This window comes from Paenibacillus sp. FSL H8-0457 (assembly GCF_038051935.1).
Classification (GTDB): domain Bacteria; phylum Bacillota; class Bacilli; order Paenibacillales; family Paenibacillaceae; genus Paenibacillus_AQ; species Paenibacillus_AQ lautus_A.
Map to the genome: position 1 here is coordinate 5,559,136 of NZ_CP150293.1, position 115,076 is coordinate 5,674,211.

General features: G+C 52.1%; 115 protein-coding genes and 1 tRNA gene (2 of these 116 only partly in view). 39 read left to right on the forward strand and 77 right to left on the reverse strand.

Annotated features, from left to right (window positions below):
* Nucleotides 1-541, forward strand: the 3' portion of a protein-coding gene (locus MHI43_RS24745; RefSeq protein ID WP_036659762.1) for an alpha/beta fold hydrolase. Its footprint begins 392 nt before the window's first position; only the last 541 of its 933 coding nucleotides appear in the window; the start codon falls outside the window, past its left edge; it ends in the stop codon at nucleotides 539-541.
* A gap of 229 nt (nucleotides 542-770) precedes the next feature.
* Here the strand turns inward: MHI43_RS24745 and MHI43_RS24750 are convergent, their stop codons facing one another.
* Nucleotides 771-1,247: a MarR family transcriptional regulator gene (locus MHI43_RS24750; RefSeq protein ID WP_015736961.1), complete on the reverse strand. Its 477-nt coding sequence runs from the start codon at nucleotides 1,245-1,247 to the stop codon at nucleotides 771-773.
* Nucleotides 1,248-1,536: 289 nt separating this feature from the next.
* Here MHI43_RS24750 and MHI43_RS24755 point away from each other — a divergent pair, with 289 nt between their 5' ends.
* Nucleotides 1,537-1,938 (forward strand): RidA family protein, encoded by a 402-nt coding sequence (locus tag MHI43_RS24755; RefSeq protein ID WP_036659764.1) that lies wholly within the window; start codon nucleotides 1,537-1,539, stop codon nucleotides 1,936-1,938.
* Nucleotides 1,939-1,962: 24 nt separating this feature from the next.
* A complete protein-coding gene (locus MHI43_RS24760; protein ID WP_036659766.1) occupies nucleotides 1,963-3,459 on the forward strand; it encodes a monooxygenase in 1,497 nt (498 codons plus the stop codon).
* A gap of 186 nt (nucleotides 3,460-3,645) precedes the next feature.
* Here MHI43_RS24760 and MHI43_RS24765 read toward each other — a convergent pair whose 3' ends face one another.
* The 4 genes from MHI43_RS24765 to MHI43_RS24780 form a co-directional block, all read right to left on the reverse strand.
* Complete coding sequence (locus MHI43_RS24765) at nucleotides 3,646-4,821, reverse strand: MFS transporter (protein ID WP_015736964.1); 1,176 nt, start codon at nucleotides 4,819-4,821, stop codon at nucleotides 3,646-3,648.
* 129 nt (nucleotides 4,822-4,950) lie between these two features.
* Nucleotides 4,951-6,018, reverse strand: a complete 1,068-nt coding sequence (locus MHI43_RS24770) for an LLM class flavin-dependent oxidoreductase (RefSeq protein ID WP_036659769.1) — start codon at nucleotides 6,016-6,018, stop codon at nucleotides 4,951-4,953.
* A 151-nt stretch (nucleotides 6,019-6,169) separates the two neighbouring features.
* The gene (locus MHI43_RS24775) at nucleotides 6,170-6,451 is read right to left on the reverse strand and encodes a metalloregulator ArsR/SmtB family transcription factor (RefSeq protein WP_015736966.1); all 282 of its coding nucleotides are present in this window, start codon (nucleotides 6,449-6,451) and stop codon (nucleotides 6,170-6,172) included.
* A 116-nt stretch (nucleotides 6,452-6,567) separates the two neighbouring features.
* On the reverse strand, nucleotides 6,568-7,173 hold the full coding sequence (locus MHI43_RS24780) for a TetR/AcrR family transcriptional regulator (protein ID WP_036659771.1): 606 nt from the start codon (nucleotides 7,171-7,173) through the stop codon (nucleotides 6,568-6,570).
* A 196-nt stretch (nucleotides 7,174-7,369) separates the two neighbouring features.
* On the opposite strand from MHI43_RS24780, the gene MHI43_RS24785 reads away from it, so the two are divergent.
* Complete coding sequence (locus MHI43_RS24785; RefSeq protein WP_015736968.1) at nucleotides 7,370-8,149, forward strand: nuclear transport factor 2 family protein; 780 nt, start codon at nucleotides 7,370-7,372, stop codon at nucleotides 8,147-8,149.
* 252 nt (nucleotides 8,150-8,401) lie between these two features.
* On the forward strand, nucleotides 8,402-9,592 hold the full coding sequence (locus MHI43_RS24790) for an ABC transporter permease (protein WP_036659773.1): 1,191 nt from the start codon (nucleotides 8,402-8,404) through the stop codon (nucleotides 9,590-9,592).
* A gap of 126 nt (nucleotides 9,593-9,718) precedes the next feature.
* Here MHI43_RS24790 and MHI43_RS24795 read toward each other — a convergent pair.
* Nucleotides 9,719-9,791: transfer RNA gene (locus tag MHI43_RS24795), tRNA-Ala, on the reverse strand.
* 179 nt (nucleotides 9,792-9,970) lie between these two features.
* The gene (gene nrdR, locus MHI43_RS24800; RefSeq protein WP_006212015.1) at nucleotides 9,971-10,444 is read right to left on the reverse strand and encodes a transcriptional regulator NrdR; all 474 of its coding nucleotides are present in this window, start codon (nucleotides 10,442-10,444) and stop codon (nucleotides 9,971-9,973) included.
* A 147-nt stretch (nucleotides 10,445-10,591) separates the two neighbouring features.
* Between nrdR and MHI43_RS24805 the strand changes: the two genes are divergently transcribed.
* Nucleotides 10,592-10,819, forward strand: coding sequence for an alpha/beta-type small acid-soluble spore protein (locus MHI43_RS24805; protein ID WP_006212016.1), 228 nt, complete (start codon nucleotides 10,592-10,594; stop codon nucleotides 10,817-10,819).
* A gap of 68 nt (nucleotides 10,820-10,887) precedes the next feature.
* Here MHI43_RS24805 and MHI43_RS24810 read toward each other — a convergent pair whose 3' ends face one another.
* From MHI43_RS24810 to MHI43_RS24880, 15 genes are all read right to left on the reverse strand, one after another.
* Nucleotides 10,888-11,454 (reverse strand): lytic transglycosylase domain-containing protein, encoded by a 567-nt coding sequence (locus MHI43_RS24810; RefSeq protein WP_015736970.1) that lies wholly within the window; start codon nucleotides 11,452-11,454, stop codon nucleotides 10,888-10,890.
* Nucleotides 11,451-12,050, reverse strand: coding sequence for a dephospho-CoA kinase (gene coaE, locus MHI43_RS24815; protein WP_341283173.1), 600 nt, complete (start codon nucleotides 12,048-12,050; stop codon nucleotides 11,451-11,453). Before coaE ends, MHI43_RS24810 begins: the two co-directional genes overlap by 4 nt.
* A gap of 9 nt (nucleotides 12,051-12,059) precedes the next feature.
* Complete coding sequence (locus MHI43_RS24820; protein ID WP_036659778.1) at nucleotides 12,060-12,800, reverse strand: MntP/YtaF family protein; 741 nt, start codon at nucleotides 12,798-12,800, stop codon at nucleotides 12,060-12,062.
* Nucleotides 12,801-12,921: 121 nt separating this feature from the next.
* Nucleotides 12,922-13,755: a DNA-formamidopyrimidine glycosylase gene (gene mutM / locus MHI43_RS24825; RefSeq protein ID WP_015736973.1), complete on the reverse strand. Its 834-nt coding sequence runs from the start codon at nucleotides 13,753-13,755 to the stop codon at nucleotides 12,922-12,924.
* A 146-nt stretch (nucleotides 13,756-13,901) separates the two neighbouring features.
* Nucleotides 13,902-16,562 (reverse strand): DNA polymerase I, encoded by a 2,661-nt coding sequence (gene polA / locus MHI43_RS24830; RefSeq protein ID WP_015736974.1) that lies wholly within the window; start codon nucleotides 16,560-16,562, stop codon nucleotides 13,902-13,904.
* 269 nt (nucleotides 16,563-16,831) lie between these two features.
* Complete coding sequence (gene phoU / locus MHI43_RS24835; protein ID WP_015736975.1) at nucleotides 16,832-17,491, reverse strand: phosphate signaling complex protein PhoU; 660 nt, start codon at nucleotides 17,489-17,491, stop codon at nucleotides 16,832-16,834.
* Between the two features lie 54 nt (nucleotides 17,492-17,545).
* Nucleotides 17,546-18,301: a phosphate ABC transporter ATP-binding protein PstB gene (gene pstB / locus MHI43_RS24840; RefSeq protein WP_009594645.1), complete on the reverse strand. Its 756-nt coding sequence runs from the start codon at nucleotides 18,299-18,301 to the stop codon at nucleotides 17,546-17,548.
* Between the two features lie 47 nt (nucleotides 18,302-18,348).
* Entirely contained in the window at nucleotides 18,349-19,224 is an 876-nt protein-coding gene (gene pstA / locus MHI43_RS24845; RefSeq protein ID WP_009594637.1) for a phosphate ABC transporter permease PstA, read from the reverse strand.
* A complete protein-coding gene (pstC, locus tag MHI43_RS24850; protein ID WP_015736976.1) occupies nucleotides 19,225-20,157 on the reverse strand; it encodes a phosphate ABC transporter permease subunit PstC in 933 nt (310 codons plus the stop codon).
* Between the two features lie 58 nt (nucleotides 20,158-20,215).
* Nucleotides 20,216-21,220, reverse strand: a complete 1,005-nt coding sequence (locus tag MHI43_RS24855) for a PstS family phosphate ABC transporter substrate-binding protein (RefSeq protein ID WP_009594622.1) — start codon at nucleotides 21,218-21,220, stop codon at nucleotides 20,216-20,218.
* A gap of 129 nt (nucleotides 21,221-21,349) precedes the next feature.
* The gene (locus MHI43_RS24860; RefSeq protein WP_036659782.1) at nucleotides 21,350-22,528 is read right to left on the reverse strand and encodes a methyl-accepting chemotaxis protein; all 1,179 of its coding nucleotides are present in this window, start codon (nucleotides 22,526-22,528) and stop codon (nucleotides 21,350-21,352) included.
* Nucleotides 22,529-22,705: 177 nt separating this feature from the next.
* Nucleotides 22,706-23,437, reverse strand: coding sequence for a response regulator transcription factor (locus tag MHI43_RS24865; protein ID WP_015736978.1), 732 nt, complete (start codon nucleotides 23,435-23,437; stop codon nucleotides 22,706-22,708).
* A gap of 70 nt (nucleotides 23,438-23,507) precedes the next feature.
* The gene (locus MHI43_RS24870) at nucleotides 23,508-25,325 is read right to left on the reverse strand and encodes an ATP-binding protein (protein WP_036659784.1); all 1,818 of its coding nucleotides are present in this window, start codon (nucleotides 25,323-25,325) and stop codon (nucleotides 23,508-23,510) included.
* Nucleotides 25,326-25,350: 25 nt separating this feature from the next.
* Nucleotides 25,351-26,322, reverse strand: a complete 972-nt coding sequence (locus tag MHI43_RS24875) for a bile acid:sodium symporter (protein ID WP_015736980.1) — start codon at nucleotides 26,320-26,322, stop codon at nucleotides 25,351-25,353.
* A 162-nt stretch (nucleotides 26,323-26,484) separates the two neighbouring features.
* Nucleotides 26,485-28,038 carry a fumarate hydratase gene (locus MHI43_RS24880; RefSeq protein WP_009594644.1) on the reverse strand — a complete coding sequence of 518 codons (1,554 nt, stop codon included), beginning with the start codon at nucleotides 28,036-28,038 and terminating at the stop codon, nucleotides 26,485-26,487.
* 220 nt (nucleotides 28,039-28,258) lie between these two features.
* Between MHI43_RS24880 and MHI43_RS24885 the strand changes: the two genes are divergently transcribed.
* Nucleotides 28,259-28,630, forward strand: a complete 372-nt coding sequence (locus MHI43_RS24885) for a hypothetical protein (protein WP_341283174.1) — start codon at nucleotides 28,259-28,261, stop codon at nucleotides 28,628-28,630.
* A gap of 116 nt (nucleotides 28,631-28,746) precedes the next feature.
* Here MHI43_RS24885 and MHI43_RS24890 read toward each other — a convergent pair whose 3' ends face one another.
* The 5 genes from MHI43_RS24890 to citZ form a co-directional block, all read right to left on the reverse strand.
* Nucleotides 28,747-29,613, reverse strand: coding sequence for an SDR family oxidoreductase (locus tag MHI43_RS24890; protein WP_015736983.1), 867 nt, complete (start codon nucleotides 29,611-29,613; stop codon nucleotides 28,747-28,749).
* A gap of 286 nt (nucleotides 29,614-29,899) precedes the next feature.
* A complete protein-coding gene (locus tag MHI43_RS24895; protein ID WP_009595065.1) occupies nucleotides 29,900-30,325 on the reverse strand; it encodes a hypothetical protein in 426 nt (141 codons plus the stop codon).
* Between the two features lie 153 nt (nucleotides 30,326-30,478).
* Nucleotides 30,479-31,420 carry a malate dehydrogenase gene (mdh, locus tag MHI43_RS24900; protein ID WP_015736984.1) on the reverse strand — a complete coding sequence of 314 codons (942 nt, stop codon included), beginning with the start codon at nucleotides 31,418-31,420 and terminating at the stop codon, nucleotides 30,479-30,481.
* Nucleotides 31,421-31,434: 14 nt separating this feature from the next.
* Nucleotides 31,435-32,727, reverse strand: coding sequence for an NADP-dependent isocitrate dehydrogenase (gene icd / locus MHI43_RS24905; protein ID WP_009595069.1), 1,293 nt, complete (start codon nucleotides 32,725-32,727; stop codon nucleotides 31,435-31,437).
* Between the two features lie 146 nt (nucleotides 32,728-32,873).
* The gene (gene citZ, locus MHI43_RS24910) at nucleotides 32,874-33,986 is read right to left on the reverse strand and encodes a citrate synthase (protein ID WP_009595070.1); all 1,113 of its coding nucleotides are present in this window, start codon (nucleotides 33,984-33,986) and stop codon (nucleotides 32,874-32,876) included.
* A 379-nt stretch (nucleotides 33,987-34,365) separates the two neighbouring features.
* Between citZ and ytvI (MHI43_RS24915) the strand changes: the two genes are divergently transcribed.
* On the forward strand, nucleotides 34,366-35,484 hold the full coding sequence (ytvI, locus tag MHI43_RS24915; protein WP_036659788.1) for a sporulation integral membrane protein YtvI: 1,119 nt from the start codon (nucleotides 34,366-34,368) through the stop codon (nucleotides 35,482-35,484).
* A gap of 142 nt (nucleotides 35,485-35,626) precedes the next feature.
* Here the strand turns inward: ytvI (MHI43_RS24915) and MHI43_RS24920 are convergent, their stop codons facing one another.
* The 8 genes from MHI43_RS24920 to MHI43_RS24955 all read right to left on the reverse strand — a co-directional run bounded on the left by MHI43_RS24920 (nucleotide 35,627) and on the right by MHI43_RS24955 (nucleotide 44,867).
* Entirely contained in the window at nucleotides 35,627-36,019 is a 393-nt protein-coding gene (locus MHI43_RS24920; RefSeq protein WP_009595058.1) for an FxsA family protein, read from the reverse strand.
* A 4-nt stretch (nucleotides 36,020-36,023) separates the two neighbouring features.
* The gene (locus MHI43_RS24925; RefSeq protein WP_036659790.1) at nucleotides 36,024-36,533 is read right to left on the reverse strand and encodes a thioesterase family protein; all 510 of its coding nucleotides are present in this window, start codon (nucleotides 36,531-36,533) and stop codon (nucleotides 36,024-36,026) included.
* A 106-nt stretch (nucleotides 36,534-36,639) separates the two neighbouring features.
* Nucleotides 36,640-38,067 carry a pyruvate kinase gene (pyk, locus tag MHI43_RS24930; protein WP_009595064.1) on the reverse strand — a complete coding sequence of 476 codons (1,428 nt, stop codon included), beginning with the start codon at nucleotides 38,065-38,067 and terminating at the stop codon, nucleotides 36,640-36,642.
* A gap of 119 nt (nucleotides 38,068-38,186) precedes the next feature.
* Nucleotides 38,187-39,170 carry an acetyl-CoA carboxylase carboxyltransferase subunit alpha gene (locus tag MHI43_RS24935; RefSeq protein ID WP_015736987.1) on the reverse strand — a complete coding sequence of 328 codons (984 nt, stop codon included), beginning with the start codon at nucleotides 39,168-39,170 and terminating at the stop codon, nucleotides 38,187-38,189.
* Nucleotides 39,170-40,063 (reverse strand): acetyl-CoA carboxylase, carboxyltransferase subunit beta, encoded by an 894-nt coding sequence (accD, locus tag MHI43_RS24940; RefSeq protein ID WP_009595062.1) that lies wholly within the window; start codon nucleotides 40,061-40,063, stop codon nucleotides 39,170-39,172. The genes MHI43_RS24935 and accD overlap by 1 nt, the downstream gene beginning before the upstream one ends.
* Nucleotides 40,064-40,155: 92 nt before the next feature.
* Nucleotides 40,156-40,344 (reverse strand): hypothetical protein, encoded by a 189-nt coding sequence (locus tag MHI43_RS24945; protein ID WP_006212044.1) that lies wholly within the window; start codon nucleotides 40,342-40,344, stop codon nucleotides 40,156-40,158.
* 156 nt (nucleotides 40,345-40,500) lie between these two features.
* Nucleotides 40,501-40,995: a phosphatidylglycerophosphatase A gene (locus tag MHI43_RS24950; RefSeq protein ID WP_036659792.1), complete on the reverse strand. Its 495-nt coding sequence runs from the start codon at nucleotides 40,993-40,995 to the stop codon at nucleotides 40,501-40,503.
* 146 nt (nucleotides 40,996-41,141) lie between these two features.
* Nucleotides 41,142-44,867 carry a DNA polymerase III subunit alpha gene (locus tag MHI43_RS24955; protein WP_036659794.1) on the reverse strand — a complete coding sequence of 1,242 codons (3,726 nt, stop codon included), beginning with the start codon at nucleotides 44,865-44,867 and terminating at the stop codon, nucleotides 41,142-41,144.
* 178 nt (nucleotides 44,868-45,045) lie between these two features.
* Here MHI43_RS24955 and MHI43_RS24960 point away from each other — a divergent pair, with 178 nt between their 5' ends.
* The 3 genes from MHI43_RS24960 (at nucleotide 45,046) to MHI43_RS24970 (ending at nucleotide 46,261) form a co-directional block, all read left to right on the forward strand.
* Nucleotides 45,046-45,372 (forward strand): YtrH family sporulation protein, encoded by a 327-nt coding sequence (locus tag MHI43_RS24960; protein ID WP_009595060.1) that lies wholly within the window; start codon nucleotides 45,046-45,048, stop codon nucleotides 45,370-45,372.
* A 3-nt stretch (nucleotides 45,373-45,375) separates the two neighbouring features.
* Nucleotides 45,376-45,879, forward strand: a complete 504-nt coding sequence (locus MHI43_RS24965) for a hypothetical protein (protein ID WP_009595061.1) — start codon at nucleotides 45,376-45,378, stop codon at nucleotides 45,877-45,879.
* Between the two features lie 70 nt (nucleotides 45,880-45,949).
* Nucleotides 45,950-46,261 (forward strand): YtpI family protein, encoded by a 312-nt coding sequence (locus MHI43_RS24970; protein ID WP_036659797.1) that lies wholly within the window; start codon nucleotides 45,950-45,952, stop codon nucleotides 46,259-46,261.
* Between the two features lie 84 nt (nucleotides 46,262-46,345).
* On the opposite strand, the gene MHI43_RS24975 is transcribed toward MHI43_RS24970, so the two are convergent.
* The 4 genes from MHI43_RS24975 to MHI43_RS24990 all read right to left on the reverse strand — a co-directional run bounded on the left by MHI43_RS24975 (nucleotide 46,346) and on the right by MHI43_RS24990 (nucleotide 49,878).
* On the reverse strand, nucleotides 46,346-47,680 hold the full coding sequence (locus tag MHI43_RS24975) for a DRTGG domain-containing protein (RefSeq protein ID WP_036659800.1): 1,335 nt from the start codon (nucleotides 47,678-47,680) through the stop codon (nucleotides 46,346-46,348).
* 179 nt (nucleotides 47,681-47,859) lie between these two features.
* Nucleotides 47,860-48,147 (reverse strand): hypothetical protein, encoded by a 288-nt coding sequence (locus MHI43_RS24980; protein WP_015736991.1) that lies wholly within the window; start codon nucleotides 48,145-48,147, stop codon nucleotides 47,860-47,862.
* Between the two features lie 141 nt (nucleotides 48,148-48,288).
* Nucleotides 48,289-48,636 (reverse strand): YlbF family regulator, encoded by a 348-nt coding sequence (locus MHI43_RS24985; RefSeq protein WP_009595776.1) that lies wholly within the window; start codon nucleotides 48,634-48,636, stop codon nucleotides 48,289-48,291.
* 75 nt (nucleotides 48,637-48,711) lie between these two features.
* Entirely contained in the window at nucleotides 48,712-49,878 is a 1,167-nt protein-coding gene (locus tag MHI43_RS24990; RefSeq protein WP_015736993.1) for a DUF445 family protein, read from the reverse strand.
* A 136-nt stretch (nucleotides 49,879-50,014) separates the two neighbouring features.
* On the opposite strand from MHI43_RS24990, the gene MHI43_RS24995 reads away from it, so the two are divergent.
* Genes MHI43_RS24995 through MHI43_RS25020 form a run of 6 tightly spaced genes read left to right on the forward strand, consistent with a single transcriptional unit; the run spans nucleotide 50,015 to nucleotide 56,709 of the window.
* Nucleotides 50,015-51,409, forward strand: coding sequence for a YheC/YheD family protein (locus tag MHI43_RS24995; protein ID WP_015736994.1), 1,395 nt, complete (start codon nucleotides 50,015-50,017; stop codon nucleotides 51,407-51,409).
* Between the two features lie 14 nt (nucleotides 51,410-51,423).
* On the forward strand, nucleotides 51,424-52,560 hold the full coding sequence (locus MHI43_RS25000; RefSeq protein WP_036659803.1) for a YheC/YheD family protein: 1,137 nt from the start codon (nucleotides 51,424-51,426) through the stop codon (nucleotides 52,558-52,560).
* Entirely contained in the window at nucleotides 52,557-53,924 is a 1,368-nt protein-coding gene (locus MHI43_RS25005; RefSeq protein ID WP_015736996.1) for a YheC/YheD family protein, read from the forward strand. The genes MHI43_RS25000 and MHI43_RS25005 overlap by 4 nt, the downstream gene beginning before the upstream one ends.
* A gap of 3 nt (nucleotides 53,925-53,927) precedes the next feature.
* Nucleotides 53,928-55,034 (forward strand): YheC/YheD family protein, encoded by a 1,107-nt coding sequence (locus tag MHI43_RS25010; RefSeq protein WP_015736997.1) that lies wholly within the window; start codon nucleotides 53,928-53,930, stop codon nucleotides 55,032-55,034.
* 53 nt (nucleotides 55,035-55,087) lie between these two features.
* On the forward strand, nucleotides 55,088-55,612 hold the full coding sequence (locus MHI43_RS25015; protein ID WP_036659806.1) for a GNAT family N-acetyltransferase: 525 nt from the start codon (nucleotides 55,088-55,090) through the stop codon (nucleotides 55,610-55,612).
* Nucleotides 55,594-56,709, forward strand: a complete 1,116-nt coding sequence (locus MHI43_RS25020; protein WP_036659808.1) for a YheC/YheD family protein — start codon at nucleotides 55,594-55,596, stop codon at nucleotides 56,707-56,709. The genes MHI43_RS25015 and MHI43_RS25020 overlap by 19 nt, the downstream gene beginning before the upstream one ends.
* 109 nt (nucleotides 56,710-56,818) lie before the next feature.
* Here MHI43_RS25020 and MHI43_RS25025 read toward each other — a convergent pair whose 3' ends face one another.
* Nucleotides 56,819-57,505, reverse strand: coding sequence for an HAD hydrolase-like protein (locus MHI43_RS25025; RefSeq protein ID WP_036659811.1), 687 nt, complete (start codon nucleotides 57,503-57,505; stop codon nucleotides 56,819-56,821).
* 183 nt (nucleotides 57,506-57,688) lie between these two features.
* Here MHI43_RS25025 and MHI43_RS25030 point away from each other — a divergent pair, with 183 nt between their 5' ends.
* Nucleotides 57,689-57,973 carry a hypothetical protein gene (locus MHI43_RS25030; protein ID WP_235201614.1) on the forward strand — a complete coding sequence of 95 codons (285 nt, stop codon included), beginning with the start codon at nucleotides 57,689-57,691 and terminating at the stop codon, nucleotides 57,971-57,973.
* A 15-nt stretch (nucleotides 57,974-57,988) separates the two neighbouring features.
* On the opposite strand, the gene MHI43_RS25035 is transcribed toward MHI43_RS25030, so the two are convergent.
* Nucleotides 57,989-58,198 (reverse strand): DUF5957 family protein, encoded by a 210-nt coding sequence (locus MHI43_RS25035; RefSeq protein WP_036659813.1) that lies wholly within the window; start codon nucleotides 58,196-58,198, stop codon nucleotides 57,989-57,991.
* Nucleotides 58,199-58,205: 7 nt separating this feature from the next.
* The gene (locus MHI43_RS25040) at nucleotides 58,206-58,598 is read right to left on the reverse strand and encodes a DUF6220 domain-containing protein (protein ID WP_036659815.1); all 393 of its coding nucleotides are present in this window, start codon (nucleotides 58,596-58,598) and stop codon (nucleotides 58,206-58,208) included.
* A 180-nt stretch (nucleotides 58,599-58,778) separates the two neighbouring features.
* Between MHI43_RS25040 and MHI43_RS25045 the strand changes: the two genes are divergently transcribed.
* Nucleotides 58,779-59,465 carry a response regulator transcription factor gene (locus MHI43_RS25045; protein WP_036659817.1) on the forward strand — a complete coding sequence of 229 codons (687 nt, stop codon included), beginning with the start codon at nucleotides 58,779-58,781 and terminating at the stop codon, nucleotides 59,463-59,465.
* Nucleotides 59,462-60,832 carry an ATP-binding protein gene (locus MHI43_RS25050; RefSeq protein ID WP_036659825.1) on the forward strand — a complete coding sequence of 457 codons (1,371 nt, stop codon included), beginning with the start codon at nucleotides 59,462-59,464 and terminating at the stop codon, nucleotides 60,830-60,832. Before MHI43_RS25045 ends, MHI43_RS25050 begins: the two co-directional genes overlap by 4 nt.
* Before the next feature lie 101 nt (nucleotides 60,833-60,933).
* On the opposite strand, the gene MHI43_RS25055 is transcribed toward MHI43_RS25050, so the two are convergent.
* The 10 genes from MHI43_RS25055 to MHI43_RS25100 form a co-directional block, all read right to left on the reverse strand.
* The gene (locus tag MHI43_RS25055; protein ID WP_036659827.1) at nucleotides 60,934-61,503 is read right to left on the reverse strand and encodes a manganese catalase family protein; all 570 of its coding nucleotides are present in this window, start codon (nucleotides 61,501-61,503) and stop codon (nucleotides 60,934-60,936) included.
* Nucleotides 61,504-61,593: 90 nt separating this feature from the next.
* A complete protein-coding gene (locus tag MHI43_RS25060; RefSeq protein ID WP_036659829.1) occupies nucleotides 61,594-61,869 on the reverse strand; it encodes a spore coat protein CotJB in 276 nt (91 codons plus the stop codon).
* A gap of 6 nt (nucleotides 61,870-61,875) precedes the next feature.
* Nucleotides 61,876-62,097 (reverse strand): spore coat associated protein CotJA, encoded by a 222-nt coding sequence (locus MHI43_RS25065; protein ID WP_015737007.1) that lies wholly within the window; start codon nucleotides 62,095-62,097, stop codon nucleotides 61,876-61,878.
* A gap of 149 nt (nucleotides 62,098-62,246) precedes the next feature.
* Nucleotides 62,247-63,278, reverse strand: a complete 1,032-nt coding sequence (gene ytvI / locus MHI43_RS25070) for a sporulation integral membrane protein YtvI (protein ID WP_009595724.1) — start codon at nucleotides 63,276-63,278, stop codon at nucleotides 62,247-62,249.
* A 28-nt stretch (nucleotides 63,279-63,306) separates the two neighbouring features.
* Nucleotides 63,307-64,638: a hemolysin family protein gene (locus tag MHI43_RS25075; protein ID WP_015737008.1), complete on the reverse strand. Its 1,332-nt coding sequence runs from the start codon at nucleotides 64,636-64,638 to the stop codon at nucleotides 63,307-63,309.
* 25 nt (nucleotides 64,639-64,663) lie between these two features.
* A complete protein-coding gene (gene yfkAB, locus MHI43_RS25080) occupies nucleotides 64,664-65,803 on the reverse strand; it encodes a radical SAM/CxCxxxxC motif protein YfkAB (protein WP_009595820.1) in 1,140 nt (379 codons plus the stop codon).
* Nucleotides 65,804-65,940: 137 nt separating this feature from the next.
* A complete protein-coding gene (locus MHI43_RS25085; protein ID WP_036659831.1) occupies nucleotides 65,941-68,202 on the reverse strand; it encodes an MMPL family transporter in 2,262 nt (753 codons plus the stop codon).
* A 12-nt stretch (nucleotides 68,203-68,214) separates the two neighbouring features.
* Nucleotides 68,215-69,318 (reverse strand): HD-GYP domain-containing protein, encoded by a 1,104-nt coding sequence (locus tag MHI43_RS25090; RefSeq protein ID WP_015737010.1) that lies wholly within the window; start codon nucleotides 69,316-69,318, stop codon nucleotides 68,215-68,217.
* Between the two features lie 108 nt (nucleotides 69,319-69,426).
* Nucleotides 69,427-70,251, reverse strand: a complete 825-nt coding sequence (locus MHI43_RS25095) for an undecaprenyl-diphosphate phosphatase (protein ID WP_036659832.1) — start codon at nucleotides 70,249-70,251, stop codon at nucleotides 69,427-69,429.
* A gap of 70 nt (nucleotides 70,252-70,321) precedes the next feature.
* On the reverse strand, nucleotides 70,322-71,755 hold the full coding sequence (locus MHI43_RS25100) for a bifunctional UDP-sugar hydrolase/5'-nucleotidase (RefSeq protein WP_015737012.1): 1,434 nt from the start codon (nucleotides 71,753-71,755) through the stop codon (nucleotides 70,322-70,324).
* Between the two features lie 111 nt (nucleotides 71,756-71,866).
* On the opposite strand from MHI43_RS25100, the gene moaD reads away from it, so the two are divergent.
* Nucleotides 71,867-72,604: a molybdopterin converting factor subunit 1 gene (moaD, locus tag MHI43_RS25105; RefSeq protein WP_036659833.1), complete on the forward strand. Its 738-nt coding sequence runs from the start codon at nucleotides 71,867-71,869 to the stop codon at nucleotides 72,602-72,604.
* 88 nt (nucleotides 72,605-72,692) lie between these two features.
* Complete coding sequence (locus MHI43_RS25110; RefSeq protein WP_009595790.1) at nucleotides 72,693-73,739, forward strand: HD-GYP domain-containing protein; 1,047 nt, start codon at nucleotides 72,693-72,695, stop codon at nucleotides 73,737-73,739.
* Nucleotides 73,740-74,023: 284 nt separating this feature from the next.
* On the opposite strand, the gene sufB is transcribed toward MHI43_RS25110, so the two are convergent.
* The 6 genes from sufB to MHI43_RS25140 form a co-directional block, all read right to left on the reverse strand.
* Nucleotides 74,024-75,421: a Fe-S cluster assembly protein SufB gene (gene sufB, locus MHI43_RS25115; RefSeq protein WP_015737014.1), complete on the reverse strand. Its 1,398-nt coding sequence runs from the start codon at nucleotides 75,419-75,421 to the stop codon at nucleotides 74,024-74,026.
* Between the two features lie 33 nt (nucleotides 75,422-75,454).
* Complete coding sequence (gene sufU, locus MHI43_RS25120; protein WP_015737015.1) at nucleotides 75,455-75,874, reverse strand: Fe-S cluster assembly sulfur transfer protein SufU; 420 nt, start codon at nucleotides 75,872-75,874, stop codon at nucleotides 75,455-75,457.
* Nucleotides 75,864-77,084, reverse strand: coding sequence for a cysteine desulfurase (locus tag MHI43_RS25125; protein WP_015737016.1), 1,221 nt, complete (start codon nucleotides 77,082-77,084; stop codon nucleotides 75,864-75,866). The genes sufU and MHI43_RS25125 overlap by 11 nt, the downstream gene beginning before the upstream one ends.
* Nucleotides 77,081-78,385: a Fe-S cluster assembly protein SufD gene (gene sufD / locus MHI43_RS25130; RefSeq protein WP_036659837.1), complete on the reverse strand. Its 1,305-nt coding sequence runs from the start codon at nucleotides 78,383-78,385 to the stop codon at nucleotides 77,081-77,083. Before sufD ends, MHI43_RS25125 begins: the two co-directional genes overlap by 4 nt.
* 22 nt (nucleotides 78,386-78,407) lie before the next feature.
* Nucleotides 78,408-79,190 carry a Fe-S cluster assembly ATPase SufC gene (gene sufC, locus MHI43_RS25135; RefSeq protein ID WP_015737018.1) on the reverse strand — a complete coding sequence of 261 codons (783 nt, stop codon included), beginning with the start codon at nucleotides 79,188-79,190 and terminating at the stop codon, nucleotides 78,408-78,410.
* Nucleotides 79,191-79,627: 437 nt separating this feature from the next.
* Nucleotides 79,628-80,104 (reverse strand): Dps family protein, encoded by a 477-nt coding sequence (locus MHI43_RS25140; protein WP_009595811.1) that lies wholly within the window; start codon nucleotides 80,102-80,104, stop codon nucleotides 79,628-79,630.
* 309 nt (nucleotides 80,105-80,413) lie between these two features.
* On the opposite strand from MHI43_RS25140, the gene mtnK reads away from it, so the two are divergent.
* A complete protein-coding gene (gene mtnK, locus MHI43_RS25145) occupies nucleotides 80,414-81,637 on the forward strand; it encodes an S-methyl-5-thioribose kinase (protein ID WP_036659839.1) in 1,224 nt (407 codons plus the stop codon).
* Nucleotides 81,634-82,713, forward strand: a complete 1,080-nt coding sequence (mtnA, locus tag MHI43_RS25150; RefSeq protein ID WP_036659840.1) for an S-methyl-5-thioribose-1-phosphate isomerase — start codon at nucleotides 81,634-81,636, stop codon at nucleotides 82,711-82,713. Before mtnK ends, mtnA begins: the two co-directional genes overlap by 4 nt.
* Nucleotides 82,714-82,902: 189 nt before the next feature.
* Here the strand turns inward: mtnA and MHI43_RS25155 are convergent, their stop codons facing one another.
* Nucleotides 82,903-83,205 (reverse strand): DUF1805 domain-containing protein, encoded by a 303-nt coding sequence (locus tag MHI43_RS25155; RefSeq protein WP_009595810.1) that lies wholly within the window; start codon nucleotides 83,203-83,205, stop codon nucleotides 82,903-82,905.
* A 233-nt stretch (nucleotides 83,206-83,438) separates the two neighbouring features.
* On the opposite strand from MHI43_RS25155, the gene MHI43_RS25160 reads away from it, so the two are divergent.
* On the forward strand, nucleotides 83,439-83,978 hold the full coding sequence (locus MHI43_RS25160; protein WP_235201615.1) for a hypothetical protein: 540 nt from the start codon (nucleotides 83,439-83,441) through the stop codon (nucleotides 83,976-83,978).
* Between the two features lie 82 nt (nucleotides 83,979-84,060).
* Here MHI43_RS25160 and MHI43_RS25165 read toward each other — a convergent pair whose 3' ends face one another.
* Nucleotides 84,061-84,438: a DUF423 domain-containing protein gene (locus MHI43_RS25165; RefSeq protein ID WP_009595784.1), complete on the reverse strand. Its 378-nt coding sequence runs from the start codon at nucleotides 84,436-84,438 to the stop codon at nucleotides 84,061-84,063.
* A 212-nt stretch (nucleotides 84,439-84,650) separates the two neighbouring features.
* Here MHI43_RS25165 and MHI43_RS25170 point away from each other — a divergent pair, with 212 nt between their 5' ends.
* The 5 genes from MHI43_RS25170 (at nucleotide 84,651) to MHI43_RS25190 (ending at nucleotide 90,067) form a co-directional block, all read left to right on the forward strand.
* Nucleotides 84,651-85,073: a hypothetical protein gene (locus MHI43_RS25170; protein ID WP_235201616.1), complete on the forward strand. Its 423-nt coding sequence runs from the start codon at nucleotides 84,651-84,653 to the stop codon at nucleotides 85,071-85,073.
* A 165-nt stretch (nucleotides 85,074-85,238) separates the two neighbouring features.
* Complete coding sequence (gene yhbH, locus MHI43_RS25175) at nucleotides 85,239-86,399, forward strand: sporulation protein YhbH (protein ID WP_009595852.1); 1,161 nt, start codon at nucleotides 85,239-85,241, stop codon at nucleotides 86,397-86,399.
* A gap of 344 nt (nucleotides 86,400-86,743) precedes the next feature.
* Nucleotides 86,744-86,872, forward strand: a complete 129-nt coding sequence (locus MHI43_RS25180; protein WP_302847874.1) for a hypothetical protein — start codon at nucleotides 86,744-86,746, stop codon at nucleotides 86,870-86,872.
* Nucleotides 86,856-89,063, forward strand: a complete 2,208-nt coding sequence (locus tag MHI43_RS25185; RefSeq protein WP_036659845.1) for an acyltransferase family protein — start codon at nucleotides 86,856-86,858, stop codon at nucleotides 89,061-89,063. Before MHI43_RS25180 ends, MHI43_RS25185 begins: the two co-directional genes overlap by 17 nt.
* 167 nt (nucleotides 89,064-89,230) lie before the next feature.
* Nucleotides 89,231-90,067, forward strand: coding sequence for a rhodanese-like domain-containing protein (locus MHI43_RS25190; RefSeq protein ID WP_015737025.1), 837 nt, complete (start codon nucleotides 89,231-89,233; stop codon nucleotides 90,065-90,067).
* Nucleotides 90,068-90,352: 285 nt separating this feature from the next.
* On the opposite strand, the gene MHI43_RS25195 is transcribed toward MHI43_RS25190, so the two are convergent.
* From MHI43_RS25195 to MHI43_RS25205, 3 genes are all read right to left on the reverse strand, one after another.
* On the reverse strand, nucleotides 90,353-90,583 hold the full coding sequence (locus tag MHI43_RS25195) for a helix-turn-helix transcriptional regulator (RefSeq protein WP_009595835.1): 231 nt from the start codon (nucleotides 90,581-90,583) through the stop codon (nucleotides 90,353-90,355).
* A gap of 18 nt (nucleotides 90,584-90,601) precedes the next feature.
* Nucleotides 90,602-91,219: a DUF2975 domain-containing protein gene (locus MHI43_RS25200; protein ID WP_036659847.1), complete on the reverse strand. Its 618-nt coding sequence runs from the start codon at nucleotides 91,217-91,219 to the stop codon at nucleotides 90,602-90,604.
* An 826-nt stretch (nucleotides 91,220-92,045) separates the two neighbouring features.
* Complete coding sequence (locus MHI43_RS25205) at nucleotides 92,046-93,071, reverse strand: hypothetical protein (protein WP_036659850.1); 1,026 nt, start codon at nucleotides 93,069-93,071, stop codon at nucleotides 92,046-92,048.
* Between the two features lie 247 nt (nucleotides 93,072-93,318).
* Between MHI43_RS25205 and MHI43_RS25210 the strand changes: the two genes are divergently transcribed.
* On the forward strand, nucleotides 93,319-93,816 hold the full coding sequence (locus tag MHI43_RS25210) for a DinB family protein (protein WP_036659852.1): 498 nt from the start codon (nucleotides 93,319-93,321) through the stop codon (nucleotides 93,814-93,816).
* A 79-nt stretch (nucleotides 93,817-93,895) separates the two neighbouring features.
* Here MHI43_RS25210 and MHI43_RS25215 read toward each other — a convergent pair whose 3' ends face one another.
* The 3 genes from MHI43_RS25215 to MHI43_RS25225 all read right to left on the reverse strand — a co-directional run bounded on the left by MHI43_RS25215 (nucleotide 93,896) and on the right by MHI43_RS25225 (nucleotide 96,969).
* Nucleotides 93,896-95,101 (reverse strand): multidrug effflux MFS transporter, encoded by a 1,206-nt coding sequence (locus MHI43_RS25215; RefSeq protein ID WP_036659854.1) that lies wholly within the window; start codon nucleotides 95,099-95,101, stop codon nucleotides 93,896-93,898.
* Nucleotides 95,102-95,534: 433 nt separating this feature from the next.
* The gene (locus MHI43_RS25220; protein ID WP_036659856.1) at nucleotides 95,535-96,071 is read right to left on the reverse strand and encodes an SMI1/KNR4 family protein; all 537 of its coding nucleotides are present in this window, start codon (nucleotides 96,069-96,071) and stop codon (nucleotides 95,535-95,537) included.
* 133 nt (nucleotides 96,072-96,204) lie between these two features.
* On the reverse strand, nucleotides 96,205-96,969 hold the full coding sequence (locus MHI43_RS25225) for an SDR family oxidoreductase (RefSeq protein WP_036659858.1): 765 nt from the start codon (nucleotides 96,967-96,969) through the stop codon (nucleotides 96,205-96,207).
* 324 nt (nucleotides 96,970-97,293) lie between these two features.
* Here MHI43_RS25225 and MHI43_RS25230 point away from each other — a divergent pair, with 324 nt between their 5' ends.
* Nucleotides 97,294-98,130, forward strand: a complete 837-nt coding sequence (locus MHI43_RS25230; protein WP_009595825.1) for a YitT family protein — start codon at nucleotides 97,294-97,296, stop codon at nucleotides 98,128-98,130.
* 92 nt (nucleotides 98,131-98,222) lie between these two features.
* Here the strand turns inward: MHI43_RS25230 and MHI43_RS25235 are convergent, their stop codons facing one another.
* Nucleotides 98,223-99,110, reverse strand: coding sequence for a hypothetical protein (locus tag MHI43_RS25235; protein WP_036659859.1), 888 nt, complete (start codon nucleotides 99,108-99,110; stop codon nucleotides 98,223-98,225).
* A 388-nt stretch (nucleotides 99,111-99,498) separates the two neighbouring features.
* Here MHI43_RS25235 and gdhA point away from each other — a divergent pair, with 388 nt between their 5' ends.
* The gene (gene gdhA, locus MHI43_RS25240) at nucleotides 99,499-100,878 is read left to right on the forward strand and encodes an NADP-specific glutamate dehydrogenase (protein WP_036659860.1); all 1,380 of its coding nucleotides are present in this window, start codon (nucleotides 99,499-99,501) and stop codon (nucleotides 100,876-100,878) included.
* Between the two features lie 49 nt (nucleotides 100,879-100,927).
* Here gdhA and MHI43_RS25245 read toward each other — a convergent pair whose 3' ends face one another.
* On the reverse strand, nucleotides 100,928-101,911 hold the full coding sequence (locus MHI43_RS25245; protein ID WP_015737036.1) for a diaminopimelate dehydrogenase: 984 nt from the start codon (nucleotides 101,909-101,911) through the stop codon (nucleotides 100,928-100,930).
* Between the two features lie 147 nt (nucleotides 101,912-102,058).
* Complete coding sequence (locus MHI43_RS25250) at nucleotides 102,059-103,120, reverse strand: suppressor of fused domain protein (RefSeq protein ID WP_036659861.1); 1,062 nt, start codon at nucleotides 103,118-103,120, stop codon at nucleotides 102,059-102,061.
* A 236-nt stretch (nucleotides 103,121-103,356) separates the two neighbouring features.
* Here MHI43_RS25250 and MHI43_RS25255 point away from each other — a divergent pair, with 236 nt between their 5' ends.
* Nucleotides 103,357-104,088, forward strand: coding sequence for a hypothetical protein (locus MHI43_RS25255; RefSeq protein ID WP_235201617.1), 732 nt, complete (start codon nucleotides 103,357-103,359; stop codon nucleotides 104,086-104,088).
* Here MHI43_RS25255 and MHI43_RS25260 read toward each other — a convergent pair.
* Together MHI43_RS25260 and MHI43_RS25265 are read right to left on the reverse strand one after the other, a co-directional pair.
* Complete coding sequence (locus MHI43_RS25260; protein WP_155989819.1) at nucleotides 104,022-104,414, reverse strand: YdeI/OmpD-associated family protein; 393 nt, start codon at nucleotides 104,412-104,414, stop codon at nucleotides 104,022-104,024. The two genes, MHI43_RS25255 and MHI43_RS25260, sit on opposite strands and share 67 nt — an antisense overlap.
* A 20-nt stretch (nucleotides 104,415-104,434) precedes the next feature.
* Nucleotides 104,435-105,196, reverse strand: a complete 762-nt coding sequence (locus tag MHI43_RS25265) for an SDR family oxidoreductase (RefSeq protein ID WP_036659864.1) — start codon at nucleotides 105,194-105,196, stop codon at nucleotides 104,435-104,437.
* 206 nt (nucleotides 105,197-105,402) lie between these two features.
* Between MHI43_RS25265 and MHI43_RS25270 the strand changes: the two genes are divergently transcribed.
* Nucleotides 105,403-106,515, forward strand: coding sequence for a DUF3626 domain-containing protein (locus tag MHI43_RS25270; RefSeq protein WP_036659866.1), 1,113 nt, complete (start codon nucleotides 105,403-105,405; stop codon nucleotides 106,513-106,515).
* Nucleotides 106,516-106,651: 136 nt separating this feature from the next.
* Complete coding sequence (locus MHI43_RS25275; protein ID WP_036659868.1) at nucleotides 106,652-107,509, forward strand: AraC family transcriptional regulator; 858 nt, start codon at nucleotides 106,652-106,654, stop codon at nucleotides 107,507-107,509.
* A 379-nt stretch (nucleotides 107,510-107,888) separates the two neighbouring features.
* Here MHI43_RS25275 and MHI43_RS25280 read toward each other — a convergent pair whose 3' ends face one another.
* Nucleotides 107,889-108,383 (reverse strand): GyrI-like domain-containing protein, encoded by a 495-nt coding sequence (locus MHI43_RS25280; protein ID WP_036659870.1) that lies wholly within the window; start codon nucleotides 108,381-108,383, stop codon nucleotides 107,889-107,891.
* Nucleotides 108,384-108,478: 95 nt separating this feature from the next.
* Between MHI43_RS25280 and MHI43_RS25285 the strand changes: the two genes are divergently transcribed.
* Entirely contained in the window at nucleotides 108,479-109,171 is a 693-nt protein-coding gene (locus tag MHI43_RS25285) for a GyrI-like domain-containing protein (protein WP_015737044.1), read from the forward strand.
* 114 nt (nucleotides 109,172-109,285) lie between these two features.
* Here MHI43_RS25285 and fabV read toward each other — a convergent pair whose 3' ends face one another.
* Nucleotides 109,286-110,476, reverse strand: a complete 1,191-nt coding sequence (gene fabV / locus MHI43_RS25290; RefSeq protein ID WP_015737045.1) for an enoyl-ACP reductase FabV — start codon at nucleotides 110,474-110,476, stop codon at nucleotides 109,286-109,288.
* A 222-nt stretch (nucleotides 110,477-110,698) separates the two neighbouring features.
* Nucleotides 110,699-111,448, reverse strand: coding sequence for an SDR family oxidoreductase (locus MHI43_RS25295; protein WP_015737046.1), 750 nt, complete (start codon nucleotides 111,446-111,448; stop codon nucleotides 110,699-110,701).
* Between the two features lie 144 nt (nucleotides 111,449-111,592).
* Between MHI43_RS25295 and MHI43_RS25300 the strand changes: the two genes are divergently transcribed.
* Complete coding sequence (locus MHI43_RS25300) at nucleotides 111,593-112,492, forward strand: LysR family transcriptional regulator (protein WP_015737047.1); 900 nt, start codon at nucleotides 111,593-111,595, stop codon at nucleotides 112,490-112,492.
* A 114-nt stretch (nucleotides 112,493-112,606) separates the two neighbouring features.
* On the opposite strand, the gene MHI43_RS25305 is transcribed toward MHI43_RS25300, so the two are convergent.
* Nucleotides 112,607-113,359: an exodeoxyribonuclease III gene (locus MHI43_RS25305; RefSeq protein ID WP_015737048.1), complete on the reverse strand. Its 753-nt coding sequence runs from the start codon at nucleotides 113,357-113,359 to the stop codon at nucleotides 112,607-112,609.
* Nucleotides 113,360-113,609: 250 nt separating this feature from the next.
* On the opposite strand from MHI43_RS25305, the gene MHI43_RS25310 reads away from it, so the two are divergent.
* Nucleotides 113,610-113,753, forward strand: coding sequence for a hypothetical protein (locus MHI43_RS25310; protein ID WP_009595787.1), 144 nt, complete (start codon nucleotides 113,610-113,612; stop codon nucleotides 113,751-113,753).
* A 151-nt stretch (nucleotides 113,754-113,904) separates the two neighbouring features.
* On the opposite strand, the gene MHI43_RS25315 is transcribed toward MHI43_RS25310, so the two are convergent.
* Both MHI43_RS25315 and MHI43_RS25320 read right to left on the reverse strand, forming a co-directional pair.
* A complete protein-coding gene (locus MHI43_RS25315) occupies nucleotides 113,905-114,279 on the reverse strand; it encodes a VOC family protein (RefSeq protein WP_036659873.1) in 375 nt (124 codons plus the stop codon).
* Between the two features lie 87 nt (nucleotides 114,280-114,366).
* Nucleotides 114,367-115,076, reverse strand: partial view of an RNA polymerase sigma factor gene (locus MHI43_RS25320; RefSeq protein WP_341283175.1) — the 3' portion only. 46 nt of this gene lie beyond the right edge of the window; only the last 710 of its 756 coding nucleotides appear in the window; its start codon lies beyond the right edge, outside the window — the gene reads right to left on this strand; it ends in the stop codon at nucleotides 114,367-114,369.

Here is a 115,076-nt window from a genome sequence, read left to right on the forward strand (position 1 = left end):
CGGACACTCCTTCGGCGGCCAGACGGCGGGCAACCTGTTAGGATTGCGAGTCCTCAACCCCGAGACTAAGAAGGAAGAGGACCTGTCCGACTCGCGCATCAAAGCAGGCGTGCTATTCGCCACCGCTGGGCAAGGTGGGGACAGCCTGACACCGTTCGCTGCCGAGAAGATGCCGCATCTGAACGTGAGCTTCGAGCACATGACCAAGCCCACCCTCGTGGTCGTCGGGGATCAGGACGACACTCCTAACAAATATCAGCTGACCGTTCGCGGGCCGGATTGGATGACCGACCCTTACTTCCTCAGCCCGGGAGCCGAGAGCCTGCTCACCCTTTTTGGTGCAGAACACTCACTTGGAGGGATCGCTGGTTACGAGGTTAAAGAAACAACAGACGAAAACCCAGAACGAGTTGCCCTGATCCAGAAGGTTACATGGGCGTACCTTCGACATGTACTCGATATTGAGCAAACCAACTGGTCGGCAGTGAAACAGACTTTGTCCGAGACGATCCATTCAATTGGTCGAATTGAATCCAAATAAAGCTCTAGAGAAAGACAGCGAGCTCCCCCGCCGGCCCAATGCCTGTGAGGGAGCTCACTCTCTTTTTCTGATCAGCACGCAAAAAATTAAAAGATTGTCGGTACCATTCCCCCATCTATTCGGATCGGGGATCCTTTGAAGGCGGAGGCCCCCTCTCTCGCCTCGTTTGGCCGGATCGCTTCTTGCCTTCTAAAAGGCGGCGTATTCATGTACGGTTTGTTGAGGTACGTTAGCGATAGAAGTCAACCATATCTCCAAACAGCCGTTTAATAAATTCGAGCTCGCTTTCATTATATCTTTCCAAAAATTCGTACATTCTTTGCTTTTCCTTCGCATGAAGCTCATCATGAGCGGCAAATAGCTTTTTGCCGACAGGCGTTAGCCGAAAATACACTTCCTTTTTGTTGTCGTTGAACTGGGCTTTTCGCACCCAACCTGCCTTTAGTAATTTATTTGCGATCTTGGAGGTATTTCCTTTGCTTAAATTTATTCTCTCCGCGATGGAAGTGAGATTGATCGGCTCCTGCTCTCCGATGCACGCAATGGTGTGCAGTTCCGTCATATTCAAGCTGAATTCCGATTCAATATGCTTCCGGATATCCTCCAGGTATGTGGCAGTTATTTGCGTTTCATATTGCTCTTTTTGCTCAAGAAACTGAACGAAAAATTCATGAATTGCGGTTTTGTTCTTACTGGCAGTATCCATGATTATGCTGGCTCCTCGACTTATTTGTTTTATTATATCATAGATTGTTCTCTGAGAAACAAACGTGCATACTCATATTGCGCTTGGGATTGACAGGGCAATGAGTGACAAAGTACAATATTATTGTTTCATATGAAACAATAATATTGTATGTGATTTCATCACACTTGTTTTAACAAGCAATAAAAAAGGTTCTAACGAAACAATAATTGATGAAGGAGGTCGCCGGAAACACTTATCCACTTTTCAAGAGAAGATTTATAAATATGGAAATGGAGCATACCTGCCTATGGAAATCGTGAATCCGAAGACATTGACGGATAAGGTTACATCTGTAATTTCTCATGTCGTGGTGACTACTGCCTCCAAACTGGCCTTCATCTCAGGTCAGGTTTCTGTAGATGAAACAGGAGCATTGGTCGGTTCAGGGGACTATTACGCGCAAGCGATTCAAGTGTTCACCAATCTTAAGTATGCATTGGAAGCCGTGCGAGCGGATCCATTGTACATTGTAAAAATGAATATTTTTGTGGTAAACCACAACCCGGAATTGATTTCGATTATTTTTGACGCAGGATTCTATGTGTTTGGCCCTAACTGGCCGAAGACAGCAAGTACCTATATAGGCCTTCAAGCACTAGCCGATCCTGAATGGCTTATCGAAATAGACGCTATCGTGATCTTCCCATAATGTTTAAGAAAAGAGGTTATTTATATGAAATATGAAGTCATCCTTATCGGTGGCGGACCTGTCGGCATGATGTTGGCTGGGGAATTGGCATTAGCCGGCGTAAAGGTCTGCGTCATTGAGCGATTAAAAGAGACAACTCCATATTCACGTGCGCTTACCGTACATCCGCGAACCCTTGAAATATTAGATATGCGTGGAGTGAAATCACAATTAATCAAGCAAGGCCGCTTACTTTCGAGAGGTCATTTCGCCGGATTAGAAACCCCTTTGGATTTCTCCGCGTTGGATTCTTCCTCCAACCACACGCTCTTTCTACCGCAGAGTGAGACGGAGAAGGTGCTGGAGGAATGGGCGCTTAGCCTTGGCGCAAAGGTCTGGAGAGAGGTTGAGGCTCTATCTGTGCACCAGGATGAGGATGGAGTTGACGTTAAGATCGCGGGACCTCGTGGCGAAACAACGTTAAGAGCAGCTTATGTGGTAGGCACGGATGGAGCTAGAAGTTTGGTCCGCAAACATGCAAATATATCCTTTGAAGGTACAGATGCGACCTTCACGGCTATTCTGGGGGATGCCGTTCTATCTGATTTGGCTCCTATGAGTGTCATATCCCGGATTACAGAAAAAGGATTGGTCAGCATCATGCCAATCAATGATCATATCTATCGAGTCTTGATGATCGATATGGAGAGACGTAACATCTCTAAGGATGAGACCGTTACATTGGAAGAGTTTCGTTCATCGCTCATCCGTACGACCGGAAGCGACTTGGGATTGAACGATGTGAAATGGATGTCCCGTTTCGGAAATGCTACGCGGCAAGCGGGACGCTATCGGAATGGTCGATTGTTCTTGGCGGGAGATTCGGCGCACATTCATTTTCCCGCTGGTGGACAGGGAATGAACGTCGGCTTACAAGAAGCGATGAACTTAGGCTGGAAGCTTGCAGGAGCAATCAAAGGCTGGGCTCCGGACTGGCTATTGGACAGTTATCATGCCGAACGTTTTCCATGGAATACGGCCTTGCTCCGGAATACCGAGGTCCAAACCCTGCTTCTGGACGTGACTCCTCCCATCACGGAACTGCGAAGCATGCTGTCTGATCTGATTCAAATACCGGAGGCTAATTATCAAATCGCTGCACAAATTTCCGCAATGGATGTACATTATGCTCCTGACGCCGAAGCGCCTTCCCATCCTTTAAACGGGAAACGTTTCAAGGATCTAAGCTTAAAGCTGAAAGACGGGCAATTGATTAACTCCTATCCGTTACTACACAAAGGTACTTTTCTTCTGTTGCATTTCCATTCTAATGAACAGCATAGCGGTCAATGGGAGACGTATAGCAACCTTCAAGTTGTACATGCATCTTTGGTTGAGGCAGACGCGGATTGGAACGACGTCCACACAGCACTTATTCGGCCGGATGGACATATTGCCTGGGCGATTTCTCTATCCGATCCAAATCCAATTCAAACCATAAAAGAAGGAATTATTCGCTGGTGCGGAGACATTACCGTGTAGTAATTCGTTTGAGGGGTGTAACTGCCTTCCCACTGGGTGAACTTGTATTTGGGGCTGCTGAATGAACTAAAATCACGGTACGCTGCACTCAAAAAAACGCAATGTTCTCCATGAGTATGAAAATACCGCTCAAGCGTTATTCAACAACGCTTAGGCGGTATTTTCATTTCTGAGAAAGAAGGTACTTTACGCTCTGTTTCGTTCCGCCGTTGCAGATCGGCGACGAATGGATAAAGAAATAATAGCCGGGATGAGTGCCATTGCGACGCCAACTCCGCCAAACCAACCAACTGCTGCAAGAGAGATGCTTTCTACAACGATACCCCCAATTACAGCCCCTACGGCCATTCCCAACTGCACGATAGAATTGTTCAAACTCAGGACGATCCCCGAAGCCTGAGGAGCCATGCCGATTAAATAAACCTGTTGAACCGGCCCCATCGACCAAGCAAAAAAGGACCATAACATAAGCAAAGGCAACACGAACATGGACGAGTGGGAGAACGCAGTCAGTAACAATAATATTCCGGAGTGAAAGAGCAGGCCCCCAATCATCGTACGGGGGATACCCCATTTATCTGCACCGTAGCCGCCAACTTGGGAGCCTATGAGACTGGCCAGCCCAAACGCAAACAACCCGACGTTTATCATCCCTTCGCTCATCCCCGTAATGTCCAGAAGAAACGGCGTTATATAGGTGTACAGCATCGTATAGCCCAATATCCAGAAAAAACTGATGGAAAGCGCGACAGCGATTCGGGGGCTTTTTAATAAGGCGAGCTGTTCCCGAATAGGAACGGGAGCCTCTCCTTCCGATTTCGGAATCGTAAGCAAAAGGACCACCATCGCGACCAAGCTTAGGGCCCCGACTCCCGTAAAGATGATTTTCCAATCATGTGAGCCCGCAATGATCCTCCCAAGCGGGACCCCTAGAATAAGTGCGAGGTTAAAGCCCACTAGAACCGTGGCGATAGCGCTGCCCTGTTTTCCAGGATGAGACATTTTGGCGGCAACCGTCATGGCGACGACCATAAATACCCCCGTGCTGATCGCCAAAATAATTCTTGCTCCGAGCAGCATGCCGTAGCCTGTAGTTGTGACAGTGATCAAGTTCCCTACAAAAAATAATCCCAAAGCCGATAGCATAAGCTTTCTTCGATCCATTTTTGCCGTGAGTGCAATAAGAATCGGGGTACCAATGGCATAAGCAAGCGAGTAGACCGTAATCAACTGCCCGGCCGCTACTACCGACACTCCAATATCGCTTGCAAGCATATCCAAAATGCCAGTAATCACAAACTCCGAAGTTCCGACTAAAAAGCTGACAATAGCCAGAATATAAATTTTCCATGAATTTCTCATCTGTTTTCCCCTTTTCATTTCATCAGTTCTAAATCTATAGAAGTCACAGTTAAAAAATAATGCTCAATTCGCCGACTTACATTTCTCGGCTCAATCAAGCCTCCTCGTTCCAAGCGTTCGTACTCTGTTTTAAGCTTTATGGCCTTGCGTCTGACGAGCGAGCTCCTTACGGACAATCGGCGCTACTTTGGTGCCGAGAAGCTCAATCGTTCGCAGCAAGTCGCGATGCGGCAACGAACTGAAATCGTTGTACATCATGAAGCGAGTCAAGCCAAGGTTCTTATGCAGCAGCACGATTTTTTCTGCGACGTATTCGGGATCTCCGACGTAAAGAGCGCCGTGAAGGCTGCGGGCTGAATCGTACGAGTCACGTGTATAGGTAGACCAGCCTCGTTCCCGTCCAATGTGGTTCATTTGGCCGGCCATGACAGGGTAATACCGCTTAGCTGCCTCTTGTGCCGTATTCGAAATAAAGCCATGCGAATGTGTAGCAATTTGCAGCTTATTCGGATCGTGACCTGCTTTCACGGCGGCTTCTTTATAAAGCTCGACTAAGGGTGCGAATCTCTGCGGCGCTCCACCCAGGATAGAGAAGGCAATCGGAAGTCCCAGCAAGCCGGCCCGAACAGCCGATTCCGGGCTGCCCCCTGTTCCGATCCAGACAGGCAAAGGCTGCTGCTGTGCACGAGGATAGACGCCCATGTTGTCAATCGCCGGGCGATGACCGCCACGCCAGGTCACCTTTTCGGAAGCGCGAATCTTCAACAGCAGTTCCAGTTTCTCTTCATACAATTCCTCGTAATCTTTCAGATCATAGCCGAATAGCGGGAAAGATTCGATGAACGAACCCCGTCCGGCCATGATCTCAGCTCGCCCGTTCGACAGACCGTCCAACGTTGCAAAGTCCTGATATATCCGCACCGGATCGTCCGAAGATAGCACCGTCACTGCGCTCGAGAGCCGGATCCGCTTCGTTGTAGCTGCAGCTGCTGCCAGAATGACGGCTGGCGACGAGCTTGTGTATTCGATGCGATGATGCTCGCCGATGGCATAAACATCAAGGCCGACCTGATCTGCCAATTGGATTTCTTCGATCGCTTGGCGCAGCCTCTCGGCATGCGAGACACCGCCATTTCCGGGATTAGCATGGAGGAAGGTGCTCATTCCAATCTCCATCGTATTCGTTTGACCGCTCATAGTTATTCTCTCCTTCTTAATATGGAATAGGGATGATTAGCAAAGATCATTGAAGGATCATTCCAAGTCGACTCGTACGCCAAAACCTCATTCAAGTATGAGCCCCACCATTTCTACTGTTCTAAATATATAGAAATGATTTCGAAAAAAATTACGCCAACAAAAAGGGCGCAAATTTTTCCGCTACTTCTCGATTGACGTTATAGTGAATAAACGATCCATTCTTGCGAGAATCAATCAAGCCAGAGTCCGTCAATTGCTTTAAATGATGCGATAGCGTCGAGCCTGCAACCGATTCAAGCCTTTCACCGACCGCGGTGAAGCATAAATTGCTCTCTTTCGCGAGCAGTAAAGCGATCTTCAGCCGGGTGGGTTCCCCCAAAGCTTTATACACTTTAACCGCTTGCCCGATAGCTTCTTGATTTTCTCCCACTGTACCCACCTCCCGCATATCTTCTGCAGTTCTATAACTATCGAAATCAATATTAGCACCATGTCATTCAAATGTAAAGGGCAGATCTGAACCCTGCTCCTTCTACTTCGCTAATTTTATTCCTCGACGGCGATGCCGGCAGCCCTTAAATGCCCGTAGGCAACGATTCTGCTAAACTGAGATGAAACTTCATCTGCAGGAAGGGGTTTATCGTTTTTAATCCACCAAATGACAATCCCCATGAAAGACGCTCCGAGGTATTCGATCAGCAATTCCTTGGATATCGCTAATGGGGAGTTTCCCTGAGCAGGTTTCCACCCCTCAATTAATTTATCTTTAATGATATTTTCCATTTTCGCTTGAAACTGATAGATTCTATTCTCATCTATTAACATGGAATGATAAAAGGTCAAATTTAGAGAAATATGCTCCAGTACAGTTTGCATGACTGTCTCGAGTAGAGAAATACTGAAAGGATTCATGCTGATGGGACAAAGAACGACCGCATCCTTTAATGCGCTTAACAATTCATTCATACATGTATCTAATAACTCAGGCTTGTTTTGGTAGTGGAGATAAAAAGTGTTTCGATTGATCATAGCCCGATCGGCAATATCCTGGATCGTTATCGATTCATATCCCTTTTCCTGAATAAGCTCATAAAACGCCTTTCGAATCGATTGTTTCGTGCGCAGTATTCTTAGGTCGGTTTTCTTGTTCATTGTTTTCGTTCCCCCTAAAATTTATTTAGGTCGTTAAGCGACAAAGTTTTATGAGTTGTCTGTTATCCATCATAACTAAAAATATTGAATATTGAGCGTTATATTAGCCTCTATTATAATGAGCAACAGATAAATAAACAACGTAATGTTCATTATTTATCTAATGACCAAAAAAAATTCCAAGGAGGATATTCCAATGACATCCAACCATCAACATGAGCTTGTTCGTAAGGCAGTCGCCGTACTGGAAAGTTTTGAGAGCGGCAACCCTGAAGCGATTACGGCTTACGTTCATCCAGATCAATATATTCAGCATAACCAGGCCTTACTCGATGGTCGTGAATCCATGCTTGGCGCACTTGATCATTTAAAGGAAATGGGTACCAAGGTAAGCATTAAGCGTACTTTAGTTGACGGAAATTATGTGGCTCTTCATTCTGTATATCATTTTCACGGCCCTAAAATCGTATTTGATCTCTTCCGTTTTGAGAATGGACTCATCGTCGAGCATTGGGACAATTTGCAAGAGATGGTGGAGAAGACACCAAGCAATCATACGATGATTGACGGACCGGTTACGATTAAGGATATCGACAAGACGGATGCCAACAAAGCATTTGTCAAAAGCTATGTTGAGAACATCTTGCTCGGGAAGAACCCTGACCTGCTGGCCTCTTACTTTGATGGAGATCACTACATTCAACATAGTCCGCATATTGCAGACGGCCTTTCAGGTCTTCATACTGCTTTGCAGGCTCTGAAGGAGAGAAATATTGAGTTTCAATATACTCATGTCCACCAAGTAATCGGACAAGGCGATTTTGTCCTTACAATGAGTGAAGGTCTATTTGATGGTCAACATACTGCTTTCTACGATCTGTTCCGCGTAGAGGATGGAAAGATCGCTGAGCATTGGGACGTAATCGAGGCCATACTGCCGGCAGAAAAACGAAAAAATTCGAACAGTAGATTTTGAAATTTGTGTGGCTAAATCGCAAGGCATTGCCGAAATGTAAGTGCGGTGATGTCTTGCGCTTCACGAATGTACTTGAGCAATCAATTTTGTAATCAAAAAGATACAGAAGCGTTGCTGCAGCAACGCTATTTTTGTTCATTGCCATGAAGTGACCGTGTGATGCAGCCATATTATATGGTAGCCCTTCACAAATGAACATTGCCGTTGATAGTCAACCATATGTTCATTATAAAGAACAAGGAGTAGTGGATCATGAAAATGCTGACACAAAAAATGATGTGGCTGGGAATGGTGCTCGTCCTGATCGTGTTGACCGTATTCGGGGTAGTGATGATGGGATCGGTGCTTGGATCGAAGCCAAAGGAGGTCCCGGTGGCCCTCGTTATCCTTGACCAGCCGGCAGAGCTGCCGACTGGAGAAACGTTTGCGGTAGGGGAAATGATCCGGGAAAAGTTGCTTTCGAGCCCGGCAATGCCGTTTGTCTGGTCTGTCGTGGATTCCGAGGAAAAGGCTCGGGAAGGACTGGATAAACGCGAATATTACGGAGCGATGGTGATTCCGGCGGATCTGAGCAGCGGTTTACTCTCGTTAGCGACTCACTCGCCGATTCACCCTAATGTGAGAATCATCTCCAACGAGGGTATGAACACCCAAGCCTCGATGGTCGTAAGACAGGCAATGGGGCAAGCGATGAACATGATCAATGGGGAACTGTTGCAGCAGCTGCTTGGGCAGATCGGACAGCAAACGGAGCAAATTCCCATTGAAACGGCTAAAGCTTTAATGATACCGGTGAACGTTCAGGAGGAAGTCGTGCATCCACCGGGAGTGAATCATGCGGCGGGGAATGCGCCGGGTTTGTTTACCCAGATTATATGGATCGGCAGCATGGTGACCGGAGTCGTCTTGCTCCTGGCTAGCCAGAAGGCGGTCGCTGCGGGTTCAAGGAGATGGACAGTCAGCGCGCTGCAAGCTATCGGGGGGCTTGCGATCGTCGGCATAGCCTCGTGCTTCACCATATGGATGGCTTCGTCGTGGTACGGCATGGAACTGGCGAACGCGGGGGAGACGTGGTTGTTCTTATGGTTGGCTGGATCGGCGTTCTTCTTGTTGCAATCTTCCTTGCTGAATTGGATCGGATTCCGTGCAATACCGCTGCTCGTACTGCTGATGTTCTTCTCCGTGCCGCTCCTGAACATGGCTCCGGAGTTCTTGTCGCAGACGACGCGAGATTGGATCTATTCGTGGACGCCACTGCGGTTCGCGGCAGGAGGGCTACGGGAAGTAATGTACTTCGGCGGACTGGACGCAGCTCACTCAAACGCCTTGATTTTGTGGGGCGTCGCCGGTGGATTTTTGGTCTTGCTGCTCTCTTCCGGATTTAAGGCAAATCGAGCGACAGATGCCGCCCCTACTTCTGTTACAGGCGATACAATAAAGTAAGAACAATCAACGATGCGTTGTACTTCCTTTATTTACGCTCATGTTATAATTAAATTTTCTGGGAAGTATTAAAAAGTTATTAAAAAAACAAAAAAACCCTTGATTTCTCAAGGGTTTTTCTTCGTATGGAGCCTAGGGGGATCGAACCCCTGACCTCATCGCTGCCAGCGATGCGCTCTCCCAGCTGAGCTAAGGCCCCGTAAGCGACTTCTATATCATATAAAAAATCAGCAGGCATGTCAACACTTTTTCAGAACTTTTTTGATAATGCGCAGTGCCTTTTTTCCTTCTCTATATAATGTCACTTATCGATGATGAGAATTTGGCGCCATGAGAGCGCCGGAAGAGCACCAGGGTCATTTAAGAACCGTGGCGCTCTTACAGCTCCTGGACGTCCGTATCCTTGGACAGCAGGCTTTTCAGTTCCTTCATGAACATATTGATATCCTTGAACTGCCGGTACACGGACGCAAACCGAACGTAAGCCACCTCGTCGACCGGATATAACCGCTCCATCAGAAGCTCCCCGATCTGGCGGCTCTCCACTTCCGCCGCCGCGGTATTGCGCAGCGCCTTCTCGACATCCGATACGATCATATCCAGCTGGTCCACGGATACCGGACGCTTCTCGCATGCCCTTATCAAACCGCGGAGCACCTTCTCCCGGCTGAACTCTTCGCGGCTTCCGTCCTTTTTCACGACGATCAGCGGCGTTTCCTCCACCATTTCAAAGGTTGTGAATCTCTTGCTGCACTGCTCGCATTCCCTGCGGCGGCGGATGGATTTATTCTCGTTGGCAGGCCTGGAATCCAGCACTTTCGTTCCGGCATAACTGCAATATGGACACTTCATAAGTTGTCTTCACTTCCTTTGTATTCAGCGTGATTCGCCCTTAATGGGCGTCAGAAAAATTTACCAGCAAAACTTTTGTCTTTTATGTTATGAAAATGCGAGACCCGAGACATAATACTTTTACCAACCCAAGGAGGTGAACTTAACATGGCACAAAGCAACAACAACTCCAACAACCTGGTTGTTCCTCGCGCAAACGCTGCTCTTGAGCAACTGAAGTACGAGGTAGCTCAAGAACTTGGTATCTCCATTCCACAAGACGGATACCAAGGTAACATGACTTCCTATGAGAACGGTTCGATCGGGGGATACATCACAAAGCGTCTTGTAACCCTGGCCGAGCAACAATTGGCTGGTCAATACTCCGGTCAATAATTGATTCTTCCTTAAAAAAGGAGTGTTGGCGGCTCGATGTAAGAGCCTGTCCAGCGCTCTTTTTTTCTTTAGAAGCCGCCCTTATACACATCCGTATATTGATTATAATAATAAATCACGCGCTGTACATAATGCCGGGTTTCCCCGATGGGTATACTCTTCACGTTCTCATAGGTTCCGTCCCACATGCCCTTGTTGATCCAATTCTTGACGTTCCCCGGGCCCGCGTTATAAGCGGCGATGGCGGCAATCGGATTGCCGTCCATTTCCTTGTGCAGATTCTGAATGTACCAGGTGCCCAGCTGGATGTTCGCATCCACTTCATTCTTTACGCTCAGCAGGTTCACCGACGGGAGCTTGGCCATTTCCATCGCCCAGTTCGCCGTATCCGGCATCAGCTGCATAATGCCCAGCGCGCCCTTCTTGGATTCCTTGCCCGGCTTGAAATTCGTTTCCACCCGGATGATCGAGGCCACCAGAAACGGATCGACCTCATAATAAGCGGCATGTTTGCGGATCTCATCCTTATAATGGATCGGATACAGCAGGGTCATCCAATTGGAGCTTAAGAACAGCAGCGCTACAAAAGAAACGAACAGCAGGAGCAGCACCCTTTTTTTACGAAGCCACTTCATAACTGAACCAACCTATTCCACAGGTTGTCCACCTGCTGCTGCGTTTCGGCCAACGTGCCGCTGTTATCGATCAGGATATCCGCTCGAAGCTTCTTCTCCTCAATGTCCATCTGGCTGCTAAGACGCGCCTCTGCCGCTTCCCGGGTAAGAGCGTCCCGCTCCATCAAACGCGCAAGCTGCAGCTCGCGCGGGACATAGACAACAGCGATCTGCTTCAGATAAGGATAGGCTTCCCTTGCCTCCAGCAGCAATGGAATATCCGCTACCACGAGCCGGTCGGGATGCTGCCGTTCATACGCCTCCGTCCGTTCCCGGATTTCCTGCCGGATTGCCGGATGCGTAATCTCATTCAATGCCGCTCTCTGCTCCGGATGATGGAAAATCATCTCCCCGAGCTTCTTTCGATTCAACGTACCGTCTTCAAACAGGATCGCTTGTCCAAAATGTTCGGTCACTTTACCCAGCACCGGATGACCCGGGAGCATCACTTCCCGGGCGATGATATCCGCATCGACGAGAAGCGCTCCCTTCATGGCCAACATGGAGGACACGGTGCTTTTGCCTGTTGCAATTCCTCCGGTTAAACCGAAATTCATGACTTCACCTCATAACAGCTTCATTATACCCATGACAACTAATAAAAAAGCAGGCAAATACGAGATAAAACGCATGCCGCCCTTGGCCGCAAAACGGAGGCCGACCCGCATGCCCAGCACCAGAAATATCCCGCTGAACAAGGAAACCACGGCTGCGGTGCCTAGCGGCGAGAAACCCAGCATCGCTGCGCCGAGCCCGGCTCCGAACGCATCGAGCGACAGGGCGATCCCCAGCCACATCGCCTCCCATGGTGAGATGCTGCCGGAGTCGTCCAGATCCGCTTTCGTCGGGCTGCGGAGAATTTGAATGACGACGCCGATCTTCGGTATTTCAAGGGAGAATACCGCTCGCTGAAGCTGCTCTTGGCCTGCCGTGGTAACTTCACGACGCGGTGTCCCTTGATGAATGGCTCCCAGCGTTTCCGTAAGCGATGCGGAAGAATCCACGGCGGATGCCGGCTGCACTTCAGGCTCGCTGCTTCTCCGAACCTGCTGATATAAAGACCATAAGCCCAGCAGTATCAAAATGGCAGCTCCGATCACGGATGCCGCAGACGGGGATAAGAACCGCTGCAGCAGCGCGCCTGCCTGCATGGAGACGCCAAGCACCAAACCGGAACACAGCGAGATGATCAATACAGACAGCAGCGGTATCCTTGTTTTGCGCAGACCGTATGTAACCCCTGCCCCAAATCCGTCCAGGCTTAACGCCATCGCCAGCAGGGCAGACGAGAAAATATGACTGAGCACCCTTTTCCCTCCTCCAAAGCTCCACATCAAGCTGCTCATTCATGAAGAAGAGCTGCCGATGCGCTCCACATATGTTCCACATTATATGTGGGGGAGCAGGAATGGGTGCACGCCTATTCAATTACTTCTTGACCGGCTGACACTTCGGGCAGTAATGGGTCCCCCGTCCGCCGACCACGATCTTATGAATCGGGCCGCCGCACGCATGGCATGGCTTGTCCTTCCGACCGTAAATCTGATGGCTGTTCTGGAACATCCCCATCTCGCCCTGCCCGTTGACATAGGACTTGATGGAAGATCCGCCCGCGTCGACGGCTTCGGACAACGTATCCACGATCGCATGATACAATCGCTTAAGCTCGGCGTCCTTCAGGCTGTTCGCGTTCCGCTCCGGATGAATCTTGGCCCGGAACAAGGCCTCATCAACATATATATTGCCGATGCCGACCACATATGCCTGATTCAGCAGCACCGCCTTGATCTTCGTTTTCTTGGTGCCGATGACTTCCTTGAAGGTTCCGAACGTAAACGTGTCATCCAGCGGCTCATAACCAAGCTTGGCAAGGGGAGCATGCTGGAACTCTTCCCCCGGCGCAAATAGATGCATCGTTCCGAATTGGCGCACGTCCTTGTACCGCAGCTCCGTCCCGTCCGAGAAATGGAAGATGACATGGGTATGCTTCTCCACCGGCTCCTCGGCTCGGTACACCCCGTAACGCCCCTCCATCCGAAGATGCGAAACGAGCACCAGCCCGTCCAGCAAGATCCGCAAAAACTTCCCGCGGCGCTCCACGCCTTCCACGGTATGGCCCTTTAACATAAAAGCAAATGCCTCGATATCGTCAGGACGCTGGATAATCCGCGGCAGGTTCACGGATACGTGATCTATATGCTTACCTTTAATCAATTGGTTCAGTGTTCGTTTCACGGTTTCTACTTCCGGCAATTCCGGCATAATGACTTCACCTCATCCCCCATTATACCGGAAGTTGGGACAGAGCGGGACCATGGTTTTGTGGAAAGGTATGGTGCATAACCGCCCCCCTCTTCACTCCATGATCCCCCTAAACAAACCCTATCCGCCAGCACGCCGTGCAGCTTTTACTTCGCCTCGTACCAGTTCTCGCCATAGCTGACTTCCGATTTCAGCGGCACGGACAGCTTCAGCGCCTGACTCATCACGTCCGGCACCAATTCCTTCATGACCTCCAGCTCATCCTCCGGTACCTCGAACACCAATTCATCGTGCACCTGGAGCAGCATGCGGCTCTTCAATTGGCGCTCATGGAGCGCCTTGTCCATATGGACCATGGCCAGCTTGATGATGTCCGCGGCCGTTCCCTGAATCGGCGTATTCATCGCCGTCCGCTCCGCAAAAGAGCGCAGGTTGAAATTACTGGCGTTAATCTCCGGCAGATACCGTCTGCGTTCGAGCAAGGTCTTCACATACCCGTCTTGCTTCGCCTGCTTGACGATCACGTCCATATAGCGCCGCACGCCCTGGAACACCTCGAAATACTGGTCGATAAATGCTGCCGCTTCCTTCCGCGTAATGTTCAGGTTCTGGGACAGGCCATAGTCGCTGATTCCATACACGATGCCGAAGTTAACCGCCTTGGCGGACCGGCGCATATTGGAGTCCACCTCATCCATGCCGACTCCAAACACGTCCATCGCCGTCTTGGTGTGGATGTCCATGTCGTGGACGAAGGCTTCCTTCAGCCGTTCGTCGTCCGAGATATGCGCAAGCACGCGAAGCTCGATTTGGGAGTAGTCCGCCGCCAGAATGCTCCAGCCCGGTTCCGACGGAACGAAAACCTTGCGCAGCTTGCGCCCTTCCTCCAGACGGATCGGAATGTTCTGCAAATTCGGGTATTGGCTGCTCAGACGGCCGGTAGCGGCAATGGTCTGACGATAGTAGGTATGCACTTTGCCGGTTACGGATGAAATCTCCTTCAGCAGTCCTTCCACGTAAGTGGATTGCAGCTTGGCCAAAGTACGGTACTGTAAAATCAGGCGGACGATATCGTGATAAGGCGCCAGCTTTTCGAGCACCTCGGCATCGGTGGAATAACCGGTTTTGGTCTTCTTGATGACCGGCAGCTCCAGCTTCACAAACAGGATTTCACCGAGCTGTTTAGGCGAATTGAGATTGAATTCCGTTCCGGCGATCTCGTAGATCTCCTGAACAAGCTTCGCGATCTGCCCTTCGAACTCGCGTCCCAGCTCCTTCAAATCCTCCGCATTCACGGCAATTCCCTGCTTCTCCATATCGGCCAGAATGCGCGAAAGCGGCATCTCCAGATCATGGAACAGCGGGAGCATTTCATTGGCAGCCAGTTCCTTCTCCTGAATGGGAACCAGTTCGGATACGGCCAGGCATTTTCTGGCCATGTGCTCGCTGAGCTTCTCCACATCGGGAACCTTGTACTTGGCCCCTTTACCGAACACGTCCTCATCGGCTTGAAGATAGGCCAGACCGTACTTGGAGGCCAGACCGCTAAGGGTTTGATTCGATTCCGTAGGATCAAGCAGGTAGGCTGCCAGGTGAACGTCGAATGCCGCGCCGGCAAAAGCGATGCCCTGCCAATGCAGCGCCAGGTCAATACGGTGCAGGTCATACCCGCGTTTTGGGATCTCGCTATCGGCAAGCCAAGCACGGACAGGCTCCGCCTCTTCCGACTTCAGCACGTCAAACGGGAGGAAGTACTGCCGCTCCTCCGTCGCGAGTGCCAGCCCGATCACGTCCGCATGATGGGGGTTGTCCCCATGCGTTTCCACATGGAGCACGGTCACTTGTGCCAGATGATCCGCAACCTCGGCAATTCCCGTCGCGTCCACAAGGGTCACGTCGATCTTCGCTTCGGGCTTCGACTCCGCCGCATCACCAGGGGCACCGCTTGTGCTCAGGTTCAACCTTTCAATAAGCGATTTAAACTCGAGCTTCGCCAGTGCGGGACCAGCCGTCTCTTCATTCAGGCCCGTAAATGCCATTTCATCAAGCGACTGTTCCAGCGGCACTTCGCGGAAGATCGTAGCCAGCTTTTTGCTGAGTATGGCGGAATCCGCATGCTCCTCAATCTTCTCTTTCATCTTGCCCTTCAGCTCATCGGTCCGGGACACCACCGCTTCAACGGATCCGAATTCATGAAGCAGCTTCAGCGCGGTCTTCTCCCCTACTCCCGGAACGCCGGGAATGTTATCGGAAGCATCGCCCATCAATCCCTTAAGGTCGATAATCTGATCAGGCGTCAGGTTATACCGCTCCTTAATCTGTTCCGGTCCGTAATACTCGATTTCGGTGACGCCTTTGCGGACCATCGCGATCGTGGTATGCTCCGAAGCCAGCTGCAGCATATCCTTATCCCCGGAGACGACCATCACCTTGCGGCCGGCTTCGTCAGCCTGGCGGGTAATCGTACCGATAATGTCGTCGGCCTCATAACCGCCGATTTCGAATTGGGAGACACCCAGGCCTTTCAGCAGCTCTTTCAGCAGCGGGAATTGTCCTGAAAGCTCCGGCGGGGTCTTTTGTCGGCCGCCCTTGTACTCCTGAAAATCCGCATGGCGGAATGTTTCCTTGCCGGCATCGAATGCCACCATCATATGCGTCGGTTTATGCTCCTCGATCAAGCGAAGCAGCATCGTCGTAAAGCCGTAAACCGCATTCGTCTGTTGTCCGCTGGCATTGGTCAGCGGCGGCATCGCAAAGAATGCCCGGTAAATGATATTATTTCCATCAATCAGAATCAGCTTGTCCATAGAACACCTCGCACCAATATTACTTCCTTTCCACATGATAACATAGGTTAACGCCAAATCCGAACAATCCGTTCGATTAACGGTGAATTCGTGTTTTCACGCAAAATAACCCCACAAAGTGAAGCATGTTCTTCGATGCTTATTCCAAATACTTTGCGGGGGCCCCAAAACATATAAATGCGATGAAAGAATTGCTTCCGCTTCGCTGGAATGTTCTAAATTCTCGCAAAAAAAACGCCGGCTTTCGCCAGCGTTTGACTAACATTTTGCTATTGATTGAGGTCGGGACGATGACCCGTTACGAGGTACACCGTGCTCTCGCCGATGTTGGTTGCATGGTCGGCGATCCGTTCGATGTAGCGTCCCACCATGATCAGCAGCATCGCTTGATTGGCCGAATCCGGATCGGATGTCAGATGCGAATACAGGTCCTGCAGAATGACGCTGTACAAGTGATCGACCTGATCATCATCCTGTGCCATTTTATAAGCCAGATCCGTATTTTCCGTCAGATAGGATTCGATGGATTCCGAAACCATCGCACGCACCATATCCGACATCCGCGGAAGATCCACCAAAGGCTTGATCAGTTTCTGGCCTTGCAGACGGATTGTAACTTTAGCGACATCCCGCGCCAAGTCTCCCATACGCTCCAAATCGCTTGCAATCCGGAAAGCAACCAGTATTCGGCGCAAATCCTTTGCCACAGGCTGCTGGGTCACGATCAGGCGGGAACCGATGTCCATGATTTGCTCTTCCATGTTGTTTAACTGCACATCGTTCTTGATAACCGCCTGCGCTTTCTCCGCATCCAAGGTCTGGAGGGACTCCACGCTGTTTGCCAGCGCCTCCTCCATATGCTTGCCCATATCCTGCAGCAAACTTCTCAGCTCATCAAGCTGCTGATCAAACTCAATTCTCCGGATCATGTATGATGCTCCTCCTATCTACTTTTAAGAAAGATCATTGTCGTAATAACGGCCTTAACCGAAACGGCCCGAGATATAATCCTCGGTACGTGCATCCGACGGCGTCGAGAATAGCGTATCGGTGTTTGCGGATTCAACCACTTCGCCATTCAGGAAAAATACCGTCTGTCCGGATACGCGCGCAGCCTGATGCATGTTGTGCGTAACCATGACGATGGTGTATTTGCTCTTCAGCTCCTGCACCAGCTCTTCGATCTTCAGCGTCGAGATCGGGTCCAGCGCGGACGTAGCTTCGTCCATGAGCAGGATATCCGGCTGTACGGCAAGGGCCCGGGCAATGCACAGGCGCTGCTGTTGGCCGCCGGACAGGCTCAGCGCAGAACGCTTAAGATAATCTTTGACTTCGTCCCACAGCACAGCCTGCTTCAAGCTTTGCTCCACGATTTGGTCAAGCTCCGCTTTATTGCGGATGCCGTGCAGGCGCGGCCCGTAAGCGATGTTGTCATAGATCGATTTAGGGAACGGATTCGGCTGCTGGAACACCATCCCTACCTGCTTGCGCAAGGCCTCGACGTGGACCTCCTCGCTATAGATTTCCGTCCCGCCGATTTGCACGCTGCCTTCGATTCGGGTGGAAGGGATCATGTCGTTCATCCGATTCAGCGTACGCAGCAGCGTTGACTTACCGCAGCCCGACGGTCCGATGAATGCCGTCACCGTTTTCTCCGGAATGTCCAGATCGACGTTTTTAAGCGCATGGTACGTATCGTAGTATAAATTCAATTTTTTTATCTGTATGATGGATTCCATATCTTATTCATGTCTCCTTTTTCACGATTAGATCTGCTATGCCTCTCTTAGATGTTCTTCGAATACTTGTTCCGAATCCACACGGCTGCGATGTTCATGATGAACAGCATGATGAGCAGCAGGATGATACCCGAAGCTGCCAGCTCGTGGAATGCCTCACTTGGTCTGGATACCCAGTTAAAGATCTGGATCGGCATGACAGTAAACGAATCGAGCAGATTTTCCGGCAAGAAGGCCACGTACGTTAAAGCACCAATCATGATAAGCGGTGCGGTTTCGCCGATCGCACGAGACAAGGCCAGGATAACCCCGGTCATAATTCCAGGAATCGCTGACGGCAGCACGGCGCTGGATACCGTTTGCCACTTCGTTGCTCCCAACGCGTATGAAGCGTCACGCCGGTTCTTAGGCACGGCGCGAAGCGCCTCCTGCGCCGCAACGATGATAATCGGCAGCACGAGAAGCGTCATCGTTAGCACCCCGGACAACAGGCTGCGACCAAGATTCATGCCGCGCACGAAAATCGCCAGCCCCAGGATACCGTATATAATAGAAGGAACCCCTGCAAGCGTACTGATATTCAGCTGAATGAGCCGAACCCAGCGGCTGCGGCCCGCATACTCTTCGAGAAAGATGGCCGCGCCCACGCCCAATACGAAGGACAGTGGAGCCATGAGCAAAAGCAAATAAATCGTGCCGACAATCGGCGATTTCAGTCCTGCTTTATCCGCGATGCGCGACGGAAAGTTGGTGAACAGCTCAGGCGAGAGCCGATGAACGCCATCCATCACGATCGTCACGATCAAAGCCATCAAAACAAGAATACCGATGCTGGTACAAGCCAGGAAAATCATATGCAGCGTCTGGTCACTACGGCGTCTCCGGTTGATTCCTTTGCTGTCCCCCAGATTCAATTGTTCCATCTAGTATTCCTCCCTGAAGCGGCGAGCGACCCACTGCGCCAATATATTAAGCAAGAAGGTGATGACAAACAAGGTCAAACCTACTGCAAAAATCGTACCGTATTCAATCGTTCCTCGCGGAACGTCTCCCATGCTTACCTGAACGATATACGAAGTCATCGTCTGAATGCTTTCCAGCGGATTCAGCGTCAGCTGCGGCGTGGCGCCTGCAGCCACCGTCACGATCATCGTTTCGCCGATCGCGCGCGAGAATGCCAATACGAATGAGGATACGACCCCGGACAGAGCGGCTGGAAGCACGATCTTCAGCGCAACCTCAAAGCGGGTAGCACCCAGCGCGTATGCTCCATGACGAAGACTCTTGGGAACAGCACGCATCGCGTCTTCGCTTAAAGACGAAATCATCGGCAGGACCATGATGCCGACCACGAGCCCCGCGCTAAGCGCATTGAATATCCCCATATCGGGAAAAATCTTTTGAAGGAATGGCGTTACGGTTTCAAGCGCAAAATATCCGTAAACAATCGTTGGTACACCAGCCAATACTTCAAGCACTGGCTTTACAACCCCCCGAACCCGGGCAGGAGCGTATTCATTGAGATAAATAGCGCATGCCAAGCCGATAGGCACTGCGAAAATGATCGCAATGCCTGTAATCAGCAATGTGCCGCCCAGCAGGGGCAGCACGCCGAATTCTTTTGGAGGGAGAATCGGACTCCATGTCGTTCCGGTCAAGAAGGACCATACCGGCACTTCCTTGAAGAAGATCACGGATTCCTGTAGAAGCGTATATACAATACCGATGGTGGTAAACACCGAAAGCATGGCACACAAGCCGAGCAGGATTGGAATGATTTTGTCTGAGATGCGCGTTTTGCTTCGACGGAATGTCATGCTTTTAGTGTTTGCCGCCACGGGTGAAGTTTTGTTCATTCTCCTCTTCCCTTTCTATGGGTTGCCCGAAGGATTCCCTTCGGGCATGAAATCTTTATTATTTTGCCAACTTGTCTTTTTCTTCTTGATACTGTTCGTCTTGAAGCGGTACGAAACCGACTTCGCCAGCAAGACTAGCGGCATTATCAAGGTAGAAGGTCATGAATGCACTCACTTCCGGGCGCTCAAGCTCTTTATCGTTTACGTAGAGCAGCAGCGGACGGGACAATGGAGCATAACTGTTATCCTTGATCGTTTCCATGCTTGGAGCTACGGTAGCTGTACCGTTATCGATCGGAACCAGCTTCAATTTGTCTTGGTTCTCTTCATAGAAGGAGAATCCGAAGTATCCGATGGAGTTTTTGTCGCCAGCAACTCCTTGTACGACTGCGTTGGTATCGGCACTGAACGTGATTTGGCTGTCGTTTCTGCTTGCTTGTGCTTCACCGTTAATCGCTTCTGTGAAGTAGTCGAATGTTCCGTGGTCTGTACCAGGAGAGTAAATTTTGATTTCCTCAGCCGGCCATCCTTCGCGAACGTCAGCCCATGTTTTTACCGTGCTGTTCGGCTCGTAAATTTTCTTCAGCTCATCTACTGTCAATTTATCTACGAATTCATTGCTCGGGTTAACAACAACGGATAGTCCGTCATAAGCTACCAGAACCTCATGATAGGATATGCCCTTGGATTTTGCTTCTTCAGCTTCACTGTCTTTAATTGGACGGGATGCATTGGAGATTGGAATCTCTCCATTGTTAAAGCGTTTGAAACCGCCACCTGTTCCGCCTGTTCCGATCGGAATGCGGACATCCGGGTTAGCTGCGCCGAACTCTTCGGCAATGGCTTCGGTCAATGGATGCAATGTACTGGAACCGTCAATTTCAATCGTTCCCGACAAAGCTGTTGTTGTACTTCCTTCATTTTGCTGTGCTGAACCGTTGTCTGTATTTTCTCCGGAAGCACCGCCGGAAGTTGTTCCTCCGCCGCATGCCGCCAAAAGCGTGCTCAGCATCAATACCAGTACAAGAATACCTGCTGGTTTACGACCCCTTCTTTTAAACAAACGAATCCACTCCTTCAAAATGGTTGTTGTCTCTAACTTCCTACTTACAATATTGATAATAATCCCGTAATGTAATAACAGTTTCTGAGAAATGTAAACGCAGTGTAAAATATTTTGATAAAACTAGATTCATAGGCTCGGCTTTTCTTCTAACGATCCGTTTAATCCTGCGAGCTCATCCTTCACCCGCTCGACGCGCCTAACGGTTTCCTCCGCCAGTTGATAAACCTGATTCCCCGACTTCTGAACCTTCTCGACGGCGTTCTCCATTTCGTTAAACATTTCGGCGCCTTCCGTTACATACTCCTCACAGGACTGGATTTCCTTCAGCGAAGATACAGCGCCTACGGCTGTATCTCCCGCCAGCCGCTGGATGTGCTCCAACAGCTGGGCGATATCCCCTGACAGCTTACGCGTTTGTTTGGCCAGCGACTGCACCTCTGCCGCGACCACTTGAAATCCCCGCCCATGCTCTCCGGCATGCGCAGCTTCAATCGAAGCATTCATTGCCAGCAAACTGCTTTGATTGGCCAGCTCGGTAATCATGCCGGTTATCGAGGAAATGCGGCTGGCATCCGCAGCGAGCTCGGCGGCCTGCCCTTCACGCTTCGTCATATCCTCCACAAGGCCAAGATAAGAGGTTCGGACATGGTCAAGCTTCTTCTTACCCGTCTGGGACCATTCCCTCATCCGTATACATTCCGCATTCGTTCTGGCTGCCGCCGCTCGAACCTCGGTCAACGAGGATTGGATGTTCCCGGTATGCCGGAAGCTTTCCTGAAGAATCAGCTCCCGCTTCTCTTCCGCTTCCGTTTGGAGACCGCTTGACAGACTCATTAAATCCCGTACGGTAAGCACGCCCAGCAGGCGGTCAGCCTCCGTCATCAGGACGCAATCATAAAATTTCGAATCCGGGCGCTGCAGGGCCAATTGCAACAGTGTTCCTACCTTCTCGGTCACATCGACCTTCATCGGTTGATGGTCCCCAAACTGGAAGGCCGGCCTGGAATAATACAGGTCAACGGCAAACCGGCCCATCATTCGCCGGTAAAAAACATCCCGCATGATCAGCCCCGACGGCCTGTCTGCCTCATCGCAATAAATAACGCAAGGAATATGCTGATCCTTCGTAAAAACATTCAGCACGTCGAGGCAGGTTTCAGATTTTCGGATAATAGGGACCTTTCTTATGTACTGCCGATATAATGCGCCTGCTTCAGGTTTGCTTGCTGATTGGCCATCCATTGCCGCCTCTACTTCCGCTTCGGTTCTCTCTGTCTGATTCGGTTGGCATTGAAGCAGTGTCATGCGCCCTCACCCCTTGATTGATCTGGTCCTTTAGACGCATCTTAACGGACAAGTGTTATGGGAATATTCTCGAATGATTAAGGGAGTGTAAACGAAGGAGGGATGTTGGCAAGAATATGAGACATTGGACATGCTTAGGTCCTGCCCAAAGACCCAAAAAAAATACTCCGCATCATTTCAAATCGAATGATGGGAGCCTTTAATGGGATTTACCACAAGTTTATAACCAACTCCGCGGATGGAGTCGATGTGTACGGACTCAGGATCAAGTTCAAGCTTCTTGCGCAGGGAGCTCACGTGAACGTCGACGGTTCGCTGTCCGCCGATATAATCGAAGCCCCAGACCACGTTCATCAGATCGTCCCTTGTTAACACCACGCCCGGTTTCTTGGCCAGATAGAGAAGCACCTCGAATTCTTTCGGACGGAGATTAATGCTCTGACCGCCAAGCCGCACCTCGTATTTCTCTGGATAGATTTCCAGCTGTCCAAGCGAAATGACGTTGCCTTGATTGTCCGTCGTCTTTACCTCGTCAGCATGGCCGGACACCCGGCGCATGACGGCCGATACGCGAGCCAGCAGTTCGGACACGCCAAACGGCTTGGTAATATAGTCATCCGCCCCCATCTTCAAACCTTGAACAACTTCCTCTTCGGCGTTCTTCGCGGTCAAAATGATGATCGGCGTCGTAATTCCGTTACTGCGTAGTTTCTCTAAGATCTGAAAGCCGTTCATGCCAGGCAGCATAACATCCAGCAGGATCAAATCGTATTCATGTTGTGACGCTTTCTCGTAACCTGCCGTACCGTGTTCCTCTACTTCGACTTGAAAGCCTTCCTGCGTCAAATTGTAAGACAACAGCCGCGAAAGTGTCGGCTCATCTTCGATGACAAGCATGCGTTGCGTCAATGGTACCCCCGCCCTTATCTTGTTAATTGGACTGCTCATGCAAGTATATCAACAGAATGTTAACGGAGTGTTAACTCCCTGTATCGTGGGTTTCCTGCAGGATCGGAAGCTCGATGATGAAGGAGCTTCCGATGCCCAGCTCGCTTTCCACCTTGATGGTTCCGTGGTGAAGATCCACCAGATGCTTAACGATCGATAGGCCGAGCCCCGTTCCGCCGGATCCGCGCGAACGCGCTTTATCCACCCGGTAAAATCGTTCAAAAATGCGGGGTAGATCCTTCTTCGGAATGCCAATCCCGGAATCCTTGACAACGAATTCCACGAAATCATCGGCACTCCCGTCATTATGCTTTTCACGCGCCGTTAATTTTACTCGTCCGCCCTCCTGCGTGTAACTGATGGCATTCGAGAGAAGATTCATAAATATCTGGCGAAGCTTATCCTCATCGCCTTCCATAAACAGCTCCTCCGGAACGTCGAGCTCCAGGCCGATCCGCTTCTTCTCCGCTACCGTGCGCATCATTTCGGATATCGTATCGAAGAACGCCGACAGATGAATCGGCGAGTAATCCATCTGAATCCGCTTCGATTCGATCTTGGACAGCTCCAGAATGTCACCGATCAGACGGTTCAGCCGTTCGGATTCGTCATAGATGATCTGGAGGAAGGAACGTGACGTCTTCTCGTCGGTAACTCCGCCGCCGAGCAGCGTTTCGGCAAACCCTTTCACCGCAGCCAGCGGGGTCTTCAGCTCATGAGACACATTGGCAACGAATTCGCTTCGCATGCGTTCGAGCCTGCGGATATCGCTAACGTCCTGCAACAGGAAGAGCATGCCCCGCCGATAAGGCTCCTGCTCTTCCTCTTGCATCATCGTCACTCCGTCAATGCGGATAATCGATTCCACCGGATAATAAACGTTGCGTTCCTCATGGAAGTCCGCTTGGCTCCCAAGGCCTTCCTCCATCAGTTTGGTCAATTCATAATGCTGCTTCAGCTCGCGGTACGATTTCCCGGTAATCACCTCGGCGTTAATGCCGAGCATTTTCTCAGCGGCCCGGTTTACAAGGATGATTTGGCCGGCTCCGCTAACCAAGACGATGCCCCCTGTCATATTGTTGAGGACGCTTTGCAGCAAGTCTTCGTTATCCCGTATCGTCCGCAGCTGGGTTTGAAGGCTGTCTGCCATTCCATTGATGGCTTGCGCCAATTGACCGATCTCATCCTTACGGTGAATCTTGACTCTCGCATCGTATTCCAGACGCGAAATCCGTCTAGCTACGCGCGTAATCTTCTCAAGCGGCGACGTCAACCCTTGAGCGACGCGGTAGCTCACCAAGGCAGCAATCAGAAATAACACCAGCAGGCCAATCCCCATGACGGTCCAGCCTTGCTTGACTCCCTGGTCGACTTCCTTCAGGCTGACGGACAACCGAACGAATCCGTCGAAATTCTCCCCGGCCTTGACCGGGAGAGCGACATACAGCATATCCTGCTGAAGCGTATCGCTGCGGCGAATGGTACTCCCGCGGCCTTCTTTGACCGCTTGAAGCATCTCCTCGCGATAAGCATGATTATCCATGGTCAACGGGTCGCTTTCCGAATCCCCGATCACCCTGCCGTCCTTCAGTATGAACGTCACTCTCGCATCGGACAGCTCCTCCAGCTGCAAGGACCTGTCGGTATAATACGAAACGGCTTCCGCGCCGTCCGTATCCGGGAACTCCATCATGGTCTGCAGGAGCCGAATCTCCCGGACCATATTATCCTCCAGCAGCTGGATATGGGACTGTTTGAACACCGTCACCATAGCCAGGCCTGCCGCAAGCATGGATAACCCGATTAAAGTAAGCATAATCAGAGTCAAACGGTTGCGATACTGCCTCATGGTCTCTCCTCTTTCTGCTTCATGATCATTTTGGATAACTTATCGCCCGTGTCCGTCTTCGGTGGAACAGTGCGTGAATGACCGTTGCCGCCGGCTGTTGAAACATAATGCCCAGCACGACCGGAATGGACGCCTGGGGCGAAAAATACGATGTCGCAAGCACCATCCCGAGGGATATATTCCTCATGCCGGACGCGTAGGTAAATGTAATTTGCATGTCCTGTGTCCGTCCCGGCATCGCATAGGAGCCAAAGTAGCCGAGTAAATAACAGATCACGATCAGCGCAACGACAACCGGGATGACCACCAGCATTTCCTCCTTCATGCCTGCGGCATGGGGAGCGATAGCAGCCGCGTTCAGCATCACCACAAGCATGAAAAACAGCTTCGATATCGGCTGCGTCACGGGAGCCGACCACTCCTTGATCCGTCCTTTGGATACCTCATACAGCATCACCCCGATCAGAGTGGGCAATACCACCATAGTCAGCAAATCAAGTATCAGCTCGGACGCATTCCATGCAACCAGTGCATCCCCGATAAACATATCCATCAGAGCCGGCACGACCAAGGGACTGAGTATGGTGTCCAGCACCACCACCGCCAAGATGAACGGAACGCTGCCGCCGGAGCTTCCGACCCACATCACCGAGGATATCCCGAGTGGAATGATCGCGAACAGCAGCAAGCCTATCGTATAGTCCGAGTCCGCGCCGAATACGGCCGAGCCCAATCCATAGGCGAGCACCGGTGCGGCCGCATGGGCGAGAAACAGCGTCAGCATGACGGCAAACGGGCGTTTCAGCACCCCTTGCAGATGGCGGATGCCGCAGCCAAGCGCCATGACCAGCGTAATATAACCGAATAGATAAGGAATCCAGTGAACAAAGTCCAGCAGCACGTCCGAGAGCAGCCAGCCTAGCACCAGCGACCCGGGAATCAAGAGAAAGGTGTACTTTTCAAACCAAGATGCAAATGCCAGTCCAAAACTTCTCAACAGTTTCCTCCTATGACTGAATTGACGTATTTGACTTTCATCATAAACCGGGGCGATCCGAACCGCAACGAAAATTCGAAATAAGGCTCCCTGCTTGCGCTCAACAAAAAAGCATCGACCGGCACGTGATGGCCAATCGATGCTTACTCATCATGATTTGAATCAGGAGAACACCGGCTCTTTAAACATCGCCAGCTTCTGTGCGGAATCTTTGCTCACATCGGCATGCAGACTGTTTCCGTGCGAATCCATGGTAACGATGGCGGCAAAGCCGTCGACCTCCAAATGCCACATCGCTTCCGGAATGCCGAACTCCATGAAATCCACGCCGTTTACTTTTTTGATGCATCTCGCATAATACTGGGCAGCCCCGCCGATGGCATTCAGATACACGCCGCCATGCTCCTGCAAGGCTTGAAGCGTCTTCGGTCCCATGCCGCCTTTTCCGATAACCGCGCGAATGCCGAATTTTTTCAAAATATCGCCTTGGTACGGTTCTTCCCGAATGCTGGTCGTCGGGCCTGCCGCCTTGACATGCCATCCCTCTTCATCCTGCATCATAACCGGGCCGCAGTGATAAATCACGGCTCCGTTCAGATCGATAGGGGCATCGTGATCCATCAGGTATTTATGAAGCGCATCCCGTCCGGTATGCATCTCGCCTCGGATCACCACCACATCCCCGACGCGCAGGGAACGGATCTGCTCCTCGCTGATCGGCGTCTGAAGCACTACTTCACGCCCCTGGGAATCACTTGGCGCTGATTCTTCGACTCGGGACGCTGCCGTTTCGGAGTTTGCATTCATCTGCACCTCGCTGCCTGCTTCATACAGCCAATCCGCGATCTCCCCGGTTTCCGGCTCAATCAGTACGCCCTGACGGCGGAACGCCCAGCAGTTATAGGCCACCGATACAAAAAAGCTTGCCGGCAGGCGGTTCATCGCACCGACCTTGCAGCCGAGCAGCGTGACTTCTCCGCCAAAGCCCATCGTGCCGATCCCCAGCTTGTTTGCATTTTCCAATATGTAATCTTCGAGCTTCGCCAGATCCTCATTCGGATTCACGTCTTCCACATGCCGGAACAGCTGATGCTTCGCAAGCTCGTATCCGGTCGTGCGGTCGCCTCCGATACCTACGCCGATAAATCCGGCGCTGCAGCCCTGCCCCTGGGCTTGATACACGGCATGCATGATGCACTTGCGGATTCCGTCCAGGTCACGTCCCGCTTTTCCCAATCCTTCAAGCTCTGCGGGAAGGCTGTACTGTATGTTTTTGTTCTCGCAGCCGCCCCCTTTCAGGATGAGACGGACGTCCACCTTATCCTGCTCCCATTGCTCGAAATGGATGACGGGCGAACCAGGTCCGAGATTATCGCCGCTGTTAGCGCCTGTCAACGAATCCACCGAATTAGGACGCAGCTTGCCATCCTTCGTGGCGCGAACCACCGCCGCATAGATCGCCTTCTTCATTTCGATGTGATTCGCGCCCACGGGTGTATGCACGATAAACGTCGGCATGCCCGTATCCTGGCAGATCGGCGATACTTCCTGCTCGGCCATCTCGATATTTTGAGCGATCGTTGCCAGTGCCAGCCCCGCTCGCGTTGCCGCATCCTCGGACGCTCGTCCACGGTTGACCGCTCTTCGCACGTCTCCGGGCAAATTCGTGGAGGTTTCTACAATCAGTCGATACATGCTCTCTTCAAATAACTTCATAGCGTCAGTAAACTCCTCTCTTTCATGACCCAATCCTCATAGCAAAAAAGAATCATTATAAACTGCCAATATTGTTATCATATCATATCATTCCACACATGAAAGGGTTTACTTGAAAAAATGAAAGAGACGAGAAAATGTGTTGAATTGCCGGTCATAATGACCATACCAATCTATGAATCTCTCATATATTAGTTAAGGAAAGGAGGTGATTGCTATGATGAGAAAAGTTACAGTCTCCCAGGTTGTTTTTCCAAGGCTTGCCCTCTTCAGAAATGAGTTTTACAGAGGACGGCGATTTGTGGTGCGTGGAAATGTAGGGATCCGGAATCTCGAGAGAGCTTTTGGCGACATTGAAAGCTTAAGATTCTTCTCCCCCAACGCTAACGCAACCCTGGTCCTGTTCTCGGAGCCGAATTTCAGGGGCAGTTTCAGAGTATTCCGGGGCAGCACCAACATCGGCGATCTTGACGATATCATCCGCGGTGAAGAGCCAGAGTCCATTATTAGTTCGAACCGCCGTTTGACGCTGGCTCAAATCCGGGCGATCCGCGATACCGGACGGCTTCCAAACGGTTTTAGAACCATCTGATTCTCCGTATGCCTGTAATCTCTCCTAACCCTCTCCCATGATAAAAGAGCGGACATCCGGGCTTAAGCCCAGGATGTCCGCTCTATTTTGTCATCGAGAATGTTTAAATCAACGCTTTAACCGTTAATCACTTCGCCGCCGTTCACATGAATCACTTGACCGCTCACGTAGGAGGAGTCCGTTGATGCCAGATATACATAAGCAGGAGCCAATTCTTCCGGTTGACCCGGTCGTTTCATCGGCTGGGTCGCCCCAAACTCGGCTACCTGATCCGCCGGGAACGTCGAAGGAATCAACGGCGTCCAGATGGGTCCCGGCGCAACGGCATTTACCCGGATTCCTTGACCGACCACGTTCATCGACAAGGAACGCGTAAAGGCCACGATGGCTCCCTTGGTTGATGCGTAATCCAGCAACTGCGGGCTTCCCCGGTAAGCCGTGATGGAGGTCGTGTTAATAATGGAGCTTCCCTTGGACAGATGCGGCATCGCCGCCTGCGTCAAATAGAACATCCCGAAAATATTCGTGCGGAATGTCCGCTCCAGTTGTTCTTTGGTAATGTCCTCGATCTTCTTCTGCGGGTGCTGTTCGGCTGCGTTGTTGACAAGAATATCGAGCTTCCCAAGCTTCTCTACGGTTTCGGTGACTGCATCGCGGCAAAACGCGTCGTCGCCGACGTCGCCGGCGATCAGCAAGCATTTACGCCCTTCCTGCTCTACCTGTCGCTTGGTCTCTTCCGCATCCTTGTGCTCGTTCAGATACACAATGGATACATCCGCGCCCTCCTTGGCATAGTAGACGGCAACCGCACGGCCGATCCCGCTGTCGCCTCCGGTAATCAGTGCTACTTTTCCTTTTAGCTTACCGGCTGCTTTATACTCGTTACTTTCAAACTCCGGCTTCGGGTGCATCTCCGATTCGGTTCCGGGTCTGTGATCCTGATGCTGGGGCGGCAATGTCTGCTTCTGTTGATCTTGTGGCATATGAACATTTCTCCTTTCAGGTCAGTATCTCAAACTACCTCTCATAGGATGCGTTCGACGCGGCTTCTTATTCTCATAAAAAGCCCTTCGCTATTGTTTTTACCCATAATAAACGGGATCAAACGTAAGCACGGTGCTTTTCCCGTAACAAAATCCCCCTCTTAACGGGGCCTTGCGCTCAAAGTCCAGTCCGCTTTTTTACGGGAACCCTCGGTATATCTAATTGCTGTAATATCAAAAAAACCGCCCGAATCAACGGACGGCTTCTCTTCGTATGTAGCTGTTCTTAGATGATATGATTGAATACCATGAAGAAGATCATAACCAGAAGCAGCAAGGCGAGCAATGCGCTAAGCGTGCCGAGCTTGCTTGTTTCTTCCTTCACTTCACGCTTCTCGCGGATGCCTGCAAGCGCATTCTTGAGCGGCTTGCTCATAATGCCTCCAATCGCAAACATCGCCAGCAGCAACACCGTTACAATGATCATCCAAGGAACCGAATACTCGCCCTGGGACATCATGTATCCGCCAGTCAACAGCTGAATGACCAAGCCGTACTGCGCAAAACGGTTCGCAACCCGAATCGTATTCACGGCTCCTTCTTGAGCGCCCAGAGACAGCTTCTGAATACCGCCGACAACAAACGGCAGGATCAAGTAAAACCCTAGCGCCGCCGTACCGACCATATGCAGAAAAAATGTCACGTTCCACATAAACAATTCCTCCAAAGTCGTTAGTGTGATTTATGTTACATCGAATTCATCGTCTCCTATTATACTGGACAGATCATCCAAAGAAAAGCAATCCCGCCCCGAATCACGGGACGGGATTGCATTATTAGACGATTTTGTGAATCCTGATTCAAATTACAGGTTCACGACCGAAGTCACGTTGCGCACGGATTCCGCCGACTTATCCAGCGCCGCCTTCTCTTCGGCGGTCAGCTCAAGCTCGAAAATGCGCTCGATGCCGTCTCCGCCGAGAATGGCCGGTACGCCCATGAACAGGTTGTCATAACCGTACTCGCCTTCCAGAAGGGCAATAACCGGAATAATCCGTTTCTTGTCCTTCAGAATCGCTTCCGTCATTTGGACCAAGGAAGCAGCAGGCGCGTAGTAGGCGCTGCCGTTCCCCAGCAAATTGACGATTTCGCCGCCGCCGACCCGGGTGCGCTGCACGATCGCTTCAATGCGTTCAGCCGGAATCAGCGTGTCGATCGGAATGCCGCCCACGCTGGAGTAACGAACGAGAGGAACCATGTCATCGCCATGGCCGCCCAGAACGAAACCGCGGACATCTTCAACGGATACGTTCAGCTCTTGCGCGATAAAGGTGCAATAGCGTGCCGTATCCAATACGCCGGATTGACCGATGACGCGGTTCTTGGGAAATCCGAGCGTGTTGTACGCCACATAGGTCATGGCATCCACCGGGTTGCTCAGGATGATGACCGTGGAGTTCGGTGCATGAGTCTTCACGTTCTCGCATACGGACTTCACGATTCCTGCATTGGTGTTGACGAGGTCATCGCGGCTCATGCCCGGCTTGCGGGCTACGCCTGCTGTAATGATTACGATATCGGAATCAGCTGCATCTTCATAGTTGGATGTACCGACTATGTTGCTGTCAAATCCCTGGACGGGACTTGCTTCGAGCATATCCAGCGCTTTACCTTTGGTAGGGTTCTCGAGCTGCGGGATATCCAGCAGCACCACATCACCCAGTTCTTTTTGAGCCAGCATCAGGGCGGTAGTCGCACCTGTGAAGCCAGCACCTACTACCGTAATCTTTTTACGAGTAATTGCCACGATGAATCTCCTCCTTACAGGTTTTTAATGATTTCGTCTGCGAACTCGGAGCATTTCACTTCAGTAGCGCCTTCCATCAGGCGGGCGAAGTCGTAAGTCACGGTTTTGTTGTTGATGGACGTTTCCATGCCTTTGTAGATCAGGTCAGCCGCTTCCTGCCATCCGAGGTGCTCAAGCAGCATAACGCCGGAGAGGATAACGGAACCAGGGTTAACTACGTCCTTGTCTGCATATTTCGGAGCCGTACCATGAGTCGCTTCGAAAATCGCATGTCCTGTTACGTAGTTGATGTTAGCGCCCGGAGCGATACCGATACCGCCAACTTGCGCAGCCAGAGCGTCAGACAGGTAGTCGCCGTTCAGGTTCAATGTCGCAATGACGTCAAAGTCGGTTGGGCGAGTCAGAACCTGCTGCAGCGCGATGTCGGCAATCGCATCCTTAACGATGATTTTGCCGGCTTCTTCAGCCGCTTTTTGAGCAGCGTTAGCTGCATCTACGCCATCCTTGTCCTTGATGATATCGTACTGGGCCCAAGTGAACACTTTATCGCCGAATTCAGCTTCAGCCACTTCGTAACCCCAGTTTTTGAAGGCACCTTCCGTAAATTTCATGATGTTGCCTTTGTGAACGAGCGTTACGGATTTGCGGCCATGCTTGATCGCATATTCAACCGCTGCGCGTACAAGACGCTTGGAACCTTCGGAGGACACCGGTTTGATGCCGATACCGGAAGTTTCCGGGAAGCGGATTTTGTTTGCTCCCATTTCGTCTTGAAGGAACTTGATCACTTTCTTCACTTCGTCGGAGCCTTCTTTGTATTCGATGCCTGCATAGATGTCTTCCGTGTTCTCGCGGAAAATAACCATGTCGACCAGCTCAGGACGTTTTACCGGAGACGGTACGCCGTTGAAATAACGGACAGGACGCAAGCAGGTATACAGATCCAGCTCTTGGCGAAGGGCAACGTTCAGGGAACGGATACCGCCGCCGATTGGCGTTGTAAGAGGTCCTTTAATTGCAACGATGTACTCGCGAATCGCTTCAAGCGTATCGTTCGGGAGCCACTCACCGTATGTATTGTATGCCTTCTCACCGGCAAATACTTCATACCAGGCAATTTTCTTGGAACCGTTGTACGCTTTTTCTACAGCTGCATCCAGGACGCGCTTGGAAGCTTTCCAGATGTCACGGCCTGTGCCGTCGCCTTCAATAAAAGGAATAACAGGGTTGTTAGGCACCTGCAGGGTTCCGTTATCAATCGTGATTTTCTCGCCTTCAGTCGGCAATGCGAATTTTTCCAATTTCATGAGTATGAGTTCCTCCTTCGAATATGGTTCTTTTCTCTAGCCATTTCAATGTGATACTGTGTGCAATAGGCATAGAGAAATCCGCCACCCGCGATTCACTCGCGTTTAAGCGGTTCTCTAGCCTATTGTACATGATTGCTAGCCACTTAGCGAAGTTCTATCGGCACATATTTTTGATCGGTCATCCCCGTATACTCTGCGCGCGGGCGGATAATACGGTTGCCTTCATACTGCTCAAGAATATGCGCGGTCCATCCGGATACGCGGCTGATCGCGAAAATCGGCGTGAACAATTCGTGCTCAATGCCAAGCTGCGTATAGACGGAGGCGGAATAGAAATCGACGTTCGGCTTCAGGCCTTTTTGGTTGGTAACCGTTTCGTCGATCAGCACCGACATATCGTACAGCGTGGTATCGCCTTTCATTTCGCCAAGCTCGCGGGACATTTTTTGGAGATGTTTCGCGCGCGGATCGCCGTTTTTGTATACGCGGTGTCCAAAGCCCATAATTTTTTCACGGTTGTCCAGCTTCTCTTGAATGTACGCCTGAGCCCGATCAATCGAACCGACTTCGTTCAGCATCTTCATGACGGCTTCGTTCGCGCCGCCGTGCAGAGGGCCTTTCAGCGCGCCAATGGCGGAAGTAACACCGGAATAAATGTCGGACAGCGTGGCTACGGTCACGCGGGCCGCAAACGTGGATGCGTTAAGCTCGTGGTCCGCATGCAATACGAGCGCCTGATCCAGTGCCTTAATGGAAGTCTGGTCAGGATCCTCGCCTCTGAGCATATACAGGAAGTTTTCCGCGATGGAGGCGCCTGCTTTCGGAGCCACCGGCTCTTTGCCCTGACGAACGCGGGCAATGGCAGCGATGATCGTCGGAAGCTGAGCTTGAAGTTTAACCGCTTTCTTCTCGTTCGCTTCACGGCTCATATCGTCGCCTTCGGCGTCGTACAGAGCGAGCGCGGATACAGCCGAACGAAGCGCAGCCATCGTATTGCCGTCCTTCGGATACAATTTGATCTGCTGGATAAGCTCATCCGGAATGGCGGCATAGTTGCTCAAATCTTGTTGAAGCGCCTTTAACTCTTCTACATTCGGAAGCTTTCCGAACCAGAGCAGGTAGGCTACTTCTTCAAAACTTGCATGTTCTGCGAGATCGTCAATATCATATCCACGGTAAGTCAGAACGCCATCGACGATCGAACTAATCGCGGAGGTGGTAGCTACAATGCCTTCCAAACCCTTGGTAGCTGTCATGCAACATCTCTCCTTTATGATCGGGATAAACTGAACTATTTTGACAATCATGAAAACATTTTCATGAAGTCAGATGAAAAAGAAAAACGCGCAAAAAAATTGCTATGGTCCTAGTCACAAACCTTCTCATATCATACTGGATTTTGTCTGATATGTGAACATGAGCAGCGACATTCGCCGCATCAAATTGTTTTATCGATACCATAAACATTTTTTTGAAATCACTTACAATTCCATTATACCTGTGATAATTCTCATTGTCGAATCATGAAGACGACCATTTTTGAACTCTTTATCCTTATATTGAAACTCCCTGCATACGTATAGAATGAGCCTTTCTGCTCGTCCCTCCAAGTCAGCTGCAAAGGAGTGTGATTCATTGGAACGATTGATGCTTAAACGTTTGGGCCGGGGAGTGTGGGTGCTGTCTTTCATCTTCGTGATCGCCTATTTGATATATGTACTGCTGCCGCTGCTTTATCCCTTCCTTCTGGCCTGGATCATCGCCTATGCGATGAACCCCTGCGTCAACCTGCTCCAGCGGAGTCTGAGAATGCCGCGCTGGATCGCCGTCACGTTGTCCTTGCTCCTGTATTTCGGCGCAGCCCTGTTGATTCTCACCGCGGCCGTCAGCAGGCTGGTCAAGGAACTGATTGCCCTGTCCCAGTCCTTTAATCTCCACATTGACGCCTGGGTGGAATGGCTGACGGCCTGGACGCAGAATGAGAGCTTCCAGAATATCGTCAATGAGATCAGCCGTTTCTATCAGAACAACCCGAATTATCACGATACCATCAACCAAAACATCACCCGTACGACGCAGACGATTGGCACGGCCGTGACCGACCTCGTTACCGGTATTTTTAACGGTATCCTGCAAATTATTTATTATTTGCCGAATTTGGGGACGATTTTCATTGTCGTGCTGCTGTCCACGTTCTTTCTCAGCAACAGCTGGGAACGTCATAACCGCGCGCTGCTCCGTCTCCTGCCCGACGTCATCCGTAAACCGATGAACTATATCTTCTCGGATCTGAAAAAAGCGTTGTTCGGATTTGCCAGAGCCCAGCTGATTCTCATATCCATTACGGCCGTCATCGTCACGATCACGCTCTATGCGCTCGGCGTGGATTCCGCCTTCTCCATCGGGCTTCTGATCGGCTTGGTGGATCTACTCCCGTACCTGGGTGTGGGCATCGTCCTGATTCCGTGGTCGCTGTATGCTTTTATGTCCGACGACCTGACACTCGGCATCGGGCTGACGGTCCTGTACAGCATCATTCTGGTCGTCCGTCAGATCATGGAGCCCAAGGTGCTGGCCAGCAGCGTCGGGCTGGATCCGCTTGCCGCCCTGCTGGGCATGTTCGTCGGGCTTAAGCTGTTCGGGATTTTGGGACTGATCATCGGTCCCGTGTCGCTTGTCATCCTGGACGCTTTTCATCGGGCCCATGTGTTCAAGGACCTGAGGAATTACATTATCGGGGGCAGGTTCAGGTAGCCTGCGTTAAGAAACGGCTTGATTTATCTTATCATTGGGCTAATGTGAACATCGTATTTGGAAAGATTAAAACAGGCTGCTCCCTTGCATAAATTTAGACCGGCCCCTTGCGGGACCGGTCTTATGGTAATGTCTGCTTGTATTATCTGCGAAAGATCGTAATCTTGCCGTTTTTCATATTTTTCTTCATCCATTTCAACAGCAAAATCCGATACAGCGGGCGGGTCAACGGAAATATCAACGTAAAGCCGATAATGTCAGTTACAAAGCCCGGCAGAATGAGAAGTACTCCACCCGCAAATATACATAGGCCGTCCGCCATGGAAGCACCCGGAACCATGCCTGTATTCATTCTCTGCTTGGCGTCTTCCATCGCTTTGCGGCCTTCGAATCTCATCATGGCCACGCCGACGGCAGAGGTCAGCAGTGTCAAAAGCAATGTATTCATGCCGCCTACGCGGTCCGCAACAAACTGAAAGCCGAATATCTCAATAGTAGGCACAAAAATAATCGCTGCCAGCATCCATTTGAACATGAAGCTACTCCTTCCTCCCCAAAAGGGTATCCTTCAATGCATCATACAGCTTTGGCGCGCATTTATCCAGTCGGGCCGGCTTCCACTCCCGGTTCAGCCATACATGCCGGGTCGCTCCTGCCGTTAACAAGGCACCGGGGAGCTCGGACTCGGTATGCCAACCCCTCGCTCCCAAATCCGCCTGCTCCTGCTCACTCAGCAGACGGACCTCGTATTCATAGTGTATTCGCAGCGGGGAGAAAGCAGTCATTCTTGTAAATATCGTCACTAGATCATCATATCGCGCCGGCCGGCGGTACTTGATGTCAAGATCCACTACAGGGAGCAGGACGCCTTCTTCTTCCATTCCCCGATACGTAAATCCCATTTCACGGATCATTTCGGTACGCCCGATCTCAAACCAGTTTAAATAGTTCGCATGATACACGACACCCATTTGATCGCTTTCCTGGTAACGCACCCGAAAGGATGTCCAGAACCAGCGGCTTCGCGTCGGTACGGATGGACTAGCCAACGTCTTCTTCCCCCTCATGTATGCAAAAAGCAATGGCCGACAAGAAACGTCGTCCATTGCTTATATGCAGCTATATTCAGAATCCAGCGGATTCTTGATGATGAATCTACTTCTGCTGTGGAATTTGGTCCACTTTCAGCAGGTTCGTGGAACCGGAACGTCCCAGCGGCACGCCAGCCGTAATCACAACAAGGTCGCCTTCTTTCACGAGTCCGGATTTCACGCCGCCTTGCAGCGCATAATCAAACATCTCGTCCGTAGAAGAAGCCTGCTCGCCTTTAACCGGCGTTACGCCCCAAGTCAGTGCCAAACGTCTCAGCGTTCTTTCTTGAGTCGTTACGGCGACGATAGGAGCCTGTGGACGGTATTTGGATACCATGCGAGCTGTTTGACCAGATTCGGTAGACGAAATGATCGCTTTGGCATTCAGGTCGAGTGCCGAAATCGCAACCGATTGGCTGATCGCTTCGGTTACGCTGGTTTCTTGTGCAATGCGCTGCTTCAAGAACAATTCACGATAGTTCAGTGCGGATTCCGCTTTTTCCGCGATGCGGGACATCGTCAATACGGATTCCACCGGGTATTTACCTGCAGCCGTTTCGCCGGAGAGCATGATGGCATCGGTTCCGTCGAAAATCGCATTGGCAACGTCACTTGCTTCCGCACGGGTAGGACGCGGGTTGCGCTGCATGGAATCCAGCATTTGCGTAGCCGTAATGACCGGTTTGCCGGCCAGGTTACATTTTTCGATCATGCGTTTTTGAACCAATGGAACTTCCTCAGCCGGAATTTCAACGCCGAGATCGCCACGGGCTACCATCAAGCCGTCGGATACTTCCAGGATTTCATCCAGGTTGTCAACGCCCTGCTGGTTCTCGATTTTGGAGATGATTTGGATGTGCTCGCCATTGTGCTTCTTCAGCAATTCGCGAATTTCCAGCACGTCACTTGCTTTACGAACGAAGGAAGCGGCAATAAAATCGATGCCCTGCTCGATCCCGAAAATGATATCGTTGGCGTCTTTTTCCGTAATACCTGGGAGGGAAATCGCGACTCCCGGCACGTTAACACCTTTTTTGCTCTTAATGGTTCCGCCATTAACGATGCGGCATCTGATTTCGGTGCCTTGAATCTCCACCACGGTCAGACCGATCAGACCGTCGTCGATCAGGATCGTCGATCCGACTTGAACGTCTTGAGGCAACTCTTTATAAGTAATGGACAAACGATTCTTATCACCAAGGATTTCCTCGGTAGTAAGGGTGATATATTCATCTTGTACAAGCTCAATCGGTTCCACTTCAAGTTTGCCTGTACGGATCTCCGGTCCTTTGGTATCAAGCAGGATCGCTACCGTTTTGTTCAACTCTTCGCAAGCTTGGCGGATGTTCTTGATCCGGTTGCCATGCTCCTCGAAGTCGCCGTGGGAGAAGTTCAGACGAGCCACGTTCATGCCGGCCATAATGAGCTTCTTGGTGTTTTCCAACGATTCACTGGAAGGACCGATGGTACATACAATTTTAGTTTTGCGCATTTGGGTTTCCTCCGTTTATTAAAGGGTTCTCTATATCTCTTTTTCCAACAACTAAATCTACTACAAAAAGTCTCATTTGTATAGGAACTTTGTCATATCGTCACATACTCATTAGACTTTTAGAGGATAACGTCTTCCGGTTCCGCCTTCGCAAAGTCGAATTCGCCGATCTTGCGGAATTTGCGGTACCGGTCTTCCTTCAGCTCGCAGGCATCCATCACGGACAGCTCCTTCAGCTGGCTGATCAGGGCGCTCCGAATGGCAGCGGCCGTCTCCTCGTAGTTACGGTGTGCACCGCCCTTAGGCTCAGGAATGATCTCCTCGATGACTTCCATTTCCAGCAGGTCTTTGGCGGTGATCTTCATCGCTTCCGCGGCCTGGTCCGCCTTGGACGCATCCTTCCATAGAATGGATGCCGCGCCGTTCGGCGAGATGGCGGAATAGATGGCGTGCTCCAGCATCAGCACGCGATTGCCTACAGCCATCGCAAGAGCACCGCCGCTTCCACCTTCGCCGATGACCACACAAACAACAGGCACCCCAAGAGACGACATCTCCCGCAAATTGCGGGCGATCGCCTCGGACTGACCTCTTTCTTCTGCTGTATTACCCGGATATGCGCCTTTTGTATCAATAAACGTGATAATGGGGCGCTTGAACTTGTTCGCCTGCTGCATAAGCCGCAGGGCTTTTCGGAAGCCTTCCGGATGCGGACTTCCGAAGAAACGGGCGATGTTGTCCTTCGTGTCTTTGCCGCGCTGCTGGCCGACCACCGTGACCGGAACGCCGTCAAGTTTGGCCAAGCCGCCGACGATGGCAAGGTCGTCCCCGTAGAGACGGTCTCCATGCAGCTCGATGAAATCCGTAAAGATCAGCTGGATCAGATCAAGCGACGTCGGCCGCTGCTGATGACGGGCCAGATGCATTTTCTGGGAAGGCGAAATCGAGGAATAAATCTCTTCCTCCAAACGACTATATCGTTCTTCCAGGCGGGCGATTTCATCCGTGAAATCGATCCCTTTTTCCTGTCCGAATTGTTTCAATTCATCTATCTTCTTGCGCATTTCGGCAAGTGGCATTTCAAAAGGCAATTCGCCTGACATCAGAATCCCCCTTTCACGGTATGCATCTCCAGCAGCTTACCAAGCATGGAGCGCATATCTTTCCGATGAATAACCATGTCAAGCTGACCATGCGCCAAATTGAACTCCGCTGTCTGGAAATCGTCCGGCAGCTTCTGGCGAATGGTCTGTTCAATAACGATACGGCCCGCAAAGCCGAATACGGCTCCCGGCTCGGCGATGTTGATATCGCCAAGCGTCGCAAAGCTGGCGGACACGCCGCCGGTCGTCGGATCCGTGATCACTGAAATGTAGAGCCCGCCGAGTTCATTGAACCTGGACAGGGCCGCGCTTGTTTTGGCCATCTGCATCAAACTGAGAATGCTCTCCTGCATCCGGGCGCCGCCGGAAGTGGAGAAAATAATGAGCGGTAAACGCTTGTCCGTCGCAAACTCGATCGCACGGGTGATTTTTTCCCCAACGACGGAGCCCATGCTTCCCGTGAAGAAGTCAAAACTCATCACGGCCACCACAACGGGCTGGCCCAGAATGGAGCCTTGGCCGGTAATCACCGCATCATGCAGTCCGGATTTCATCTTCTGCTGCTCCAGCTTGGCCGCATATCCCGGAAACTTGAGCGGGTCCACCGAGATCATCTCCGCGTCAAACTCTTCAAAGCCTGTCTCATCCAGCGTCATGGCAATCCGCTCAACCGCGTTCAGGCGCATATGATGCCCGCACTCCTGACACACCTTCAGATTCTTCTCAAGCTCTTTGCTGTATTGAATGGTGCCGCACTTGGCACACTTATTCATCAGACCTTCCGGAATTTCCCGTTTCGGGCGTTCGCCTTCCTGAGGCTGCCCTGCCGTCCCAAGTCGTTCCGATGGGATCGTTGCGTATTTTCTTTTTTTCTGAAACAAGTCTTTAAACACAACTACACCTCTCCAGCCGTAAATTTGAATGGCCGCCGCAATAGCACATCGCCGATCCGTACGCTAAGCTTCGCTATGTAACCCAGATGAAACTAGGGGTGCAATATCGAATTCAACACTTCCTGTACTTCCTCAAGCTCTCCGGAGGGTACCAAAATCTCAAACTGCTGTTTGGAAAGATTCACAGGACGGCTTTGAACCAAAAACCCTTCTTCCGTTAGCCTGGTCTTGATCATTTCCGCCACCTTTGCAGTTGGCGCAATATAGATAACCGTCCACATGCCTTTCAGATCCCCCTAATCTCGTCCCACAGGCATATCCTGAGCCGATATAATGGATAATGATAACATACTTCAGTTTTTACCTCAACAAAGAGAGCAGGGGGCTGAAAGCCAAATCCGTACCCTTATGCAGCGATTCGACAACACTCGCGCAAATCAGTCAGATCCCGCGGTATAATGGGCCGCATCGGGATTGTTATGCGCGATTCGCGAGGAAGCGGCGGCGGCAATGCCTGCAACGAGATCATCCAGAAACACATGAATCCCGTCCGTTTTTTCATTTAATATCTCAATCACGCCAATTTTTTCTTTATCCAGGTAGCCGAAGCTCGTCAGTCCAATCATGCCGTATATGCTCGTGACACCGAGCGCCATGGTCTCATCCACACCGTACAACGGTTCGTCCTGCTCCATAATTGATTGCAGCGGCTCCGGCAGCAGTTTCTTCTCCGCCAGCTCATCCAGCGCAATGCCCGTATACAGGGTATATTGCACTTCGCGCTTCCCGAGCACGGCCCGCACGCTTTCCTCGCACTGCTCGATGGTTAGCGTCGGATGGTAACGCTGTTGAAGCTTCAACACAATATCCGCGATGGAGTTTACGCTGACTCCTCTGCGGCTGAGCATGCTCTCTGCCAAGTCGATTGACACCACAAATCCCCCCCGCGTCTTTGGCCGTTGCTCTGTCACTACGGTCATCACCGTGAAGTGCTTTCTTCAGGCGAATACTCGGCCAACATTCCTGTAGTGTCCTAATTGTATGCGGGAGGGATGGGAAACGTTCTTAAATTTTCATGTCACTTCACTTTAACGGTGTCTTTGCCCAGCATGCTCTCCATTTCGGCAATGAGCTCTTGCGAAGGCTTGATCCGATAGGCATCGCTGAGCGCAAGCACCTTCTGGCTTCGTTCATAAAACAACACCGTTGCCACGGGCCCGGGATGCCGCTGCAGAAGCTCTTTCAGCTTGACCAGCATCTCCGATCGCTCCGCATCGGCCGTTATTTTCACAAACACGCGCTGCTCTGCTTTAGGATTCGATGCGCCTGCTCGAGATTCCTTCCCGGACGTTCGGTTAATGCCCGAAACTTCCTTTCCGAGCGGAGGCAGGTCTTGGCCTTTCGTGGCGGCAAGCGGCTGCGCTGAATTCAGAACGGCCTTTGGTTCGCCGCCCGAAGCCGCCTTCTTGCCGGTTGCGCCCGACGCGGCGCCCCGGCCTGCTCCCTCGGCCCTGCCTCTGCCGCCCTGCGTTCCCCGGACCTTGCTCCGCCGAACGAGCTGGCCCAGGGTCTGCGCTTCAAGCGGAGCGATTTCTTCGGCCAGCAGCTTGAAGCCTTCGTCCTGCAGCTGGACCTTCGCCCGGATCGCGAGCAGGGCGCCTTTTTCAATCAGATGCGCGCTGCGCTTCCACACTTCCGGAAAGAGAACGACCTCGCAGCGCTCGATTTGATCCTCGCACTCCATGAAGGCCATCGATTTCCCCTGTTTCGTCGTTATGGTCTTCAGCGAGACCACCATGCCGGCAACCGTAGCCATCGACTCATCCTCCGCTTCATGCAGATCCATGAGCCGATCCGCTCCAGACTCCGTCAGCGTCTCTTCAAAGCCGTCCAGCGGATGACCGGACAAATACATGCCCAGCAGCTCGCGTTCGAATTCGAGCTGCTGACTTGCGGTATAAGGCGGGATGTCCGGATATTCAATGTCCCAATTCGCGGTTTCCACGAAGTCGAAGAGCTGAATCTGAAGATCATCCCGCTCCTTTCTCCACTTCACGGCCGCTTCCACCGTTTCGTCCAGCATGGCGACCAGCTGGGAGCGGTGCCCCTGCAAGGAATCGAAGGCGCCCGCCTGGATCAGGGACTCGATCACACGCTTGTTGCATACGCGGAGGTCGACGCGGCGGCAGAAATCAAGCAGGCTTTCAAACGGCTTTTCGCGCCGGATCTCGACGATATTCTCCACCGCTTGCGTGCCGACGTTCTTGATGGCGGCAAGCCCGAATCGGATCCCGCCGCCGGCCGGAGAATCGGCCTGTTTATCGCTGCCCTCGGCAGCAGAACGGCTCATGACCGGCGTAAAATACGTCCCGCTTTCGTTGACGTCCGGCGGCATGACCTCGATATCGATGCGCCGCGCCTCCAGCACGTATTCGGCTACCTTCCGATGGCTGCCCATGACGGCTGTCAGCATGGAAGCCATGAACGGAACCGGATAGTGCGCCTTAAGATAAGCCGTCTGGAAGGCCAGCACGCCGTAAGCGGCAGCATGCGCGCGCGGGAATCCGTAGTTGGCAAACCGGACGATCATGTCGTACACGCGGTTGGCCTCATCCTCGGTATAGCCCAGCTTCAGGCTCCCTGAAACGAAGTGGCTGCGCTCGCGGTCCAGCACCTCGCGTTTCTTCTTCGATACCGCTCTGCGCAGCAGATCCGCTTCCCCGAGCGAGAAGCCCGCCATTGTCGAAGCGATCTGCATAATCTGCTCCTGGTAAACGATAATGCCATACGTATCCCCCAGAATCGGGATCAGGTCCGGATGGGGGTACTCCGGCTCGATCCGGCCGTGCTTGGCCTGAATGAACTTCGGAATAAATTCCATGGGACCCGGGCGGTACAGGGCATTCACCGATACGATATCCTCAAACACCGAAGGTTTCAGATCCTTCAGCACCCGCCGTATCCCGGCGGATTCGAGCTGAAATACGCCCGCGGTCTCCCCTCGGCCCAACATTTCGTAAGTCGCTTGGTCGTCATCCGGCACTTGTTCGAAATCAAGCTCACTGCCGGTCAATTCTTGAATCCATTTCAGCGTACGCTCGATGATCGACAGCGTCCGCAGGCCCAAAAAATCCATCTTGAGGAGCCCCACGCTCTCCAAATTCTCCATGGAATACTGCGTCAGCGCCGTCTTCTCGCTGCCTTCCTGCAGCGGCACCGCATCCGTCAAGGGCTCCCTGGAAATGACGATGCCGGCCGCATGCGTCGATGCATGGCGCGGCATGCCCTCGACCTTCATCGCCATGTCGATCAGCTCGCGTACCTTCGGCTTTGTTTCGTACTGCTCCTTCAGCTGCGGGCTTTGCTCCATCGCTCTTTCAATGCTGATGCCCAGGTGGTTAGGGATCAGCTTTGCCGCCTTGTCCACATCCCCGAACGGCACATTCAGCGCACGCCCGACGTCGCGGACGGCTGCCCTTGCGGCCATCGTACCGAACGTAATGATCTGGGCCACATGCTCTTTCCCGTATTTGTCCACCACGTAATCGATGACCTCGTCCCGGCGCTCATCGCTGAAATCGATATCGATATCCGGCATCGTGATCCGTTCCGGATTCAGGAAGCGCTCAAACAACAGCTTATATTTCATCGGATCCACATTGGTAATTTGCAGGGTATAAGCCACTAGGCTTCCTGCCGAGGAACCCCTTCCGGGTCCGACCGCGATGCCTTTCCGGTGGGCATAGGCGATGAAATCCCATACGATCAGGAAATAATCGCTGAAGCCCATGCTCTCGATAACGCCGAGCTCATAATCAAGGCGCTGCTCCAGCTCGCTGCGTTGCCCTTCATCCTGCCACCGTTCCGTTTCTTCGTAGCGTTCCCGCAATCCGCTCAGGCAGAGATCCCGCAGGTATTCCGCAGCATTCTTCCCTTCCGGAAGCGAGCTGTATTCCGGCAAAATGGATTTGCCGAACTCCAGCTCCAAATGGCACTGGTCCGCAATCTTAGCCGTATTCAATATAGCTTCAGGCACATGGGGATACAGACGCTCCATGTCGCTGCCGCTCTTCAGATAGAGCTGGTTCGTCTGAATCTGCAGCCTGTCTTCATCTTCGACCGTCTTTCCCGTGCCGATGCAGATCAGGACGTCCTGAACCTCGGCATCGTTCTCGGTCAGATAATGCACATCGTTGGTCGCTACCAGCGGAATGCCGGTCTCGCGGCTCAGCTGAATCAGCTGGGGGTTCACGCGCTTCTGCTCCGGCATGCCGTGATCCTGCAGCTCCAGGTAATAATCCTCTCCAAAAATCGCCTGGTAACGGAGCGCAGCCGCCTTGGCTTCCGCCTCGCGTCCATGAAGCAGATGCTGGGGAACCTCGCCTCCCAAGCAGGCGCTGAGACATATGATTCCTTCATGATGGGCGGCCAGCGCCTCCATATCGATTCGGGGTCTGTAATGATACCCCTCCAAATGCCCGATCGAGCACAGCTTCATTAAATTGCGATAGCCGGTCTCATTCTTGGCAAGCAAAATCAAATGATAGATCGGCTGGTCCTTGCGGCTTCCCCGCTCCTTGCGGGAGCCTGCCGTGATATAGGCCTCGCAACCGATAATCGGTTTGATGCCCTGCGCCAGGCAGGCTTTATAGAACGGAACGGCACCGTACATCACGCCATGATCCGTCAGCGCCAGCGATTTCATGCCAAGCGCCGCCGCTTCCCGCACCAGGTCACCGATACGTGCCGCTCCATCGAGCAAACTGTATTCACTATGCACGTGCAAATGCACGAAAGAGCTCATCGTAACGCCTTCCTTTCGCCGGTACATGTATATTTAAAATCAACTCAGAAATATCTTAAAAAGTCTTTATACCATTTTATCATAATCCCGCTAGGCCCGCCCATAGAATGAAACTAGGGAATACGTGGACAGGCGGTTGCCTTGACATCCACCGAGAGAAGAAAGGAGACATGAGGGCATGAGCGTTTTTTTATCCAAAGCGATTCTGGATTTTTTTATAGCCTTCGGCATCGTGCTGGGGGGGGCCATGGTGGGAGGCGTGGGCGCCGTGCTGTCCCTGCAGCCCCCGACCCTGACCATGATAGAAGTGGCCGACCGGATTAAGATATGGGCGCTTGCCGCCGCCATCGGAGGCACCATTGATCCGATGCGGGTCATTGAAAGCAACATGGTAGTCGGCAATCTATCCCCTGCCATCAAGCAGGTTTTATATCTGGGTTTTGCATTTCTTGGAGCACATATGGGCAGCGAGCTGGTCAAATGGGTGTGCTCCAGCCGGAGCTGATCCATGCGCGTACCTCCGGCCCACCGATTCCGCCCCTTCTATCAGGTCGCATCCATCTTCGTGCTGGGGATGGTCGTCGGCAGCATCCTCTACAATTCGGTTTATCATGCAGCCTACAATAAATTATGGGAAACGAATCAGGAACAGCAGCTCAAAATAACGCAGTATGAAAAAGATATCGATTCGTTAAAAAAATACAATAAACAATCCACGGTCATCAAGGAAATCAAGATCCGCAGCGAACAAAACGACAGGGAGCCTCTTGATCCCGTCATCATCAAAGAGCTCGTCAGGCTTATGAGCGACGATCTGGCTGCCCTTCGCGGCCGCAACGTGTTTGATATCGATACGGACAGCAAGCTGACCCGTTCGCTCCTCAGCGACAAAATCTATACGGTCCGGGAAAAAGATTACAAGGTCCAGATCAAGACCATGCTCGTCATGGAAGGCGTGCTGCAAATCTGGGTCGGCGTCGATCATCTGGATGCAAAGTCAACGGGATCATGATACAATACATACTATTGTAAATGATCGAATCTAACAGTATGTTACCGAATATAAAGGAGCCTTCCATTCCATGATAACCGTCATCCACTATATCCTGTACATTATCCTTGTCCTGTCCGTCGTAGCTGCCGCGCTGTATAGCATTCGCGCACGGCGAGTAGCGGATCCGGTCGACCGCGGAATCCATATGTCCATGATGAACCTCTGCATGGGCATTATGCTGGTTTCCCTTTCGCTGGTGTGCATGTTCCTGTTCAGCGGCTCCACGCCCGCTGTCATTGTAGAAGCAGCGTTTTTGGTGCTTGGCGCGTTCAATATATTTGCCGGCATTCGAAGCCGCGCCTATTACAGCAGACTGAAGAATTCACGGACGGCCGGCTGAATGAAGCTAAGTTGAAAAAAGGCATCCCGCATGGTCTACAAGACCAGCGGGGTGCCCTTTTTTATTAGTCGGGAGAGTTTCCCGTTAGCCGTGATCGATCGCCTGCATCGTCATGACCGCTTTGGCAATCAGGCTCGTCTGATGCTGGATTTCAATCTCCATCTTGCAGGTACGCCGGCTGAGCTCCAGCAATTTCGGCATAATGACAATCGGATCCTCGATCTGCACAGGCCGGATGAAATACGTCGACAGATGATCGAGGACATGATCCCAGCCGCTGATATCCTTGGCAGCCTTCACAGCCGCCTGGCTCATCACGGTGGTGAGCACCCCTTGCGAAATCGTTCCGAGTTCCGAGGCCATTTGGGGCGTGATAAAGCCGTGGAAGAACAATCGCCCTTCCTCATCCCGATCCTCCGCAATCCCGTTCCAGATCAGCTGATCGAACGTCTCGCCGAGCTGAGGCTGGTTTCGCGCATCCCGCAGTGCGCCAAGCACCTCTTTCCGGGTGACGGTGGCAAGCAGCTTGCGGTTCCGATCCACGATCGGCAGAAAATCGATCCCTTCCCACATCATGATCTGCGCGGCCGATGCAAGGGAGGTCTTCATGCTGGCCGTCACCGGATTGCGGGTCATCGCTTTCTCGATCGGCTGGGTTTCGGCCAGCCCTTCCACGTCGCGAACCCCGACGATGCCGATGACCCGGTTCCATTCGTCCGTGACCGGGTACCTGTTTTCCCCTGTCTCCTGCGAAATCCGTTTGAATTCCTGGACGGTGACGGAGTTTTTCAACTGGTGATTCTTGGGCTTATCATGGGCGATATCCTCCACCAGCATAATTTTCTTCTTAATTAAACGGTCGAAAATGGCACGGTTGATCATGGAGGCGACCGTAAACGTGTCATGTCGGGACGAGATGATAGGCAGATCCAGCTGATCCGCCAGCAGCTTCACTTCCCGGCTCGTGCCGAAACCGCCGGTAATCAGCACGCCTGCCCCCTGCTCTAACGCCAGGGAATGGGCATCTTCGCGGTTACCGACAATCATGAGGCTTCCGGCGTCGATATAGCGGATCATGGCTTCCACCTTCATCGCGCCGATCACATACTTGTGCAGGCTTTTATTCAGCCCTTCGGCACCGCCAAGCACATGTCCTTCCACGATCTCAACGACATCGGCAAACGTAAGCTGCTCGGATATGTTCCGCGGCTTCCGTTCCACGCGAACCGTACCGATCCGTTCCTTCGTGACAACGATGCCTAGGCTTTCCGCTTCCTTCACCGCCCGGTAAGCGGTCCCCTCGCTGACGCCCATCTCCTTGGCCAGCCGCCGCACCGATATTTTGCTTCCCACCTTCAAACTTTCAATATACTGAACCAACTGCTCGTGTTTTGTAATCGTATCATCCCGAACGTCCAACTGTTACACCCCCATAACACTATCTGTACTACACTGTATCTATTATATCACGTCCGCTGACGCTCCCATACCCGTCAAATCCAAAAAAACCTCCCCTCAAGGATGGCGGATGGATAATCCAGCCGCATCGGCTTCAAGGGAGGTTTTTGTTTATCGCAGCTCTCGCTGTGATCCGGCACTTAATTGGCTTCCTGGCTCTTCTGTTCCTCAGGCCATTTCAGTTCCCACTGGCTCAATTTCTCCTTGCGGATTGCGTCCAGCGCTTTCTGCTTCGCCTCATCTACTCCGATAAGATAATAGAGATGCGAACCGATCACGAGCAGGGCAAAGCCTGCCCAGACAGCACCGAACAGCGAAACCCAAGAGAACCCGCCGGAGAATGAAATGCTCGGAAGGGCGTATATCAGCATGCCGAGTGCAACCAATAAATATGCGGTGTGTTTAAACTTGTTTTTCTTTTTTTTCATTGTAAACGCAGCTCCTCTACTCTCTGAAATCTATATTTCTACTCTATGAGGAGCTTGCGCAATTTATGAGACAAGTTTTTAAAAATTTGTTCGAATTGTCTTCGAAGATAACCGCCGCACCATGGTTACAAACGAGATCGCTTAGGATTGGGCCGGTCCGTACAGATGCTGCAGGCTGTCCGATATAATCTTGTTCACGTCCTCGATAATGACGCTCAGACGCCGCTCGGCGTCAAACAGACGGCGAATGTTCAGGTTCAGGCTCAGCACCTCGAACTGCTTCTCCATCTTCTCCATTTCCTCTTGGGCCGGCATGTCTCCGGACATCATGCGCTGTTGAAGCTCCATCTGACGCTGACGGAAATCGTCCAGCATGCGTCTGCTCTCCGGATCCGCATCCACGAGTTTCATCGCGGATGTAATCTCTTCTACCTCCTGGCTCTCCTTCATTGCTTTTGCCAAATCATGCGCTTTGTCATAAATGTTCATTCTTGGTTCCTCCCCTATATTCGGCTAAGAAGCCGTTTTGTTCGTTCGCTTTGCCACATCTTAACTCTTAACATCTCATCTCCACAGTATCGTCAGCAGCGATTGGAGTAATCCAATGATCCCGCCCAGCAGAACCCCGAGCCAGGTAATAGCCCTGAACTCGCGGCCGGATACGCTCAGTATGACCTCTTCCAGCCGCTCGATCGGAAATTTCTCCACCTGCTCCTGAACGAGCTGCGGCAAGTTAACGGCCTTCATCGCCCCCGGGATGCTTCGCTCCAAAAAGCCCAGCCCCTTATCGAGCATTCCTGGCAGGGCTGCCTCGATAGCCGGCATGCGCGGGCCGATCGCTTCGCCAACGCGAAGAAGCTCGATCCGCTGAATCCATGTGGACCAAGGAAGCTTGTCATCCAATGTCCGGGTCAGCCACGCAAGCCCCGGCTCATCCGATGCATGTTCGATGATATCCCCGATCGGCATTTCCCCGTAATGGGACAGCTTTCCGGAGATGATGTCCGTGATGGTCTTGCGGACCTTCTCTCCCTCCAGCTGCTGGATCAGTACAGGGGTCATCTTCTGTACCAGTTTATCCTCATCCACAAAGATTGAAGCCATCGTACCGAGAAATCCGCCCGCCTTATCGATAAGCGAAGAAGCTACGTCCGACAGCATGAGCTGCCCCTTTGCCGACAAGAGCGTATGCTTCAGCTCCTTCAGCACGGTATCGGCTGCGGCCGCGCTCCAGCCCTGGATCGTTTCCTCCGACCAGCCGGGAACGAGCTCCTTCAGCGGTTTCGCCTCAAGCCCATACCCGTGCCATATGGCAGCGGCACCTCGGGCCGTAAGCTCGCGCGCCAATTGTTCCGCCCGGACCTTCATCTGCTCCCACTGTTCGGGACTCCATACTTTCAGCGCCAAATCGCCGAAGCTCAGCTCCGATTCGCTCCATTCCTCCAGCTTCCGCCGGAGGCTTTCCTCCATCTTGCTGCGGAACACCGGCCTGCGAATCAGATCCTGCAGGCCCTCGCTTGTCACCAGGTAATCCGAAACCACATGCCCCAGCGACTCGGCAATCTCGTCCTTGCGCTTGGGGATGAGCCCCGGGGTAAAGGGTACGCGGCGGCCCAGGATGATTTTTTCTTCGCGGGGATGAAACAGCATTTTTATCGCAAAGTGGTTCGTTACGCCGCCAACAAAAGCAGCAACGCACACGTTCACCAAAATAAACAGCCAGTTCTGCATTTTCAGCACTCCTTTTTCCCGAGCAGTACAATCACCAAGGGATATATGTCCTCATATGATGCATTACATGCAATGATCAGATGAAGTCTTCGTCTGTTCACTTAAGTATCCAGTTGTTGTCGGAAGGAGATCCATCATGCGCAAATCCAAGATCAAATCCAACACCAAATCTAAGATATCGGTTCAATTAATCCGCTCAGCCCAGCTTCCGGATAACGATATCAAGCTTGGTGACCGGCTCATAAGACAGCTCCGTATCCCGACAGATTCACCGATACAGCTTGCCTTTGGCTCCTTCAAGCAGGAAATCCGCGTTACTTCAGGAGGAAAATCGAACACGCTGGCCCTAAGCCCCACCATATTCAGCAGTTCGGAACTGCTTCCTCGCACCACGATGAATGTCAGATATTATCCAACGGAAAAAATGCTGAAGCTCGGTCCGCTCATCGGTGTCATGGTCAGCCGCTTTTTACCGGATGAACCTGATAAACCTTTCGGGTCGATTTCGGCTTTCTGTTTGGAAATGGTAAACGCGGCCAAGAAACAAGGCGCATATGTGTACTTTTTCACCCCTGACATGATCGGTTCGAACCCGTCAACACTTGAAGCAATTATCTATGACGCGGGTTGGAAAAAGCGCAGCGTTCCAGCTCCGGACGTCATTAATAACCGGCTGTCTACCCGCAAACTGGAGAATAGTCCTAGCGTACAGCATTTTATGAGAGAAGTAAAATCTCGATTCGGCACCCACATCTTTAACGAGAAATTCCTCGATAAATCCGATGTCTTCGAGGCGCTCGGACCCGATGCGAAGCTCCAAAAATATTTGCCGGAATCCTATTTGCTCAGCGGTTATCCGACTCTCAAAAAAATGTGCACCACGTATCGGACGGTCTTCCTGAAACCGGTGCGGGGAAGTCTGGGAAAGGGAATCATCCGGATATCCCGGCAAGAGAACGGCCATTACCAAACGATGACGACATCTCTTGAAGGATCCAAGAAGAGCACCTACTCCTCGCTTCCAAAGCTGTTCAGCAGCTTATCCGGAAAAATAAAAAAAACGCGTTATCAAATTCAGCAAGGATTGGATTTAATCCGCATCAACCGGCGAAACGTCGATTTTCGCGCGCTTGTTCATAAAGACAAAAACGGCAAATGGGCAGTGACCTCGGTCGTGGCCCGAATTGCCGGCGGAAACCACTTTGTCTCCAATCTCGCCAGAGGCGGTACGCTATCTTCCGTCAAGGACGCGCTGGCCATGAGCAGCATTCCGTTATCCTCCAAGCAAACGGCTCCCGCCCGAATGAACCAAGCGGCGCTCGATATCGCTCATGGATTGGAGGCTGCCATTCCTTATCACTTCGGAGAGCTGGGCATCGACTTGGCGATTGATACCTCGGGACGCATTTGGCTTCTGGAGGTCAACTCCAAGCCTTCCAAAGGCGAAAACGCGCCATTGAATGCCGACTCCAAAGTAAGGCCGTCTGCCGTACGACTCGTTCAATACTGTCAATACTTGACGGGTTTGTAAAAAAGGAGAACCTTATGTCCTCAAAGATAATAGGCACCCTGGGTGTCATGGCATGCCGCAAACCGGGCTTCCCACCGTTTGCCGAGAAGCAATTTCTCCGCGAGCTAAGCTTGAAGTCCGAGGGACTCGGCATGCAGGTATTTGTTTTTTGTCCGGATGATGCCTCACCTGCTTCAGGCGCGGACAGCGCCGCGGACAGGATAAAAGGATATCGCTTCAATCCGGAAGAGGGCTGGAGCACCGGCAACTTCCCGCTTCCTGACATCGTCTATGACCGTTGCCTGCACCGAAACGGCGAGGAAACGGCCGCAGCCGGTGAACTTCTGAACCGAATGTCACAGCTTGGCGTTAAGCTGTGGTCACGCGGTCTGCCGGGCAAGCAGAAGGTTCATCAGCTGTTAAAGCGCTCCTCAGCCATCAAGCCTTATTTGCCGGCAACCTTAAGTTATACGGGAGCCGAATCCCTCAGCCGGGCTTTGCTCGCCTTTGGCGGACGTCTCTTCATGAAGCCAAGCGGAGGCTCTCAGGGCCGTCACACCTTGTACCTCGCGTTGACAGATCAACAGCGTGTCAGACTGCAAGGAAGGGATCGGAGCAACCGCATGTTCCTGCATACCATTCCCGTGCAAGAGATGAACGAATGGGTGAGAAGTTTTACCGGCCGCCGCCGGTTTATCATTCAGCCCTTCCTGAAGCTTCGCAACGGTAGCGGGCACCCATACGATATCCGGTCATTGGTTCAAAAGAATGATCGCGGCATATGGTCCGTCACAGGAATCGCTGTTAGGCAAGGAGCCGACCAAGGATTAACCTCAAACCTTCATGGCGGAGGCACGGCATTTCCCGCCCTCCCCTATCTAACGACCGATTTCGGAGAAGAAAAGGCCACGGGGATCATGCGGACCATCCGGGATTTGTCCGCTCAGCTTCCAGCTCTGCTGGAGGAAGGATTCGGCCGGCTCGGCGAGCTGGGAATCGATTTTGGCGTGGATACCAGCGGACGGGTCTGGATCCTGGAGGTCAACTCCAAACCTGGCCGACGCGCATTTACACTAACGGGAGATGGTCACGCAGCCCGGCTGTCCGTCGAACATCCGATTCAATACGCCCGTTATTTATTGCTTCGACAACTTAGGAGGGTAAATACATGAGTTTGAATTTCGGAAATATTCATTTCTCGCAGCAGCCCGAAAAAGTCGTCTTTTTATCCGGTTCGCTTCTCAAGAGCCTGGGGCTATCAAGCAAGAAATCGATAAAGCTTCGCATTGGCACCAATTCCGTGTCCGCTGCCCTGAAACCGATCGAACGGTCGGGAAAGCACATCTATTTAAGCAGCGGAGTCCGAAACAGCGTCAACGTTCCCAGACAGGGTCCTGTGTATATCCAGTCCCCCCGGGAAGGAGAACTTGAACTCGGGCCCGTGGTCGGGGTTCTGTCCGACGGCCCCCCGAATCCGTCCAGTCCTTTTGGAGCCCGCACTTCGTATATCCGGCAGCTGCTTCGCGAAGGCAACAAAAAAATGTTCGTATATGCCTTTGCCCCACGGGATATCAACTGGCAGCGCGAAACCGTTCATGCCTATATGCTTGGTTCCGGCGGCGGCTTCATTCGCAAGACCGTTCCTCTTCCTGATGTCGTTTATAACCGCCTACCGAGCCGGAAAACCGACTTCTCCCCTTTTACCAACCAACTGAGGGACCGGTTCGGCAAACGCAACATCAAATTCTTCAATTGGGCGTTCTTCAATAAATCGGATGTCTACTCGCAGCTGGACGGTGACCTGCAGGCGGGCAAATATTTGCCGGAAACCTACAACAATCCTAGTCCCGAGCGGATTAAGGATATGATGGAACGCCATCATTTCGTATATTATAAGCCTTCTGCCGGAAGTTTAGGCCTTGGCATCTACCGGTTAACCTATCTTCCCAAAAAAGGATACTATGCCCGCTATCACGGAAACGGCGGCAACACGCTGCTCAAATTCCCGAACTTTAGCAGTCTGATGCGGATGCTTCAGGCAAAGCACGGTGCCAAGCTGAAGAGCTACGTCATCCAGCAAGGAATCCGTCTCATTGAAATCGACGGATGTCCCATCGACTTCAGGTTCCATATGCATAAGAACAGCAGAAACCGTTGGGCCGTGGTCGGCATCGGCGCCAAAAAAGCCGGACGCGGCAGCGTCACCACGCATATCAAGAACGGCGGCTCGCTGATGACGCCGGAACTGGCGCTCTCCCGCGCTTTTGGAACCAGATCCCGTGAGGTGCTAGAGCGCGCCAAGGAAGCCGCCATTACGATGTCGGAAGCGATCGAGAATCACCACCCGCATCTGTTAGGGGAAATCGGGTTCGATATCGGCATAGACGATAACGAGAGAATCTGGATGTTTGAAGCGAATTCGAAGCCGGGCAGATCGATTTTCAGCCACCCTTCACTTAAAGCGGAAGGAAGAGCATCAGTCGAGCATATTTTTGATCACAGTTTGTATCTGAGCGGCTTCCACAGGGGGGAATGATTCGTGATCAGCCGAGTGGAGAGTGATGGAAGACCGGTTGTAGCAATCTTGACCATGCATGATACTCAAACCATGTTCAGAGGCAACCGGCAAAACTTTCAGGAAATCATCAAGACAGGAAAAGATATGGGGTTTCTGGTCTATGTGGTCACGGTACGCGATCTGAAGCTTGATACGGATGCTGTCAAAGGTTATATGCTGTTGAGCGACCATTCCTGGGAGCAGAGGTTATGTCCTCTGCCCCAGGTTATCTATAACCGGATTCCATACCGTGAGGATGAAGCGCTGCCGTGGGTTCGCCGCAAAATCAAGGAATGCCAAAGGCATCCCCATATCGACCTCTACAACCCACATTTCTTTAATAAGTGGAGACTGTTCGCTTGGCTGAACAAATCGCGGTTAACCAAGCAATGGACTCCTCTAACCAAGCGCTTGAAGGGGTATCCGACTTTATACGAGATGATGAAGCGGAAGCCCTACCTGTATCTAAAACCGGAGGATGGCAAAGCCGGTCAAGGAATTATGAGGATTCGGTACCAGAAAAACAAATCGCTCCCCTACCGCATCCAGATTCAGAACAACAAAAACAGTACCACGTACAAAGCGGCTTCCTTGGAAAGGCTCTGGAGCCGGGTTTATCAGGAAACCAAAGGAAGCTCATACCTTATTCAGCAGGGAATCGAGCTGGCTCAGGTCCATGGCCGCTCCTTTGATCTCCGCATTCTTGTGCAAAAGAACGATTCGGGTTCCTGGGCGGTCACGGGAATCGGAGCACGCATGGCAGGGGCCAAGAGCATAACCACGCATGTTCCCCGCGGGGGAACGATTGAGGACCCGGAGAAGCTGCTGCCGATCGTATTCGGTCCGGAACGTTCCGATGCCATCCTGGGCGAGGTTAGAAAGGCAGCCGTGCATATGGCACGGCAGATTGAGAAATGCTCCGGGCAGATCCATGGGGAGATGTCCATGGACCTCGGAATCGATAACGAAGGCATCCTTTGGTTCTTCGAGGCGAATTCAAGACCGATGAAATTTGACGAACCGGCGATCCGCAAAAAATCACTGGAGCGGATTTTTCAATATTCCGACTATCTGATCAAGCAAAAGTAAATCTTGCTCGGTCTCAAGCACCGGTCAAAGATGTACGGAAAGGAGGGGATCATGTGGAAATCTCATGTCTCTCTCTCGCAAGCCCGGAAGAATGGCCGCATGCCAGACAGCAATGCAGCGAGTTCTTCCGGCGTTACAGCAACAAGCGTCTAACCCGCGAAGGTTATCAGCGTCTGGCATCGTTATCCTACGACGAGCTGCTGCAGCCCGGCACTTCGATCGTGGCGGCAACGGTTCGGGGCGATATCGGGCGCATACCGGTGGGGATTTGCTTTGCGGCGGATTATGGAGAAAGTGCCTGTATGATTGCTGTACACCCTCTATACCGCAACCGGCAAATCGGTTCTTCCCTGATCCGCTCGCAATTATCCAGGTTCGGGCGGCTGCGATGCAAAGTGGCTGCAGATCATACGGCAAGTTTGCAAATGTGCTTTCATGCAGGGATGCAGGCCATTGCTCTTGAGCAGGGTCCGACAGGAAAACCTACGCTCATTATGAGCGGAACCCTGCCCCTGCACCAACCATTTAATGCTGACTCTATTCAAGAAGGTGAACCTCTGTGTCGAAACCCGTCTTAGGTATTATGACGCTTTACTTGGATGAACGGAAAAAGCTGGAGGAACGGCATATCTACGAGCATATGATCAAGGAAGGAAAGGCAATGGGGCTGGACGTCTACGTCTTCACCCCCGCCGAGGTCAACAGCGCCCAAGGGCTGATCAACGCCATGGAATACGACCCTGACCACCAAAGATGGAGCCGGAGGTGGCGGTCGTTTCCCGACATGATCTTTGACCGCTGCCGCATTCAAAAGAGCCCGCGCTTTCAACAGCTGCTGCGCTTTCGTTCCCGCTACCGGTACTTGCTGTTTCTGAACCGGCCGCTGCGCAACAAATGGACGATTCATCAAATACTGTCCACCAAAAAACGCTTCCGGCCCCATCTGCCGGACACCCGGATCGTTACGAGCACCAGTGACATTCACCGGATGCTCCATGTTCACCCTGTCGTTTATTTTAAGCCGATCAACGGAACGGGCGGACGCGGAATCCTGCGGATTGCGAAGGTGCCGGGCGTTACGGGCACGTATGAAATCCGGGGACGCAATTCCAATCGGAGCATCATTAAACCGAAACGAATGCCATCGGGCCATTTGGCGCAATATTTATCGGGCTGGGGCAATAAAGACCGATATCTCGTCCAAGAGGGAATACAGCTGGAGCTGTCGGACGGAAGAGTGCATGACTACCGAATGCTCGTGCAGAAAGACGGAGCCGGTCAATGGCAGGTGACCGGCTGCGTGGGACGCGTCGGGGCGCCGAAGAGCGTAACCTCCAACCTGCATGGCGGCGGAAGCGCGACGATGATGGAAGAATTGTTAAGCAAATGGATCGCAGATCCGGCAAAGCGCGCCAGCATCCGCGAGGAAGCCGATTCCCTCGGCGTGGCCATAGCCCAATTTCTGGACGGACAATATGGAGGCTTGTGCGAGCTTGCGCTGGATCTGGCAGTGGATAAAACCGGAAGGGTTCTTCTCCTGGAGGTGAACCCTAAGCCATCAAGGGAAGTATTCTCGCAGATCGGCGATATGGCTGCCTACCGCGAATCCATGGTGAAGCCCTTAGAATATGCCATGTGGGTATACAGTCAAAAAAAATCCGCGAAGAATGCTTAAGACCAAACCCTGGAGAATCGAATACTAGAATCCGAAAACACGCACAAAGGCTGTTTCCAAGAGGGTTGCATGCTACCCTTGGAAACAGCCTTTGTGACTCCTATCCAATCTACTCGGCTTGGTCATGAAGCTTCAGCAGCTGTGAAAAAGAATGGATGACAACGTCCGATCCCTTCAGCTCCTGATCCTCGCCAAAACCTGCATAGCGGCAGCCAATGACGGTTTGTCCGTTCTCTTTGCCTGCCTCCACATCCGATGACCGGTCTCCTACCATCCAGGCATCCTTGATTTCATGCTGATCCAGCAGCAATTTGACCAAATCCACCTTCGAAGCCGTTCCGTGCTCTCCGGCACTGTAGACTCCTTCAAAAAGCGGCATAAGCCCCCTCGCTTGGGAGATGCCCTTCACGTAATCCTCCAGGCCGTTGCTGGCAACAAACAATCGGACGCCGCGCCGATGAAGCTCCTCCAGCGTCTCCTTCACCTCAGGATACAAAACGGCTGCTTCATCGCTTAAACCTTCGAGCTCCAGCTGCAGCAGCAGCTCGTTTGCACGGTTATGGGCTGCCGGCGTCGCATCCGGTATGACCTTCTTCCAAATGTCTTCGAGCAGCATCCCCAGACATCCAAGCATGAGCTCCTCATCCGGCGTTTCTCCTTCGTAGTGCCCCTCTTCGCGCAGAATGTCGAACAATTTGTGATAGGCGGGCAGCAGCAGGGTCTCCGTCTGAAACAGCGTTCCATCCATGTCAAATATCATCGCTTCCGGCTTGATTAACGTAGCTGTTTTTTCCAATTTTGTCCTTCCCTTCGCTCCATATAATCTGATTCTAGTCTAATCTCCCCTCATCATATAGGAACCATATCACATCTGCAAATCCCATTCCCCCATAAATGCTGCTTTTGGTCTATATCATCATGCGTAACCAAGGAGGCTTTAAGGTTGTTATATATACAATAAGTGCGAAGAAAGGAGAGGATGAACTTGCCGGAAACAAGGGAGTCTGGTGAAGCATCGGCCATCGGGCTGCTGGAAGCCGAACTGCTGGCAGAGCTGGACCGGTATGATCCCCGTGAGCAAGCCGCCATTCTCAAGCGGATGGTTAACCGGCTTAAGAAGGGCCGATATGTCCGAAGCCCGATCGCCCTGGTGAAGGAGATGGTTCGGACGCCGCTCGTATGGTACCTGTTGTCCCTGGGGTTTGCGATACCGATCCTGTTCTATATCTTGTTCGTTTGGATCTCGCTGGCGGTTGAAGGGTAACGCCGGAACGAAGCGTTATTGTTCAAATTCCGGGCGCGGCCGCCAGATCATTAACGTAGCGGCGTACCATGCCGAGGTAACAAACGGCAGATATTTAAGACCCTTCAACCCGTCCTCGTCTCCTCCAAATACCATGTGCGACGTAATGGCGATCACTGCATTCAGAACGATCCCGCCTGCAAAACCTCCGATTAAAGCCATAACCAGCACGGCAAGGCTTCTCATGTTCGTATTACCCCTTCTGTTCCTGTCGATAGGACGGGAGTACACCACGTGCCGTATCCACGGCAAGCCAGAACAATCCGATGGCAATGACCGGATGCCATGCCCCTGCGCCAGGCAGGTTCGCCGTGAGGTATTGGCTGAAGACCAATAACAACAGAGCCAGTGATCTCCATTTATACGGGGCGGGCAGTTTGCCTGCAAAACCAAATATCAGCATGAGCAGCGGCACGATTTCAAAAAAATGGACAAACAGGGTGTGGCTTCTCCACATCGATCCGTCGTGAAACAGCGCCATGCCGGCAATAAACGTCTGAACGGCAATACAAACAACAAATAACCATGTCAGCCCTAACGAAATCCATACGGCCAGCGGTGTTTTTCTTACAGCTTGTTGCGTCATGTCGATATCCCTCTCTCGATTCAAAAATTTTTACGAGATCATCCTATCATCGAAATGTTGCGATCTTGTGATGATGGCTTGCGGATTCCGTGAAATTTTCCAATTGCGGCTGGAAACCGTATATAATGGGGTGGATTTACCGCTGAACCTAACGAATCAATGGAAAGGCAGGATGCTTGCATGGCACATACCTTGCTTCTTGTGGACGATGAACGGAAAGTCATTGAATTTATGGAGCCGTTCCTCCGGCAGGAGGGATTTCACATCATTACCGCTTCGACCGGCACGGAGGCTTTGGCCAAAGCGAGAGACGCCAAGCCGTCGCTGGTCGTATTGGATTGGATGCTGCCGGAATTAAGCGGCATTGAAGTATGCCGGGAGCTCAGAAAATCAAGCCGTGTCGGCATCATTATGGTTACCGCCCGGATTGAGGAAACCGATAAGCTGATCGGGCTGGAGGTAGGCGCAGACGATTACATGACCAAGCCCTTCTCCCTGCGGGAGCTGGCTGCGCGTATCCGGTCGGTCCTTCGCAGAATAGAAGGCGCATCGGTTACTGAAGAAATTCTTAAGCGCGGCGATTTAACGATCTCGGAAACCCAATGCCGGGTATGGAAACACGACCGGGAGATCCCGCTTACGCCTACCGAATTCAAGCTGCTCCTGACCCTTGCTTCCAGGCCTGGCGTGGTATACAGCCGTCTGCAGCTGCTTCAGGCGGCCATGGAGGATGATATCCACAATGATGAACGGACCGCGGACGCCCATATCAGCCGGATTCGCAAAAAAATCGAAGATGACCCGGCCGAGCCCGTTTTTATCAAAACGGTGTATGGATTCGGTTACCGGTTTGAGCAGCAGCCATGAGCGTGGGCCGCAAAATCTTCATCGTCCTCTCGTCGTTCATTATCGGTTTCAGCACCGTCTTCGTCCTTCTTACTTATATCGTGATCCGCGATTCCATGGATGTCATGCTGCAAACCTCGCGCGAAGAAGAGCTGGATCAGCTCCAGGACCGGCTGGTCGGCTACTACGTAAAGAATGGGCATACTTTTCGTGCCGTTCAGGATCAGGCATGGTTAGCGGACAGTCCCCGTTCGGCTGACCGCCAGGAGAGCATCCTGCTGGTATCAGGGGAACAAACGACCCTCTTGCATGAGGGGGAGGCTGTAGAGCAGCTGATCAAACGTCTGGGGGTGAAGCGGACGTTGCATGTTGAAGGCGACGCGGTCGCGGAGCTGTATTATTATGATACGGATGTGGCAAACCTGACCAAGCTTCGGATCGGCACGCCCACATCCATCATCATTCTGCTGGGCGGAGGCACCATCCTCTTCGTCCTGCTATCCCTCGGGGCGGCATACTGGATATCGCGAAGGCTCACGGCGCCCCTGCGCAAGCTCGTCCCGGCCATCGAACGCCTCGGTCAAGGCGAGTACGGCATTCAGGCCCCCGTCACCTCGGAGGACGAATACGGGAGGGTCGCCGTCGCTTTTAACGGAATGTCTTCCAAGCTCGAACAATCGGACATGGTCCGCCGCAATTTGGTGGCTGACGTCGCCCATGAGCTTCGCACACCGCTGACCATCGTGAGGGGAAAGCTGGATCTGCTTCAACAGAATCGGCAGCCGATCGAGCCCGAACTGCTGCTTCCCATCCAGGACGAATTGATTCGCTTAACCCGGCTCGTGGGTGACCTCCATCAATTATCTTTAGCTGAAGCCAAGCAGCTGCCGCTGGTTCGGAAGCCAACCGATATGGTGGTTCTGCTGAGCCAAATACAGGAACGGGTAGAGCCTGAGGCGGAGGCCAAAAACTTGTCCCTGCAACTGACCTGCGCTACGGAACGCACCTCCGTACCCGTTGATCCAAGCCGAATCACCCAGGTGTTTCTGAATCTGTTCGTCAACGCGATCCGGTATACGCCCCATGGCGGGCTTGTCCATGTTTCGCTGTTAGAGGAGTCCCCATCCGGTATGCTTCGGATTGATATTCGGGATACGGGCCCAGGGATTGAAGAAGAGCATCTTCCTTATCTCTTTAACCGCTTCTACCGCACGGATGAAGCGCGTGCGCGGCATCAAGGCGGCATGGGACTAGGTCTTGCGATTGCCAAGGAATTCATCGTGTCTCATGGAGGCACGATTCAGGCAGAGAGCAAGCCGGGGCAGGGTACCACCTTTACGGTCCGGCTGCCGTATCATGATTCGGACCAGGAGCTGCGCGGGACCTAATGGCCGCCATATCTTCCTTCCACCATAAACAGGCCCGGCCGCTATCGGCCGGGCCTGTCATGAACGATTCACTTGCAGGTGGGGCTAACGATGTACGCACCCTAGAATATTTTTTTCGTTTCCCGATCTTCCTTGATAATCTCAACGGCCTCCCGGAAGCGGAGGGAATGAATGATTTCCCGTTCCCGCAAAAATTTGAGACTGTCCTGCAAATCCACGTCGTCGGTCATGTCGATAAGCCATTGATATGTAGCGCGCGCCTTCTCTTCTGCCGCAATGTCCTCGTACAAATCCGCAATCGGATCTCCTTTGGCTTGAATATAGGTTGCCGTCCACGGTACGCCGGCGGCGTTCTCATAATACAGCGCATGATCGTGATTGGCATAGTGCGCGCCCAATCCGGCTGCCTCCAGCTCCGCCACGCTTGCATCCTTCGTCAATTTGTACACCATCGCGGCAATCATCTCGAGATGTGCGAATTCCTCGGTTCCGATATCGTTGAGCAATCCGATCACTTTGTCTGGAATCGTATACCGCTGGTTCAGATAACGCAGCGCGGCGGCCAGCTCGCCGTCAGCGCCTCCATATTGCTCCATCAAAAATTTTGCCATTCTCGGATCACATTTACTTACGCGCACCGGATACTGAAGCTTTTTTTCATATACCCACATGGGCTCTTCCGCCTCCTTGTTCTCGCTTTTCCTCTTCGTGAGGGCTGCATGCAGGTGGTGAAGCAAGCAGCAGCCCGCTGGCCAACGCCGTCAAACCTGCCAAGGCCACGGGCCTTGGGCCCATTCGAACGGATATTTGGAATAAGCACGGCCAAAATTTTGCAGGGGCCCATACAACTCCTGGAATTGCTTCGCGAGCACCGTCCTTTCCTGCGTCAGCTTGTTGAATTGCTCGATGCTCTTGAGATCATCCGGATGGGTGTCCAAATACAGGTTCAGCTCGACGAGGACAAAATCCAATGCCTGAAGCTGCTCCAGCATTTCGTAATACTTCCGATCTCCAACCTGGGGTCTTGCTTCGTTCACGGCCGATCACTCTCCTTTAAATTTTCGCGAGGTATACGGGCTATACAAGGACGGCCATAACGTTCCGTGTCTCAATGCCTCGGCAGGGCTAAACTGCGGCAGGCCGGGCGGTTGAAACACGACATACTGGTTAACCGGCACCACATACGTTCTGTAGAGCTTGGGCGGGCAAGGATCAAATGGCGAATGAAATACCGGGTATACGCGCACCTCAGGGTTTTCCTTCAAGGGTATTCCTCCTTATCGTTACTATCCGTCGTTATCAAGGGCTCTTCGTATTTAACATATGTCTTCCGCCCAGAAAATGAACTCTAAAATGACAAAAAAACCCTCTTCCCTGGAATATTCCCGGGAAAAGGGTTCGCATCAAGTTGTCCTCAGAATTTGATCTTGATTTGGAACAAGCCCGCTTTACGCATGGCGGAATAGATAATGACGACCAGGGGGCCGATAAAAAATCCGATCACGCCAACCAGCTTAAATCCGACATACATGCTGACCAGGGCCGGTAATGCGCCGATGCCGACGGCATCCCCAATGACCTTCGGCTCCAGCACGCGGCGGATCACCGTAATCAGAATGAACAGGAAAATCAAGCCGATCCCAGTAAAAATATCGCCTACCGCGAGCAGGTAAATGGACCATGGGATCAGTACGGAGCCTACGCCAAGGATCGGCAGGATGTCGACAATCGTGACAAGCAGGGCGATGGCAAGCGGGTAATTGATACCTAATACCAGCAAGCCGAGCAGCGTGATCACGTACGTGAACAAACTGAGGATCAGCTGGGCCCGTAAAAAGCCGAATATCGATTTTTTCAGGCTGAGCAGCACTTCATTCACCTGCGACTGGGAAGACTCGTCGAACAGCGACAAGACCTTTTCGCGCATCGTATCGAGGCTGAACGCAAACAAGTATACCGCCACGCAGAATACGATGAACGTGACAAACAGGTTAGGCAGCGTTTTGGCAAAGGACAGGAAGGTTGAAGATACCGAATTGACCAGCGACTGCACATAGGAAGAAATATTCGACATAAATTCGGTAAGACTGTCGGCAAGGCCCGGCGAAACGCCGTTCAGCATGTCCTGAGCCTGAATGATCGTATGCTGAAGGAATTCATTGGCCCCCGCAAAATATTGCGGAGCCCTGCTCCAGTATTCGACCAGCTGGTTAAACACCTGAAGCCCGATCAGATAAGCCAGAAGCAGCATCAAGAGAAGAAATAGCGTGCTGGTCACGGTTGCGGCCGCAATGCGGTTCAGCCGGAGCCTTTTCATCAAGAGCCGATTTAACGGCTCCAGTGCAATAGCAATCACGATAGCCAACAGGAACGGAGCTCCGACCGTAAACATTCCGTACAGCAACAGGAGCCCCAGACCGATAAAGATCAGCTGCTTAATCGACATAATCCACTTCCTAACAAATAGAGTCTTGCTAGTTCTGGGTGAGGCTGCTTTCCAGCTTCTGATGAATCATGACGCGGGTTACGCGCAACCGGGTAGATTCCTCAACTTCAAAGACCACCCCGTCAAAGGTGGCTCTCTTCCCGACTGCCGGGTTCCCTTCCAGCTCCTTGAACAACCAACCGCCAATGGAATCGACGTCATGCTCATCAATCATCAAGCCGGTCAAATCATTCACTTCTTCGATGAGCATTCGCCCGTCTACCGAAAAGGACTCATCATAGACTTCGATTTCCGGCCGCTCGTCTTCGAACTCATCGTACAGGTCCCCGACAATCTCTTCCAGAATCTTCTCAGCCGTGAGAATGCCGGCGGTCCCTCCGTATTCGTCCACCACGAGCGCAAGCTGCTCATGTCTCGCCTGCATCTTCCGCAGCACCTGGCTGATTTCCATGGATTCCGATACGTCCATAATCGGTCTCACCAAGGATGTCAGATCACGCTGTTTCTCCGGCTCTGCCAGAAGGAGATCCGTAATGTGGACAAATCCGATGATGCGGTCCTTGTTGTCCGTTGCAACCGGGTAACGGGAATGCTTCGTCTCGTTGACGATCCGAAGGTTCTCCTCCAAGGTGAAATTGGTGAACAATACGTCCATATCCGTCCTCGGCAGCATAATTTCCCTGGCTCTCAAATCGGAAAAATCGAACAGGTTGTCCATCAATTTCATCTCGTTCTCGTCGATGACACCGCTCCGTGCGCTCTCGGTCATCAGTATCCGAATCTCTTCTTCGGAGTGGGCTGCCTCGGCCTCGCTTGCGGGCTCGATGCCGACCAGCTTCAGAATACGGTTAGCGGAAGCATTGAGCACCCAGATCACCGGCAGAAAAATGCGGTAAAACCAGAGCAGCGGCGCCGACAGAAGCAGTGCCGTGCCCTCCGTCCGCTGAATAGCCAAAGATTTCGGTGCAAGCTCCCCTAACACAATATGCAAAAAGGTGATAATACAGAAGCCCACCGCGACCGATATCGTGCTGATCAATCGTTCATCCGCAAAGCCGATGCTGTGCATGATGGGAGCTACCAGCAATTCGGAAATGGCGGGCTCCCCGATCCAGCCGAGTCCCAGGGAAGTCAGGGTAATCCCGAGTTGGGTGGCGGATAAATAAGCATCCAGCTTTTGGTTTACTTTCAGCGCAATGCCGGCAAGCCGGTTCCCTTCGCTAACGAGCTGGGTCAACCGGGATTGGCGCATTTTCACGAGTGAAAATTCGGCGGCTACAAACACGCCGTTCAACAAAACGAGCAGGAAAACCAAGAGTAAATTCAAAATCAGTTTCCCGACCTCAAATTCCTCTGCCATGATGACACGCCTTCTTTCTAGGGTTCTAGTTTGTCTTTGCTTTTCTCGACTTGAAATCCACACCCCGATAGTACATGTCGGCTACCAACAGGTTCGGGCCGCAGCAGCTCACTGCATCGCAGTGGCAGTTGACCGTTTGATTCAACGGATGCCCTGTAGACCATGCGTCAAAAATATCGTCCAGCTTCTGTTCCTTAATATTACCAAAAGCCGGGATATCAGCAAAATCCGTTACGTACACGTCGCCCGAGAATAAATTCACATTCACCCGGTTACGGCCATCCGGATCGTTCCGAACCGTTACGTTCGGTTCTTGCCGCAAGCGGCGAATGATCTCCTGGTCATGATCGTCCGAGCTGCAGGCATAGAACGGCAGCGTTCCGAACAGCATCCACATGTCCCTGTCTCGGACATCCAGCAAATGATGGATGGCGGCTTTCGTATCGGCCAAAGACAAGACGGGCAGCGCGGATGCAAAGTTCGAAGCATACATGGGGTGAACCTCGTGCCGCTTGCAGCCCATGTCCTTGATCAGCTTATGAATGCCGCCCAGTTTCGTATGCGTTCTGTAGTTAATCATGGATTCGGCGGATATGTACATGCCGGCCGCGCTCAGCTTCTCGGAATTGACCAGCATCGTGTCGTACATCTTGTATGCCGTTTCCTTGGAGACAGGGCGAGCGCTATTCGCAAATCCGACCTCATAAAAGTCGTCCCCGTTCAAGTAATTGAACGAAATATGCATAACGTCCAGATAGGGCAGCATCTTCTCGTACCTGCCGATATCCAGCGTCAGATTGGAGTTGATCTGAGTCCGGATTCCCCGTTCCTTGGCGTACTTGAGCAGGGGAACAATCACGTTATCCACCGTTTTGCCCAAAAACGCCGGTTCACCGCCCGTCAAGCTGATCGTCTGCAGATGCTCTACCTCATCCAGCCGCTTCAGCATCGTATCCAGGGGCAGCATCGGGGCTTCCTTCATGACGAGCATATCACCGACAGCGCAATGCTCGCAGCGCATATTGCACAGATGCGTCACTGTCATTTCCACGCTGGTCAGCACGTGGCGGCCATGCTCGCGCAGGGAAGTTATCGGATCCCACGGATCATAACTCGGCGAAATAGGCCTTACGGCTGATGGAAACGGCTGTGCTGTATTACTCATGGTTCACTCACCTTATTTCTTTGAATTACCGATTCAGTCAGTACAACTTGCTTGGATGTACTCTACGGTTTTGATCATGTCCATTATATGATTATAACATACCCAAACAGAAGGCTTCTGCTTGGTTCGGCTGGAAATCATCCGGCTTCCCCCCGTTTGTCTGAACGTTCCTTGGAAGCAAGCTTAGATGTTGGGAACATCCATGCGGGACTCCACCAATTCGCTCTGCCCAGCATCTTCATGAATGCAGGCACAAGCAGCACCCGAATCACGGTCGCGTCCAGCAAAATGGCTGCTGTCAGGCCTAAACCAATCGCTTTCATCACTTCATTGTCCGTAAATACGAAGGCACCCACAACGACGGCCAGAATCAGAGCCGCGCTGGTAATCAGGCCGCCCGTACTCTCCAAGCCCTCGGCCGTGCTGAATTCGTTATCCCCCGTCCGTTCATAGTTCTCCATGATCCGCGAGAGCATCATGACTTCATAGTCCATCGATATGCCGAACACCACGCAGAATATCAGGACCGGCAAGAGCGCGAAGATGGACCCTGTAGAGGAAACGCCCAGCCACTCCGCACCAATGCCCTCCTGAAATACCCACACCACGATACCGAGTCCGGCGCCCAGGCTGAGCATGTTCATGACGCTGGCCTTTAAGGGGAGCACGATCGACCGGAATGCGAAGAGGAGGATGATATAAGTCACCGCAAATACAAATACCAGGACGTAGGAAATGTTCTGCTGGATGGCTTCCATGATGTCCAGTTTATACGCGGGGCTGCCGGTGACATAGGTCTTCAGCTCATTCGTATCCATGGTCCGCAGCGCTTGGACAAGCTGCATCGTGAGTGCATGGGATTCCTCATGCTCCGGAGTCACGGCAACGGCAGCCATATTTCCTCTGACAAAACGATGCTGCTCCAGCTGCTGGCGGATCTCTTGGCGGGACAGAACGTTTGATACTTCCTCCACCGAACCCCTGCCAACGCTCAGATAACTCTCTACCCGCTTCACGCCTGGCATGAGCCTGATTTCATCCGTGTACGCCTTCATCAGCTCGATGCTGTGCGGATCCGCATAGGAGGACGGAAGCTCTACCGCCACAACGATCGAATTCAATTCGCGTTCGTCATAAGCCTGCGTAAGCAGGTCGTGGCCATAACGGGATTCATAGGCGGGGGGCAGCACTTCGGCAGCGGGGATGGCAATGCTCATGTTTCGGACCGGATAGATCGCCACCAGCAGCAAACCGATCGCTGCTACAGAGATGGTCACGGGATGGGCCATAACAAAACCGGAGATCCTTCTCCACATGCCCGAGGTCTGCCGGCCCCGAAGCGCCCGGAGTTTGGCCGGAAAGAGAGGGAGCGCATCGATGCGGGGGCCCAGCATCCCCAATAAAGCCGGAAGAAGCGTGTTGCCGGCCAGCACCGAGAACAGCACGACGGTAATGCCGCCTATGCTGAAAGAACGGAAGATCGGCAGGTCGATGAAACTCATCGCCACAAAACCGATCAACACGGCAGCACCCGAGAACATCACTGCTTTGCCGGCGGTTGCGCAAGTGATAGCCAGCGCGGATCCCACATCCCCGCTCCGTGTCCGCAATTCTTCTTTGAAGCGGCTAACGATCAGCAAGGCATAATCAATGCCTACGGCCAGCCCCAGCATCGTGACGACATTCGGAAGAAAATTGCTGATCGAGCCGTCGGCCAAAGCGACAAAATACAGAATGCCCATCGTGACCACCACGCTGACAATTCCGGAAATTAAAGGAAGAAGCGCGGCAGTCAATGTGCCGAATACGACCGCCAGGATGAGCAAGGCTGCAGGAATGCCTATCATTTCCGCATGGATAATATCGCTCTTAACGGCTTGATTCATATCGGCGAAGATGGCGGTATTTCCCGTTATGTACGTATCCGCTCCCGTGATGCCCGGAACCGAGTCTCTGATCTCTTCAAACTGCTGCAGGGCTTTCGAGGAATCCAGATCCAGCAGCACCGTCACGGATACGATATGATCCTGGCCTGCCTTATGAGCTGCGATATTCATATACATATCCCTGACATATGGGCGGTCACGCAAAGGCGCAAGCTCCGTCAGTATCCGCCTCTGCGCCGTCCCTGCCGTCAGGTTCTCATCGTGTCGACTGACAACGACGATATCCAGCGAGGCTGCCGACAATCCCAGACCCTCCTCCAGCTTCTCGATTCCGATCTGGGCCGGGCTATCCTTCGGCGTAAACCCGTTATGCTGCAATATGGACGGCAGCTTGAACGCAAACGGAAGCAGCACGCAAAACAAAATAAGCCAGGTTACAACAATGGCTTTACGGTAGCGGTAAATCAGTCGCCCCCATGTATGCAGCAATGTTGCATGGCCGTTACGTCTCACGAGTCAACCTCCTTATGCTCCAGTTTGATCTATGGTGCTCTGTCCGATGCCGGCGATCATAACGGCCAGCGTCTCGGATAAATCCACTTCGTAAGGCGCGGATAACGGAGTGCCCTCGGCATCCGTCAATACGCGGACAACGGGTCGATGCGGCACATGCGCGTGGATCCTGGATACCACTCCATTCTCGCCCGTATGCAATTTCACGGTGATCCCGGGAGGATATATCGCTACCCGATCCCGAAACATGGCCAGGAATGATTGTTCATACAGCGTTCCCGATCCGGCGTACATGACCTCCACCGCTTCGTGCGGCAGCAATGCAGGCTTGTACACCCGCTGCGTGGTCATCGCGTCGTAGGAATCCGTAATCGCGATCCATTTGGCGTATTCATGGATGTCAGTTCCCTTCAAAGCCCGGGGATAACCGCTGCCATCCAGGCGCTCATGATGTGACAGGGCGCAATGCGCCGATAACAGCGGAATGTTGGGCTCGTCCTTCAATATTTTGAAGCCGATCTCGGTGTGCTTCTGGACCTCGCGAAATTCCTCCTCGCTAAGCCGTCCTGGATGGTTCAGCAGCTTCTGGCTTATCCGCGTTTTGCCGATATCGTGCAGCAGGGCCCCCAGGCCGAGCACCCTCAGCTCTTCCCGGTTATACCCGTAAGACACGCCAAGAACCGTCGAGTATACGCATACGTTCAGAGAATGACGGTACAGGTTGTAATCGTTCGTATTCATATCGGTCAGCAGCACCATGCCCTCATCATGCTCCGAAATTTCATCCATAATGGACTCCATCATCCCGGAGAACGTTTTGCCCAAATGAAGGAAGCTGCCTTTCAGAGCAGCCTGGCTCTCCAGGTTCTTGAAGCTGGTCCGAATCGATTGGATCGCCTGCAGCCGCGTCTCTTCGGTCAACAGCTCCGGAACCACGATATCCTCCGTCATCGGATCCTCGATGTATACATACCCGAGTTCCAGCGTGCCCAGACGGCGGATCAGCCCGGCTGTCAGTTCCACGCCCTCGGCAAGCAGGATTAAACCGTCACTATTGTATATTTTCTTACCAAGAACCATGCCCGGCCTCAACGCGTTGATAGGTATAAGACGCAAAATCCGTCACTTCCTCTGCTATTCTGAAACTTGTGTGGGATATAGCGTCTAGTCTTCAGTGGATCACGATACGAAGAAGCCGGATCTCCTTCTTGTGTCTACTCCTGCTTAATGCATGATGAACAGCCAAAAAACGGCGGCGAGACCAAAACGGTAGATCGCAAAATGAGTAAGCCTTATCTTCTGTATGAGTTTCATGAAGGCCAAGACGACAAAATAAGCGACAACAAACGAAACGATAAAACCGGCTAGAAATACGCCGATCGTATCTAAAGTAAAATATCGGTAAGAATCCAGCAATTCATATCCCGATGCGGCACACATGATGGGAATTGCGATAATAAACGAGAAATCGGCCGATGCCTTATAACTCACACCGCTAAGCATGCCCCCGGAGATCGTGGACCCCGAACGGGAAAAGCCCGGCCATAAGACGGATATGATCTGGTAGATCCCAATCAGAAAGGCCTGCTTATATGTCAAATCATCAATATCATGCGAGGTCACTTGGACTTTATGCTTATTGTACCATTCCGCAAAAATCATAAAAATGCCGCCGGCAACGAGCGCAAACAGCACCGTCTGCGCATGGAACAGGCTTTTGATGAAATCCCTCGCAAAAAACGCAACCAGCAGGGCCGGAGCAATCCCCAAAAATATATGCATCAGGTTCAATCGCCTCCGAGGCACTTTCCGGGTCAACGGCTCGCTTCGGCTCCACCCGAGCAGATTCAAAATCCGATTCCAATAAACAATCGCGATCGCCAAAATGGCTCCCAGCTGAATGACAACCTCAAACGTCTTCATGATCGGTGTTTGGTCATCGTAACCAAGCACTTTGGCCGTCAAAATCATGTGGCCCGTGGAAGACACCGGAATGAATTCGGTTAGTCCTTCCACGATCCCCAGTATGATGGATGTGATAAAATCCATGTCCTACCCCTCCCCTTACCTTTGTCCTCCTCATATGTATGCTCGGCCAAAGGAAGTTAGTCGGGGGTTGTCAGGATATCCAGCGTGAAATCATGGACGCTTCAAGCGATCCGGGACGCGAAAGCTCGCTCCGCAGCAGGTCTCGAATAAACTCGGGCAGCATATAAACCGTATCCGTTCCAAGCGCCAGGGTCTCGTATCCGATTTTAAAAGTAAACATGTCGAGCGTTCCCACATGATATTCCCGCTGCCATTCCAGCGGTTGTCCCTTGAAGGAGATTTGCGTGATCTTCCGGTAAGGCTCTCCATCCTTGTCATATCGGATCTTTAATCCATCGACGGCCAGGCCCCCTAACAGATACCCGCGGAAGCCAAAGCCCATGATCTTCTTCCCGCTAAACTCCGGAAGCAGACTCTCTTCAAGCGCCTGATAGATGTGTTCTCCCCGCAATTTCACGACACAGGGATTAATCGGTGACGGGCACAAACCATGCAGCATCCCGGTACTGATTTCGCCCTCCGGCAGCGGTCCTAGCAGCTGCCCGGAATTGACGATCGCAATTTCGGCACCCGTGTGCTGCAGCACGGCCTGAGCCAACAGGTTCGCAAACGGCGATTCCTCCTCATAATGGATCGGCAGGCTGCGGTCGATTACGGCCACGGCTTCGGTTAACTTCTCCTTGGCCAGCTCATGATGTTTCAGGATGGCCTGCTCCACGATGGGCTCCATCAAGCTTTTATCCACAGGCAGCAAGGTTCCCTCTACGCAGGTAAACCGTTCACCAACGTCATTCCGCTCCATAACGAGGCGACCTACGTATTGTCCGAATTTGCCCGCGCCGCATACGGCTGTCTTCCCGATCATTAGCGGCTCCTCAAGGATGTGATGGGTATGGCCGCCAAGTATGACATCAATGCCTTCTACATGTTCTGCTAATCTTTTATCAATCGTTAGTCCTAAATGGGATAAAACGATAACGATATCACACTGGCCCTGAAGCGCTCGAACCTGTTCGGCGATGGCCTCCACCGGGTCTCCTGCTTCCCAGCCTAACAATTGATAAAATCCTGCAAAAGCTGCCGTCGCGCCGGTGAGCCCGATCGAAATGCCATCCCGCTCCAGGATCACATGCCGTTTCATCCATGAAGGAGGACTGCCGCTCTCCGTCTCCCTGATGTTGCAGCAAACGACGGGGCACTGCAGTCCGGCATATACATGCTCCAGAACATCATACGAAATGGTCAGGCCTTCGTTATTGCCGATCGTAATCGCGTCGTATCCTGTCAAATTAATGACATCCACATTCGCTTGCCCCATCGAGCCTTCGGTTTCCACCGATGCGCGATCCATATGGTCTCCGATATCCAGCACGATCGACTTATCGCCGGCAGCCGTCTTTTCCCGGGAAATAAGTGCCGCCACATTGCTCATCATCTCGAAATGGCTGTGTATATCGTTGGTATATAATATGGTCAGCTTTTGTTTATTGCTTTTAAGCCCCATCTGGCGGCCCCCTCCCAAGTTACTTTTACGATAATTTCCGGTCTTACAAGCATAACATTTTAGCGAAGAATATGGTATATTGTAGCCCATAAGAATTACGAGGTGATCAAAATGTCGACAACCATTTCCATACTGCTATTCGCCGGATTAGCCGATCGCATCGGCACGGCTTCACTTGCATTCAGCGTACCCGCCCTCCCTCTTACGACCGGGGATTTGAAGCTGCTTCTTAGCGAAGCTTTTCCCGATGCCCAATCCCAGATTGCCACGGCCTTCGTTGCGGTCAATCAAGAATATGCGCTGCCGGATCAGCTTATTCAGAGCGGGGACGAGGTGGCTCTGATTCCGCCTGTGTCCGGCGGGGACGGAACCAACCTGCAGGACACAGGCTCCAGTTCCTCGTCAGACGGAACGTGCACCATCACCTGCCACCGGCTGTCCGTGGAAGAAACCATCGCCAAAGTGCATGATGATAACCATGGCGCAACGCTTTCCTTTGTAGGCACGACGCGGGAGATAACCGGTCAGATGCGAACGGTAACGCTGGAGTATGAAGCTTACATTCCGATGGCCCTGAAAGAAATGCAGCAAATCTGCATGGACATCCACGGCCGATGGCCCGGCACGAAATGCGCGATTTCCCACCGTATCGGTACGGTCGGAATCGGGGAAACGAGCGTCGTTATCGCCGTATCTTCACCGCATCGGGAAACATGTTACGAAGCAAGCCGATATGCCATCGAGCAATTGAAGCGATCCGTTCCGATCTGGAAGAAGGAGATATGGGACGATGGTTCGGAGTGGAAAGGGGCGCAGTCCGGACCCTGGGACCCAATAGCTAGGCAATAAGTCGCGATTATATCATTGTAAAACCATAATTTTCTTGCTAAGATAGTTTTGATCTTTTTACTTATATTAGGGCAAGAGGTGCAATGATTTGAGAGTACATGTCACGGACCTGAAACCCGGTGATCAAATACAGCAGGATGCTTACAACACTAACGGCGTTCATGTTCTGCAAAAAGGAGCTTTGCTACGTTCAGAGGATATATCCAAGCTATTGCAGCACGGCATCGATTACATAGAAATACAGCCGCGCGCGCTGTCCGTATCCCTCGATCCGTTATCTGAAATTTCGGACTCGTTCAACAAGGTTAAACCTCACTTTAACCTTGCGTTTGACGGATGCTCCGCCTTATTTACGGAAGCATCCCAATCCGGAAAGTTCAATGAATCCGTTGTAGACGATGTTTTCCAGCCACTGGTCGGCTCGCTGAACGAGCATACGGATGTGGTATCCCTGCTTCTGCTGTTTAATGGAACAGACGATTATACCTACAGGCATTCCATTCAAGTAGGGATGCTATCCTACTACATCGCGGATTGGATGGGATACTCCGGCAAGGAAGCCTATGAAATCGGCAAGGCAGGCTATCTCCATGATATCGGCAAGAGTAAGATTTCAAGGGATATCCTGGACAAGCCCGGCAAGCTGACCCCCGAGGAATTCGAGGAAGTGAAGCTGCACACCATCTATGGTTACGAGATGATCGCCGAATCCATGGATGACAAGGTGACCGCCATGGTCGCGCTTCAGCACCATGAACGGGATGACCGTTCGGGCTATCCGCGAGCGCTCCATGCAGACCAGATTCATCCGTACTCTCATATTTGCGCGGTAGCCGATGTCTACAGCGCCATGACAACGAACCGGGTCTATCAGTCCAAGCAGCAGCTGCTAACCGTTCTGCGCGAGCTGTACAGTCTCAGCTTCGGGAAGCTGAATGGCAAGCCGACGCACGCTTTCATTCAGCAAATGCTGCCGAATTTCATCGGCAAAAAGGTTCTGCTGACGACGGGCGAATCCGGCATCATCGTCATGAACCATCCTTCGGATTACTTCCGTCCGCTTGTAAAGACCGATGATCGTTTCATCGACCTCTCCAAGGAATATCATACCGAGATTCAAGAGATTCTGTTGTGACCTGTGTTCCTAAAGATAATCCGGAAGCTGCTAAATCGCTTGCTTCCCTGCTTGAATAACCAGTATTACCGTCAGCCTTGAGGCTGGCGTTTTTAGCGTCTGCCTTGTGACGTTTTTCACTCTTATTGGATTTTGGCAAAATCGAAGACGCGTCCAACCGGCCTGTGCAATCTATAAATGTCCTCGTCCACGCCTCGGTGACATACCTTAAACGTTCAAGCACAAAAAAAGAGCGAATCACCCATCTCTGAGTGATTCGCTCCTGTCTTCATATGATGAACTATTTAGCCGATGGAACCTTCCATCTCGAACTTGATCAGGCGGTTCATTTCAACGGCATACTCCATCGGAAGTTCTTTGGTGAACGGCTCGATGAAGCCCATAACGATCATCTGCGTAGCTTCGTCTTCCGTAAGTCCGCGGCTCATGAGGTAGAACAATTGATCCTCGGATACCTTGGAGACGGTCGCCTCATGCTCCAGCGTAATGTTATCGTTCTTGATTTCGTTGTACGGAATCGTATCGGATGTCGACTCATTATCGAGAATGAGCGTATCGCACTTAATGTTCGCTTTCGCGCCTTCCGCATTGCGGCCGAACGAGGCGAGACCGCGGTATGTTACTTTACCGCCATGCTTACTGATCGATTTCGATACGATCGTGGACGTCGTATCCGGCGCCAGGTGGAGCATTTTCGCCCCAGCGTCCTGATGCTGGCCTTTGCCCGCAACCGCGATGGAAAGCACCATCCCTTTGGCACCGCGTCCTTTCAGGACGACAGCAGGGTATTTCATCGTCAGCTTGGAGCCGATGTTACCATCCACCCATTCCATCGTTGCGTTCTCTTCCGCAACCGCGCGCTTCGTTACGAGGTTGTAGATGTTCGGTGCCCAGTTCTGAATCGTCGTGTAGCGAACACGCGCGTTCTTTTTGCAGATGATCTCTACCACGGCGCTGTGAAGCGAGTTCGTGCTGTAGATCGGAGCCGTACAGCCTTCAACGTAATGCACGAAGCTGTCCTCGTCGGCAATGATCAGCGTGCGTTCGAACTGACCCATGTTCTCGGAGTTGATCCGGAAGTAGGCTTGCAGCGGAATTTCGCACTGTACGCCTTTCGGCACATAGATGAAGCTTCCGCCGGACCATACCGCACTGTTCAAAGCCGCGAATTTGTTATCCGTCGGAGGTACGACCGTTGCAAAGTACTCTTTCAAAATCTCCGGATGCTCTCTAAGAGCCGTGTCGGTATCCATGAAGATAACGCCTTGATCCTCTAGATCCTTTTGCATATTGTGGTAGACCACTTCGGATTCGTACTGTGCGGATACGCCCGCCAGGAACTTCTGCTCTGCTTCCGGAATACCCAACTTATCGAAGGTTTCCTTGATCTCGGCCGGTACTTCCTCCCACGTCTTGCCTTGCTTCTCGGAAGGTCTTACATAATACTGGATATCGTTGAAATCCAGCTCGTCGAGATCGCCGCCCCAACGAGGCATCGGCATTTTCTCGAACTGCTCCAGAGCCTTCAAACGGAATTCCAGCATCCATTCCGGCTCGTTCTTGATTTTGGATATTTCCGTAACGACTTCACGCGTCAAACCTTTACCGGTTTGGAAAATAGCCTTGTGCTCGTCACGGAAACCATATTTATACTCTTCCATTTCTGGCGCTTTTTTAGCCATTTAACTTACCTCCCTATCGATCTGTTTATTCGCTTACTTCGCGTCAATTCCTTTTCGGAGTGCGTTCCACGCAAGTGTTGCGCATTTAATGCGTGCAGGAAACTTGTTAACACCGGATAGGGCTTCAATATCCTCGTACTCGTCAAAATCCACTTCATCGCCTTTCATAAGGGAAGAAAAGCGGTCCGCCAAACTGATGGCTTCGTCCAGCGTTCTTCCTTTTACGGCGTCCGTCATCATCGAAGCGGAAGACATGCTGATGGAGCAGCCTTCCCCCGTATATTTGGCATCGGCAACCACGCCGTTCTCTACCTTAAGCTGCAAGGAAATGCGATCTCCGCAAGTCGGATTGTTCAAATCGATGGTTACCGCATCTTCTTCAAACTTGCCGCGATTGCGGGGGTTCTTATAATGATCCATGATGACACGTCTGTACAAATCGTCAAGTTGCATCGCCAAAATACTCCTTTGTCTGGATTAAGGCGCTAACTAATCGATCAACGTCCTCTTCTGTATTATACAGATAAAAGCTCGCGCGTGCCGTGGAAGATACTTTTAACCAACGCATAAGCGGTTGACAGCAATGATGTCCTGCACGAATCGCAATCCCCTGGGCATCCAGAACGGTTGCCACGTCATGCGGATGAACGTCTCCAAGATTGAATGTGATAAGGCCCACTTTACGCTTACGGGGACCGTAAATGGAGATGCCTTCGATCTCGGAGATCCGGTCCATGGCGTAGTTCGCAAGCTGAGCCTCATGCCGTTCGATGGCGTCCATTCCGATTTCCTCCAGGAAATCGATCGCGGCGCCAAGTCCGACAGCTCCTGCAATGATGGGCGTGCCGCCCTCAAACTTCCAAGGGAGCTCCTTCCAGTTCGATTCGTACAACCCGACGTCATTGATCATCTCTCCGCCGAATTCGATCGGCTCCATTGATTCCAGCAGCGCCTTCTTGCCGTATAATGCGCCGATACCTGTTGGAGCACACATCTTGTGTCCGGACAAAGCGTAGAAATCGCAGTCCAAGTCCTGAACGTCCACTTTCATGTGCGGCGTGCTTTGTGCCCCGTCCACCACGATAACGGCACCGTGCCGATGCGCGATTTCCGCGATTTGTTTAACGGGATGCACGACGCCCATGACGTTGGACACGTATGCGATGGCTACGACTTTGGTCCGTTCGGTCACCAGTGCCTCTACATCTTCGACACGGATCGTGCCGTCAGGCTGCAAAGGAATATATTTCAGCGTAGCGCCGACGGCGATGGCCGCCTGCTGCCACGGAATGAGATTGCTGTGATGCTCCATTTCCGTCAGGACGATTTCATCTCCAGGACCGCAAACGGAGCGTGCGTAGGATGAAGCCACCAGATTCAGGGCCGTCGTCGTTCCGCGGGTGAATATAATCTGCTCCGAACTCTCGGCATTTATGAAACGGGCAACCTTCTCCCTGGCTCCTTCATAAGCATCGGTAGCACGGCTGCCGAGCGTATGAACTCCGCGGTGCACATTGGAGTTCTCCCATTCGTAGTACCGCTTGACGGCATCTATGACCACCTGCGGCTTTTGCGATGTCGCGGCATTGTCGAGATATACCAGCGGATGTCCGTTGATCTCCTGGTGAAGAATGGGAAATTGCTCACGGACGGAGGCGATCATTGTCCCAGCTTCCTTTCAACGAGCCCCTGCAGCTGGTCGCGAAGTCCCTCGAGCGGAATTTCGCTGACAACCGGAGCCAAGAAGCCGTAAATAATCAGGGATTCTGCAACGGAACGGGAGATGCCGCGGGACATCAGGTAGTAAATTTGCTCCCGGTTCACTTGTCCTACGGACGCTGCGTGACCGGCCGTTACGTCGTCCTCGTCGATCAACAGAATCGGGTTCGCGTCGCCGCGGGCTTTCGGGCTGAGCATCAGAACGCGTTCGGTCTGCTGTCCGTCCGCCTTCGTTGCACCCTTCTCGATCTTGGTAATGCCGTTGATGATGGCTTGTGCTTCTTCGCGCATGACCGCACGGGTGATCATCTGGGATGCGGAGCTCTTGCCGAAATGCTTCGCTTGCGTGGTGTAGTTGATCTTCTGGGATCCGGAACCTACCGCAATGATTTTTGCATCGGATGTCGAGCCGTTGCCCTTCAGAATGCTCATGGTGTCGCTGGCTGTATCGCCATCGTTCATCTCGCCGACGATCCACTCGATCGAAGCGTCGTTGTCAAGCACCGCGCGGCGGAATGTGACATCCGTTGCTTCTCCGGCCAATTGGTGAACGGATGCGTAACGCACCTTCGCGCCGTTCTTAGCAAACACTTCCACCACGCCGTTATGGGTTACCGCCGCAGCCAGGGAATCCGATACGTAGTTGTCTACATAAGTAATCTGACTGTTCGCTTCGGCTACGACCAGCACATGCGGAGCAAACGTGGCTTCAGCATCGTCGGTCAGCATGACCGCTTGCAGCGGAACATCGACCTCCACATTCTTGGGAACGTAGAGGAATACTCCGCCGTTCCATACGGCAGCATGCAGAGCGGCCATGGCGTGCTCATCGCTCTTAAGCGCTTGGTGCAGATAAGGTTTAACCAAATCCGCGTGTTCTTTAACCGCTGTTTCCAAATCGGTGAAAATCACGCCTTTGGCTGCGAGTTCCGGTGCCAGGCTTGCATATACGGTTCCGGAATTGCGTTGAATAACCAAACCGCCTTCTCTCGAGCCTTCGACAAGTTTGGCCACATGCTCAGGCAATTCGTCAAGGGAAGCGAGTTTATTGCTCTCTTTATATTCACCGTAGCTGTGGATGTTCCAACGCTCGATGCGTTGTTTCTCCAGCTTGGGCAGTTCCAACTGGCCGGCCAGTTCCAGGGCTGCCAGACGGCTGTCTGTAAGCCAGGCCGGCTCCTGTTTACTTTCGGACAATGCCTTCAGAGCCTCAGCGTTGACCGGAAGAATGGTTTGTGTAGTCATATCGTTTCCTCCTCCCGTCTATTTACGCGTCTTGACCTACAGTTTCATCGGTAATGCCCAGCTCTTCCTTGATCCAGTCGTAACCTTCCGCTTCCAGACGCTCAGCCAGCTCAGGGCCGCCGGATTTCACGATGCGCCCTTGCATCATAACGTGAACGTAATCTGGCGTGATATAGTTAAGCAAACGCTGGTAGTGGGTAATGATCAAGAAACCGCGCTCTTCGGACTTCATGGCATTTACGCCGTTCGCCACGATTCTCAAAGCATCGATATCCAGACCGGAGTCGATTTCGTCAAGCACGACGATTTTCGGATCCAGCATCATCATTTGCAGGATTTCATTACGCTTCTTCTCACCGCCGGAGAAGCCTTCGTTCAGGTAACGGTGAGCAAACTCGGGATTCATCTCGAGCTCTTTCATTTTGCCTTCCATTTGACGAATGAACTTGATCAGGGAAATCTCGTTGCCTTCGCCGCGGCGTGCATTGATGGAGCTGCGCAGGAAATCGGAGTTCGTCACGCCGGCGATTTCGCTCGGATATTGCATGGCCAGGAACAGACCTGCGCGTGCGCGCTCGTCTACTTCCATCTCCAGCACGTCTTCATCGTCGAGGAATACTTTACCTTCGGTTACTTCATATTTAGGATGACCCATCAACGCGGAAGCCAACGTACTTTTACCCGTTCCGTTTGGTCCCATGATGGCATGAACTTCTCCGCCCTTCATCTCAAGGTTGATCCCCTTCAGGATCTCCTTGCCTTCGATTGTTGCTTTCAATCCTTCAATGACAAACTTGGTTGACATATTAGATTCCCTCCGTTGAATAGGTAGTGTATTTGTTGTCCCATATGATAACAGGATTGTACGCCCTGATTTCATAAAATAAAAAGTGATTCTTTATTTATAATCATTCTAAACTGATTATCAATGATTCTCAAGCCATTTTATAATAAAAAATGACGTATTTCAACCGGACAAGCCTTTTGGAGACAACATTCGGACAACTGTAACCATTAAAAACAGGCTTGGCCGATTAACCGGCCAAGCCTGTTTCATTCTGCCCTTTTCATCCGCCGTATATGCTGAGGCTCCCCGTGTCGGTCACGGCATCTAGGCAACGGCGTCAACCGCGCGTCGTCAGACGGTGTCGGGGGCACCAAGAGCTATAAGGACTCGTTAACGAGTCTCAGCTGCAGCGAATATACGGAATGAATCGGGAATCATTCTATTGGAATCACGCTTTATCCAAGGTAAGAACGCAGCATCCACATATGCTTCTCGAGATCGGCCTTGAACCCGGTGAACATGTCCGCTGTCGGCGCATCTCCGGCTTCCTCGGCCATTTCGATGCCTTCCGCCAATTCCTCGGATACGGTAGCAAAGTCCTCGACCAAGGCCTGTACCATGCCGCGGGTATCCTCGTTGCCGGAGGCCTCCTGAACGGTCGCAAGCTCCAGATATTCTTTCATCGTGGCAGCCGGCTTGCCTTTGATCGAAAGCAGGCGCTCCGCAACCTCATCCATTTTAAGCGTGATTTCGTCATACAGCTCTTCGAATTTAACATGAAGGGAGTAGAACTGCTCTCCGGTTACATACCAGTGATAGTTGTGAAGTTTGACATAGAGCACGTTGAAGTTCGCAACCTGCTGATTGAGCAATTGCTCCAGACTTGCGTTTTTCGTTTTTCCTGCAGCTTTGCCAGATGTAGTTTTTGCCATGGTTTATCCCTTCCTTTTCTATATGAAATGCACCCTGTACTGCGTCAAAGGAATATTCGGCAGATCGGTGTATCCCCATTGTAACTGGAACCATCTGCTAATGCTATTCCTTCATTAATATATGAGTACATCCTGTGCTTGGGCGTCTATTTGTAGTTTACCCTCAGGACTGCGAAGCGAATCAGGTTCGGCTAACCTTGAGGCTTGCCAAAAAATTATACAAAATTCGCGAAAAAACGTTATACTAGGTAATACCAAGCAAAAAAGTTGGCTTTGTTTTTCTTCTATTATATTTGGGGGTGACCATCCATGTCTGCATATCATCCGCTGAACGCGGACGAAGCGATACAATTAGCTAAAAGTATACCGGGCCGGTTCCCGGACCATGCCGAACTCGAATGCCGCGAAATCGGCGACGGCAATCTCAATCTGGTGTTTCATGTCACCGCCAAAAATACGGCTGATAGTATCATTATCAAGCAAGCTGTTCCTTATGCAAAAGTCGTAGGCGAATCCTGGCCGCTGTCTCTCGACCGCGCGCGCATCGAGCGTCTCGCCCTGGAGACGGAGTACTCCCTGTGCCCTGACCTCGTTCCGAAAGTATACGGCTATTCGGATGAGCTCGCCTACACCGTGATGGAAGACTTGAGCGAGTATACCATCATGCGCAAAGGCCTTATCGAAGGCATCGCCTATCCGAAGTTCGCGGAGCATATCGGCCGGTTTTTGGCCAGAACCCTGTTCTATACGTCGGATCTGGGGATGAACCAGCAGAAGAAGAAGGAACTTGCCGGCCGTTTTGTCAATCCGGATCTATGCAAAATTACCGAAGACTTAATCTTTGAGGATCCATACCGCGAATCCGCCAACAACAACTATGAACAGAGCATTGCCGATGAAGCGGAAGCCCTTCGCGCCGACCTGCCGCTTCACTTCGAAGTCGCGCTGCTGCGCCATAAGTTCCTGACCCATGCGCAAGCTCTGCTCCATGGGGACCTGCATACGGGCAGTATCTTCGTCACGCCGGAATCCACCAAGGTGATCGACCCGGAATTCGCTTATTTCGGCCCGATGGGATTCGATATCGGCGCGGTGATCGGCAACCTGCTGCTCAACTATGCGGCCCAGCCGGGCTGGAGCAAGGACGAGCAGACGCTGGCCGCCCGGGAAGCCCGACTCCTCGAGATGGCAAGCAGCGTTTGGACCCAATTCGAGAACAACTTCCGCACGCTGTGGAACGAAAATCTCTTGGACGAGATGTCCCGCACGCCAGGCTATCAGGACCATTATGTGTCGCAGATTTTGAAGGATGCCGCAGGATTCGCCGGCTGCAAAATGATTCGGCGCATCGTCGGATTGTCCCATGTTGCGGACATCGACACCATAGCGGACGATAAGGCCAGAGAGACCGCACAGCGCAAAGCGCTCGCCATCGGCAAAAATCTCGTGCGCCATCACCGCAGCATCAAGTCCTTCGAGGACATACTGACCTTGATCACGCAAGCATCCAAAGGAAATGAGGTATCGATATGAGCGGTATGACTACCGGCAATGCCAGCACCTATGAACCGCTAAGCTCGGTTTACTGGGGAGGAGACCATCTGGTCCTTCTGGATCAGCGCTTGCTCCCGGAAGAGATCGTCTATCTTAAGCTCTATACGCCAGAAGAAGTCTGGGAAGGGATTCACTCCATGAAAGTCCGCGGCGCACCGGCGATCGGCATCGCGGCAGCATTCGGCGCCGTTCTCGGCGGAATGCAGGTGGAAACCGATGGTCGCGAGGAATGGCTTCAGCAAGTCGCAAAGACCTGCGCTTATCTCGCAACGTCCAGACCGACGGCCGTCAATCTGTTCTGGGCGCTGGACCGCATCAAGCTTGCAGCCGAGAAGCTGGCGGCTTCGGATCTCGACACGGCCGGTCTGAACGCGGCGCTGCTCGCCGAAGCCGAGGCCATCCGGGCCGAGGACGAGGATGTATGCCGCCGCATCGGCGAGAACGCGCTGCCGTTCTTCCGGGACGGCATGGGCGTCCTCACCCACTGCAATGCGGGGGGATTGGCGACCGCCAAATACGGGACCGCCCTGGCGCCAATGTATCTGGCCCATGAGCAGGGCCTGAACATCAAGGTGTTCGCGGATGAGACGAGACCCGTTCTGCAAGGTGCCCGCCTAACCGCTTTTGAACTCCAGCAGGCCGGCATCGACGTCACGCTGCTGGCAGACAACATGGCCGCTATGGTCATGTCCAAAGGTTGGATACAAGCGGTTATCGTCGGTACGGATCGCGTAGCCGCAAACGGCGATGTCGCCAACAAAATCGGTACGTATGGGGTCGCGGTTCTGGCGAAAGCCCATGGCATACCTTTTTATGTGGCGTGCCCGTTGTCCACGATCGATCTGAATACGAAGACGGGTGCCGATATTCCGATCGAGGAGCGGCCGGCGGAAGAAATCACGGAAGGTTTCGGCAAGCGCACCGCTCCGCAAGGCGTTAAAGTGTACAACCCTGCCTTCGACATTACGCCGAACGAATACGTGACGGCGATCATAACGGAAAAAGGCGTCGTGCAAGCACCTTACGAAGAGAGCTTGAAAAGCTTGTTCGAGTAAGTCGCTGCAAGATTTCACGCCATCAACGAACAAACGGACAAAAGGCCCCCGCCGATTGTCCGTTTGTTCTCTTTGATGGCGTTTCGGCGCATTTTTTCCCTGTGAAGCTGAGCAAAAGCATCGCTTATCTCATTAAAAAAAGAGCGATCCGCACCGGAATCACTCTTGTACCGCTTAAGCCTGCTGGGCTCAGATCATCCGCAGGATCGCATCCTTGCCGGCGAGGCCGGGATGAATGCCCCACTTCTCCGCCTCCAAGGTTACCGATTCCAGCGGTGCCTCCAGCAGCTGCTCCAATGTGCGAACCCCAACGGCTCTCCCGGCAATAATCTTGCGGTCTGCAAGCTGTTCGTTCAGAAGGCCCACATCGAGGGCACCGCACATAATATAACCGCGGGAAGTGTATACAGCCAGCAGCGTAGTTTTCGGAAGTTTGACCTCGACGCCCATAACGGTATGTCCTTCAATCTCGATCGGCAGTAAAGTCACCAATATAAACAATCCTCCCCTCACATCGGCTTAGAATTATATTTATTCTCTTTGAACCGACATGGTGCGAATGTCTCTGATATTGCGCAAGGGCGCCTTATGTTTATGGTGCGAACGTCTCTCGATTTAATAGAATAAAAATGAAATATCCGTGACATTAGGACTATGAAAATTCGAAAATTATGGTATATTTGATTCAGAAGAAAACCTGTGAAAGCTGGTGAATGATAAAAGCTATGAACACAATTCCTGTCACCGATGATAACGGCTTTTTATTCAACGTTGATATTCTGGTCAAGAGTCCCTCCAACGCACTGGCTTTGCAATATTTGCTGGAAATGCTGAACGACAAGGCCGAAGTCGTCGATTTCCGGATTAAGTCCGGAATGGAACTTGGAGAAATTATCAACACCTTGGTCCAAGCCAAGAAAGATTCCGTTATTAGCAATGCCTCCCGGAAGATGGCTTCTTCCACGACTCAGCATGAGAAACCTGCTCCGCCTGCGATATCCTCGCCGGAAAAAAAGATCGCTGCAAGCGCACCTCCTGTCCAAACTCCACTCGCCGGAAATGATCCCTTTGAATGGATTAAAGTATACAGTAAGGACAATCGCCTTGTTCGCCTGACAACCAACCGCCATGGTAAGCAGACAAGTCTCCCCTGCCGCATACTCAACTATGACGAAAGCAATTTCCTGGTCAACGTCTATCATGTCGATGAGAAGCAGGTATATACCTTCAAACTCAATGAAATCGACGAGTTCAGCGTGAGCTGAGTCGGCAGCATACCATAGGTATGTAAAAACGGCATCGCCGCCCTTTATCAGGGATCGGTGAAGCCGTTCTTTTTTTTGAGTACTAGTTTTTACGGGACAGCGCCGAGGACATCAGGATCAGCCAGCCTGCGATAAAGGATACGCCGCCGATCGGCGTAATCGCCCCTAGCCATTTGATGCCGGATATACTTAACACGTAGAGACTGCCGGAAAAAATAACGGTTCCCGCGATGAATAAAGCCCCCGCCCAAAACAGCTTCCGGGATTCGCCCAGCACCTTGGCCACAATCCCCGTAATCAGGACCGCCAGTCCGTGTATCATATGATAGTGGACGCCCGTCTCATAGGTGGCAAGCTCGTCCGGCGTAATGATATCCTCCAGCATATGGGCGCCGAATGCTCCAATGGCGACGGACAATGCCATCAGGATCGAGCCCCATGCGATGAAAGCACGACTCATGTTTTTTTCAACCCCTTTTTGTCAGCGGACACCCGTGTCCATATGTAATCATGTTAAGTTTAACGGATTCGCGTACGCTTTTCCACCGGCGTGTAAGCGCTTTGGACTTGATTTCAGGGCCATTTTGTGAAAGATTAATAAGGATGTCTTTTATTTGGAAACCCTGCATGGACCCATTAAGAATGAATCTCAAGTTAGGAGCGATTATGTACATGGATCAACGATCACCTTCCTCCCCATCCGAGGGGCAAGATTCGCCCAAGCGACCTAAAACCACCTTCATTCCTCCCGAGGACAGAAAGAACTCCCGCTTCGGCATTGCATCATTCATTCTGTCGATCGTGACGCTGCTTGGTTATATTCTGCTCGGCGCGCTCGGCACCACGATGATTGAACCTTACATGACGGAAAACGGGCCGATCCTGGAGCCGACTCAGGAAACGCTTGAAGCGATGACCACGCTGGCGGCCGTTTTCATTCTCGTGATGATCATCAATATCGTAGGCCTGGCGCTTGGCATTGTCGGCTGCTTCTCTAAAACACGCAAGCGTGCCGTCGCCGTCATTGCCACCATCGTGAACGGCGTAGTCATCGTCACCATCGGCGCCCTTTTCCTATTCGTATTAAGCGCATAAGGATTACGTACCAGGACACTTGCCTGATCCATTTCAGGTTAAGTGTCTTTTTCATGGCAAACACGGATTCACACTCACATATCGCTCTTTCTCCCGAATATAATGAGATACTACAGCCGAAAAGACGGCAACCGTGTCAAGGCTACACTTGGGAGGTGACTGTCCATGCAAAATGAAGACGCTCTGTCGTTTGTCGTATCCCGTGAAGACTGGTCGCTGCACCGCAAAGGCTATCAGGATCAGGTACGTCACCAGCATAAAATCCGCGAAGTGATCAAACGCAACCTGCCCGACCTTATTACTGAGGAAAACATTATTTTGTCCGACGGAAAGCAGATCATTAAAGTTCCGATCCGAAGCCTTGACGAATACCGTTTCATCTACAATTACCAGAAGCAAAAGCATGTCGGTCAAGGCGACGGTGACAGTCAGGTTGGGGACGTCCTTGGACGCGACCCTTCAGCGGCCCAGCCCGGAAAAGGAGAATCGGCCGGTGACCAGGCGGGACAGGATATTGTGGAAACCGAGGTCAGCCTGGAAGAGCTGGAGAATATGCTGTTTGAGGAGCTGGAGCTCCCGCTGCTGCAGCCCAAGGATAAAGAGCAGATCGAGACGGAGTCCATCGTGTTCAACGACATCCGTAAAAAAGGCATCATGTCCAACATCGATAAGAAACGCACCATCCTGGAGAATCTGCGCCGCAATGCGAGGGACGGCAAGCCCGGCATCCACGGCATCAGTCCGGACGACCTGCGCTACAAAACCTGGGACGACACCGTCATACCGGAATCCAATGCGGTCATCATCGCCATGATGGACACTTCCGGTTCCATGGGTTCCTTCGAGAAATACTGCGCGCGCAGCTTTTTCTTCTGGATGACCCGTTTCCTCCGCAAGCAGTACGAGAAGGTGGAAATCGTGTTTATCGCCCACCATACCGAAGCGAAGGAAGTAACCGAAGAGGAGTTCTTCACGCGCGGCGAAAGCGGCGGTACGATATGTTCATCCGCGTATCAGAAGGCGCTGGATATCATTCATCACCGGTATCCTCCTTCCAAATACAACATCTATCCCTTCCATTTCTCGGACGGCGATAATCTCACATCCGATAATGAACGCTGCGTCAAACTCATCGGGGAGCTGCTGAAGGTGAGCAACATGTTCGGTTACGGCGAGGTCAATCAATACAATCGCAGCAGCACGCTGATGTCGGCGTATAAAAATATCAAGCTGGACCAATTCATGTACCATGTCATAAAAGACAAAGGGGAAGTGTACGAGGCGCTCAAGACCTTTTTTCGGAAACGGCAAGGAGCCGCTACCTGATTCTAAAGTCGATAAGTGAAAGAAAAAAAATAAATATCGGATGACCTGGACACTGGAGGAGGCAGGGACCTCCTCTTTCTTATGGCCTCCTGCGATACGGCTAACAGCCCATTGCCGAATAATGGATATGTCAAGCATAACGGCTTGTCATTTCAAATGAAAAATCTGTCTTATTATTGACATCACAATGTAGCCGTAGGTTCATTTTTTTGTCACCTTCTGTTTTTCCAAGGATGGTAGTATTAGCTATGACATCTTGTTGCAGGATATTACAGGATTCGATAACGTCTCCTGCATATGAAATATCCTCCTATAAAGGAAAGGGAAGGTTTACCATGTTCCAAATGACACATCGACTATCCAGCACCCAGACGTTTGAGAATATGTCCTACATATTATCGCAGCGGCTGTTACAGGGCGGCATGAGCGCAGATCCCTCGAGAGGAGTGATCTTCCGTGCCGATATCCGATAAACCCCATTCACGTTACATGCCTGGTCTTGACGGACTGCGGGCCCTCGCATTGATCGGAGTGATGGGCTACCACTGGAATTTTGGCTTTGCAGGCGGCGGGTTTCTGGGGGTAAGTTTATTCTTCGTATTGTCCGGTTACCTCATTACGGATATTTTGGCTTCGCAATGGCATCATCATAGACGGATTGATCTCAAAGATTTTTGGATACGGAGATTCCGGCGTCTCCTGCCGGCGATGCTGCTCATGCTGTTCATCCTTGTGGTATGGGTAACGCTGTTCGACCGGTCAAGATTGGCTACGCTTCGAAGCGAAGTGCTCGGAGCGGTTACGTACATAAGCAACTGGCAGTTTATTTTTCAGCAGCAATCCTATTTTGAATCATTTGGCCCGCCTTCTCCGCTGGGGCATTTCTGGTCGCTAGCGGTGGAAGAACAGTTCTACCTGCTGTGGCCGGTTATCATGCTGGCGGCGCTCAAGCTGTTTCCCCGCCGAGGGCAGCTCTTTGGGTTCATTGCCGCCGGTGCCGCGATTTCCGCGCTGCTCATGGCCGTGATCTATCAGCCGGGCGACGATCCAAGCCGGGTCTACTACGGTACGGATACCCGGGCGTTCGGCCTGCTGATCGGAGCGGGGCTGGCCATCGTATGGCCCAGCTGGAAACTGTCCTCCCGCGCTTCAAGAGGCATCCGCTATAGACTCAACATGACGGGTGCCGGGGCACTGCTAATCATTCTATACATGATGTGGCAGGTGGACCGTTACGACGCATTCCTGTATCAAGGAGGCATGTTCCTCTTTTCCTTGGCCGCTGCCGTGCTCGTAGCGGTGCTGGCCCATCCTGCGGCTTCCATCAGCCGCTTGTTAAGCTGGAAGCCGCTGCTGTGGATCGGCGTTCGTTCCTATGGCATCTACTTATGGCATTACCCGGTCATGATCCTGACCTCGCCTGATTCCGGCGCTAGCGATCTCAGTTTGCTTCAGACTGCGCTGCAAATCACCGCAAGCGTTCTGCTGGCCGCGCTATCCTGGAAGTATGTCGAAGAACCGATACGGCATGGCGGGCTTAAAAAATTATGGCTTAAAGCCCGCTCGCTTCGCCGCCGCCCGGCTTCGATTTCGTTAAGAGGCTGGATCGTGTCCCTGAGCTCTCTTATGCTGATCGGCATATTCTGTTCGGGGATGATGAGCAGCGTGTCCTCTGCAAGAACGGTGGGCGATATCGCTGCCATGCTGAACATCGATGACCCTGCTCCGGAGGAAGCGGCTCAGACTCCAAGCACCGAGTCTGCTACGGCCGAACCGCCGCAACCGGTCGACACGAACGGAGACAACGCAGCGCCTCCAGCCGTAGAGCCATCGAAACAACCGGATACGGTGAAGGAGCCGAATTCCAGGGATGAGGGGGCTAAGGCTCCGCTTTCGGATGGAGCGACGGACTCTGGAAATAACGACGCCGGTGCTGATGAGAACGAAGTGCCGGACCAAGCGGCAGAGAACAACCAAGACGTCCAAGACAAGCAAACCGGCGGAGAAAGCGATCCTATGGATAAGGCTGACTCCGGGAAATCGATTCCGGATCAACCGGATGACGATAAGACTGGCGAGCCGAATGGGGATCAGGTCGATAAGCCGGATCCATCCAAGGACCCGGCAAGCGGAACTCCCGGCGGCAAGAACGATCCTGCCAAGCCGACGACGAAGCCGGAGCAGCCACCGGTAACCAAGTCCGCCATCACGGCCATCGGGGATTCGGTTATGCTCGGGGTCTCCCCTTATCTCGAAAAATCGCTGCCCGGCATTCACGTCGATGCGGTGATTGGCCGCCAAATGCGTCAGGCCGATGAGCTGATTCCGGCCCTGAAATCCCAAAATCGGATTGACGGCGGCATTGTCATCATCGGGCTCGGAACCAACGGGGCCTTCTCGCAAAAGGATCTCGATTCCCTTCTGGGCCCTCTGGATTCGGCCAAACAGATTCTGCTTATCAATACGCGCGTTCCGCGCGATTGGGAACAGAACGTTAACGGCATGCTCGCCAAAGCAGCCGAACGGAACCCGAAAGTTACGCTGGTAGATTGGTATTCAGCCAGTAAGGATCATCCGGAATACTTCCGGTCCGACGGCGTCCATCTGGAGCCGGAAGGTGCCGAGGCCTACACGTCCATGCTGCTTCAAGCCATCAAGAAATAAGCGGTTTGTCCTGATTCTTGCCATCATTCATTCTCATATCGTCGGCCTGATCTCATCATTCTATGAGACAGGTCGACTTTTTAGTTATATACGTATTCGCAAGCAGCAATATGATATAATTCGGATACTTAATCTCATCATTTCTTAATAGAAGGCGGTGTCCTCATATGAACAATATCGTGACAATGAAATGGCTGCTGGCTAGACTCTATGAACCGGATCTGGTCATCGTTGACTGCCGTTTTGCCCTCGGCAAGCCGGAAAGCGGCCGAGCCTTATACGAGGAATCGCATATTCCGCGGGCGGTTTACCTCGACCTGGAGAAGGACCTCTCCTCCCCCATTACCGAGCATGGCGGTCGCCATCCCCTGCCCGACCTGGATCACCTTGCACAACGTCTTGGCCAGTCCGGCATTCAAAGCAGCAGCCGCGTCGTGATCTACGACGACCAGGGCGGAGCCATGGCCAGCCGACTATGGTGGCTGCTGAAATATACCGGCCACGAGCAGGCTTATGTATTGGATGAAGGGTTTACGGCTTGGAAGAACGCTTCGTATCCGGTAACGGACGAACAGCCGGTCGTCATTCCGGTTACATATGGCATCAACCTTAAGCCGGATAAACTGGTCCGCGTCGATGAAGTACGCAAGGCTTCGCAGCAGGGAAGCAAAACGCTCATCGATTCCCGCGAGCCGCGCAGATATGCCGGATTGGAGGAGCCTATGGACACCAAAGCCGGGCATATTCCGGGTGCTGTGAACTATTTCTGGAAAGGCGTCCTAGATGATTCCGGACATTGGAAGGATGCGGAATCGATCCGCGAGCATTTCTCGGACATCCCGCAAGATGCCGAGATCATTGTATACTGCGGCTCCGGCGTCACCGCTTGTCCGAACGTGCTAGCCCTGGAGGAAGCCGGGTACGGCAACGTAAAGCTGTACGCGGGCAGCTGGAGCGATTGGATCAGTTATGAGGAGAACCCGGTGGCGACCGGAGAAGAATAACCTGCAAGAACCCGCGCTCTGCGCGGGTTCTTTTTGTTGGGGCTAGGGTGGTGTACCCTCGGTACACAATGCTCTGAGATATTCCGAGTCAACGTGGAGTCAACAAGAAGGGTTGATCCATGTGTACTTTGTTTGAGCATACCTCCCATGAAGTAGTCGCCTTGACATGCTTTACATAGCAGAAAGGGAGCCCGAAGGCTCCCACTGAGCCAACAACAGACAAAAGTAATCAACTTTCGATCAACAAAAAGTCCCATGAGAGCTTGCCAAAAATAATAGGCACCTTCAATCAATTTCACAGCTGTCGCTATCGGCCGGAACAAATTCCAGAATGTCTCCCGGCTGACAGTCTAGAATTTCGCAGATCGCTTCCAAAGTAGAGAACCGGATCGCCTTCACTTTCCCCGTTTTCAGATTGGACAGATTGACGTTCGAGATCCCTACCTTGTCGGCCAGGTCATTCAATTTCATTTTTTTGTCGGCCAGAACTCGGTCCAGACGTATAATAATCGGCACTATCATCAGTCTCCATTCTCATAAAGTCGAATCATGCTCTTCCTGCAGAAGAGCGCCGTATTTGAAAATCTCGGAGACGAACAGCACTAATATGCCGATGATAATTCCGATTAAAGAGATACCGCCCAGATTGATTGAGAAGATACGAGTAACGAACAGGCAGATCAGAATGTTGAGAACGAGCTTCGCCAGCAAAGAATACAGGATAACGACGATTCCCAGCCTTCTCAGACGGGTGGCATTCGCCAGGCTAAACGGGCTGCTTCCGCTAAGTATGCTACCTATTATATAGCGAATCTGGCAAATCGAGTAGATGTAAGCTAAGAGTACAAGCATGGCCTGGGTCAAGCTGACGACCAGATAAGCGTTCTTGGCATCGAACATGTCGGAATTGATCGGTTGAAAATAAGTGAAAGGCACCATGACGCTCTTCGTCACCGTATCCGATAACGGTACTGAAAAGAACCAGTGCGCGATTCCCTTCTCTGCAGAGAACAGCTCCTGGGGCTTTAATCCGATCCATAGATTGAAACAGACGATTGCAATGAACAGCCCGATTCCTCCCCAGTATCCGATCTTAAGCGCAGTGTGCATTCTTTTGAAGCCAGGTTTGGCTTTGAATTCAATTCCGTTCATGCGCAATCTCCTTTTCATGTGAACTTACAATATATACTACATGATTCATTTACGAAAAACAATAATTATTTAATGATAAACATTAAATTTAAAATAAACTGCTTTATGATGGTAATGCGTGCACGGATCGTATAGCGCCAAACTTCTTAGACAAAGTGGAAGATCGAATTACCGAAGCAATTACCGGTACAGTGGGTTCAAGTGGACAGCATGTCCCAATGAAACTAACCTTGAGGCATAGATTCCTGCGCTCACCTACATACACTGCTAGATGTGGCGTGATACTGTGTACCCGTGTCACACCCATGGCAGTGCTGATCTCGCTTTTATCCTTATTTATGGTCTTCTGAGGTGCTTGCTGGCGAGGAACTGAAGAGTGCCCAGAGGTACATGGGCAGATGTGTACATTGTGGATGTGATGCTGTGTATATCAAGAGGTTGATGCTGTTGGTCGCGATACGTCTGTCGGGTCAGGTATAGCTTATACGGTGTATTCCCCGACATAATCTTGTTTGGATAGCTAATGTGACTGACGCTGCATGAAGGTCCTCTCTCTTTGCGGTGTATTCTGGCAAGGTTACAAAAGGGAGACCACTCGTAGCAATGTGGCTGTTTGGGTCCAAGACGGCTCTGGGACCAATGCCCCTACGTAACTCGCATGGCCTGTTGTGTAGGCACTTTCTGCCATGATCGCAAGCTGGAGCGATTGGATCAGTTATGAGGAGAACCCGGTGGCGACCGGGACGGAATCACTAGGTTGAAATCGGGAAAAGCCCGCTATGGTAGCGGGCTTTTCATTAATTATGTTGATCTTCTGCATTCTTTCCTACATTAAAATTCCTGACAGATGCTCAAGAGCCATCGAGCGTATCCGGTTCTCCTCAGGGATATTCTCGTAGAGCAGAGACTCTTTGCCCGCTTCCGCCATCCGCTTGCGGAGAGCAGCAATTCGGCCCTTGCCGGAATCGATAAACCGGAAGTCGAGCTGACGCAGGCACTCCATTGTTGTTAAGCCGCCCAAGGCTTCCGCCTTGATCCTTGTAGAAATCTCCTTCAGCATTAGAACCTCCAACCGGTCCGCAGTCCACAGATTCCCGATCTCCTGCAAGGATTTCATGTAATCCAGTTCAAGCTGCCGAAGATTACGCATATGCGAGAAATCGCACAAGCGCTCGACTTTCGGCAGCGACAAGTGCAGAAAGGCCAGATGATCCAATGCCGCCAGGTCATCAATATTCACCAGGTTGCGGACGGAGGACAACCTCAGCATGCTTACATTCGAATCGGCCAACACGTTAAGCGAACCGTTCAATGTACAGCCGTCTAAGGCCAGATACTTCATTAAGGGCAAATCCACGACAAAATCCAGTTGATCGATGGAGCAGTTCAGGACCAGCGTATCCAGGCGAATGCAGTCGGTAATCGGCGCTAGATCATCGAATTTACCGCTGAGCTCCAGGTATTTTAGAAACTTGTAGTTGCGGATAAAATCGAGGCTTTGCGTTTTGGGCGAGCGTAACTTAAGAAACTCCATTCGATCCATCGCACCCAGCCTAGTTAAATCCTGCCGCTGTTTCAGATCCAGATGCAAAGCAGCAACAAACTTCAATCCCCCGAGCGTCTTCAGAAATTCATCGGTATATCTTCCGTTCGCTTCTGCATGATAAATATGCAGTATCAAGTCCGGACGCTTGGAAAACACCTGCTCGTCCAGCTTCAGCAGATCTTCCGCATCGTCTGCCCCGACAACAAAACCGATGGTTGCACGGTTTCTCAGCTGTTTAACGGCACTATGCATTTTGTCCGTGCTCCAGGGAGCACCGCTCATCGATGCAGCCCACGGCTCGCTCATTTCGTTCGCCTCCATTCTTTGAACTGATCTGGGAGCCTCCACTCCGCCTTAAATCTAGTTAACATAGTACCAAAATATGGGCAAATCTTCCACTTCAACGGAAGAGAAGAAGCCGTCCTTCTTCGTGTCGACGAAGAGGACAGCTTCAATGCAATTCTAAAAACTCTACTAGATCATAAGCCAAAGAGAGCTTCCCTCCCAACCGGAAAATATAGTATGCTAAGCCATATGAGGGGAGAGGATTATTATGGTAAAACAACTGATCATCGGCGATGCAGCGCAGGAGCTGGCTCATACGCGCCGCGTTCTGGAACGCTTGCCCGAAGAGCATATGTCGTGGAAGCCGCACGAGAAATCGATGACGCTCGGCGGGTTGGCCACGCACCTGATTAACCTGCTCAACTGGCAAATCGCGATTTTTCAGTATCCGGAGTTCGATCTTTCGAGTGTGCCGCTGCGACGGGAGGCTTTGGAAAAACGAGCAGACGTTCTGGAGGAATTCGACGCGAACGTGGGCAAGTTGGAGCAGCTGCTCGCCGAATGCGACGAGAAAACGCTCGGCGACGAATGGACGCTGCGCCACGGCGACCATATCATCCTCCGCGCGCCGCGGGCGATTGCGCTCCGCACCTTCGGCTTCAGCCACATGGTTCATCATCGGGCTCAGCTAGGGGTATATCTGCGGCTTCTCGATATTCCGGTGCCGGGCATCTACGGTCCATCTGCCGACGAGGCAGCGCAATGAACTAAAACTTCCCGATCGGACAACGTCAAACAGTCGCAGGGTACCGGCATAACCGCCGGCACTCTGCGACTTGTTTAGTTTAATGCTTTTCTATTGAGCTGCTTCGTGCTTGACGGGCGAGCATCCCGCTCACGAAGACCATGACCGCGGCCAGCCCAAGAAAATACAAAGGCATGGCGACTAACGAACCGTCGTGAAGAAAGCTCATCCCGCTCGTTATCAGGCTGACGACAACGTAATAACCCAATCCGAAGATGGCCCCTGCCGTCCCGAGCACGTCTCCGTAATGGATCAGCGCCAGGCTGAGGCAGTTGGGAATGGCCATTCCGATGCCGAGCAGAATAATAAAAATACAGGATACCATCAACACCAAATCCGTCACGGTGGCTTTGATCCCGCTAAGGGCAAAGCCCGTGAAGCAAAGGGCCCCCACCGACGTAATGAACGTGCCGAGCAAGATAATGCGCTCTGCCTTGAGCCGGGTCAGCAGCCTTTTCGACAGCAGCGCGCCGAAAATCGAGGACATCGCCACAAAGATTCCGAAGAAGCCGAACGCAGCAGGTCTCATCTGAAAAAATTCAATAAAAATAAAGGGCGCCTCCGCATAATAACTGAACAAAATGCCGTTGGTCGCTCCAATAAGAAAACCGAATCCCCATACTCTGCGATCGAAGAGCAGACGCTTGACCACCGAGAACGTGTTAATCCTCGAGGCGGCCTGTACTCTGGTCTCGGGCAGGGAAATCCAGGTGTAGGTCAATACGGCTGCGCTCAATATTACCAGCGTGAAGAAAACCGCTCGGAAGCCGAGCGATTGATCTACCCATCCGCCAATCAGCGGCCCTATCGCAGGAGTAAACGCCAGCGCCGCCGAAATCTGGGCAAACACCGCATGGCGTTTGGCTCCGTCTACGGTCTCGCGCAAAATCGTTTGCGTGACGACAGAGCCCGTGCTGGCACCAAAAGCCTGTATGAACCGGCTGACCAATAACCATTCGACAGACCCGGACAGATAGCAGCCCAGGCTGCCCAACCCATAAACCAGGATGCCCCACAGCATGGCGGGGCGCCGTCCGATGGAATCGGACAGCCTCCCCCAGCAATACACGCCAAAGGCAAAGCCCAGAAAGTAAATGCTGAGCGTAAGCTGGATCGCATTATTGCTCGCCCCTAAATGATGGGCGATATCCGGTAATGAAGGCGTATATATCGTTTCGCTTATTTGCGGGAAACCCACAAGAACAATAAACAACAGCAGTGACGGTTTTGAGATTTTTCTTTGCACAGCCAAACTCCCCCTTATCGTTTCAGAAAATCTCTAGTTTGCCGGCAAAGGAATTACGGGATCGGGGGTTTGCATTTGGTTAGTCTAGTAAATGAAAGCATTGAAAGTTCACCTTTTGTTTGAAAATAAGGGGGTAGTAATCTATCTAACGAGCATTATAACAGAATCGCAGGCAAATGGGCTCCTGACTCTCCTCCCGGGGATGCGCTCTGCTATGCATCATTTCCTCTTGGAGAGCCATTCCGCCAATTCTTCCGTTTTAGATTTGCATTTAGGCACGGGGCGTTGTACTGTCTAGGCTTTTGCCTTTTGCTCCCTCGTCCGCACGAGATCCGATACGTCGTCGGCCGAACGCTAAATGCAAGAGCCCACGCGTCACGCGTGGGCTCTTGCTCCAAGGCTATACGATCCCCTGCCAGCTCTCATGATACGCTCAATACAGCTCCCAAGTCTCCGTGCATAGCGCAGGCAAAGAATCCGCAACACGCTCGCAGTCTTCATACCCCAGGTTGCCGGAATGGGCGAACAAAATCGCATATTCGCCGTTTGTCGGCGCTTCCCTCATATCGAACATATAATGGTTTCCGCTTCCATCCATCGCAAATGACACCGCACCAGGCATATACTCCGGCAGCTCGTAGGCCAGGTTCATCTCCCTCATGTCATTCGTGTTAAAGAACTGGAAAAGACGTGCTCCCTGTTGAAATTCCCCGCCGTTGGAATACTTCAATAAATCCAAATAGCTTGCGGGAAAGTTTCGCCGAGGCAGCTTCCAGCCTGCAGGATCCAGCGGAACATATTGATCGTAAAAGGGGGAGCTTTTGTGAAAAGGATTCACTTGCCTCCCCTTGATTTCATGCATCTCCTGCACGGAAAGCCCTGCATTCCACTCCATAACAAAACGGGCAATTTGTTCTTCGGTGGCGCCCGCGCGTATGTCGTACGCATGCTCAAAATCGATATTCCACATCTTCACCGGCCTCCGTCCCAATACTTCCTTCCTCGCAACTTCTTCAAACATTATAAAGGAAATACTGGAAAAAGAAATCATGCCGCGGGAATCAGGTCTTTCTATGTTCATGGATTTGCGGCAACGGCGGCGGTCACAGATGGGTTCCTCCGCTGGCATCGATGCATTGACCGGTGATCCAGCGGCTGTCCGGAGAAGCCAGAAACGCCGCGATATCCGCAATATCCGCCGGCTCCCCCCACCTTCCGAACATCGAATAGCCGGCCCCGACCCGATACGAGTCAGGATCCTGCAGCATTCCGGCATTCATGTCGGTAGCTACGAATCCGGGCAGTATCGCATTGATCGTGATTCCGCGGGATGCCAGCTGGCTCGTCAAGGAGAGCGTCAGCGCATTAATGGCCCCCTTCGTCATCGTGTACGCCGGAATATTGGGCAGGGAAATCCGGGTGACCGCAGACGATAAATTGATGATGCGCCCATTGTCCCGAAGGCGGGGAAGAGCTTGCTGAATCAGGAAGAACGGCGCTTTCACGTTAATATGCATCACTTCGTCAAAGCTCTGCTCCGTGGTTTCCTCGATGGTCTCCACCAAGCCGATCCCTGCGTTGTTAACCAGGATGTCCATTTGCGTGCTGCCCGTCCGGTCGTTCAACGCCTCATCCAGCAACTCGAACAGGGCATTTACCCCCTCCAAGGAGCGGAGGTCCGCCCCAACCGCAAAAGCCTCCCCTCCGGCCTGCGCAATCTCGCGGACGACCTCTTCCGCAGCCTCCCTATTCTTGCCGTAGTGAACGGCGACCATAGCTCCTTCCTTCGCCAATCGGTTCGCGATGGCACGTCCGATGCCCCGGCTGGAGCCCGTAACCAAAGCCGTTGTTCCATTCCATGTTTTCATGTTCTCATCATCTCCTCTTCTTCTCTCCCTTTCAGTTTTATCACAGCCCCCATTTTGAAATGTTGCGCTCCTATTCCCGTTCTCCGCTCGATTTCAAACATCATAAAAAAGCCCCTCCTGGATAGGGGGGCTGGAATGCAGGGCATTAGCGCCGACCTGCAAGCTTATGAAAATTAAAAATCATTTACATTCCATGTGAAGATTATTATAATGAGTATATCAAAAGAGCTGCGCAACCTATGTTTGCATAAAGCGATTAAAGGATGAGTTTTTCCTTTAATCGCTTTTTTTGTGAGCTTGTTGAAAGTCATGGAGGTATATCGTATGAAAAAAAGAGCGTTTGATATGATCATGCTGCTCATCGGGGCATTTATTTTTGCGCTGGCGGTCAATTTATTCGTCATTCCGAACGATTTTGGCGAAGGCGGCGTAACCGGGATATCGATCATCCTGTTTTATGTGCTGAAATGGTCGCCGGCGCTGGTCGGCATTGTGATTAACGGGATATTGCTGATGATCGGCTACAAGCTGCTGGATAAAAAAACGACGGTTTACACCATCATCGCCGTTGCCTTTCATTCCCTGTTCCTACACTTGACGGAGAACTGGCGCATCGCGTCGGATGAGCCGGTGATCAACGCCATTTTCGCCGGACTGTTCGCCGGCGTCGGGATCGGACTCATCGTCCGTGTGGGCGGAACGACGGCAGGCACGGTGATACTGGCTCGTCTGGCCAATAAATATTGGGATTGGAATATCAGTTATGCCCTGCTGTTCTTTGACCTGATCGTGGCCGGACTGTCCGTCTTCGTGATCGGAATCGAGAAGGTGATGTTCACCGTGGTCATCCTCTACATCGGCACCAAGGCAATGGAATTCATCATTGAGGGCTTGAATCCCAAAAAAGCCGTTACCATCATCTCGACACATCATGACCGCATTGCCATTCGGGTTACGGAGATTATGGACCGTGGGGTGACCGTGCTCCGGGGGTACGGATATTACACCGGTCAGACCAAAGACGTGCTCTACATCGTCATCAGCAAACAGGAAGTGTCCATGCTCAAAAAAATCGTCCGTGCCGAGGATAAAAACGCCTTTGTTACCATCCACGACGTACGTGACGTGTTCGGGGAAGGATTTATTGATATTTCGAAGTAAAGCCGAACTTATCGTTAGATAAAAAAAGATCGAAACCATCGCTAAAGGCGGGCTTCGATCTTTTTTCGTAATAACTCGGCTCCATCGAAGGATCAGGGGGACATATATCTTCCATATTCCAGCCCGAGATCCGTAATCGCATCGTCCGATACGGACAGAAGCGAAACATTCTCGCCTTCCGCGCCCATCCACTGCACGCCCAACACAAGACCAAGCTCCGATTCAGCCGAAAACAGAAACGAGAACATGTCCGGCCGCACCTCTCCTTGGTCATCCACTCTCCACGTCGAGCTCGGATCGTACTTCGCCGGATAATCGTAATACAGCCAGCCGCTCTCGCGTTTCAGCGCCAAGCTGGCCAGCATATCGTCACCTTCTCTGACGAACTGCACCAGATAGAGGGACTCTCCCTCCGGAAGCTGAATAAGCGGCCATGCCTGCTCTACCGCTCTCCCCTTGCTGTCCTTGATCTCCTGCAGTACTTGTCCATCGGCCTGCTCCGGCTTGGCCGGCTGGATGGTCAACAGCGCCTCTTTCGGAACATGGTGCTTTGGAATGATGAAGTACGTTGCATTCGGGGCGGCCGTCCCCTCCGTCACCTCGTACAGCTGCCCGGCCTGATGGCTGAAATTCTGCGAAGTTTGCCTGCCGTTATCTTCTTCCGTCGCTTGCTGCTCACCCGCATATTGGACCGGAAGCGGCTCGCCGCCCTGGCCGATGGCAATCAGCGAGGCTTCTTCATCCTGAATCGCGGCATCCGGATTAACGAGCAGCCTATGCCCCGTTTCGTCGGAAAATGCAAAGGTCCCTTCCTGTAAGGCAGCCACATTCCGGATCACCAAGGGTTGGTCCTCCTTTACGTCAGGGGCCGGCTCCAAGCTCGAAACGGGCGGGGGTTCGACCTTCCTATTCTCCGAATCGGCGCATGCGGTCAAGGTACAAATGGCTGTCATGAACAGCACTGCCCATATCTTTTTCATGCCTTCAGCTCCTGTAATAAGATTCCAACTCTTCCATAACCTCAGACGAATAAATGGCCGGAAAAGTTGATGTCAAAGTTCCTTTTATTTGTATTTTTCCATGACAAAATCGGATGATTTTTTGCATTTTCGCTACATAAAACACGGGATAATGGCTGATTAACTTACACCTAATGACAGGTTCATAGAAATATTTAATGAGTTTGCAAAAAACATTTTATTGGTAATACGAGGCAAGATTCTATAAAATTCTTTTTAACTTAAAAATGCTGAGTGCAAACTTTTAATGGTTTTGTACAAATGGTTTAAGACGGACGTCCCTTTCCTGCAACACCAATGATTTTTCTCGCAATTCTACTTTAACGATTTGAAGGAGTGCATCGCAAAAGTGACTACGAATATTTCTGTAACTTCACCCCTTACTGCCGCGCAAGAATATGTGGAATCCATCTATAACCAAGTTGTAGCCCGCGATCCGCATGAGTCCGAGTTTCACCAAGCCGTCCGGGAATTTGTGGATTCCCTCGTCCCTGTGTTAGCCCAGCACCCGAAATATCGGGAACACGGCATTCTGGAGCGCCTTGTCGAGCCGGAGCGCATGGTCACCTTCCGCGTACCTTGGGTGGATGATCAAGGCAAAACGCAAGTCAACCGCGGATTCCGCGTTCAGTTTAACAGCGCACTTGGTCCGTACAAAGGCGGCATCCGGTTCCATCCGTCGGTTTATGCCGGCATCGTCAAATTCCTCGGGTTTGAGCAAATCTTTAAAAACTCGCTCACCGGCCAGCCCATCGGCGGCGGCAAGGGCGGTTCGGACTTCGATCCGAAAGGCAAATCCGATCAGGAAGTCATGCGGTTTACCCAGAGCTTCATGACCGAGCTGTACCGTCATATCGGACCTGATTCCGATGTGCCTGCCGGCGATATCGGCGTGGGCGCTCGCGAGATCGGTTATATGTTCGGTCAATACAAACGCATCCGCGGAGGGCATGAGGCCGGCGTGCTGACAGGCAAAGGCGTCATTTATGGCGGAAGCCTGGCACGTACGGAAGCAACCGGTTACGGCTGCGTCTACTTCGTACAGGAGATGCTGGCTGCGAAGGGCCTTAGCTTCCAGGACAGCCGCGTCGTGGTGTCCGGTTCGGGCAACGTCTCCATCTACGCCATCGAAAAGGCACAGCAGCTCGGTGCGCACGTCATCGCTTGCAGCGACTCTAACGGATATCTGTATGATCCGGAAGGAATTAACCTTGAAACCGTCAAGCTGCTCAAGGAGCGGGATCGTCTTCGGATCAGCGAATATGTGAAAATTCATCCGCATGCCGTATACACCGAAGGCTGCACGGGAATCTGGACGCTTCCATGCGATATCGCACTCCCTTGCGCCACGCAGAATGAGCTCGACGCCGACGCTGCGAAAACCCTCATCTCGAATGGAGTGAAGGCCATCGGGGAAGGAGCGAACATGCCTTCCACGTTGGAGGCGATCGAGCTGTTCATCAGCAAGGGCGTATTGTTTGGGCCGGCTAAAGCCGCCAATGCAGGCGGAGTTGCCGTATCGGCTCTCGAGATGAGCCAAAACAGCATGAGAATGTCATGGACGTTTGAAGAGGTGGATGCGAAGCTCCATCAAATCATGAAGAACATTTACAACAGTGCGGTAGATGCTGCCGAAGAGTATGGCGTAGCCGGCAATCTTGTGGCCGGTGCCAACATCGCAGGCTTTATCAAAGTGGCCGATGCCATGATCGCGCAAGGAATCGTATAAAATACACAAAAAAAAGCCCTGCCGCATATGCGGCAGGGCTTTTTGCAGCTTATAGGAGCTCGCTGCGGAGCTGTTCGGCCGATTTTGGCGACAAGTACCCGAGCGGAATGTCAAACACCGTCTTGGCGCCCTGCTGTCCCTCTCTGCTCAAGCGATGCGCAGCTCTTGCATAAGACACGAGCACGCTTGCCGTAAATTCAGGGTTGCTGTCCAGCTTCAGGCCAAATTCAACAATTTGCTTGCTTCCGTTTCCGGTAACCCCGCTGCGGATGACAAATCCGCCGTGAGGCATCCCGGCATGCTCAGCCTCAAGCTCTTCTTGCGTAATGAAGGTAACGGTTGTATCGTAATCGGAGAAATAGTTCGGCATCGACACAATCGTCTGACGGATTTGCTCTTGGTCCGCGCCTTCTTCCGCAACGACGAAACAATCTCTCCGGTGCTTCTCGCGAGTGGCAAGCTCCGGTGTCTCGCCGGAACGGATCTGGTTAATAACCTCTTCTACAGGAACCGTGTATTGAACGCCTGCTTTCACTCCGGGTACGCGACGGATCGCATCGGAGTGGCCTTGGCTTACGCCTTTGCCCCAGAACGTATAATCTTTACCTTCCGGCAAAATCGCTTCGGCAAGCAGACGGTTCATGGAGAACAAGCCCGGATCCCAGCCTGTCGAGATGACGCTGATATGGCCGCCGCCCATCGCCGCTTTGTTGACCTCCTGGAAAAACTCAGGAATTTTTGCGTGCGTGTCAAAGCTGTCTACCGTATTGAACATGCTGGCAAGCTGTGGCGTTTGCTCCGGCAAATCGGTAGCCGAACCGCCGCACAGAATCATCACGTCAATCTTCCCGATATATTGCTCTGCCACTGAAATATGCTCGAAACGCGCACCGGAATTGGCCGGCATTTGCTGCGGGTCTCTGCGCGTGAAGATGGCTACCAGCTCCAAATCCGGATTTTGCCCGATGGCTTTCTGCACGCCCTTGCCCAAGTTTCCATAACCTACGATCCCTACTTTAATAGTTGCGTTCAATGTTATCCTCCCTTTGTCAGTCCATTTGCTTTGACATGATGTTTATGTACTGCTTTAAAGTATAAGTATATAGACATCACACTAATTGTAAACTATTTTATATGAAGAGGAAATTGTTTCTAGCTGCGTCATTCATATTTTCACCTGCTACCCGATAACTTGAACAACGTTTCCTTCCTGATCCTTGATTTCCGTCTTCACGATTTCAATTCGGATTCCAGGTAAACCGGAAAGCTCGAAGGTGCTGACCTGCGGAACCAAACGGCTTGAGAATTCACCCGCCGTCCGATCGTCCAGGATCAACGTAACGTCTCCATCCTCCGCGGTCCAGCGGCTCTCGTTCCCCGGCTCAAATACGACCCGAACCTCCGGACCTACAAGGCTCAAGCTCTTCTCCTTCAGAATTCTCCCCTGCAGCAGCTTGCCGATGATGCCCGCCTGTTTGGCGCCGATTTGGAGCGCAGCCGGGGTTTTGCTTAACCAGCCTTTTTTTCCCGGTTCAAAAGCCAGCTGGCTCACGTAGAGAAATCCGGTGTTCGAGCCTTCCTCCTTCATTCCTCTATCCACGGTTTCCGAGATCGAAGGTATCTTAAGAAACGAATCCCGATTCAAATCCGTTATGTAAAGCGGCATATGTTCTGCACAGGCTTGCAGCACGCCAAGCGTATTCCAGGTCTGCATCGCCTCAAGCTCTTCCCGGGTAATGCCGATCATCTGCAGGAATTCGACCCGCCCATTCGGCGTATCCATGGCCGGCAGCTCGGGATCCTCGATAAAGGCGAGCGCGGTCAGCTGCGTATCGGCACCCAGGCAGATCGGTCCATTGGCATCCAAATAATCGCCCGAGCGAAAAATATTCCCGCTGTTAAACACGTATCTCCCCATATTCTGAAGCAGATTTAGCGCCCACGCCGGCGGCTCTTCCTCATCCTCCGGCTTAGTCAGCCTGAACGTCAATTCGAAGCCGTAACCGCTCTCCTCCAGATGATCCGATTCTTTATCATACAGCTCGCTAAAACCATAGGTAACCATATGCCAATGCGACATTGGCGTATCCGAGACATAAGCGCTGATTCCATTCAGCGGATCGGGTCCTCCAAGCGCATACGGAATCAACGCTCCGTAATGCTTCGGCTCCTGCTCTCCATATAGCTTCAGCAGGGCATCGTCAATCGCGTCCCAGCCGGGTGCGTTATCTTCGTGTGTCATATCTGTTCCCTCCCGTTATCGTTTCCATCCTAAACTTCACCCTATCCGCCCCCGTTTAATCATATCCCCTTCCATTAGGCGGCGCATTCAACAATTACCGATAATACAAGCAAGGAAGCTTCAGGACGATAGCCCAGCATCCTCCTTCACTTCATTATATAGGACATATTGGGGAATGAAGAAGTTTCCAGAGAAGTGTATAATAGTACCATATCAACAAAGGAGCCTACATGTTCATGAAAAAACGAACGGCATTATCAGTAACCTTAACGCTCACCGCTTCGCTTACAGTCTCTTCTCTGGCCCTGCAGCCGGCATCTGCCGACGCGGCCTCCGCCAAGGAATGGATACAAATTTCCGAACGGACGTCCTATTACGGCGAAGCGGCTGACGGCCAGCCTAACGGACGCGGCACCATCAAGTGGGGCAACGGCAAACAATATTCCGGCGATTTCATGGACGGGAAGCGTGCCGGGAGCGGTAAATACATTAACGAATACCAATTGGACGGCGAAGCGCATAAGGTGGTGTACAGCGGACGCTGGAACCATGACAAAATGGATGGCGAAGGCATCCTGACCCATAAGGTGACATTGCCGGACGGGTCCGTCCGATGGAACCAGATCCAGAAAGGGATATTCAAGGCAGGCGTCTTCCAAAGCGGATACGATGTCATTCATGCCGTGGCCGATCCCGATTACAGCTTTACCTACAAAAAGGGCAAGGAAATGCTCGTGATTATGGGCACCAATCAAAACATGAAGAAAAACTGGGCGAGCGGAACGATGTTCAGCGCTCAATACAAGAATGGTTCCGTCAACCATCGTTACTCGATCTTCCCGGCCAATTCGGCGGCCGAGCAGCGTCAGAACGACGCCGCGCTCCGATATTTCAAGAGCATTCAAGCCAAGATTGCTCCGCATCTGCAGCAATTCGAAGCATTGTCCAAGCAGGTTCCGTTAAAATAACCGCCATAAAAAGAACCCGGTATTGCCAAGGCAGAACCGGGTTCTTTGATTTTTTCTTCAAAAAGCCCGCTGATTAAGCAGGCAACGGCGGTTATCATGCTGTGCACTTCTCGATTACTGCATGACCCCACCATTATAAGGCGGCTTACCGGAAGGAATTCATCGTCTTTCTGCGCACGTCCCTCGTTCAGCATCGTGATCGTCTTATCGATTCGCCGTTGACGCGTCTCCATCGTCTTGGCGCCTTCAATCGACAGCGCCAAGCGGCGCTGGTTGGCTGTAGGGCAAACGATCAAAGAATTGTCGGGCCGCCGGATTCTGCTCACTCCGGCTTATTCCGTCATCCCTATTGTGCCGTCCAGCCGCCATCCACAAGCAGCAAGGTGCCCGTAACAAGGTCGGATGCCGGCGATGCCAAATAGATAACGGCGCCGGCCACATCGCCTATGGTGCCGATCCGGCCAGCCGGGATCCGCGCCAATACGCCGTCCCGAAACTCGGGGGAGTCCAATCTCTCGGCCGTTCCCGGCGTATGGATGAAGGTGGGACCCACCGCATTGATGTTGACGCCCCGGCTGGACCACTCCAGCGCCAGCACCTTCGTCAGCTGGTTAACGCCGCCCTTGGAAGCGCAATAGGCAGCGCCTTCGGTAATCCCGACGACGCTGACCTGCGAGCTGACGTTGATGATTTTTCCATAGCCTTGCTCCAGCATAAGGCGGCCGGCAGCCTGACAGCAGAAAAATACGCCCTTCAAATTAACGTCCATCATCTCGTCCCAATAATCTTCCGTAATGTCTTCAGCGAGCATGCCCTCTCCTAAACCCGCGTTATTGACCACGATATCCAGCCGGCCAAAGTCCTCGGCTACCTGTCCAAATACGGATCGGATCTGCTCCACATTGCGCACATCCAGCTCATAGGCCTTGGCCTGGCCTCCCGCCCGGGAGATCTCCTCAACCAATCGATCCAGCGACGCTTTGCTTCGTGCCATGATGGCAACCTTGGCGCCTGCCGCTGCGAGCGCTTGGGCTAATCCGTAACCGATGCCTTTGCTGGCACCCGTCACGATTGCGATTTTATCCTGAATGCTGAAATTGGGCTGCATAGGGTAAACCTCCATCACCTTGGATTCGTTTATGTAGTTACATTAAAGCATGACGTCTTGCCCTCGGGCAATCATTTCGGATGTTCTCTTCGTCCACCACTCCTGAAACACGAAATCCGCATCCATAGAGGAATCTACGCATCGGGGATAGAAGTGAGAAATATCGTATCGTTGTATTTTAGTATGAAGGTATGGAGGTTCCAACAATGAGCGAACGGTTAACCGAAGCGCAGCAGCAAGCGATTCTTCATGTCGAATTGTTAGCGGCGAGCGCACGGAAGAGCACCTCGGCCATGACGGAGCATATTTTACGAAAACATGGAAAAGAATCCGTGACGATGCGCCGACAGTTAAAGCTCATCGAAAAGCATGCCCGGGTCACGTTGAATTTCCATCCGGATCGGATACTGCCTACAGGCCGCTCCGTTATCGAATCTCTCCTGACGGAAGGCGTATATCATAACCAGTTCATCACGAGCGTGACCAACGGAAGCCGTACGGCCTACCCGGGCGGCGACCGCGACCAATGGGAACGGCTCCTGTTTGGCGGAGCCTACCAGCAGCCCGGCGTTCGCCATGACGAGCGGCCGAAGTACGGCGCACTCAATCTCATGAATTATGCTGACGGGGGGTCTCCCCGCTTCGGTTCTTGTTTTCTGGTGCTGTCCCCGGGCATATTGAAGCGCAGCACCTTTACATTCGGTGACAGTCACACAGGTCCCGAGTTTGTAGGCACCATCCGTCGGTGGGATTCGATTCTCGCAGCGCTCTTGCAGCAAGTGGAATCCACCGGCTCGGCCTTGGGTACGCCGAATGTAAATATTCCAGCTATGCTGGAGCGGCTGATTCATCTTCCTTCATCGCATACCGGTCCGGAAGGACCGGTGGGCCGCTCCTTGGACGATTATATAGAAGCACAGATCCATGGTCCCATCGACTTGTCCAGCGATGCGGAGGCCCTGGTTGCCGATCCGTCCTACAAGCATACCCCGATCGGCCGCCAGCTCCATGCGCTGTGTGAGCGATATCATCTTGCCCTGTCCTGGCATCCGGGGTTCCGTCTTGCCGTACAGGATGTCCCCGATGACTTCCGGGGACCCGCCATGCCGCCGCTGGCCAAGCGGATCGACCAGAGGTACGCAGGCTCGAAAGGCGTTCTGGATGCAGCCATCATCGGCAAAGCAGCTGCTCATCTGGAGGATGATCCAAGTCATTGGAGCGATTGGGGAACCTATAAAGAGACTTTTCAGCATCTCAAACAGCTGTGGCATGTGCTCGTAAAATTTGGCCGTCCGAATCCCAATGCAGCAGACCGCTGAGCGTCGTTTGCTGCTTAGTGTTTTCATCGGAATGCCAACCCGCGGACATAGCACGGCTAGCGAAATCCGTGCAGAAACGGCTAGGCCTATCCGCTGCAGCATCTTATATATTGATCTTAGAAAGGATGATGACCGGATGGATTGGGTCCAGCGGATGAATGAAGCCATCGGCTATATAGAAGCGCACATAACCGAGGAGATCGATTACGCTGAAGCGGCCAAGGTCGCCTGCTGCTCCGTATACCATTTTCAACGCATGTTTCCGTTCATTACGGATGTCACGCTCTCCGAATACATACGGAGACGCCGGCTGACGATGGCCGCCTTCGAGCTGCAAAACAGCGAAATCAAGGTGATCGACCTTGCATTTAAATATGGCTACGATTCCCCGGAGGCGTTCGCGCGTGCATTTCAGAACATGCACGGCACAACGCCGACGGCCGCTCGCCAGGCCGGTACCAAGCTGAAGGCCTATCCCCGCATCTCCCTTCAATTCTCCATGCGAGGGGCTGCCGAAATGAATTACAGAATCGAAGAAATGAAGGCATTTTCCGTTGTCGGTTTCAAGAAGCAAGTAAGCACGCAGCGCGCCTATGAAGAGGTTCCTTTTCTCTGGAAAGACGCCCATGCGGAAGGCATCTTCGACAAGCTGTGGAACTATCGTGCGCAAGACCATCCCATCCGGGGAATTCTCGGGGTTTGTGCAGACGGCGACTACGGGAAGAACGAGTATTTCGACTACATCATGTCCGTCGTATCGACGCATAATCCTCCGGAACCGATGGTGTTGCGGCATTTCCCTGCCGCTGCATGGGCGGTATTCGAGCTGGAAGGAGATCCGAGCCGTATTGCGGAGATGTGGAAGCGTCTTTATACCGAGTGGATCCCGTCCCATGCCTACGATCTAGCGCCGCTGCCTGCAATCGAATGCTATCTTCCCCCGGACGAGTATAAGAACGAATTATGGATTCCTGTCATTCGAAAGGCGCAATAAGTATTGCTGCTGAAGACATGTTTAGGGGCTCACCGCATCAAAAGTCATAAATCACGGCCGACTATGGTGCAGTGAGTCCCCATCATGTTTTCCTGCCGAAATGAAACAGCCCCAGCGCCAACCATCCCGCCGTTAACAATGCCGTGCCGATGAGCACCGGATAGGGCCCAAAATGATCAATCGTTTACTCTATACCGATTAACGCGTTCGGCAGACAGATAAACAAGATATCCTCCATGCGCATGCGCTTCAAGATGGAAATATAAAAAACCGCTCCTCATCAGAGCGGTTTGCGGCTTTTCGCATAAGTTTAAGTTTGTATATAGGGCTAGAAAGCCCGTCCTTCGCCGCCTACGGTGTTCCTGACAGACCCAACCGGCTATTCGGTTTGAACGGGAATCATGATCATAAACTCAGGGTCATCCGTATACGGGTCCTGGCTCATCGGATATTGTTCAAAATGCGTTAAATGATCCGGGTTGTATTCCGAGTAGCCTTGTTCCTTAATCCAGGCGTAGATATTGTTGTAAGACCGGTCGATGCTCTGCCCTTTGCGATGGGAACAAGCGGCATAGGTTAACGCGGGAACGGATATCGTAACCATCCCTTCCGGTACTTCCTCAATCCGCTCCACTTCGACGACCGCATAATGGATGAATCCTTCACCCCCGGGAGCCGCGTGGTAAGATAACCCAAGCAGGGTGTCCGCATGGATTGCGTGAGGAATCTCCGCGAGCCGCTCTTTCAGCGTCCGCTGCACCGCCCGGATTCCGCCCGCGCCTGCCTCGGCAAATGTGCCCTCCCACTTCAATCCAACCGCCTGAAATGCCGGCTTTCTCGTAACCGCTGCTTCATTTCGTTGATCGATGTTCATCGGTAAATACTCCTTTATCCTCTTTTTAGTTTCATTATATACTTGAACTATGCCAGAAACTGTCACAGTATAAAAAATACCCAAGGAGCAGATTTATGCCCAAAACCGAACGGATCCTTAACGTCATGCAGCGAGTGTATGAACGGCAAAACTTCACCGTCGGCGAGTTGGCCGAGGAATTCTCGGTCTCGTATCGTACGATGCTCCGCTATCTTCATGAACTGTCTCGTTTAGGCGTTCCCCTATACGCCAATGAAGGAAAGAATGGCGGCTATTCCATCCTGACTTCTCGGCAGAAGCGGGAACGATCCGAGCAGACAAACGAGACCATTCAGCGGATCATCAAACCGCGGACGCTGATCGTCGGCCTGGAGATGAAGCTCCCCTTCACGGCCTATTACATGTCTCAGGCCCTCAAGCCCAGGCTGTGGCATGAGCTTCAAAACCGGATGGAGGAGATTCCCTATATCCGCCATAAAACGACGAACCCCTTGTTTATTGCTGCTGTTTTGAATCGGCAGCCGATCTATCATTATGTAGCAGGGTTCGAGGTCAGCACGATCCGTGATATGCCGGAGCGGATGGTGAGTTTAACCCTGCCGACGCAGGAGTATGCGATGTACACCCATGAGGGTCATTCCGAACGGGAGGATACCGACCAGTCCTATTCCTATGTTCTTCAGCTGCTGAAACAACGCGGACTTATGCCGAACCCCGAACACTACAGCTTGGAGCTGAGAACCTCGGTGCATGCCTCGAAGACCCAGATCTACATCCCTATAACCTGAATCAGGGAATTTTATTCCGGGAAATGGTACGCTGCGGATGCGCATATTCAGGTTTACCCCTTGGCGATATAAAAAAGCGAGCCCGGATCCTTTCCGGAGCTCGCCTTTGCTCAATTAAATGGCTTTCGGATTGTCGACCACGGGATTTACATCCGCATCATAATCCACGCCGTCGGTTTCAAAGCCGAACAGCTGGAAGAACTCGCGGCGGTAACCGGCAAGGTCGGTCAATTCTTCGATATTTTCACTGGTCACTTTGCTCCACAATTCGGCTACTTCGGCCTGCACGTCCTCTCGAAGCTCCCAATCGTCGATACGGATACGGCCCTTCTCGTCGACCGGCGTTTCTTGCCCGTTATAGAGACGATCGGAGAACAGACGGTAAATCTGCTCAATGCAGCCCTCGTGCAGCCCCTTTTCCTTCATGACTTTGTACAGCGCCGATACGTACAGCGGCACGACCGGAATCGCCGAGCTGGATTGAGTCACTAACGCTTTGCTCACCGTAACGTAAGCGCGTCCGCCTCCGGTGGCAAGCTTCTCGTTCAGTTTCAGCGCCGTGGCCTCCAGGTGATCCTTGGCTTGTCCGATGGATCCATCCCGATAAATGGCTTTGGTAATCTCGGAGCCGATATAGGAGAACGCAATCGTGGTCACGTCAGGAGCCAATACACCGCCTTCCGCCAGTTCGTTCATCCACAATTCCCAATCGTCGCCGCCCATGACCTCAACGGTGTTCTTCACTTCCTCTTCCGTTGCCGGTTCAATCGTAACCTCCGTCACTTCACCGGTGTGGAAGTTAACCGTTTTGTTGGTATACGCCGGTCCGATCGGCTTCAATACCGAGCTGACCGTCTCGCCTGTTTCAGGGAGCGTGCGGCGAGCCGACGCAACGCTGTAGACCACGAGATCGACCTGGCCCAGCTCTTTGCGGATCAGCTCAACCGTTTTGGCTTTCGTCTCCTGTGTGAAGGCATCTCCCGTCACGCTGTACGATTTCAAGCCGGCGGCATCCGCTGCCTTCTCGAAAGCGGCCGAATTGTACCAGCCCGCGGATGCGGTCCGTTTCTCGGTGGCCTGGCTTGGACGATACACGCCCACGGTATTCGCCCGGGCGCCGAATGCGGCAGCTATTCTGGCCGACAAGCCATACCCCGTGGATGCGCCGATGACCAGCACATTGCGCGGCCCTTCGATTCCAGGCTGCTTCAGTACATAATCGATCTGCTCCTGCACTTGGGCTTCGCAGCCTACAGGATGGGATGTCGTGCAAATAAATCCGCGTGTTCTAGGTTTAATGATCATATTTATATACCTCTCTTTTCGTATCCGTCGTTTCATACCTTATGTATGGTCTGCCAAGTTCCCCTCTATTTTAACTGTTTTTTGCGGAGAGAGGAAATTTTTTGACGGGAAAATCAAGAAAACCTCCCTTTGGTGTGAAGGAGGCTTCAGCCTGCATTCCTTCCAAAGAGAGGTTCTTTATGTTTAATGCGCTATATCTGCTACCATAAAACACCAAACGGATTATTTGAATGAAGCATAGCCCTGGTCGGCCATGACCACGCTGCCCGTAATCGCAGCCGCTTCGTCCAGCGACACGAGATACACGGTATCGGCGACCACTTCGGGCTGCGTTAATTCTCCGCCCATGACTTTGGCTCTCATGGAATCCAGCATGCCGGAATCTTTATAACCCTGGATGATCGGTGTATCGACGGCTCCAGGAGCAACAGCCACGACACGAATGCCGTATGGCGCCAGTTCAAGCGCGGCGGATTTGCTCATCATGATGACGGCACCCTTTGTCGCATGGTAAGCAAATGTTCCCGGCGAAGCCAAGAAGCCGAATACGGAAGCCGTGTTGATGATAACGCCTTTAATGCCCAGTTCTTTCATTTTTCTGCCTGCCGCGATGATACCGTAGGCAACCCCATGCTGATTCACGTTAATCGTGCGATGGTAAAGATCCATATTTTGTTCAAGGACCGGCCCGGCGCCGCCAATGCCGGCATTGTTGTGCATGACGTCGATTCGGCCGTAGAGCTCAACCGCTTTATCCACAAGCGCCTCGACGCTTTCTTGTTTGGAAACGTCGACTTGAACGAATGAAGCTTCACCGCCTTCTGCTTTGATCATATCGACGGTCTCTTGCCCGGCAGTTTCATTAAAATCGGCAACGACGACACGATCGCCTTTTCTTGCGAATTTAAGGGAAACCTGACGGCCGATTCCGCTCGCTCCACCGGTAATTACCGCTACACGTTGTTCTGACATTATCAATGACCTCCTAGGGTAAAATAGCGTTATGATTTGAACATTGTGTGTCCATGTCCTTGTGTTCATTGTAATGCCGGGTTATATTTAAGTAAATTTAAACATAATTAATGTTACTTAACTTTTATTTAAGGATGAAGTCATATGAATCTCGAACAATTGGAATATATCGTGGAGACGGCCAAGACAGGATCGTTAACCAAGGCAGCCCAGAATTGCAACGTCACCCTTTCCGCGGTGAGCCAAGCCGTGTCCAGCCTGGAAGCCGAGTTCGGTTTTTCTTTGTTCACCCGTTCGCGGCTTGGTGCCGTACCTACAGCCGAAGGTCAGCGGATCCTGCAGAAGGCTTATGCCATTTTGGAGCAATTTCAGGAGCTGAGGGCAGAGGCCGAAGGCTATTCTAATTTGCTTGGCGGGTCATTGCGGATTGCTACCGTACCGGTGCCTTTAACGCTGTCCATCGATGCCATTATCCGGTTCAAAAAAGACTTTCCGCAAATCAAACTCGACATCACGGAGAAAGCGACGCTCGATATTATTGAGGATATTAAGCAGAATCACGCGGATATCGGTCTGATCTTCGTTGATGAATCCATCATTCATCAGCATCGCGGCCTGCATTTCGGGAAGCTCCTCGAGAGCAAATTCGTAGTGGGGGTCAGCCGCCAATCCCCTCTCGCCATGCGGCAATCGATCACGCCCGAAGAGCTCCGAGAATATCCCTTGGTATTGTATAAGGATGACAATCTGTTCAAGCTGATGGATGTATTCCAGGAGCAGTACGGGGACATGGATGTGTTATTCTCCACCAACCAGACGAGGGTCATACAGAAGCTCGTCGAAGAGAATGTGGCGGTTACGGTAGGGGTCGACTTGTCCTTCGCCAGCTTCGCTTCCGTTCCTTCGGGAAACATCGTGACGCTGGAGTTGGAGATGCCCCCCGGCCTCGCCGCTTCCTCCTTCGGGTGGGTACAGCCCGGAACCCACCACCTGTCGAAGCCGGCATCGATCTTTCTGGACAAGCTGAAGCATCAGATTGGATAAGGGGCTTAGGTTCGCCGAATGAAAAGCCAACCGGCAAACAGGGCCGTGGCATTATACCAGTCTCCCCGTTCGCCGGTTGGCTTTTTTAACAAGATCCGTATTTATGTTAATGAATTACTCAAGCGTCAAACTCACAGGGCAATGATCGCTTCCGAGCACATGGCAGTCGATCTCGGCATCCTTCAGCTTCTCGGCTAAACGGGCAGACGTCAGGAAATAATCGATGCGCCAGCCGATATTCCGCTCCCTCACCTTGGCCATATAGGACCACCAACTGTATACGTCCGTACGGTCGGGGTAGAAGTGGCGGAAGGAATCGATAAAGCCCGCTGCCAGCAGATCGGTCATTTTGCCGCGCTCCTCCAGCGTGAAGCCGGAATTCCCATGATTGGATTTGGCATTCTTCAGGTCGATTTCCTGGTGCGCCACATTCAAGTCCCCGCATACGATCACAGGTTTGCGTTCGTCGAGCTGAAGCAGGTAAGTGCGGAACCGTTCCTCCCACTCCAGCCGATAATCCAGCCGGCTCAGGTCGCGCTTCGCGTTCGGCGTGTATACGTTCACGAGATAGAAGCCCTCAAACTCCAGCGTGATCACTCTGCCCTCGGGCTCGCTGTCTTCCTCCAGGCCATAGCGAACGGACAATGGGGCGATTCTCGTAAATACCGCCGTTCCCGAGTATCCCTTCTTCTCCGCATAGTTCCAATACTGCTGATATTCAGGACCCAGATCGAGCTCGATCTGTCCCGCTTGCAGTTTCGTTTCCTGCACGCAAAATATATCGGCATCCGCCTCATTAAAATAATCCATAAAGCCTTTCGTAACGCAGGCCCGCAATCCGTTGACGTTCCATGATACTAGCTTCATATCGTAACCTCCGTGGTATCCATATCGTTTTGCGCGTTGAATCTATGAATCTTCTAAATTCTATAATGGTATCATGTCACGGGTGAAACGAACAAGAAAGTTCGCCCCTTTCATCATAACTTCATGAAACGATTAGATGAGGCCTTGCGTGCATAATCCTGCCCCAAATCAGGAACAACATAAACGTAAACGAAGTGCGGTCATTTCGCACCCAATCGATGAGAATCCCACGAAAGGAGGAGTGCAGCAAATGACTGGCAGAAACAGCAAGCCTAAGAACGACGGCCCTTCCAGCAGCCCTGAACGTTTGGATCAATACGGGGACAAGCTGGCTTCCGAGAACGAAGAGGAGTTCACCTCCGCGGCCGAAGAGCATTGTCGAGACCAGGAATAATGGAATTGATACGGCTGTCGATGCCCATTCGGTAATCACCGCAGCAAAACACCCATCCATGCCAAGGCAATGAGATGGGTGTTTTTCCTATTCGAACAACTGGACGAACACGATGCCTGATCGGTTGTAACCATTCTGCTCCTCGCAGTCGCTACTCCGTCACCCCGCAGCGGTTGCCGTCCGGATCTGTCAGGGAAAATCCTTTGAACCCGCCAAAATCCTCAATTTCAGTCACGTCGGCTCCCTTGGCAACCAGGCGTTGATGGATTTCACTCACATTCGTGGTATGCAGGTTGAAATATTGCCCCACGCCATAATCATTCTTGGGAAATTCCGGCTGCTTCACCTGATAGGAACGCACGAGGCAAAAGGATACCTTCTCATCGTTCATTCGCATGACAACCGCATTCGGTTCATCCGTGTGAATCACTTCAAAACCGAGCATTTCCGTATACCAGGCCGTCGAACGCTTTAGATCACTCACCGGCACGAAAATGCCAACGCCGTACAATAGGGATTTTTTCAAAAAATCTTCCTCCTCTTTGATTTGCTTATATAGCTTCCAACACACAAGAAACGATATTTCGAGCTAAAACCAAACAGGGTCCAAATTTTATTCCGTAAGTTTCCACACGTTTCCATCCGGATCTTCCATATAAAATGCAAGGACTCCGCCAACCCGGCTCAATTTGCTTATTCTGATGCGCAGCTTGGTCAGTTGAAGGTACGAAGTACAAATCGCTTGGGGATCTCTTCTTCGAAAAGCTATCACAAGCGCATCCATATCCAGTGCTGCGGCTGTACCCGCTGGGTCTCTCTCCTGTGGCTTAGGTTCATCGCCTGTTTGCTGTATGCGATGCAGCTTCTTCAGCCTGGCTCGCGCACGTCCGAGCGACACCTGAACCGTCCCTTCGGACATGGAGAGAAATTCGGCCGTCTCCCTGGCCGTGAAATCCAATACGTCCATAAGCAGCAAAATCACCATCGCACGTGGCGATAACCGGTCCGCTAAGACCTCCAAAAGCTCCCTGGTGGATAAGCCGTCATCTTCGGCCGCCCTATCTCCTAACACATTCTCGGAAACCCTCATCCCGGGCTTATCCTTCCTCAGTCGGTCCTTCCACGCGTTGCTTGCGATGCGAAACAAATAGGCATTGGACAGATGTTTTCCAGGGTCGGTTTCAACGGCCCGCATCACCTTCATCATGACATCCTGCAGCAGATCCTCCGCTTCCCATGGATCCCCCGAGATTCGCATGCAGTATCGGTGCAGCTTGGTCTGGATGTTGGATAAGTCCGGCATATACTTCGGCATCATGATTC

Bases quoted from the DNA above. Each gene is read 5' to 3' on its own strand.
- MHI43_RS25160 (WP_235201615.1), top strand. From the start codon at position 83,439: ATGAACACAATTCCTGTCACCGATGATAACGGCTTTTTATTCAACGTT.
- sufU (WP_015737015.1), bottom strand. From the start codon at position 75,874: ATGCAACTTGACGATTTGTACAGACGTGTCATCATGGATCATTATAAG.
- MHI43_RS24785 (WP_015736968.1), top strand. From the start codon at position 7,370: ATGACATCCAACCATCAACATGAGCTTGTTCGTAAGGCAGTCGCCGTA.
- MHI43_RS24955 (WP_036659794.1), bottom strand. From the start codon at position 44,867: ATGAGCTCTTTCGTGCATTTGCACGTGCATAGTGAATACAGTTTGCTC.
- MHI43_RS25180 (WP_302847874.1), top strand. From the start codon at position 86,744: ATGACACATCGACTATCCAGCACCCAGACGTTTGAGAATATGTCCTAC.
- MHI43_RS25050 (WP_036659825.1), top strand. From the start codon at position 59,462: ATGAGCGTGGGCCGCAAAATCTTCATCGTCCTCTCGTCGTTCATTATC.
- pstB (WP_009594645.1), bottom strand. From the start codon at position 18,301: ATGGAATCCATCATACAGATAAAAAAATTGAATTTATACTACGATACG.
- MHI43_RS24885 (WP_341283174.1), top strand. From the start codon at position 28,259: ATGAGAAAAGTTACAGTCTCCCAGGTTGTTTTTCCAAGGCTTGCCCTC.
- MHI43_RS25230 (WP_009595825.1), top strand. From the start codon at position 97,294: ATGAAAAAAAGAGCGTTTGATATGATCATGCTGCTCATCGGGGCATTT.
- pyk (WP_009595064.1), bottom strand. From the start codon at position 38,067: ATGCGCAAAACTAAAATTGTATGTACCATCGGTCCTTCCAGTGAATCG.
- MHI43_RS25125 (WP_015737016.1), bottom strand. From the start codon at position 77,084: ATGATCGCCTCCGTCCGTGAGCAATTTCCCATTCTTCACCAGGAGATC.
- MHI43_RS24985 (WP_009595776.1), bottom strand. From the start codon at position 48,636: ATGAACATTTATGACAAAGCGCATGATTTGGCAAAAGCAATGAAGGAG.
- MHI43_RS24980 (WP_015736991.1), bottom strand. From the start codon at position 48,147: ATGAAAAAAAAGAAAAACAAGTTTAAACACACCGCATATTTATTGGTT.
- MHI43_RS25255 (WP_235201617.1), top strand. From the start codon at position 103,357: ATGAAAAAACGAACGGCATTATCAGTAACCTTAACGCTCACCGCTTCG.
- mtnA (WP_036659840.1), top strand. From the start codon at position 81,634: ATGAGCGGTATGACTACCGGCAATGCCAGCACCTATGAACCGCTAAGC.
- MHI43_RS25205 (WP_036659850.1), bottom strand. From the start codon at position 93,071: ATGAGCGAGCCGTGGGCTGCATCGATGAGCGGTGCTCCCTGGAGCACG.
- MHI43_RS25075 (WP_015737008.1), bottom strand. From the start codon at position 64,638: ATGGCAGAGGAATTTGAGGTCGGGAAACTGATTTTGAATTTACTCTTG.
- mtnK (WP_036659839.1), top strand. From the start codon at position 80,414: ATGTCTGCATATCATCCGCTGAACGCGGACGAAGCGATACAATTAGCT.
- MHI43_RS25220 (WP_036659856.1), bottom strand. From the start codon at position 96,071: ATGTGGAATATCGATTTTGAGCATGCGTACGACATACGCGCGGGCGCC.
- MHI43_RS24760 (WP_036659766.1), top strand. From the start codon at position 1,963: ATGAAATATGAAGTCATCCTTATCGGTGGCGGACCTGTCGGCATGATG.
- polA (WP_015736974.1), bottom strand. From the start codon at position 16,562: ATGGACAAGCTGATTCTGATTGATGGAAATAATATCATTTACCGGGCA.
- MHI43_RS24890 (WP_015736983.1), bottom strand. From the start codon at position 29,613: ATGCCACAAGATCAACAGAAGCAGACATTGCCGCCCCAGCATCAGGAT.
- MHI43_RS24960 (WP_009595060.1), top strand. From the start codon at position 45,046: ATGAGCGTTTTTTTATCCAAAGCGATTCTGGATTTTTTTATAGCCTTC.
- MHI43_RS25280 (WP_036659870.1), bottom strand. From the start codon at position 108,383: ATGAACATCGATCAACGAAATGAAGCAGCGGTTACGAGAAAGCCGGCA.
- MHI43_RS24920 (WP_009595058.1), bottom strand. From the start codon at position 36,019: ATGTTCAAATGGATGCTGGCAGCGATTATTTTTGTGCCTACTATTGAG.
- MHI43_RS25300 (WP_015737047.1), top strand. From the start codon at position 111,593: ATGAATCTCGAACAATTGGAATATATCGTGGAGACGGCCAAGACAGGA.
- MHI43_RS25210 (WP_036659852.1), top strand. From the start codon at position 93,319: ATGGTAAAACAACTGATCATCGGCGATGCAGCGCAGGAGCTGGCTCAT.
- sufC (WP_015737018.1), bottom strand. From the start codon at position 79,190: ATGTCAACCAAGTTTGTCATTGAAGGATTGAAAGCAACAATCGAAGGC.
- MHI43_RS25275 (WP_036659868.1), top strand. From the start codon at position 106,652: ATGGATTGGGTCCAGCGGATGAATGAAGCCATCGGCTATATAGAAGCG.
- sufB (WP_015737014.1), bottom strand. From the start codon at position 75,421: ATGGCTAAAAAAGCGCCAGAAATGGAAGAGTATAAATATGGTTTCCGT.
- MHI43_RS25305 (WP_015737048.1), bottom strand. From the start codon at position 113,359: ATGAAGCTAGTATCATGGAACGTCAACGGATTGCGGGCCTGCGTTACG.
- MHI43_RS25100 (WP_015737012.1), bottom strand. From the start codon at position 71,755: ATGGGGCTTAAAAGCAATAAACAAAAGCTGACCATATTATATACCAAC.
- coaE (WP_341283173.1), bottom strand. From the start codon at position 12,050: ATGAATTTCGGTTTAACCGGAGGAATTGCAACAGGCAAAAGCACCGTG.
- yfkAB (WP_009595820.1), bottom strand. From the start codon at position 65,803: ATGAGTAATACAGCACAGCCGTTTCCATCAGCCGTAAGGCCTATTTCG.
- MHI43_RS24990 (WP_015736993.1), bottom strand. From the start codon at position 49,878: ATGCAGAACTGGCTGTTTATTTTGGTGAACGTGTGCGTTGCTGCTTTT.
- MHI43_RS25200 (WP_036659847.1), bottom strand. From the start codon at position 91,219: ATGAACGGAATTGAATTCAAAGCCAAACCTGGCTTCAAAAGAATGCAC.
- yhbH (WP_009595852.1), top strand. From the start codon at position 85,239: ATGCAAAATGAAGACGCTCTGTCGTTTGTCGTATCCCGTGAAGACTGG.
- MHI43_RS24780 (WP_036659771.1), bottom strand. From the start codon at position 7,173: ATGAACAAGAAAACCGACCTAAGAATACTGCGCACGAAACAATCGATT.
- MHI43_RS25000 (WP_036659803.1), top strand. From the start codon at position 51,424: ATGTCCTCAAAGATAATAGGCACCCTGGGTGTCATGGCATGCCGCAAA.
- MHI43_RS25030 (WP_235201614.1), top strand. From the start codon at position 57,689: ATGAACTTGCCGGAAACAAGGGAGTCTGGTGAAGCATCGGCCATCGGG.
- MHI43_RS24935 (WP_015736987.1), bottom strand. From the start codon at position 39,170: ATGTCAGGCGAATTGCCTTTTGAAATGCCACTTGCCGAAATGCGCAAG.
- phoU (WP_015736975.1), bottom strand. From the start codon at position 17,491: ATGATCCGGAGAATTGAGTTTGATCAGCAGCTTGATGAGCTGAGAAGT.
- pstC (WP_015736976.1), bottom strand. From the start codon at position 20,157: ATGAACAAAACTTCACCCGTGGCGGCAAACACTAAAAGCATGACATTC.
- ytvI (WP_009595724.1), bottom strand. From the start codon at position 63,278: ATGTCGATTAAGCAGCTGATCTTTATCGGTCTGGGGCTCCTGTTGCTG.
- fabV (WP_015737045.1), bottom strand. From the start codon at position 110,476: ATGATCATTAAACCTAGAACACGCGGATTTATTTGCACGACATCCCAT.
- MHI43_RS24970 (WP_036659797.1), top strand. From the start codon at position 45,950: ATGATAACCGTCATCCACTATATCCTGTACATTATCCTTGTCCTGTCC.
- MHI43_RS25005 (WP_015736996.1), top strand. From the start codon at position 52,557: ATGAGTTTGAATTTCGGAAATATTCATTTCTCGCAGCAGCCCGAAAAA.
- MHI43_RS25190 (WP_015737025.1), top strand. From the start codon at position 89,231: ATGAACAATATCGTGACAATGAAATGGCTGCTGGCTAGACTCTATGAA.
- MHI43_RS25165 (WP_009595784.1), bottom strand. From the start codon at position 84,438: ATGAGTCGTGCTTTCATCGCATGGGGCTCGATCCTGATGGCATTGTCC.
- MHI43_RS25045 (WP_036659817.1), top strand. From the start codon at position 58,779: ATGGCACATACCTTGCTTCTTGTGGACGATGAACGGAAAGTCATTGAA.
- MHI43_RS25285 (WP_015737044.1), top strand. From the start codon at position 108,479: ATGCCCAAAACCGAACGGATCCTTAACGTCATGCAGCGAGTGTATGAA.
- MHI43_RS24755 (WP_036659764.1), top strand. From the start codon at position 1,537: ATGGAAATCGTGAATCCGAAGACATTGACGGATAAGGTTACATCTGTA.
- MHI43_RS25270 (WP_036659866.1), top strand. From the start codon at position 105,403: ATGAGCGAACGGTTAACCGAAGCGCAGCAGCAAGCGATTCTTCATGTC.
- mutM (WP_015736973.1), bottom strand. From the start codon at position 13,755: ATGCCGGAATTGCCGGAAGTAGAAACCGTGAAACGAACACTGAACCAA.
- MHI43_RS24965 (WP_009595061.1), top strand. From the start codon at position 45,376: ATGCGCGTACCTCCGGCCCACCGATTCCGCCCCTTCTATCAGGTCGCA.
- MHI43_RS24995 (WP_015736994.1), top strand. From the start codon at position 50,015: ATGCGCAAATCCAAGATCAAATCCAACACCAAATCTAAGATATCGGTT.
- citZ (WP_009595070.1), bottom strand. From the start codon at position 33,986: ATGACAGCTACCAAGGGTTTGGAAGGCATTGTAGCTACCACCTCCGCG.
- MHI43_RS25040 (WP_036659815.1), bottom strand. From the start codon at position 58,598: ATGACGCAACAAGCTGTAAGAAAAACACCGCTGGCCGTATGGATTTCG.
- MHI43_RS25055 (WP_036659827.1), bottom strand. From the start codon at position 61,503: ATGTGGGTATATGAAAAAAAGCTTCAGTATCCGGTGCGCGTAAGTAAA.
- MHI43_RS25295 (WP_015737046.1), bottom strand. From the start codon at position 111,448: ATGTCAGAACAACGTGTAGCGGTAATTACCGGTGGAGCGAGCGGAATC.
- MHI43_RS24945 (WP_006212044.1), bottom strand. From the start codon at position 40,344: ATGTGGACGGTTATCTATATTGCGCCAACTGCAAAGGTGGCGGAAATG.
- MHI43_RS24790 (WP_036659773.1), top strand. From the start codon at position 8,402: ATGAAAATGCTGACACAAAAAATGATGTGGCTGGGAATGGTGCTCGTC.
- MHI43_RS25265 (WP_036659864.1), bottom strand. From the start codon at position 105,196: ATGCAGCCCAATTTCAGCATTCAGGATAAAATCGCAATCGTGACGGGT.
- MHI43_RS24810 (WP_015736970.1), bottom strand. From the start codon at position 11,454: ATGAAGTGGCTTCGTAAAAAAAGGGTGCTGCTCCTGCTGTTCGTTTCT.
- icd (WP_009595069.1), bottom strand. From the start codon at position 32,727: ATGAAATTGGAAAAATTCGCATTGCCGACTGAAGGCGAGAAAATCACG.
- MHI43_RS24870 (WP_036659784.1), bottom strand. From the start codon at position 25,325: ATGAGGCAGTATCGCAACCGTTTGACTCTGATTATGCTTACTTTAATC.
- MHI43_RS25140 (WP_009595811.1), bottom strand. From the start codon at position 80,104: ATGGCAAAAACTACATCTGGCAAAGCTGCAGGAAAAACGAAAAACGCA.
- MHI43_RS25170 (WP_235201616.1), top strand. From the start codon at position 84,651: ATGGATCAACGATCACCTTCCTCCCCATCCGAGGGGCAAGATTCGCCC.
- MHI43_RS24770 (WP_036659769.1), bottom strand. From the start codon at position 6,018: ATGAGCGGTCAAACGAATACGATGGAGATTGGAATGAGCACCTTCCTC.
- nrdR (WP_006212015.1), bottom strand. From the start codon at position 10,444: ATGAAGTGTCCATATTGCAGTTATGCCGGAACGAAAGTGCTGGATTCC.
- pstA (WP_009594637.1), bottom strand. From the start codon at position 19,224: ATGGAACAATTGAATCTGGGGGACAGCAAAGGAATCAACCGGAGACGC.
- MHI43_RS24765 (WP_015736964.1), bottom strand. From the start codon at position 4,821: ATGAGAAATTCATGGAAAATTTATATTCTGGCTATTGTCAGCTTTTTA.
- moaD (WP_036659833.1), top strand. From the start codon at position 71,867: ATGTCGACAACCATTTCCATACTGCTATTCGCCGGATTAGCCGATCGC.
- MHI43_RS25310 (WP_009595787.1), top strand. From the start codon at position 113,610: ATGACTGGCAGAAACAGCAAGCCTAAGAACGACGGCCCTTCCAGCAGC.
- MHI43_RS24895 (WP_009595065.1), bottom strand. From the start codon at position 30,325: ATGTGGAACGTGACATTTTTTCTGCATATGGTCGGTACGGCGGCGCTA.
- sufD (WP_036659837.1), bottom strand. From the start codon at position 78,385: ATGACTACACAAACCATTCTTCCGGTCAACGCTGAGGCTCTGAAGGCA.
- MHI43_RS25095 (WP_036659832.1), bottom strand. From the start codon at position 70,251: ATGGATTTTATCACATCCATCATACTGGGGATCGTGGAAGGACTAACC.
- MHI43_RS24860 (WP_036659782.1), bottom strand. From the start codon at position 22,528: ATGACACTGCTTCAATGCCAACCGAATCAGACAGAGAGAACCGAAGCG.
- MHI43_RS25225 (WP_036659858.1), bottom strand. From the start codon at position 96,969: ATGAAAACATGGAATGGAACAACGGCTTTGGTTACGGGCTCCAGCCGG.
- MHI43_RS24805 (WP_006212016.1), top strand. From the start codon at position 10,592: ATGGCACAAAGCAACAACAACTCCAACAACCTGGTTGTTCCTCGCGCA.
- MHI43_RS25035 (WP_036659813.1), bottom strand. From the start codon at position 58,198: ATGAGAAGCCTTGCCGTGCTGGTTATGGCTTTAATCGGAGGTTTTGCA.
- MHI43_RS25235 (WP_036659859.1), bottom strand. From the start codon at position 99,110: ATGAAAAAGATATGGGCAGTGCTGTTCATGACAGCCATTTGTACCTTG.
- MHI43_RS24750 (WP_015736961.1), bottom strand. From the start codon at position 1,247: ATGGATACTGCCAGTAAGAACAAAACCGCAATTCATGAATTTTTCGTT.
- MHI43_RS25250 (WP_036659861.1), bottom strand. From the start codon at position 103,120: ATGACACACGAAGATAACGCACCCGGCTGGGACGCGATTGACGATGCC.
- MHI43_RS24880 (WP_009594644.1), bottom strand. From the start codon at position 28,038: ATGAAGTTATTTGAAGAGAGCATGTATCGACTGATTGTAGAAACCTCC.